Raw genomic sequence first — 115,036 nt, 5'->3', positions numbered from 1 at the left:
CGCGGCGCGTTTACGGAGCGGCAGGTCGATGCACTGATCGCAGGCGGCACGCAGGCGGCAAGCAATGTGCTTACCATTGTGGCCAACGTGTCCGAAATCGCGAAAATTCGCGCGAACTCGGAGGCGCAGGTCGATCAGATCGAGGCGCGCACACGTCAGGTGCGCGAAGCGTTCCGGGCCGAGGTCGAGCGCCTGTCGGCCGTGCGCGACACGATCGTCACGCGCGGCGATACCGCGGTGAAGCTGATCCGCGAGGTGCTCGCCGGCATTCCGGAATCCGACCAGCAGTCACGTCGGCAAGCGCTGGAGATGCTGACGAAAATGGTCGAAGTGGTCGTCGCGGATTCCGGGGCATCGTCGGTGCCGCGGCCATGATTGCCGATCTTTCCGCGATCGCTGTCGATCTCGTCGAGCTGATCCGTGCGCTGGAGCTCGAGCGTGCGGATCAGCTCGCGCAGACGGTCCGGCGCGATGCGCAGCGCGCGCATTTCGAAGGGCGTCAGCAGACGGTCCACGCGCTGACACTGGCGATCGCGAACGCGAAAATGCAGCGGACCAAGCTGTTCGACGCCGTGGCCACGTTGCCGCCAAGCGAGCAGTCTCGTGCGCGTCACGCGGTCGAAGGCATTTGCCGCGCGTTGTTCGACGAACAAATCGCGTCGATGGTGACGCGCAAGCGGCAGTTGTCGCGGCCGGCCCGGTAGGCGCGTGCGTGGCCGCGACGTGCGCTGTCCGGTCCGGCCGCGCGGTTGAAATGGCGATGGCGGCGCATGATCGTCGTGGTGCGCGCTGCCGGCCCCGCTCGCGCGTCACTGAAAATGATGCACGTACCGCAGCACCATGCGCGCGCCCTGCGGCCGATTGCGCGCATAGACTTCGAAATACGCGTTGAACAGCAGGTGATCCTGCGGCGAGAAGCTGACCATCGCGCCGGGTCCGATTGCGAGCACGGCTTCGCGCGTGCCGGACACGTCCTGCCCGTTCGCCCGCATGTCGGTGGTCTGGCGCAGCCAGTAACCGTTCAGACCCAGCCGCAGCCCGGGCCGCACCTCGTACTCCGTCGCGAAGTTCGCATGAACCGCCTGCCCGGCCTGCGTCGACGTCACGTCGGGCCCGAGCGCCGCGGCCGGCTCGTGATTGGTCGCATTCCACAGATAGTGCAGCCGCCATGACACGGTCCACTTCGGTGTGACCCAGAACGTGGCCGCCCAGTACGGATCGAACGACCAGAAATGGCTGCCGGGATTGATCGCACGCGCCGGATCGTACGCGCCGGTCGGCGCAATGAACTGGAATTCCAGCCGCTGCGCGAAACGCGGCCCGTGCGCGCCCATCACCGGATCGAACTGAATGAACGGGCCGACGAGAAGGTCGCCGAATCCCGGCCGCGAATTCAGCGCGACGTTGCCGATTCCGTCGTTCGTATGCACGGCGGCCACCCACGGCAGGATCACGTCGAGCCCGGGATGCATGCCGCCGAACGTCAGCGGCGACTGATAGACGAGCTGGCTGAGCCCTGCGAACAGGTCGATATCCTGCTTCGGCAACCCGACCTTGTTGCCGGCATTGTCGTTGACGCGGCCGGCCGTGTAGTACTCGAGATACTGCGTGCCGTACCAGCCGGAGCCGGCCGGCGGCATCCCGTCGAGAAAACTCGTCATGCCGAGGTTGACCGACGGCAGGTCGGTTGCCCGGGCCGGCGTGTGACCGGCGACGCCGGCGAACACGAGGCCTGCGATCGCAAGCAGGCGGGAGCCGCGCTTCATCATCACCATCTCCTGGTTGGTTGTTCGTATCACTAAGCAAACAGGTCAGCAAAGATCCGGGTGGTCCGAGATCGCGCGATACTGGCCTGCGTGAAACACGAGCGGCGCGCGCCCGAACATATCGAACTGCTCGATCTCGCCGATGAACAGAAGATGATCGCCGCCTTCGTAATGGCCGACGTTGCGGCACACGAAGCGCGCGCTGGAACCGTCGAGGCACGGCACGCCGCCGGCGTCGGCATCGACATGCGGCACGCCGTCGAACTTGTCGGCGCTCGGCGTCGCGAAGCGGCGCGACAACTCGATCTGGTCGTGCGCGAGGATATTGATCGCGAAGTGCGTGGCTGCGACGAAATCCGGCCGGCTCGGTGCGACCTTGCGCAGGCTCCATAGCACGAGCGGCGGGTCGAGCGACAGCGACGAAAACGAATTCGCGGTGAGGCCGACCTTGCGCCCGTCCTGCGAACGCGTGGTGATCACGGTAACGCCGGTCGGAAACTGTCCGAATGCGGCGCGCAATTGCAGCGGGTCGACTGCGGAGCCGCACGAAGCGAGGGTGTGCATGGCGATTACTCCGGGCGCGCGGCGTGTTCGCGGATCAGCGCGGCGCAGGCTGACGGCTCGAACCACCATGGCGAGAATTCGCGCGGGTCGTCGAAGCCGTTGACGATCTTCGACGCGAGCGACGGCAGACGGGCCGCCGCGCCGAGCAGTTCGAGGATATGCGGCGGCGGCGGCGCGAGCAGCGAGTTGGTCCAGCGCACGACGTGCTGCGCATACGCCCAATAGCGTTCGAACGTGTCGTGCATCCACCGTTCGTCGAACGGCTCGGCCTCGCGCGCGAGAATCGCGTCGCCATACACCTTTGCGCATTTCGCTGCATTGTTCGAGCCCTGCCCGGTGATCGGATCGTTGACGACCACCGCATCGGCCATGCCGAACACGGTGCGCCCCGACGGCAGGCGGAAGAACGGCTTGCGCACGGTCGGCGTGAAGCGGCCGGAGAGCGTGCCGTTCGGATCGGTAAGCTCGACATCGCGGCAGCGTTCGAATTCCCACGGCACGTACTGCTGCAGGAACGACAGGCTGCGGTCCAGATGCTGCTCGGGCGTTTTCACGTCCGCCCAGCAGTCGAGCGGGCCGCCCGGAATGCCTTCGAACACCATGATTTCGCACGGGCCGGTGGTGGTCAGCGCCGGGAACACGAAGTACTCGCCGACACCGGGCAACAGGTTGAAGCGCACACGCGAGTACGGCTGGCTCGGTGTCATGCCTTTCACGTAAGTGAGCGCGAGCGCGCGCTGCGGGCGTTCGAACGCGCTGCGCGCATCGTCGCGGCCGAGCAGGTTGACGATTTCGCCCTTGCCGGCCGCGAGCAGCACGAGATCGTGACTGTGTGCGAGTTCCTCGAGCTCGGGTACGCCGACGTCGCAGATGCGTACGTCCGCGCCGCGACGGACGATCGCATCGAGCCAGTCGGCCATTTTCACGCGCTGATCGACCGACTGCGCATAGCGCGTCAGCCGCGACGACCATTCGATCGCCTTGCGGCCGCCGCCCTCCGGATGCGGCACCACGATGCCGATGCCCTCGACGGACGGGCAGGCTTCTTCCCACGTGTTCAGGCCGAGATCGCGCTCGATCTGCAGCGCGGTATGAAACATGCACTGGCTCGACATGACCTTGCCGGTGCGGATCTGTTCCGCGTCGCGGTTGGTCGCGAGCGTGACGTGATAGCCCTGATCGAGCAGCATGAAGGCGAGTTGCAGGCCGGACTGGCCGGCGCCGACGATGGCGATGCGTTTCATGATGAAATCCTCTGGATAACGAATGAATCTGACCGGACGACGACTCGAACGAAGCGGCCCGAGGCTACTCGGCCAGGCGCGGGATCGCCGGTACCGCCTGTTCGGGGCCCATCGCGGAATAGCCGCCGTCGACCGCGTAGTCGGCGCCCGTCACGAAGCTCGCGGCATCGCTGCACAGGAACGTGACGACCTGCGCGACCTCCGATGGATCGCCGACGCGGCCAAGCAGGTGATACGGTGCGGCCACGCGGTCCGTTTTTGCGCGATCGCCGTGCGTGAGTTCGTCCATCACACGCGACCACGTCCATCCCGGCGACACCGAGTTCACGCGTATCCGGTCGGCGGCGAGATCCATCGCCATGCTGCGCGTGAGCTGGCGCATCGCGGCCTTCGAGGTCGGGTAAAGCCAGCGCCCCGTCTGCGCGCATTGCGCGGAGATCGAACTGAAGTTCACGATCGCGCCGCCGCCGCGTCGCGCAATGTGCGGCTGCACGGCCTTGACCAGCATCGCGGCCGACACGACGTTCACGTCCATCGCAGCGAGCCAGTCGTTGCGCGAGGCCTGGATGCCGTTGTCGACGTAGCTGCAAGCGAGGTTGATGAGCAGGTCGATTGCGCCGAAGCGTTCGGCGACGGCCGACACCGCGCGCTCGATCGCGAGATCGTCGGTGATGTCCGTCGCGATGAACATCGCGCGTTCGCCGAGCGCATCGGCCGCACGCGCGCCGTTCTCCGCATCGAGGTCGAGGATCGCGACGCAGGCGCCGGCGCGGTTCAGGTCCTGCGCGACGGCAGCGCCGATCAGCGTGGCGCCGCCGGTGACGATCGCGACTTTGCCAGCAAGGGCAGTCATGGGGTGTCTCCTGACATGGTTGAACGAAGACGGCACGCGCTCGACGTGCGGCCGCCCTATCCGGCGATCAAGCACTGTCGCGCCAACGCTGCATCAGCGTGTTCGACGGCACGGTTTCGTCGAGCAGCTTGCGCGCCGTCTCGACGCCGGCAACGGGCAATCCGGCCGCGTCGAGCAGGCCGATCTGCACGAGCACGCTCGCCTGGTCCCAGTAGATGTGTTCGTGATACAGCTTGTCGCCGCGGAACTTGACGATCGCGACGAGCGGGATTTCGACGCGCCTGCCGGTCGGCGCAACGCCGGGCAGCATCCAGTCGATCTCAGTCGTATGCGTGAAGCAGAACAGCAGTTCGTCGACGATCTGGCTCGCGCCGATCGTGCGCGAGATCGGCGTGATCGTCGTGTCCGGCGGGTTCGCGTGCACGAAGTGGTGCGTGTAGAAGCGCTTGAGCTCGTCGTAGCCGACGCCGCCCGTCAGCGTCGGAATATGGTTCACGTACGGCTGCGCGACCATCGTGTCCATTGTCGCGTCGACGTTGCGCGTGTCGAATTCGTGCCGCAGGTGCGTTTCCCACAGTGTGGACAGGTCGTAGTGCGGGCCGAGCGCCGAGCGGAACGCGGCGATCGCGCGCTGGTGGGCCATCACCGAGGCCGCCTTGTCGAAGTGATCGCCGCCGGCGCGCGCGAACGCGTGGTCGACGCCCGGGTACACGTACACCTCGACACCATCGCGCCCCGCGAGCGCAGCCGTGATGCGCTGCTGCGCGTCCGGCGGGCAGAAACGGTCCTGCGCGGCGATCTGCAGCACCAGGCGCGCGCGCAGGTGCGCGGCTTCGTCAAGCGCGTGCTCGATGCCGACGCCGTAGTAGCTGACGGCGGCGGCCACGTTCGGCAGCCGGCATGCGGCGAGATATGCGAGCTTGCCGCCGAGGCAGAAACCGAGCACGCCGGCCTTGCCCGTGCATTCCGGCCGTTGCGTCAACACGGCCAGCGCGGCCGCGACGTCGTCGACGCCCTTGTTTTCGTCGTAGTCGCGGTACAGCGCCATCGCTCGCTCGAAATCGGCCGCGGCGTAGCCGAGCTCGACGCCCGGCGCCTGGCGCCAGAACAGGTCGGGCACGAGCACCGTATAACCTTCTTCCGCGTAATAGTCGGCCACGTCGCGCATCGTCGCGTTCGCGCCGAAGATCTCGTGACACAACACAATGCCGGGCCCCGTGCCGCCGGCCGGCGTGCTCAGATAAGCGCGAAACGCGCCGCCGTCCGGCGACGGGATCTCGATGTGTCGTCCTTTCATGTGTCCCTCCATTCTGTTCGTCGCTTGCATGGGCCCAGTATTGGCGGACGAAATCGGCGCTTCTATCCGCTTTCTTCGGCCGGTATCCACGAATTCCGGAAACCTGTCGAGCGGCCGGCCGCGCCCGGGCAGGAACGCCGCGCACTGCGGGTATCTGCGGATGCGGAACGCCTGCACAGTTTTCTACGATGCGCGAACGGTCCGCTTCTTGCGTGAGGCATGCAGGGCTTGCGTAGTGTAACGACGCGGATTGTCCGGAAAGTCCGGACGTTATCCGGATCGTGCGACCGGATTCCCCGGGAGCGGGAATGCGTGCACAGCGCAAGTGCGATCGAGCACGACGGGAGAACTTCGATGGGGCAATTTTCCGGAACCGGCTGGCTGGGCGACGCCGCCTGTTTCAATCGCGACACGCTGCTGCTGCAGTCGAACGATCTCGACGAAGTGCGTGCGCGCGTCGGCGACGTGTTCAAGCCGCATCGACTCGCGTTGACCGGCAATTCGCGCGTGCTGCACAGCCGCATGCATCATGCGCGCTGGGGAAACCTGTCGCTGAACCTGCTCGACTATGGCGGCGAGGTGTCGATCGAACCCGGGCCGCTCGAGCACTTCTATCTGCTGCAGATTCCGCTGCGCGGCGACGCGGAGATCGAATGCGGTGCGGCGCGCTTCGTGTCGTCGCCCGATACTGCGTCGCTGCTGTCGCCGACGCTGGCACTGCGGATGCGGTGGGGCGAAGCGTGCCCGCAAGTGGTTCTGCGCATCGAGCGCGATGTGATGGAGCGGCATGCGCAACGGCATTTCGGTGACGACCGGCGCGCGCCGGTGGAGTTCGAGCCGGAGTTCGGGCTCGCGTCGCCGCAGGGCGCGTGCCTGACGCAAATGCTGCCGGTGCTGACCGACGCAATCGCGACCGACGGGCATCCGCTGCGTCATCCGCTTGCGTTCGAGCAGCTCGAATCGACGCTGCTCAACCTGTTGCTGTACGGCCACCCGAACACCGCCCGCGATCGCACCCGCCCCGCACCCGCGCCGCTCGCGCCGTTCTACGTGCGGCGCGTCGAGGAATACATTCGCGCGCACGTCGACGAGCCGCTGACGATCGAGCGGCTCGCGGAACTCGCGGGCGTCAGCCCGAGCACACTGTTCGCGGGGTTCCGTGCCCGTCACGGCATCACGCCGATGGCGTTCGTGCGTCGGCTGCGGCTGCAGCATGTGCGCGACGAACTGCTCGACGACGCGACACCGGCGCTCGCATCCGTGACGGACATCGCGTTGAAATGGGGCTTCGCGCACCTCGGGCGATTCGCGATCGACTACAAGCGCGCGTTCGGCGAATCGCCGTCGGCGACGCTCAGGATGCGGCGCGTGCGAGGCTGACGAGATCGATTGGCTGGCTCGCCGGCGGTATCGCCGCGTGCGTGACGTCGCGAACGCGTCGGATCGCCACGTCCAAGCGGAAAGCGGAAATGCGATGGCGACCGTTGCGGGTCTGACGCACAACGGCCGAACATGCAACGCGCGGACAGGCCCGGCGGCGTGCCCGCGCGATCACGACGGAAACCGGCTACTGCAGCCGGTGTTCCGCCCCGTGTTTTCAGTAATGCACGACGGTCCGGATCGACTTGCCTTCGTGCATCAGGTCGAATGCTTCATTGATGCCGGTGAGCGGCTTCGTGTGCGTGACGAACGGCGCGAGCTGGATTTTCCCGGCCATTGCATCTTCGACCATCCCCGGCAGCTCGGAGCGGCCCTTCACGCCGCCGAACGCGGTGCCGAGCCAGCGGCGGCCGGTCACGAGCTGGAACGGACGCGTCGAGATTTCCTGGCCGGCGCCCGCGACGCCGATGATGACGGACTGACCCCAGCCGCGATGCGCGCATTCGAGAGCCGCGCGCATCACGTTGACGTTGCCGATGCACTCGAAGCTGTGGTCGACGCCCCAGCCGGTCATGTCGACGATCACTTGCTGGATCGGCTTTGCGTGGTCCTTCGGGTTCACGCAGTCGGTCGCGCCGAACACGCGGGCGAGGTCGAATTTGCCCGGGTTCGTGTCGATCGCGATGATGCGGCCGGCCTTCGCGAGCTTCGCGCCCTGGATCACCGCGAGGCCGATGCCGCCGAGACCGAACACGGCGACCGTGTCGCCTTCCTGCACCTTCGCCGTGTTCTTCACCGCGCCCAGGCCGGTCGTGACGCCGCAGCCGAGCAGGCACACCTGCTCCGGGTTCGCGGCCGGGTTGATCTTCGCGAGCGACACTTCGGCGACGACCGTGTATTCGCTGAACGTCGAGCAGCCCATGTAGTGATAGATCGGCTGGCCGTTGTAGCTGAAGCGCGTGGTGCCGTCGGGCATCACGCCCTTGCCCTGGGTCGCGCGCACCGACACGCACAGGTTGGTCTTGCCGCTCTTGCAGAACAGGCACTCGCCGCATTCGGCGGTGTAGAGCGGAATCACATGGTCGCCGGGCTTCACGCTCGTCACGCCTTCGCCGACTTCGACCACGACGCCGGCGCCTTCGTGGCCGAGCACCGCGGGGAACAGGCCTTCCGGATCGTCGCCCGACAGCGTGAACGCATCGGTATGGCAAACGCCGGTATGCGTGATCTTGACGAGCACTTCGCCCTTGCGGGGCGGTTCGACGTCGATTTCGACGATCTGCAGCGGCTTGCCCGCCTCGAATGCAACTGCGGCACGTGATTTCATGGGGAGTTCCTTTAAAGAATCATCGAATGAAGCGGTACGCCGACGATCGCGCGCCGGTCAGCGCAAGTAGGACCGGACGAGGTTCACGATATCGTCGATCGATTCGGAAGCAGGCCGCGGAGCATCCGCGAGCTGGGTAAATTCCTCGCGCAAATGGCTTTCCAGCACGCCGGCCATCACGCCGTTGATCGCGCCGCGAATCGCAGCCAGCTGCTGAAGCACCGGGCCGCAATCCGCTCCGTCCTCGAGCGCCTGCTCGAGCGCGTTCAGCTGCCCTCGCACACGGCGCACGCGGGTCAGCACGCGCTTCTTTTCTTCGGGGGAATGCGGCATGGAAGTCAGTCGGTTTCGATACTGGGGGGTAGTATAGAACAACGCGATGCCGGCGGTCTACCCGGTGTTGTCCGGGTGCGGCCGGACGGCCGCGGTCAGATCAGCAACGCAAGCGTGCGGAACAGCGCAAGGTCATCCTTCCGCGCCGAGCGCGCGTGCCGCCGGATCACTTGCAGCAGGCAATCGATGAAGCAGCGCGCGGCGTCGCTCAGCGTGCTGCTGCGGCGCGTGACGATTCCGAGTTCGCTCGGTTCGAACGTCTCCTTCAGCGACAGCACGCGCATCCGCTCGCCGAACGGCGGCACCGCTGCGAGGATCGTCGGGCACCACGTGCACATGCCGGCCTGTTCGAGCATCGTCTGCAGCATTGCGACGGACTGTGCGCGCACGATGCGCCGCTCGTCGATGTGCGCGCCGTGCCGCGTGAACAGATAATCGACGAGCGCGGCCTGGCCGTCGGCCGACGAATTCAGCACCCAGTCGCAATCGAGCAGGTCGTGGACCGATTTCGCACGTTCGCGCGGATGGCCGGCCCGCACCATCACCGACGTGTCGTAGCGCAGCAGCGCCTCGAACGCGAACTCCTGCGCGCCGTTGCCCGGCTGCACGTGGCCGAGCGCGAAGTCCATGCTGCCGTCGCGCAGCAGCGGTTGCGCAACGGCCATCAGCGCCTCGTACAGCTCGAGCCGCACGTCGGGCATCCGCTCGCGGAACTGCAGCACGGTTTCCGCGAGAAACGTCATCGTCAGCCACGGCGTGACGCCGACGCTCAGCCGCCCCTCGACGCGCCCGCGCATCCGCTCGAGATCGCTCCGCGCATGCTCGAGCTGCTTGAGCACGAGCTTCGCATGCGTGAGCAGCGTCTTTCCGTAGTCGGTGAAACCGATGCCTTCCGGCGCACGCACCAGCAGCGGCAGGCGCTCGCTGGCCTCCAGCTCGCGCAGCGCGCGCGTGACGGCCGCCTGCGACAGCCCGAGCGAGCGGGCCGCGCCGCGAATGCTCCCGGCCTCCGCGCTCGCGACGAGCGCCTGCAACTGATGCAGCTTGATCGTGGTCATGGTATGCGGTGGTATGAAGAATGGCGACAACGAGCCGTTGTCATCATAACGAAACTGCGGCTGTTCGACGGTATTTTCGCTGCCTACGATCTCGCCACGATCTGCCGCTCCGGCGATCGGCAATCGGCACCTGGCGAGAGGAGTAGCGATATTGGACGGAACACCCATTGCGCCTGAAATGGCGGCCATCGAGACGGAGATGATCGCGCTGCGCCGGCGGTTGCATGAGCATCCGGAACTCGGCTTCGAGGAGCATGCGACGAGCGAGTTGGTCGCCGATTACCTGACAACATGGGGTTATCGCGTTACGCGCGGCCTGGGCGGCACCGGCGTCGTCGGCTCGCTCACGCGCGGTGCCGGAAAGCGGCTCGGGCTGCGCGCCGACATGGATGCGCTGCCGATCCGCGAGACCACCGGGTTGCCGCATGCAAGCCGGCGCGACGGCGTGATGCACGCATGCGGTCACGACGGTCACACGGCAATGCTGCTAGCGGCGGCCCGTTGCCTTGCGGAGCGCGAGCGCTTCAGCGGCACGCTGAACCTGATTTTCCAGCCCGCCGAGGAAGGGCTCGGCGGCGCGAAGCGGATGCTCGACGACGGGCTGTTCACGCAATTCCCGTGCGATGCCGTATTCGCGATGCACAACGTGCCGGGGCTGCCGGCCGGCGTGCTCGGCTTCTGCGACGGGCCGGCGATGGCGTCGGCCGACGAAGTTCGCGTGCGCGTCATCGGGCGCGGCGGCCACGGCGCGGCGCCGCATACGACGATCGATCCGGTGGTCGTGTGCGCGTCGATCGTGATGGCGCTGCAAACGGTCGTGTCGCGCAACGTGAATCCGCAGGAGCTCGCGATCGTGTCGACCGGCTCGATCCACGCAGGCACTGCATCGAACGTGATTCCGACGCATGCGGATCTCGAGCTGAGTGTGCGCGCGCTGTCGCCCGACGTGCGCGCGCTGCTCGAACGGCGCATTCGCGCGATCGTGCATGGCCAGGCCGAAAGCTATGGCGCGACGGCCGAGATCGACTATCGCCATGGGTATCCGGTGCTGGTGAACCACGCGGCGGAGACGGCATTCGCGCGTGACGTGGCCCGGGAATGGGGCGGCGACGCTGCACTGATTCCACATTTGCGGCCGATCGCGGCGAGCGAGGATTTCGCGTTCATGCTCGACGCGTGCCCGGGCAGCTACCTGTCGATCGGCAACGGCGAGGGCGCGGCCGGCTGCGGGTTGCACAACCCGGGCTACGACTTCAACGACGCGTGTCTCGCGACGGGCGCGAGTTACTGGATCGCGCTCGCGGAGCGCTATCTCGCGTGAGCCGGTGGACGCACGCACGGATTCGATTCATCTTCAACGACGGAAACAAGGAGACGGCAATGAAACAGTGGATGGCGGCGCTTGCGGTAGCGCTGACGGCAACGACGATCGCAGGGGCCGCGCACGCGGGCGACTGGACGGGCAGGGAGATCCGGCTCGCGGTCGATCCCACCTACCCGCCGCTCGAATACAAGCAGCCTGACGGCACGCTGACCGGCTTCGGGGTCGACATCACGAATGCGCTGTGCGCGGAACTGCATGCACGCTGCGTGTGGGTCGAGTCGAGCTTCGACGGGATGATTCCCGGGCTGCTCGCGCGCAAGTTCGACGTGATCGCGTCGTCGATGACGATCACGCCGAAGCGGATGCAGCAGATCGCGTTCACGAACCGGATCTCGAATGCGCCGGCGCGGCTGATCGCACGCAAGGGGTCGCCGTTGCTGCCGACGGCCGCGTCGCTGAAGGGCAAGCGGGTGGGCGTCGAGCAGGGCTCCGCACAGGCCGACTATGCGATCGCGAACTGGCAGCCGGCCGGCGTGCAGATCGAGTCGTACCAGAATCAGGACCAGGTGTACGCCGATCTCGTGACAGGGCGCCTCGATGCGGCATTCCAGGCGTCGATCGCGGCGAGCGACGGTTTCCTGAAGAAGCCGCAGGGCAAGGACTTCATGTTCGTCGGCGCGGCGATCGACGATGCGAAGTATTTCGGGCAAGGCGACGGCCTCGGGTTGCGCAAGCAGGACACCGAGCTGCGCGACGCGTTCAACCGCGCGCTGGCGACGATCCTCGCGAACGGCACGTATCAGCGGATCAACCGCAAGTACTTCGACTTCGACATTTACGGCGCGAAGTAAGCATCGCAGCAGCACGCCGCTTCGAGCGGCCGGACACTCATATCAATAAGGAAAGCGAATGAACTGGAGACTGTTTTTCGTCGCGATGCCGGCGTTGTGCGCGGCACCCGCATTTGCGCAAGGCAGCGTTACGCTGTACGGGCTCGTCGATGCGGGCATCGACTATACGAACAACGTCGGCGGCCACAGTGCGTGGCAGATGGCGAGCGGGTTCGCGCAAGGCAGCCGCTGGGGGCTGAAGGGCACCGAGGATCTCGGCGGCGGCTACAGCGCGCTGTTCCAGATCGAGAACGGCTTCAACCTGAACAGCGGCACGCTCGCGCAGGGCGGCCGCATGTTCGGGCGGCAAGCTTACGTCGGCGTCGGCAGCACGCGCTTCGGCACGCTGACACTCGGCCGCCAATACGACTCGGTCGTCGACTATCTCGCGCCGACGACCGCGAACGGCAGCTGGGGCACCTATCCGTTCTCGCATCCGCTCGACAATGACAACACCGGCAACACGTTCCGCGTGAACAACACGGTAAAGTATGCGAGCCCGGACGTTGGCGGCTTCTCGTTCGGCGGTACGTACAGCTTCAGCAATGACACCGGGTTCGCGAACAACCGGCAGTGGAGCGTCGGCGCGCAGTACGAGCACGGCGGGCTGCTCGTCGGCGCGGCGTTCCTGAATGCGGACAACGCGGGTGCGACGCCCGGCGGCGCGATCGCGGGCTCGGGGTCGGTCGGCGCGGATGCGAATTTCGCGGCTGCGCGGCAGCGGATCTTCGGCGCGGGCGTCAACTACACGGCCGGCCCCGCGACGGTTGGGCTTGCGTATACGAACAGCAACGTCACGCGGCCGACCGCGAACGTCGGCTATCTGTTCGGTGACGAAACGATCCAACCGGTCGCGGGGCCGCTCGCCGGCGGCACGGTCACGGCGATCAAGTACCAGAACTTCGAAGTGAACGGGAAATACCAGTTCACGCCGGCGTTTTTCGTCGGCGCGCAGTATGTGTACACGACGGTGCACTACGATGCGACCACGGGCAGCGCGAAGCCGAAGATCCATTCGGTCGGGCTGATGGCCGACTACAACCTGTCGAAGCGCACCGACGTTTACGTGATGGGCGCGTACCAGCGGATCGCAGGCGACGCAACCGGTTCTTCGCTGGATCAGGCGTATATCCCGGGTGCGGCCGACCTGTCATCGACGTCGAAGCAGTTGATGGTGCACGCGGGCATCCGGCACAAGTTCTGACCGGATGGACGAACCGGACGGCGCCGGGCGGCAGGAGTCGCCATGGTGCCGCCCGGACGCATCGTGAATTGCCGGTGAGCGTCGCCGCGATTCGACGATCGCGGCGTCGATGTCGCCACATTGCGCCGCGCAAGCGGATGACCCGAACGCTCCGCCGACCGCCGGCCGCCTGCAGAACCGGCCGCGCGCGGCCGCCTTTCGCCGCGCGGCCATATCCGCTAACCGCGTACCCCGACCCGATACCGCGTCGTCTGCCGATAGGTGGCGCCGGGTTGAAGAATGGTTTCGCCGCGCAACGCGTCCATGTTCACCTGATTCGGAAAGAACCCGGCCTCGACGCACAGCGCCGCGTGCCGCGCGCAGGTCACACCGCCGCTCACGCGCACGCCATCCAGATAGTTGCCCGTATAGAGCTGTAGCCCGCGTTGATCGGTCGACACGGTGAGCTCCCGGCCGCTCTCCGGATCGTAGATCGACGCGACGGCCCGCACGCCGTGTCCGGGTTCGCGCAGCACATAGCAATGGTCGAAGCCGCGTCCGCGTGCGAGCTGAGCATGCGGCCAGTCGAGGCGGGCGCCGATCGGTGCGCTCTGCCGGAAATCGAATGCGGTGCCGGTCACGTCGGCGGTGCCGGTCGGAATCAGCGCGTCGTCGACTTCGACGAACGCATCGGCGTCGATTTGCAACAAGTGGCCGCGCACGTCGCTGCCCGGGCGTCCGCTCAGGTTGAAGTAGCTGTGATTGGTCAGGTTCAGCGGCGTCGGCGCATCGGTGACGCCCGCGTAGTCGATTGTCAGCGTGCCGTCGTCGTCGAGCGTGTAACGCACCTGCACGCTGACGTTGCCGGGGAATCCCGCGTCGCCTTCCGGCGAATCCAGCCGCAGCGTCAAGCCGCCGCGATCGTCGATCACGTCCCAGCGCGCGCGATGAAAGCCGCTTGCGCCGCCGTGCAGCAGGTTGCCGTTCTCGTTGCGGTCGAGCGGATAGTCGACGCCGTCTAGCGTGAAGCGCGCACCGGCAATCCGGTTCGCCCAGCGGCCGACCGTTGCGCCGAGGTACGCGCCCGATTCCGCGTACTCGGCCGGCGTGTCGTGTGCCAGCACGATATCGGCAACGCGCCCGCTGCGGTCGGGGGCAAGCCACGACACGACGGTCGCGCCCAGGTCGCTGACGACGACGCGCATCCCGTGCGCGTTGCGCAGCGTATAGCGCCGGACCGGGTCGCCGCCGGGCAGCGCGCCCCACGGCTCGGATGGAATGCGGCCGACGTCGGACGCCGGGCGGGAAGAATCGGTATCGATACGCATGAGTGGGTTCGCTCGTGGGCGGTGAATTCAATGGGCGGGCGCGGTGCGCTCCTGGTATTCGCGCGGCGTGCAGCCGAGTTCGCGGCGGAACACCGCATACATGTACTGCAACGACGTGAAGCCGCAGCGGATCGCGACTTCCGCGCTCGACACATGGCGGCTCGCGAGCATCGCCTGCGCGGCCTCGAGCTTGTGACGCAGGATTTCCTGGTGCACCGTGCGCTGCAACTCGCGCCGGAAGTGATCTTCGAGGAGCGAGCGCGACACGCCGACATAGTCGGCCACCTGTTCGGTCTTGATCCCCTGGCACGCGTACTGGCGGATGAAGTGCCGGGCGCGCATCACGTGCGGGCTCGCGAGCGGCTGATGGCGCGTCGATTCGAGCACGTTGATCCCGACCGGCGGCACGAGGATCCGCTGCCCTGGAAAGCGCGCGCCGCGCAGCATCCGGTGCAGCAGGTGCGCGGCGGTGCGGCCCATTTCCTCGGTGCCCTGGATCACCGACGACAGCGGAATGCGCGTGAGCGTGCGGGTGAGCGGATCGTTGTCGATGCCGATGATCGCAACCTGCTCGGGCACCGCGATGCCGGCGATCAGGCACGCCTGCAGCAGATGCCGCGCGCGTGCGTCGGTGACCGCGATCACGCCGACCGGCTTCGGCAGCGCATGGAGCCAGCCGATCAGCTGCTCGATCGCGTGATTCCACCCCGACGCGCTGGTCGACAGCCCGCGATAGATCGGCGCTTCGACGCCGTCGGCGCGCGCGAGCCGGTCGAATGCGAGCTCGCGCTGCTGCGCCCAGCGGTTTTCCTGCGCGACCGGCAGGCTGTACATCGCGAAGTGTGCGAGGCCCGCACCGATCAGATGCGTATACGCGAGCGACACGAGCTTCGGGTTGTCCGTCGCAATATATGGGACGCCTTCCGGATACTGCGCCGGATCCTCGTAGGACGAACCGACCGCGACGATCGGCAGCGGCGAGCCGGCGAGCGCGTCGGCAACGGCCGGATCGTCGAAGTCCGCGATGATGCCGTCGCCGTCGAAACGCTCGATGCCGGCGAGCCGGCAGCGGAAGTCGTCCTCGAGGAACAGATCCCACACGACGCGGGTGGTGTGCAGATACTGGCCGATGCCGGCAATGATCTCGCGATCGTAGACCTTGTTCGCGTTGAACAGCAGCGCGATGCGGTGCGGTGTCGGGGCGGAAGGCGTGCGGGTCATGTCAGTGTCGGGGCGTGCGCCGCTCGGGCGTCGTGCCGTTGTCTCCGGGGGCGCGCTCGCCGGGCGGCGCGCGATCGTCAGGTGTCCGGCGATTGTAGGACGGAACGTGCGGCGCGCGCGCGCGGCTGGCAAGAAACATTACGCGCGCTGCGCAATTTCGCAATTGCCGGCCGGCGGGGGCGCGGGCACGATCCAGCCAACCGAATCAGACCGCGTGCGTCGTCGCGACGCGCGTTGCGCTGCAACAAGACACTGCACGGAGACGCCATGTCGTATTTCGAACACATTCCCCCCATTCGTTACGAAGGTCCGCAGTCGGACAACCCGCTCGCTTACCACTACTACGACCCCGAGAAGCGCGTGCTCGGCAAGACGCTCGCCGAGCATCTGCGGATCGCGGTCTGCTACTGGCACACGTTCGTGTGGCCGGGCCATGACATCTTCGGGCAGGGCGCGTTCCAACGCCCGTGGCAGCAACCGGGCGACGCACTCGAACGCGCGCGGATGAAGGCAGACGCCGCGTTCGAATTCTTCACGAAGCTCGGCACGCCGTTCTACACGTTCCACGACACCGACGTGGCGCCGGAGGGCGACAGCCTGCGCGAGTACACGGCGAATTTCGCTCGGATGGTCGACTATCTCGGCGAACGCCAGCAGGCGAGCGGCGTGCGGCTGTTGTGGGGCACCGCGAACCTGTTCTCGCATCCGCGCTTCGCGGCCGGCGCCGCGACGAACCCGAACCCCGACGTGTTCGCGTGGGCCGCGACGCAGGTACGTCACGCGCTCGACGCGACGCACCGGCTCGGCGGCGAGAACTACGTGCTGTGGGGCGGCCGGGAAGGATACGAGACGCTGCTCAATACCGACCTGAAGCGCGAGCGCGAGCAGTTCGCGCGCTTCCTGTCGATGGTCGTCGAGCACAAGCACCGGATCGGCTTCAACGGCGCGCTGCTGATCGAGCCGAAGCCGCAGGAACCGACCAAGCACCAGTACGACTACGACGTGGCGACCGTGCACGGTTTCCTCGTGCAATACGGACTGCAGGACGAGATTCGCGTGAACATCGAGGCGAACCATGCGACGCTCGCCGGCCATTCGTTCCATCACGAGATCGCCAATGCGTTCGCGCTCGGCGTGTTCGGCAGCGTCGACGCGAACCGCGGCGATCCGCAGAACGGCTGGGACACCGACCAGTTCCCGAACAGCGTCGAGGAGCTCACGCTCGCGTTCTACGAGATCCTGCGCCACGGCGGCTTCACGACCGGCGGGATGAACTTCGACGCGAAGGTGCGGCGTCAGAGCGTCGATCCGGAGGATCTGTTCTACGGCCACGTCGGCGCGATCGACGTGCTCGCGCTCGCGCTTGAACGCGCGGCGGTGCTGGTCGAAAACGATCGGCTCGACGCGTTGCGGCGCCAGCGTTACGCGCAATGGGACGATGCATTCGGCCGCAAGATTCTGTCGGGGGGCTATACGCTGGAATCGCTCGCCGACGATGCGCTCGCTCGCGGCGTCGATCCGCGGCACGTGAGCGGCGCGCAGGAGCGGCTCGAGAACATCGTGAACCAGGCGATCTACGGGCTGCGCTGACACCATGTATCTCGGACTCGATCTCGGCACGTCCGGTGTAAAGGCGGTGCTGCTCGACCGCGACGGCGCGGTGCGCGCGAGCGCGAGCCGCCCGCTGACCGTCAGCCGGCCGCAACCGCGCTGGTCCGAACAGGCGCCGCGCGACTGGTGGGACGCCGCATGCGGCGCGCTGGCCGCCGTCGTCGACGCGGCCCGTGCGGCCGGCATCGACCCGCACGACATCTCCGCGCTCGGGCTGACGGGGCAGATGCACGGTGCGACGCTGCTCGACGAACACGGCGACGTGCTGCGCCCCGCGATCCTGTGGAACGACGGGCGCGCGGATGCGGAGTGTTCGGAGCTCGAGCGGCTCGCGCCCACGCTGCGCACGGTGGCCGGCAACATCGCGATGCCGGGCTTCACCGCGCCGAAGCTGCTGTGGCTGCGCCGTCACGAGCCCGACGTATTCGCACGCATCGCATACGTGTTGCTGCCGAAAGACTATTTGCGTTACCGGCTGACCGGCGCGTTCGCGACCGATCCGTCGGATGCCGCCGGCACGCTGTGGCTCGACGTCGCGAAGCGCGACTACGACGACACGCTGCTCGCCGCGTGCGGGCTGTCGCGTGCGCAGATGCCGGCGGTGTTCGAGGGGAACCGCGTGACAGGCACGCTGCTGCCGGCGGTGGCGCGCTCGCTCGGGCTGCCGGAGATACCGGTGGTCGCGGGCGGCGGCGACAACGCGGCCGGCGCGGTCGGTGTCGGGATCGTGCGGCCCGGCGACGCACTGCTGTCGCTTGGCACGTCGGGCGTGTATTTCGCGGTGTCGGACGGATTCCGCGCGAACCCCGAGTCGGCGGTGCACAGCTTCTGCCACGCGCTGCCCGATACGTGGCATCTGATGTCGGTGATGCTGAACGCGGCCGGCTGCATCGACTTCACCGCGCAACTGGCCGGTTACGACGGCGTGCCGGCGCTGCTTGCCGACGCCGAAGCGAACGCGCGCACCGGCCGGCCGTGGTTCCTGCCTTATCTGAGCGGCGAGCGCACGCCGCACAACGACGTGAATGCGAAGGGCGTGTTCTACGGGCTCACGGCCGACACGCGGCGCGCGGATCTCGCGAACGCGACGCTCGAAGGCGTCGGCTTCGCGCTGCTCGACGGGATGGACGCGCTGCACGCGGCCGGGCTCACGCCCGACGGCATTACGGTGATCGGCGGCGGCTCGCGCAGCGCGTACTGGACGCAGATGCTCGCCGACCTGAGCGGGCGCGCGCTGACACTGCGCGAGGGCGGCGAGGTCGGGCCGGCGCTGGGCGCCGCCCGGCTTGCGCATCTGGCGGTCGAACCGGATGCGCCGCTCGCGGACGTGTGTCCGCAACCGCCGGTCGTCGCGGTGCGCGAGCCCGACCTTGCGCGGCATGCGTGGTATCGCGACACGCGGCGGCCGACGTTTCGCGCGTTGTACCGCGCGCTCGAACCGGTGTTTGCAACGGGCGCGTGATGCGCGTTGCAGTGAGTCGAGGCGGGCGGCCCGTTCCGGCGGCCGCCCGGCGTTCGTGAAGTGGTTCCATAACAAGGAGTGGAGACATGAAATCCGTAACGCGTCGTACCGTATTGAGTTCGCTTGCCGGCGCCGCTGCGCTGGCGATGTTCGCGCTGGGCGCGCCGCTCGCGCACGCGAGCAAGGACAAGCCCGAGATCGGCTTCTGCATCGACGACCTGCGCGTCGAACGCTGGTCGCGCGATCGCGATTATTTCGTTGCGGCCGCCACCAAGCTCGGCGCGAAGGTGTCGGTGCAGTCGGCCGATGCAAGCGAGGAGCGGCAGATTTCCCAGATCGAGAATCTGATCTCGCGCGGCGTCGACGTGATCGTGATCGTGCCGTTCAATTCGAAAACGCTCGGCAACGTGGTAGCCGAAGCGAGAAAGGCTGGCATCAAGGTCGTATCGTACGACCGCCTGATCCTCGACGCCGACGTCGATGCGTACATCTCGTTCGACAACGAGAAGGTGGGCGAACTGCAGGCGCAGGGCGTGTTCGACGCGAAGCCGAAGGGCAACTATTTCCTGCTTGGCGGCGCGCCGACCGACAACAACGCGAAGATGCTGCGCGAAGGGCAGTTGAAGGTGCTCAAGCCCGCGATCGATCGCGGCGACATCAAGGTCGTCGGCCAGCAGTGGGTGCCCGAATGGAGCGCGTCGACCGCGCTGCGGATCGTCGAGGACGCGCTGACCGCGAACAACAACAAGATCGACGCGATCGTCGCATCGAACGACGGCACCGCCGGCGGCGCGATCCAGGCACTCGCCGCGCAACATCTGGCCGGCAAGGTTCCGGTGTCCGGGCAGGATGCGGACCTCGCCGCGGTGAAGCGCGTGATCGCCGGCACGCAGACGATGACCGTCTACAAGCCGCTGAAGCTGATCGCGAGCGAAGCCGCGAAGCTGGCGGTCGATCTCGCGAAGGGCGCGAAGCCTGCATTCAACGCGCAATACGACAACGGCAAGAAGAAGGTCGACACGGTGCTGCTGCAGCCGACGCTGCTGACCAAGCGCAACGTCGACGTCGTCGTGAAGGACGGCTTCTACACCCAGGCCCAGCTGGCGAGCCAGTAAGCGTACGACGGAACGCGACGCGCGGCCGCGACGACGGCGGCCGCGTCTACTGCGAGGCAATGAACGTATGACCGAACCCTTGCTGACGATGCGCGGCATCGTCAAGGCATTCGACGGCGTGAAGGCGCTCGACGGGATCGACCTGACCGTGCGTCCCGGCGAATGCGTCGGGCTCTGCGGCGAGAACGGCGCCGGCAAGTCGACATTGATGAAGGTGCTGTCGGGCGTGTACCCGCATGGCACGTGGGACGGCGAAATCCGCTGGGAAGGCGAGCCGCTCGTCGCGTCGGGCGTGCGCGACACCGAGCGCGCGGGCATCGTGATCATTCACCAGGAGCTGATGCTCGTGCCCGAGCTGTCGGTTGCCGAGAACATCTTCCTGGGCAACGAGATCACGCTGCCCGGCGGCCGCATGCATTACGCGGAGATGGTGCGGCGCTCGGAAGCGTTGCTGCGCGAGCTGCGCATCGACGCGATCAACGTCGCGCAGCCGGTGATGAACTACGGCGGCGGTCACCAGCAGCTGATCGAGATCGCGAAGGCGCTGAACAAGCGCGCGAAGCTGCTGATCCTCGACGAGCCGTCGTCGTCGCTGAGCGCGGCCGAGACGCGCATCCTGCTCGATATCGTGCGCGACCTGAAGCGCCGCGGCGTTGCGTGCGTATACATCTCGCACAAGCTCGATGAAATCGAAGCCGTGTGCGACACCGTGACCGTGATCCGCGACGGCCGCCATGTCGCGACCGAGCCGATGCGCGCGCTGACCACCGACCGGATCATCGCGATGATGGTCGGGCGCGAGATCAGCAACCTGTATCCGCGCGAGCCGCACGAGATCGGCGACATCGTGCTCGAAGCGCGCAACGTCACTTGTCACGATGTCGCGAATCCGCGCCGCAAGCGCGTGGACGACGTGTCGTTCAGCGTGCGCCGCGGAGAAATCCTCGGCGTGGCCGGGCTCGTCGGCGCGGGCCGCACCGAGCTGATGCAGGCGATTTTCGGCGCGTATCCGGGGGCGAGCACGGCGAGCGTGCGCATCAACGGCCGGCCGCTCGCGATCCGTGCGCCGGCCGATGCGATCCGCGCGGGCATCGCGATGGTCCCGGAGGATCGCAAGCGTCACGGGATCGTGCCGCAGCTCGGCGTCGGCCACAACATCACGCTGTCGGTGCTGCGCCGGTTCGCCGCGCGCGGCCGGATCGATGCGGCCGCCGAACTCGACGCGATCCGCACCGAAATGCAGAGGCTGTCGGTGCGTGCCGCGCACCCGTTCCTGCCGATCGCGAGCTTGTCCGGCGGCAACCAGCAGAAGGCGGTGCTCGCGCGGATGCTGCTCGCCGACCCGCAGGTGCTGATCCTGGACGAACCGACCCGCGGCGTCGACGTCGGCGCTAAGGCCGAGATTTACCGGCTGATCTTCGCGCTCGCGAAACGCGGCGTCGCGCTGATCGTCGTGTCGTCGGAGCTGCCGGAAGTGCTCGGGCTTGCCGATCGTGTGATCGTGATCGGCGAAGGCGAGCTGCGCGGCGATTTCGTCAACGAAGGTCTCACGCAGGAACAGATACTCGGCGCCGCGCTGAAGCCCGCGCGGCGTCCGGCCGACCCCATTGCAGCGAGTGCGACATGAATACCGAACTTTCCTCTTCCTCCACCGTGCCGCCGGACACCGGCGCGCGCCGCCTGCGCGGCCGTCCGCTGAGCCAGATCTTCGTGCGCTACAAGGTGCTCGCGCTGCTGTTCGCGGTTGCGGCGATCTGGGTGTTCTTCTCCGTGCTGACCGACGGCGCGTTCGTCACGCCGCGCAACGTGTCGAACCTGCTGCGGCAGATGTCGATCACGGGAATGCTCGCGTGCGGGATGGTCTTCGTGATCATCGCCGGCGAGATCGACCTGTCGGTCGGCTCGCTGCTGGGGCTGCTCGGCGGCGTCGCGGCGATCCTCGACGTCAATCGCCACTGGCCGGTTGCGGCGACGGTGCCGGCGGTGCTCGCGCTCGGCGTGCTGGTCGGGTTGTTCAACGGCTGGTGGTCGACGTATCGGCGCGTGCCGTCGTTCATCGTCGGGCTGGGCGGGATGCTCGCGTTCCGCGGGATCCTGCTTGGCGTGACGGGCGGCTCGACGATCGCGCCGGTATCGGACGGCTTCGTGTTCATCGGGCAAGGCTATCTGCCGCGCGCGGCGGGCGACGGCCTCGCGGTGCTGCTGTTCGCGCTGGTCGCGCTGCTGGTCTTCCGGCAGCGCGGTACGCGGCGCCGCTACAAGCTCGCGGTCGCGCCGCTGTGGCAGGACGTCGCGAAGATCGTCGGGGCCGGCGCGGTGCTGTTCGCATTCGTCGCGACGCTCGACCGCTACGGCGGCATCCCGGTGCCCGTGCTGCTGCTGCTCGCGTTGCTCGGCGTGTTCTCGTGGATCGCGACGCAGACGGTGTTCGGCCGGCGCATCTACGCAGTCGGATCGAACCTGGAGGCGACGCGGCTGTCGGGGGTCGACACCGATCGCGTAAAACTGGCGATATTCGCGCTGATGGGGTTGATGTGTGCGTTCGCCGGCATCGTCAATACCGCGCGGCTTGCGGCCGGCTCGCCGTCGGCGGGCTCGATGGGCGAGCTCGATGCGATCGCCGCATGCTTCATCGGCGGCACGTCGATGCGCGGCGGCTCGGGCACCGTCTACGGTGCGCTGATCGGCGCGCTCGTGATGGCGAGCCTCGACAACGGGATGTCGATGCTCGACGTCGACGCGTACTGGCAGATGATCGTCAAGGGCGCGGTGCTGGTGCTGGCGGTGTGGATCGACGTGGTGTCGCGGTCGAACCGGCGGTGACGCGAGGCGACGTGAGGCAACGGCAACGTGGGGCCGCCGCCGCTCAGTGCAGCGGCACGCCCCATGCCGCGGTCACGTTGCCGCCGAGCCGCCATTCCGTGAACGGGCGGCGCGGCGCGATCATTGCCTGCAGGCGGCGATCGCCGAAGCGGGCGTAATACGGCTCGAGCCAGCTCAGCTCGCCGCGCAGCGTCCACGGAAACAGCGTCTGCGGGACCGGCGTGATCTTCGCGAAGGTCGCGGGATCGTTCACCGCGTCGATCACGAGGTTCGCGAGGCGGCCGATCGCGCCATCGTTTTCCCGATAGAGATCGATATGCCGCCGCTGCACCAGTTCGGCTGCGAACACGAGCGGCAGCAGCGCGAACGTGTGATAGTGCAGCGCGCGGTTGCCACGCTTCACTTCACGCGCAAGCGCGCCGTCGGGGCCGATGTCGCGAATGCCTTCGCGCACCCGCACGAGCCCCGAATCGACGAGGCTCGCGTTGCCGGTCACGGTGCCGGTCGCGATCAGGTCGAGCCCGGCCCAGTACACGAGATTGTTGTGCAGGCGATTGATCGCTTCCGCATTGCGGGTGGCGATCGCGATGCGTTCGAGCCACGGGCCGAGCGCGTCGAGCCGCGCGCGGTTTGCGTCGCGCACGTCGCGCGGCATGCGCACGATCACCATCGCGAAGTCGGTGCCGGCCCACGAGCGCTCGAAATATCCCTGGTAACCGTCGATCGGCCCCATCAGTGCGTCGGCTTGCGACCAGCGTTCCAGCAATGCGAGCGCGCACGACCAGTCGCCGCGATCGGCAGCGGAATTGAGCCGCGCGATGAAGTCGCGCATCGGTTTGACCGCGCGTGCGTAGCCTGCCGCATCGTCGTAATAGCCGGGCGGATCGATGCTCGCCACGGCGGCGGGCACGTCGCACGCGCGCACGGGCGCCGACGCGCAGAATGCGGCGGCTGCGAGCAGCGCGGCGGACGCCAGACGCTTCTTCGAATCGCGCATGCGGGCCTCGGCTTGAAAGATGGCGAGGGCGCAAGCCGTACCGCGCTGCGCGGCGCACGGCGTCGATGCCGCGCGCGTCTTGCCGCACGCAGTCTAGCGTTCGGGTCTTTCATCCGCCTTTCTCGCCGTCGCATTCGTGCGTGCGGCACGCATGGTAGCTGCGGCACGCACCGCGCATCGGTGCCGCCGCCGTGGCTGGGTGCGGCGCATGCGTTGCGCTATCCTGTCGCGATCGACAATTCACCCGACGCCATGAAGCGCCCGTCGTTCTCCACCCAACTCGTGATGTTGTGGGCACTCGTTGCCGCATTGTGCGCGACGCTGGTCGCGCTCGTGTGGATCGTGGCCCGTTCCGCCGAGAGTGAACAGATCGCCGGCGCGCGCGCGCAGGGCGCGGCCGCATGCGAGGCGGTCGCGGCCCGCTATGCGGGCTCGGTGCAGCCGTCCGCCCGGCGACCCGATCCCGAGCCGATGCACGCGATCCTCGACATCGTGCTCGCGCACGCGCCGGACGTCGAAGGCGGCTTCTGGACGCGCGACGGTGCCGGCGGCGACGGCCGTTTTCTCGCCTATGCGTTTCCAACCTATCAGGGCAGCGGCATCAAGCGCGACGTGCCGGAAGCGGAAACCCCGCTGATCGTTCGCACGCTGGGCGCGGCGGCCGCTACGCGCGCCACTGCGACGAACGTCGTCGAAGGCGCGCAGGATGCGGTCGTGGCGGTTGCGTGTCCGGTGCCGGCGGGGCCGGATCTGTTCGTCTGGATGCTGACCCGCGCGCATCCGCCGCTCGGCCGGCATGGCGAACTGCTCGCGACGGGGCTCGCGGCGGTGCTCGCGGTGCTTCTCGCGATCGCCGCGGCGCTCGCGTTCGCGTTGCGCCGCTGGAAGCGCAATCTCGGCCGCGTCGAGGCGGCACTGTCGCCGGCGGCGCGCGCCACGCACCTGCCGCGTGTCGGCGAGCCGGATCTGGACCGGATCATCGACGCGTTCAACGCGCATGCGCGGCAAGCCGAGCGATTGCAGCAGCAGGCCGGCGAACTGGCCGCGCGGCTCGCGCAGGCCGAGCGCTTCGGCATGCTCGGCAAGCTCGCCGCGCAGCTCGCGCATGAGATTCGCAACCCGATGGGCGCGATGCGGCTGAAGGCCGAGAATGCGCTCGTCGCCGACAGCGGCCGCCAGCAGGACGCGCTGCGCGTCATCCTCGCGCAGATCGCCCGGATCGACACGCAGCTGTCGGGGCTGCTCGCGCTCACGCAGCCGGTGAGCCCGCACATCGCGCGCGTCGATCTCGATGCATGGCTGCCGGCGGTCGTCGACGCACACCGCGAGCTCGCGCAGCGCCAGTCGGTCGCGCTCGCATGCAAGCCCGACGGGCGCGGCGAGCGGTTCGCGCCGCCGTCCGACAACCCGGCGTTCGATCCCGACCAGATGCGCCGCGCGCTCGACAACCTGCTGCTCAATGCGCTGCGCCATGCGGGCGACGGCGGCGCGGTGTCGGTCACGGCCGTGCGCGCGACGGCCGATGCAGGCGCGACGCTGCGGTTCACGGTGTCCGATACGGGCCCGGGCGTGCCCGATGCGCAACGCGAGCGGATCTTCGAGCCGTTCGTGACGGGCCGCGCGGACGGCACGGGCCTGGGCCTCGCAGTCGTGCGCGAAGTGGCGGCCGCGCACGGCGGCCGCGCGTGGCTCGATGCGACGCCGGGCGGCGCTTCTTTCGTGATCGAGATTCCATGGCAACCATCCTGATCGTCGACGACGACGCCGCGTTTCGCGACGGCCTTGCGGAAACGCTGCACGATCTCGGTCATCGCGTGGTCGAGGCCGCATCGGGGCGCGCCGCGCTTTCGATGCTGCGCGACGACCGCCGTATCGATTGCGTGTTCCTCGATTTCCGCCTGCCGGACCTCGACGGCCTCGCGGTGCTCGCGCAATGGCGTGACGACGCCGCACTCGCCGCGATTCCGGTCGTGATGCTGACCGCGCATGCGACCAGCGACAACACGATCGACGCGATGCGCGCCGGCGCGTTCGACCATCTGACGAAGCCGGTCGGGCGCCGCGACATCGTGCAAGTGCTCGAGCGCATCGTGTCCGCACATGCGCCGCGCGCCGACGGCGACGCGGACACAGGTGCGTTTGCCGGCGAGCGCGCGTCGGATCGCCCGCGCTTGCTCGGTGTCAGCGCCGCGATCCGCGACGTGCAGAAACAGCTGGGGCGCGCCGCGACGAGCGATGCAACGGTGCTTGTCACCGGCGAAACCGGCACCGGCAAGGAAGTGGCCGCGCGCGTGCTGCACGCGGCGTCGGCACGGCATGCCGGGCCGTTCGTGGCCGTGAACTGCGCGGCCATTCCGGCCGAGTTGCTCGAAAGCGAATTGTTCGGACATCGCCGCGGCGCGTTCACGGGCGCGCAGGCGGATCGCACGGGACGGCTCGTCGAGGCCGACGGCGGCACGCTGTTTCTCGACGAGATCGGCGACATGCCCGCCGCAATGCAGGCGAAGCTGCTGCGCGCGTTGCAGGAGCGCGAGGTGACGCCGCTCGGCGCGGACCGCCCGACGCCGGTCGACATTCGCGTAGTGGCCGCGACGCACCGCGATCTTGCCGCGGCCGTTGCGAGCGGCACGTTTCGCGAAGACCTGTTCTACCGGCTGAACGTCATCCCGCTGCACCTGCCGCCGCTTGCCGAGCGCGTGGCCGACATCCTTCCGCTCGCCGCGCACTTTCTCGAACGCGCGGCCGGTGCACGCCCGCTGCATCTGACGAACGATGCGCAGCGCGCGCTGCTCGGCCACCGCTGGCCCGGCAACGTGCGCGAACTGCGCAACGTGATGGAGCGCGTTGCCGCGCTCGCACCCGGACCTGCGATCACCGCGGCCGATCTCGCGCTCGGTGCCGCGCCCGCGGCGGGCGCGCCCGCGGATGCCGCGCTTCCCGCGTTCCTGTTCGACCTGCCGCTGCCCGATGCGCTGGCGGCGGTCGAGCGGGCGGCGATCCTGCGCGCGCTCGAGCGCGCGAACGGCAATCGGGCCGAAGCCGCACGCCAACTCGGCATCGGCCGCCAGTCGCTGTATGCGCGCATGGCCAACCTCGGGATCGCGCGCGACGACTGAGCGGGGCGCCGGGTGTCGGATTTTCCGACACAGGCTGCGCGCATCTGTCGGCCTGTCCGACACCCGCTCGGCGGCGGCCCGACGCGGGGCGCCGCCGCACGGGCGCGCGTGCGGTGGCACGGGGTTTGCAAATAGCGTGTACCGCAACCCGTCGTCGCGGTGCGCTCACGCCGCGCGCTTGGCCGCCGCAATGTGCGTCCGCCTTCCGTCGATGCGCAACGCACGCGACGACATCCCGATGGAGGATTCACCTCATGCACTGGATCGATCCGGCGTGCCTGCCCGAAACGCGCGGCCGCGTTACCCAATTCCTGATCAATCCGCACGGCGAAGTCGACGGGCTGATCCTGAACGGCGACCTGCAGGTTCACGTGCCGCCGCATCTCGGCCGCGAACTCGTGCGGCACGTCGCGTGCGGCGATCGCATCCGCGTGCGCGGCATCAAGCCGCGCGGTGCCGACATGATCGCGGCCGTACAACTGACCGGTCGCGACGGCGCGGACATCGTCGATACCGGGCCGGCTCACGAGCCGCGTCCGCTGCCACGCGCGGGCCGCGAACCGATGGACGTTCGCGGCGAGGTCGCATTTGCGCTGCATGGACCGAAAGGCGAGTGCAACGGCGCGCTGCTGACCGATGGCATCGCGGTACGCATGCCGCCGCACGCGGCTGCCGAACTCGCCGACTATCTGCGTCCCGGCACGCACGTGCAGGTATGGGGCGACGCGATCGTTACGCCGCACGGTACGACGATCGATGCCACCGACATCGCCGAACTCGTCGATGCGCCGGCCGCGTGAGTGCGCAACGGCGATGAGACCGGCGCGCGCGCTCGAAGCGCTCAACTTCTTCCTCGCCGACGTGCAGGCCGGGATCGGCCCGTTCGCGGGCGTCATCCTGTTGTCCCGCGGCTGGAGCGCGGACGCAATCGGCTCCGTGATGACGCTCGCGGGCCTGGCGGCGATGGCGGCGACGCCGTTGGCCGGCGCGCTGGTCGATGCGCTGCGCGCGAAGCGCACGCTGATCGTCGGCGCGACGGCTGCAACCGCGTTCGCAACCGTGATGCTGCGTTTCGCCGACGGCTACCCGGCGGTAGCGGCCTCGCAGGTCGTCGCCGCCGTCTGCGGCGCGGCGCTTGCACCGGCGGTCGCGGGCGTGACGCTCGGCATCGTGCGCACGCACGGCTTCGATCGGCAGTTCGGCCGCAATCAAATGGCCAACCACGCAGGCAACGTCGCCGGCGCGGCGCTCGCTGGCTGGCTCGGCTGGCATGCGGGATTCGATGCGTTATTTGCGCTCGTGGCGGTATTCGCGGTGCTTGCGATCGGGAGCGCTTGCGCGATTCCCGCGCGCGCGATCGACCATGCGTGCGCGCGCGGTCTTGCCGGGCACGAGCAGGATGGCGCGGGCCGCGCCCCGCGCGCCGGGAACGATCCGGGCCGAGAGCGGGCGAATGACGCTGCGGGTCCGAGCACCGGCGCGTGGCGCACGCTCGCGGCGAACCGGCCGCTGCTGCTGCTCGGCGTGTCGCTCGCGCTGTTTCACCTCGGCAATGCGGCGATGCTGCCGCTGTACGGTATGGGCGTCGTCGCCGCGCACCGCAGCGATCCGAGCGCGTTTACCGCGCAGACCATCGTGATCGCGCAATGCGTGATGATCGCGGCAGCATGGTGCGCGCCGCGGCTGATTCGCGATCACGGATACTGGCGCGTGCTGCTGCTGTCGTATCTGGTGCTGCCGGTGCGCGGCGTGCTCGCGGCCATGCTGATGAGCGAGGCGGGTGTGTGGCCGGTGCAGTTGCTCGACGGCATCGGTGCCGGTCTGCAAAGCGTCGTCGTACCGGCGCTCGTCGTGCGGCTGCTCGACGGCTCGGGGCGCGTGAATGCCGGACAGGGCGCGGTCGCCACCGCGCAAGGCATCGGCGCGGCGCTGAGCCCGGTGCTCGGCGGCGTGCTCGCGCAGCATTACGGCTATCCGGCGGCCTTCGTCGTGCTGGGCGCGGTGTCGACGGGTTCGGTCGCATTGTGGCTCGGTCACGCGCGCTCGTTGCGCGACGCGTGCGGCAAGCCGCCGCGCGGCGGCGCGCCGGGCGATTTGCCGGCCGCATCGCGATGAAGCGCGCGCCGGTTCGTTCCCGATATCCGGGGTGCCGATGCGATGAATAGCGCCCCGTTTGCGTGGCTGATTTCTGCGCTGGCCACCGCCGGCGTGATCGTGCGCCCGTTCGGCTGGCCCGAGGCGATCTGGGCCGTGGCTGGCGCGGTGCTGCTGGTCGGTCTCGGCTTGTTGCCGGTGCATGCCGCGCTCGCCGCCGTTGCGAAAGGCGGCGACGTGTACCTGTTCCTCACAGGGATGATGCTGCTGTCCGAGGTCGCGCGTCGCGAAGGGCTGTTCGACTGGATTGCCGCGCATGTCGTGAATCGCGCACGCGGTTCGCCGCGGCGGCTGTTTGCACTCGTCTATCTGGTCGGGACCGTCACGACCGTGTTCCTGTCGAATGACGCGACCGCCGTCGTGCTGACCCCGGCCGTGTTCGCGGCCGCGCGCCGCGCGAAGACAGACCCGCTGCCGCTGCTGTACATCTGCGCGTTCGTCGCCAACGCGGCGAGCTTCGTGCTGCCGATCTCGAATCCCGCGAACCTCGTGTTGTACGGCGCGCACATGCCCGCGCTCGGCACGTGGCTCGCACGTTTCGCGCTGCCGTCCGTTGCGTCGGTCGCGTGTACGTACGCGATGCTGCGCGCGACGCAGCGGCACGCGCTGCACGGCCGCTGCGCGACCGGTCTGCCGGTGCCGCCGCTCGCCGCGGGCGGTCGCATCGCGCTGGCCGGCATCGCCGCGACGGCCGCCGCGCTGATGGGCGTGTCGCTGCTCGACCGGCCGCTCGGGTTGCCGACCGCGGTGGCTGGCGTCGTCACTGCAGCGTGCGTGCTGTGGCGCGATCGCGCCGCGTGCGGGCCGATGCTGCGTGCAATCTCGTGGAGCGTGCTGCCGCTCGTGGCCGGCCTGTTCGTCCTGGTCGACGCGCTCGATCGTACCGGCGCGGTGCATGCGCTGGCCGACACGTTGCGCGCGCTGACGGCGGCCGGCGCGGCACGTGCGGCGGCGGCGTCGGGCGTCGCCGTCGCCCTTGGGTCGAACCTGGTCAACAACCTGCCTGCCGGGCTCCTCGCGAGCGCGACCGTCGGTGTCGCGCACAGCCCGCAGCCGGTGATCGACGCGCTGCTGATCGGCGTCGATCTCGGGCCGAACCTGTCCGTCACCGGATCGCTCGCAACGATCCTGTGGCTCGCGGCCATCCGCCGGGAAGGGCAACAGGTCAGCGCGGCGAAATTCGCCGCGATCGGCGTATGCGTGATGCTGCCCGCGCTTGCGGCGGCGCTTGCGGTACGGCTTGCGTAGAGAGTGACCGGACACGAAGCACGACGTTCCAACGCATGCGGGCGGCACGGGCCGGTGACGGCCGCCGTGGCGCGGCTAGCGGAAATCGATCGCCGGCCGCCCGCTACCCCGCATCCGCCTTGATGAAATCCACGAACGCGCGCAGCGGAGCCGGCACGAAGCGCCGCCCCGGATAGTACAGATACGGGCCCGGGAACGGCCGCCACCAGCCGTCGAGCACGGGTTCGAGCGCACCGCTCGCCAGGTGCGGGCGCAGCCAGTCTTCGTACAGGTGCACGATGCCGAGCCCCGCACAGGCGGCGTCCACCGCGAGATCGACGGCGCCGCCGATCTGCACGACGAGCGGCCCGGCCGGCTCCACGCGCACGACTTCGCCGTCGCATTCGTACTCCCACGCCGGCATCGCGCCGCTCGCGAAGCGGCCGCGCAGGCACGCGTGATCGAGCAGGTCGCGCGGATGGGCCGGGCGCCCGCGACGGTCGAGATAGGCGGGTGCTGCGGCAGTCGCGAAGCGTTGCAAACGCGGGCCGATCGGCACGGCGATCATGTCCTGCTCGAGGCGCTCGTCGTAGCGGATCCCGGCGTCGCAGCCGGCGGCGAGGATATCGACGAAGCTCTCGTCCGCGATGACCTCGACGCGGATCTCCGGATACGCATCGAGAAAACGCGGAACGATCGACGGCAGCACGAGCCGCGCGGCGCTCATCGGGACATTCAGCTTCAGCGTACCGACCGGTTTCTCGCGGAACGTGTTGACCACGTCGAGCGCCGCCTCCACCTCGACGAGCGCCGGCGTGAGCCGCGCAAGCAGGCGCGCGCCGGCTTCGGTCGGCGACACGCTGCGCGTCGTGCGGTGCAGCAGCCGCACGCCGAGCTGCGCCTCGAGCCGGCGTACGGCTTCGCTGAGCCCCGACGCACTCGCGCCGGCCACGCGTGCGCCCTCGCGGAAGCCCTTCGCGCGGGCCACCGCCACGAACGCATTCAGATCGCCGAGATCGACTTGCATTGTTCGCCTTTTCGTACAGGTTGTGCACATTATTGCCGGTTATCGCGCAGCGCGACACGGCGTAACCTGCGATTCATTCATTCGATCCAGGAGTCACGCCATGTCACCCATCGTTCAATCCGGCACCTTTTCCATTGCAGGCCGCCGCGTGCATCGCGTCGGTTATGGCGCGATGCAGCTGGCCGGTCCCGGCGTATTCGGGCCGCCGAGAGACCGCGCCGCGGCGCTCGCCGTGCTGCGCGAAGCCGTGGAATCGGGCGTCGACCATATCGACACCAGCGATTTCTACGGTCCGCACGTGACGAACCGGCTGATTCGCAAAGCGCTGCATCCGTATCGCGACGACCTGCTGATCGTGACCAAGATCGGTGCGAAGCGCGGCGACGACGGTTCGTGGCTGCCCGCGTTCTCCGCCGACGCGCTGGCCGCCGCCGTGCACGACAACCTGCGCAACCTCGGCCTCGACGTGCTCGATGTCGTCAACCTGCGGATCATGTTCGACGTGCACGGTCCGGCCGAGGGCTCGATCGAGGCGCCGCTGACGGCGCTGGCCGAACTGCAGCGGCAGGGGCTCGTGCGGCACATCGGGCTGAGCAACGTGACGGCCGCGCAGATCGCCGAAGGCCGGCGAATCTGCGACATCGTCTGCGTGCAGAACCATTACAACCTCGCGCACCGCGACGACGATCGCCTGATCGATGCGCTCGCACGCGACGGCATCGCTTACGTACCGTACTTTCCGCTCGGCGGTTTCAGTCCGTTGCAATCGTCGACGCTCGATGCCGTCGCCGCGCGGGTCGGCGCGACGCCGATGCAGACCGCGCTCGCGTGGCTGCTGCGCCGCGCGCCGAATATCCTGCTGATTCCGGGCACGTCGTCGGTCGCGCATCTGCGCGAGAATCTGGCGGCGGGGGCGCTGGTGCTGCCGGATGACGCCGTGCGCGAGCTGGATGGTGTCGCAGCGGCCGGCCGTTGATCGCGCCGGCGAGCGGCGGATTCCACCGCCGCGCTCGCCGGCGCGATGCACGCTTCAGCGAGCCTGACCCAACTGCTCGTCGATCGACCGCGTGAGCGGCGACTGCACGTCGCCGGTGTGTTTGGTCTGAACGGGCTCGATCAGCACGATCCAGCATTCGTCGTCGGCCACCGGATTGTGCTGCGTGCCGCGCGGCACGACATGCATCGAGCCGGCAGGCAAGTCCACGACGCGGCCGCCTTCGTACTCGATCTTCAGATGCCCGCGCACGACGAAGAACAGCTCGTCTTCGTGCGCATGGTCGTGCCACACGAGCTGGCCGCGAACCTTCGCGACCTTCACGTACTGATCGTTGACCTGCGCGACGATCTTCGGCGACCAGTAGTCCGAAACATCGGCGAATGCGGATTCGAGGTCGAACGATTCGGCAAACGGAACGGCGGGAAGGGGCATTTCGTCTCCAGATCCAGTGTTGCGCATGCGGGAGCGACACCGGCGCGAAGCCGGCCGTCGACACGCGGGGAACGCCGATTATAGGCGCGCCGCCATGACGCTGCATGACGGCGCGGCGCGGCGCGGCGCGGCGCAGTGCTCAGCGCGCCAGCGCGACCGCGAAGTCGCGGTACGTGCGCAGCGGGCGGCCGAGGATCGCGGTCAGCCGTTCGACGTCGCCGGCCTGAGCCGCCATCCCGTCGCTGACGTAGCGTTCGGCCATTAGCCGCATCTCGTATGCCATCCACTTCGGCATGAAGCCCGCGAGGTTGTTCTCGAACGCGGCCGGATCGTCGCCGCCGTATGCGACCGGCCGGCCCAGCACGTCGGACCAGATCGACGCCAGTTGCGGACCGGTCAGCGTGTCGGGGCCGACCAGATTGATCGTCTGGACCGGCAGCTTGCCCGGCGCGTCGTTGCGGCGGATCAACTCGAAGGCGGCGACTTCCGCGATGTCGCGCACGTCGACCATCGCGACGCCCTTGCTGCCGATCGGCATCGGATACACGCCGTGGCCGACGATCGCGTCCTTGACCATCCGATCGTTTTCCATGAAATACGCGGGCCGCAGGATCGTCGCACTGAAACCCATCTGTTCGATCATCCGCTCCGCGCCGGATTTCACCGCGAAGTGCGGCACGTTCACGAAGCGGTCGGCGTGCAGCACCGACAGATAGACGACGCGCTCGATACCCGCATCGCGGGCGAGATTCAGCGCGATCAGCGCCTGCGTGAACTCGTCGCCTGCGACGCCGTTGAGCAGGAACAGCGTGCGCACGCCGGCGAATGCGGTGCGCATCGCGTCGAGATCGAGCATGTCGCCCTGGACGACCGCGACCGCGGCCGGGAAATCGGCCTTCGACGGATCGCGCACGAGCACGCGCACGTCGGCGCCGCGCTCGACGAGTTGATGGACGACCTGGCGGCCGACACGGCCGGTCGCACCGGTAACGAGGATGGTCATGATGTTCACTCCTGGGGTTACGGTTGAGTTGACTGCCCAGGTAAGTTAAGTGATCCACACATGATCCGGAAGGTATGGTAAATAGACGAGGTGTCTCATTGGTGGAACGCATGGACCTGCTCGCTCTCGCCGATTTCAATCTCGTCGCCCGTCACGGCAGTTTCGGTGAAGCCGCCCGCGCGGCCGGTCGCCCTAAGGCGACGCTGTCGCGCCGCGTGACGGAACTCGAGAACAGCCTCGCGTTGCGTTTGTTCGAACGCGGGTCGCGCGGCGTGACGCTCACGCAGGAAGGGCGCGCGCTGTACGAGCGCACGGGCGCGCTGCTCACCGAGCTGGCCGACAGCGCGTCGGCGATCGCGTCGGGCGGCGAGCGCCCGCGCGGGCGGCTGCGCATCAGCGCGCCGACGCTGTTTTCCCAGCTGGCGATGGGCAGGCTCGTGGCGACGTTCGTCGCCAAATATCCGGACGTGCGCCCGGACGTTACGACGGAAGACCGCCCGGTCGACATGATCGACGAAGGTTACGACCTGGTGATCCGCGTGAACCCCGACCCGGACGAAAGCCTGATCGGCCGCGTGCTGCTGCGCGACCGGCTCGTCGTCGTCGCGGCGCCTGCGCTGATGCGACCGGCCGGCGATGCGGCCGTACCGGCCATCGTCCGCGGCGGGGACGACGGCCGCGATGCGTGGGACGTCGTCGGCCCGACCGGCAGGGCGCGCATCCGGTTCGAGCCGGTCGTACGGCTGTCGTCGCTGCTTATCGTGCGCGATACGGTCAGGCTCGGCGTCGGCGCCGCTTGCCTGCCCGTGTCGCTCGTGAGCCACGAGCTCGCGGCGGGCACGCTCGTCAGCTGGGGCGACGTGCCGGGGCCGGAAATCGCGCTGTGGGCGCTTTATCCGTCGAGGCGGTTGTTGAGCGCGCGCGTTTCCGCGTTTCTCGAGCACCTGAAGGACGCGTTTCCGGCCGGCACGCCGGAAGACCTCGCCGCATACATCGGACCGGCGTGCTGAACCGGCGCCGCGGCGCTCCGACCGCGGCGGCGACGCGGACGCTACGTCCGGTCGCGATGGCGTGCGCGGGTCGCGCCCGTGATCACCGCGACGCCGAACAGAATGACGGCGACGATCTCGATGATGTGCTGCGATACGTGCAGCGTCATCAATCCCCACGCGACGCCGGCGATGAAAATGATCCAGCCGAGCAGGTAGATGAGCAGGGTCATCGTTGTTCTCCTTGTGGTTGGCGGGTTCGTCGGGGGAGCTGCCGCCGCGCGGCATGCCGTTTCATCCGGCCGCTGCCGCATGCGCATGCAGGCCGAGGCGTTCCATCAGACGCTGCGCGTCGAACGGTGCGTTCGTTTTCGCGTCGTTGTCGAAGTAGCAGTACACGTCGCGCGAGCGCGCACGCGGCGGCGACAGGTCCGGCGCCGCGAGATGCGCATCGCCGGGCTGTTCGCCGCGGCGCCACGACTCGATCCTGCGCGCCCATTGCTCGAGCGCCGCGTCCGAGTATTCGCCGGAATACTTCGTTTCGGTGCCGTGCAGCCGCATGTAGACGAAGTCGGCGCTCAGGTCCTCGAACTGCGGCCAGGGTTCGGTCGAATCGGAGACGACGAGCGCGACCTTGTGGCGTCGCAGCAGCTTCACGAAGGCCGGATCGACGAAGCTCGCGTGGCGCACTTCGATCGCATGACGCAGCGGGCGCGTTTCATCGGTGCGCACATAAGGCGTCCTGACGCGGCGATCGTGCTGCTTCGCGAGCGCGCGCGCCGCCTCGGTATCGTGCGGCAACAGGCTCAGAAAATGCGCGATGTGCTCGGGGTCGAAGCGTAGCGACGGCGGAAATTGCCACAGGATCGGCCCGAGCTTGTCCTTCAGCGCGAGCAGCCCTTGCGCGAAGAAATTGGCGCAGGCGACTGTCGCCGCCTCATCGCGAAAGCGCAGCATGTGCGTGAGGTAGCGCGCACCTTTCACGCTGAACGTGAATCCGGGCGGCGTTTCGTCGTACCAGTGCCGCCAGCTGTCCAGCGATTGCAGGCTGTAATGCGTGCCGTTGATCTCGATCGTCTGCATCCGGTGCGACGCGTACTGCAGCTCGGCGGCCTGCTTCAGCCCTTTCGGATAGAAGGTGCCGCGCCAGCCGTCGTAGCGCCAGCCCGAGATGCCGATGTGAATGTCGCCTGAAGTGCTCGTCACGTCGTTGCCCGCCGGGTCCGTTGAATCCCGATGCGGGGAGCAATGCGCGTACCTGCGTACGGAACGCGTTTTGCGTAGGTTGGATCGCGCCTTTCCGGGCGGCGAGAGCGGGGCAACCGTCAGGCGCTTCCCTCAAGCGCGCGCCGCGCACGGGCTCGCCACGACTTTACGCGGCCCGTGTAACCGGCGGAGGCCGCCGCCATTCTGCAACGCAGCGGGCTCGATCCGCGTTGACGGTGGCGCGCGCGCCGCATGCCGGCGGAGGTTCGACGTGAACCGTCGAACCTTGAGCCTCGCCGCCGTTACGACGCCGACAACGTGACCGACACGCCGGTCGCCGTATAAACCGGCGTTGCCTTGAACCCGTCGACCGTCACCGTCGAGAACTTCGCCGCCGCGGCAGCGCCGTCGATCAGCGCGATCGTGTCGCCGGCCTTCGGCGCATAGCCGTTCACGAACTTCACGTGCAGCGTGCCGCCCGCGACGGTAAGCGGGCCGCCGACGCGCAGCCGTCCGCCGCCGTGGCCGTCGATGTCGAGTTCGAGCGTCGTGTTGTCGAGCTGCGTGTAGCGCGTCGCAACCGTCACCGGCGAGGCGGCCGCGATCCGTACGCTGCCGCCGGCGCCCACATAGACGTCGCCATTGCCGAATGCAGTCGCCGACGCGGCAGCGAGCGTGCCGCCGCTCACCTGCGTGCCCCCGGTATAGCTGTTGTTGCCGGCGAGCGTGAGCGTGCCGGTGCCTTGCAGCGTCAGCTTGCCGGCGCCGGCGATATCGTTGCGCCACAGATCGGCCGCATTGAATCCGCCCTGCGATGCGTCCATCGACACGACGACGTTGCCGTTGAACACGCCGTAACCGTCGGCCGCGGCGAACAGGTTCAGCCGGCCCCAGCCCTCCGCATCGTCCATCACCGGATAGCCGGACGGCATTTCGGTGGTCTTCAGCACGACCCGCCGCTGGTCAGCGCTCAGATACGGAAAGCGCGTCTGCAGCAGGATTTCCGCGCCTTTCGGCACCACGGGCGGCGCGTCGGTCGATTCGATCGCGCCGAAGCCGAACGTCATGCGGCGCAGGAACGCGGCCTTGTTCGCGGTGTAATCGGCGAACCGGTCGGTTGCCGTCGTGCCCGAGTGCGCGAACGCGGCGAACGTCGTGCCGGTCGTGCCCGTGAGCTGCTGCAGCGTCTGATGAGCCTGTGCATACGCGGCCTGCGCATCGTTCACATACGCGGTTAGGTTCGCCGCGCTGATCGCGAGCGCGAGCATCCGGCCGCCGATCACGTCGAGCGGCGAGTGCATGCCGGCGAGGATCCGGTTCTCGCCGAGTTCGAGGCCGCGGCCGACCATCTCCTGGAAGCGCTCGGGCACGAGCCACGCCATCGTCATTGCGTCGCGCACCGCTTCGGACGTGTGACCGCTGATGAAGCCGCCGTCGGTGGCGGGCGTCGTGCTTTCGGCGGGCACGAGCGTCGGCGCGACGACGACGCTCGTGCTCCAGCGGTACGGCCGTGCATACTTGTAGAAGCGCTTCGCCGGCTCGGTCGATGCGTTGTTGCCCATCTCGTTGAGCAGATCGACGACCTTGCCGAAGCTTGCATTGGTGCTGCTGCCCACACCGACGTTGTTGCCGGAATCGTTGTACAGCACGGTGGTCGCATCGGCCGGAATGCTCGTGATGCTGGTCGTTTGCTGGGCCGCGGTGCGCCATGCGTCGGTGAGCGGCCCCATGCCGTCGGTCACGCTGTAGCCCTTGCCGCGCCGGTCGTCGAAGTACGCGGCCTCGGCTTGCTGCGGCGTGCGTGCGGCCGTCGCGTCGATCACGTACTGTACGTTGGCGCCCAGTACCGTCGCGTTCAGGATCGTGCCGCACGGCGTGCCGCTGCCGGGCAGGCCCGAGCAGGTCGACGCGACGATCGCCGGGAATGCGCCGTTGGCCGGCGCGTTCACGCCCGCATCGACGAGCATCGTCGACGGTTGCCACAGGTCGAGAAAACGGCTCACCACACGCACCGCCGCGTTGGTCGACAGCGTCGCGTAGCGCGCATCGCCGCGCTGGTTGGTCGCGATGTTGTCGACGAACGCGGGCACGCTCGGCACCGGCGCGCTATCGACGAAGCCGGGGTCGGCCGGCGGCGCCGGCATCGCCGCGCTGGTCGCGGCGGGCGATACGACGTCGTCGCCGCCGCCGCAGGCAGCAAGAACGATCGCACTCGACAGCGCTGCGACGTGCAGCGGGAAACGGCTTCGTGACGCGAACATGCAAAACTCCATCCTCGGGGTGAAAGATGGCGGATTGTCGTGTGCGATCGTGACGCAGCCGTTAAGGATTTGTTGCGGGCCGCGGTCGGCGGGCCAGAATTCTCACTATTTGGTGAATTCGTCATGCTGAACGTTTGCGGCCGGATCGATCCGGCTGCACCAGCCGCAACGGCCGCAACGGCGGCACGGAGGCGGGCGGCTATGCGCCCGCACTGCGCGCGTCGAGCCGGAACAGGCCCACCGCTTCGGCGAGCCGGTTTCCCTGTTCCTCGAGCGATCGGGACGCGGCGGCGGCCTCTTCGACGAGCGCCGCGTTTTGTTGCGTTACCTCGTCCATTTGCGTGATGGCCAGGTTGACCTGCTCGATGCCGCGGCTTTGCTCGTTCGATGCGGACGCGATCTCGCCCATGATGTCCGTGACCCGCGCGACAGCCTGCGTCACCTGGACCATCGTTTCCCCCGCGCGGCCCGCGAGATGCGAGCCGTCCGCGATCTTCTGCACCGACTGCGAGATCAGTTCGCGAATTTCCTTCGCAGCGCTCGACGAGCGCTGCGCGAGACTTCTGACCTCGCTCGCGACGACCGCGAAGCCGCGCCCTTGCTCGCCTGCACGGGCAGCCTCGACGGCCGCGTTGAGCGCGAGGATGTTGGTCTGGAACGCGATGCCTTCGATGATCCCGGTGATGTCGGCGATCTTGGCGGAGCTCGAGCTGATGTCCGTCATCGTGTCGACCATCGAACCGACGGCCGCGCTGCCGCGCCGCGCGACTTCCGACGCGTCGTTGGCCAACGCGCTCGCCTGCTGCGCGTTGTCGGCGTTCAGCCGCACGGTGGACGTCAACTGCTCCATGCTCGACGCGGTCTCCTGCAGCGATGCGGCCTGCTGCTCGGTGCGCGACGACAGGTCGAGATTGCCGGACGCGATTTCGCTCGCGCCCGTCGCGACGTTGCTCGATGCGGCACGGACCTGCGAGATTAACCGCACGAGGTTTGCCTGCATTTCCCGCATCGATGCGAGTACGCTGCCGCTCGGCGCGGCGCCGCCGGTCGATTCGCCCGCGAGGTCGCCGGCCGCGATCCGGCGCGCGATGTCGCTGAGCGCGGCGGGCTCCGTTCCAAGCGAGCGGATCACGCCGCGTGCGATGACGAGCCCGGCCACGATCGCGCCTGCCGCCGCGGCGACGCAGATCAGCACCAGCAGCAGGCGCTGTGCCGCATAGCGCTCGGCCGACTCGGTCACCAGCTGCGCGGCCCGCGCACGCGTGTACGCCGTATAGGCGTCGGTCGCGGCGACGAGCTTGGCCAGCAGCGGCCGGCACTGTTCGTTGATCATCGTGATTGCCTGATCGCGCCGATTGTTCGCCGCGGCATCGACGATCGCGCGAGCGACAGGACCGTAGCTCGCCTCGATCGTGTCGATTTGTCCAACGAATTCGCGGGCCTTGTCGGTTGCGTCGGTTTGGGCGCCGGCTCCGACGCCGACGGCGAGCCGCAGCTGCGCGAGCACTGCACCGACGTCGCGGTCCGCCTGCAGCGCCGCAGCCTTTTCGAGTTCGACGTCTTGCGGTGAGGTCGCGAGCACGATGTTGCGCGCGGCAATCGCGCGCCGGTCTACCGCGACATGCACCTGATCGGCGAGCGTCGCACGAGCGTTGATGCCGTGCACGTAGTTGGAGAACGTCGCGTTCACGCGGCTGAGCGCCACGATGCCGAGCAGCGATACGAGCAGGACGACACAGGTCAGAAATCCGAACGCGAACATCAGCTTCGCGCGAATCGTGAACGGTTTGTTACGCATCTGGCAATCCTTCGATGTAAATATTGGCTAGCTTTCCTGATTATCCAGACGGTACATTAAGGATTTGCGGCTGTGAATCTCCCAATCGTTTGCGCGCCGCGCGGGCGTCCGTGAACGGCCCGAGCCGCTACGAACGCGCCGTTTGACCGAGCGCTTGCGCTTCCGCCCGGCACACGCGATTTCTGCCCTGGCGCTTCGCCGCATAGAGTGCGAGGTCGGCCTGATGCGACAGCGCGTGCACCGAACGCGGGTGCCCGCGATGCCCGGTCGCGCAGCCGATGCTGACCGTGAACGGCGGAATCGTCGCATCGAAGCCGACGAGCCGGTTCTGTTCGACCGCGCGGCGGACGGCCTCCGCGACTTCCGCGGCACCGTTCTCGTCGGTATCGGGCAGCACCGCGACGAATTCCTCGCCGCCGTAGCGTGCGGCGATGTCGCCGCGCCGCCGCACGTTCGTGCGAATGCATTCTGCGAGAAAGCGCAGCGCGGTGTCGCCTTGCGCATGGCCGTAGCGGTCGTTGTACTGCTTGAAGTGATCGGCGTCGATGAACAGCACCGACAGGCTGCCGCCGCTGCCGCGCTGCAGCCGCTCCCATTCGTCGGCGAGCGCCGCATCGAGCGAGCGGCGATTGTGCAGGCCCGTCAGCGGATCGGTGCGCGTGAGGTCGGTGAGCAGCGCCTGCTTGCGCAGGTTGTCGCGCAGCGCGAACGCGAGCAGCCACACGACCGCGCAGAAGAGCGCGCCGATCACGGACGCCGATACGCCGACCGTCCACGACAGGCGCGTGATGCCGGCCAGCACGTCGCGCTCGGCCGGCGCGACGACGGCGATCAGCGGCGTGCCCGGCACGCGCTGGTACGTGTACAGCCGCACGATGCCGTCGATACTCGAGCGCGCCGCATAGAAGCCCGATTCGCGGCTCACCATCCGCTCGAACGACTTCGACCGGCGCAGCCGCACCATCTGGTGATCGCTCAGCGGCGGATTGCGCGCGAGGATCGTGCCGTCCGCGCGCACGATCGCGCTGACGCCATGCTGCCCGACGTTCAGTCGGGACAGCAGCCGGTCGAAATACGCGAGGTCGACCGCGACGACCGCGATCCCGTCGAACGTGTGATCCGGCCGCTCGATGCGCCGCGACAGCGCAATGGATTCCGTGCCACCGCGCGAACGTGCGCGATACGCTTCGGACACGTAGAGGCCGACGTTGTCCGCATCGCGATGGACCTTGAAGTAGTCGCGATCGCTGAAGTCCCAGTTGTGGGTCGTCCCGCAACAGCCGTCGATCAGTTGCCCGTACCGGTTCGTCACGCCCATGCCGGTCACGTATTGCGCGGCCGTGCGCTCGAACAGCACGTCATGACGCAGCCCTGCGTCCATGCGCACGACCGCGGGGTTGCCGAGATCGGCTGCGAGCGACACCAGCGCGTTGTTGGACGTTTCGACGGTGCGGCCGATCTCGCTGACCAGTACGGCCGCGACGTTGCGCGACGTCTCGTGTGCATGTTCGACGACTTCGCTGCGCGCGGCCCATAACGTTGCAGCGCTGATGCCGAGGGCGGCGAGCGACATCAGCGTACCGATCACGCCGACGATCAGGTGATGGCGCCCGGCCCAGTCGGCAACGTTCTCGATCGAAGTGAATGCAGGCATGCTCGCGCTCGTGCGGGAAGGCCGGCTGCAAGGGCAGCGGCGCGGGTCAAATCCGGGTTAACGGCAGGTACGCCCGGAAATCGAGGTCCGCACGCGACGCGAAGGCAGCGCGGATTCCGCAAACGTGTGCGGCACGGCGCCCGCTGCCGGCGCCGCGCCGTGCAGCGGGGCGACGCACCAGAATTGGGCGCGCCGGCGCGCCGCTTCAGTCGAGCCCGCCCTGGCACAGGTACTTGATCGACAGATAGTCGTCCAGGCCGTAGCGCGAGCCTTCGCGCCCGTAGCCCGACTCCTTCACACCGCCGAACGGCGCGGCCTCGCTCGCGAGCGCGCCTTCGTTGATCCCGACGATGCCGGTTTCGAGCCGCGCCGACACGCGCGCGATGCGCCGCACGTCCTGCGTGTAGAAGTACGCGGCGAGCCCGAACGGCGTGTCGTTCGCTGCGTCGACGGCTTCGTCCTCGGTGTCGAAGCGGAACAGCGCGGCGACCGGCCCGAACGTTTCCTCGCAGCTCAGCTGCATGTCGGCGGTCGCGTCGGCGAGCACGGTCGGCGCGTAGTAGTTCGGCCCGAGTTCGGGCAGGCGCGTGCCGCCCGTCAGCACGCGCGCACCGCGCTCGACCGCGTCGCCGACGTGCCGCGCGATCTTGTCCACCGCGCGCGCGTTGATCATCGGGCCGATCTGCGCGGCCGGGTCGGTTGCCGGCGCGACCTTCAGCGCGGCGACGCGCGCAGCGAGCTTCGCGGCGAACGCTTCGTAGACGCCGGCCTGCACGTACACGCGATTCGGCGATACGCACGTCTGCCCGCCGTTGCGGAACTTCGCGGCCATCAGTCCGTCGACGGCCGCATCGAGCTCCGCATCGTCGAACACGATGAACGGCGCATTGCCGCCGAGTTCGAGCGACAGCTTCTTCAGTGTCGTTGCCGACTCGCGCGCGAGCAGCTTGCCGACGGCCGTCGAGCCGGTGAACGTGATCTTGCGAACGCGGGCGTCGGCGAGCCAGTCGGCCGCGGCGTCGATCCCGCGTTCGCGCGACGCGGCGACCACGTTCAGCACGCCGGCCGGCACGCCCGCTTCCTGCGCGAGAAACGCGAGTGCGAGCGCGGTCAGCGGCGTGTCTTCCGCAGGCTTCGCGACGACCGTGCAACCGGCCGCGAGCGCGGGCGCGATCTTGCGCGCGATCATCGCGAGCGGGAAATTCCACGGCGTGATCGCGGCGACGACGCCGATCGGCTCTTTCACCGCGCTGAGCCGCTTGCCGCGCTGCTGCTGCGGAATCAGGTCGCCGTACGTGCGCGTCGCTTCCTCCGCGAACCACTGCACGTACGACGCGCCGTATGCGACTTCGCCGCGCGCTTCGGCAAGCGGCTTGCCTTGTTCGCGCGACATCAGCTTCGCGAGATCGTCCGTGTGCGCGACGATCGACGCATGCCATGCGCGCAGGATCGCGGCTCGATCGCGCGCGGGCGTCGCGCGCCACGCGGGCAGCGCGCGCACGGCCGCATCGGTTGCCGCGCGCGCATCGGCGGCGTCGCTGTCCGGTGCATGCGCAACGATGTCGAGCGTCGCGGGATCGGTAACGGCGAAGCGGCGGCCGTCGAGTGCGTCGCGCCACGCGCCGTCGATCAGGTTGGCGCGGCGCAGGAGTTCGGTGCGGGTCAGCGTAAGCGGCATGGCAGTTCCTTGGATGAGCGATTCGGCGGCAACGGCGGCGCGGGCGCGCGAGCGCCCCGCGCGGACAGCGGGCTGCCGCGTTGCAGGGTGCCGCGCAGGTGCGTCAGTGACGTTCGCCGAACAGCGATTCGAGCGGATAGTGCCGTTTGACGAACGGCGACTTGATGATCACGTAACTGAAATACTTCTCGATGCCGATGTTCTGCTCGAGCAGCCCTTCGACGATCGTCTGGTAGTGGCTCACGCTGCGCGTGATGAACTTCAGCAGATAGTCGTAGCCGCCGCTCGCGAGGTGGCATTCGACGATCTCGTCGACGTTGCGGATCGCCGCGACGAAACGGTCGAAGTCCTCGCGACGATGGTCGGCCAGCGTGACTTCGGTGAACACGACCTGCACGTCGCCGAGCTTCTCCAGCTGGATGTGCGCGCCGTAGCCGCCGATGTAGCCGGCTTTCTCGAGCCGCTTCACGCGGATCAGGCACGGGCTGGGCGACAGCCCGACCGCATCGGCCAGTTCGACGTTGGTCATGCGGCCGCGCTTTTGCAACTGGGAGAGGATGCGCAGGTCGATGCGATCCAGCTTGCTGTCCGTCATGTTCACGTGAGTCGGAAAAAATGGAATGTCCGGTTACTTTAGAGTCGAACGATGGCCGCCACAAGCCCGGCTTTCCCTTGGCCCGTCAGGCTGCCTGCGCGTGCGCGGCGTCGAGCGCGCGCTGTACGCCCGCATCGGCGAGCACGTCGTCGAGCGTCTTGCGCACGCGTTCGAACATCAGATCGAACTCGCCGGCGGTGAAGCTCAGCGCCGGCGCGAAACCGAGCACGCCGTCGCCGAATGCGCGGAACACCACGCCGTTCGCGTACGCGGCCGCCGCGATCTTGTCGGGCACGTTCAGCGCCGGGTCGAAGCGCGTCTTGTGCGCCTTGTCGGCGACCAGTTCGAGTGCGCCGAGCAGGCCGACCGAACGCGCGTCGCCGACAAGCGGATGCGCGCGCAGCGCATCGAGCCCCGCGGAGAAGCGCGGCGCCAGCGCCTGGCCGTTCGCGAGCAGCCCGCCGTCGTGATAGAGCTTCAGCACTTCGAGGCCGATCGCCGCGCTGACCGGATGCGCGGAATACGTATGGCCGTGGCCGATCACCGGCGAATCGGCGCGGTCGCCGGCGATCCCCTCGTAGATTTCATCGGACATCAGCACGGCGCCCATCGGCGCATAGCCGGCGGTCAGCCCCTTCGCGACGGTCATCAGGTCCGGATCGACCTGCTCGCGCTCGCACGCGAACAGCGGGCCCGTGCGGCCGAAGCCGGTGATTACCTCGTCGGCCACGAACAGGATCCCGAGCCGCCGGCACGCGTCGCGCATCGCCTTCAGCCAGCCGGCCGGCGGCACGATCACGCCGCCGGAACCCTGTACGGGTTCGCAGAAGAACGCGGCGACATTGTCCGCGCCGAGCTCGGCGACCTTTGCGTCGAGCGCGGCGACCGACGCGGCGATCAGCGCCTGCGGGTCGTCGCCGAGCGGATGGCGGTACGGGTACGGCGACGGGATATGGTGCTGGTCGGCGCGCGGCAGGTCGAAATGGCGGTGAAATGCGGGCAGCGCAGTGAGGCCCGCGCCGATCGACGACGAACCGTGATACCCGCGTTCGAGCGCGATCATCTGCTTTTTCGACGGGCGGCCGGTCGCATTGAAATAGTGCGTGATGAAGCGCACCGCGGAGTCGATCGCGTCGGAACCGCCCAGCGTGAAGTACACGCGATTCAGCGACGGCGGCGCAAGCGCCGCGAGCCGCTCGGCCAGTTCGATCGCGGGCTGCGAGCCGAAATGAAAATAGCCGGTCGCGTACGGCAGCTTCGCCATCTGGTCGGCCGCGGCCTTGACGATGCTGTCGCGGCCGTAGCCGACGTTCACGCACCACAGGCCGGAGAACGCATCGAGCAGCGTGTGACCGGCGGCGTCGCGCAGGAATACGCCGTCCGCGGATTCGAGCACGGTGACGCCGCGCGCCTCGTGCGCACGGTAATTGACGACGGGGTGGATCAGATGTTGACGATCGGCTTCGATCAGCTCGGCTCGGTTCATGGCAGGGGGACTCTCGTCGGGTGTCAGCGGTGAGTTCATGCTACCGGGCGGCCGCTGTGCATGCGTTTTCAATTTGCTGCCGGAAACGTACGGACGTGGCGTTTCGACGGGACGTTGCGGCATTTTCTGCTGCGCGCCCGGCCGGGCCGCGCGCGCACGTCAGTAGCCGCGCGTGCGGTCGACGACGCCCACCATCGGCTGCCCCGCGCGATGGCGTGCGAGGTTCGCGAGCACGGCGTCGACCGCGGTGTCGGGTCGCGTCGCGCTCGCGATGTGCGGCGTGATCCGGATGCGCGGATGCGTCCAGAACGGATGACCGGCGGGCAACGGTTCGGGGTCCGTCACGTCGAGGATCGCACTGTCGAGCCGGCCGCTCGCGAGCGCCGCGAGCAACGCGCCTTCGTCGAGCTGCGGGCCGCGTCCGACCTGGACCAGCGACGCGCCGGCCGGCAGCGCATCGAACACGCGCGCGCCGAGCAGCCCGCGCGTGCTGTCGGTGAGCGGCAGCAGGCAGATCAGGATGTCGGTGCGGGCGAGAAACGCGTCGAGGGCCGCGTCGCCCGCGTAGCAATCGACGCCGTCGAGCGTGCGCGGCGTGCGGCTCCAGCCGGCGCACGGGAAGCCGAAGCGCCGCAGCATGTCGAGCACGGCCTGGCCGAGCGTGCCGAGACCGAGCACGCCCACGCGCCGCGACGCGGCCGCGCGTACCGGGTGCTCGCGCCAGCGTTGCGCGCGTTGCTGCCCCGCGTAGTCGAACAGGTCGCGATGGATCGTCAGCACGGCCTGCGTCACGTATTCGACCATGCCCTCGACGATGCCGGGCTCGATCATCCGCACGACCGGGATGTGCGGGGGCACGCGCGACAGGTCGAACTGGTCGATGCCGGCGCCGACCGAGAACACGACCTCGAGGTTGGGCAGCAGCGTGGCCGGATCGTCGGGCGGCTGCCATGCTGCGAGGTAGCGGACCGCTTCAGGATCGCCGACGTCCGGCCAGATCCGGAACGGCAGGTCGGGCGCCTGCAATGCGAAGCGCTGCGCCCATTGCGCGCCGCGCACCGGGTCGGCCTTGTAGAGAAAGCTCATCGTGCGCGCCGCTCAACCGAGTGCCTGGTTGACGATCGCGAACGTGCGCAGCGCCGGGTCGCCGGCGGGCGCCGTGCCGCGCGCCATCGCGACGACGGTGTCGACGCGCGGCAGCCCGAGCCCCTGCAGCCAGTCCGACAGCCCGCTGTCGCCCGGCACGTCGAGGCGCACGAACATTCCCTCGTGCAGCGCGAGCCAGTGGCTGATCAGCGCCTGCGCGCGCAGCGCGTCCGGTGCGACGACCGGGCCGATCACGTGGCCGCGGCCGAAGCGGCGGAACAGCGCGAAGCCGAGCAGTTCGCCGTCGCGATCGAGCGCGATCCCGTTCGCGACGTCGAGGAGCGCGTCGATCACGGCTCCGCGCCCGTAGCCGGCCGCGCGCGAGGCGAGCGCGGCGAGGCGCGGCCCGTCGTTGGTGCCGAGCGGGCGCAGCCGCTCGCCCGGGGCCAGCGAGATCAGCGGCGGCTGGAAGGCCGCGCCCTGGTGCTGGTCGATCGTGCCGATCGCGTCGAACCCGAATTTGACATACAGCGGCTCGCCGGATGGCGTCGCGTGCAGGAAAATCGTGCGCGCACCGAGGCTGTCGACGACGCGCGCGAGCAGCTCGCGGCCGATGCCGCGGCCCTGGCGCTCGGGCGACACGATGACCATGCCGAGCGACGCGTGTGCATCGTCGAAGCGCCAGCCGAGCGCGGTGCCGACGATTCCCGATTCGTCTTCGGCGACGAAGCCGCTGCCGAGCTGGAATGCGAAGCGCCAGTCGTCGAGCCGGTGCGGCCACTTGACCGCTTGCGACAGGCCATGCGCGGCGGCCAGGTCGGTTTCGGCGAACGGGCGATAGGTAAGCGTGCTGGAAGAATTGAGGTCGGACACGCCGGACTCCGGATGGGTAGGAACGATGCACTCACTCTGCCAGCGCAGTGGCGGCGCGGATAGGACGATTCGCCTGTTTTCAGGCCGCGGCCGCCACCCGCGCGCGTTCGACGCAAACCCGCTGGTTGGGCGCGCACGAACGCGCGGTTCGTGCCGTCACGGCCCGTCAATCCGACAGCGCCTGCTGTGCGAATGTCACTACGATGAAGTCACGGCATCGCCGTCGCTTGCCGGCGGGCGGCCCTGGCGCCGTCCAGCTCGGCGATGCGTGGCGGCCCGGCCGCGCCGGCGGGGTCGCGCCGCACATCGTGCTGCACACGCCGGGCAACTTGCGGCGATCGTGCGTTTTGAGCGGCGCCGAACGATGCGCGCACGGTTTTTTGCCCTGATTCAATTTCGTTGAACCCAGCCCGTCCCCGGCCCTGCCGGGGCTTCACACCGACAGGACGTCACCATGATCCAGTTTGAACCGAAGTTCATCACCTTCGACTGCTACGGCACGCTGACCCATTTCCGGATGGCCGAGACGGCGCGCGAAATCTATGCCGACCGGCTGTCGCCGGCGGCGATGGAGGCATTCGTCCGTGCGTTCGCTGCGTATCGGCTCGACGAGGTGCTAGGCGCATGGAAGCCGTACCGCGCCGTCGTCGTCAACGCGGTCCGCCGCACCTGCGCGCGCATCGGCGTGACGTTCGACGAGGCCGAGGCCGAACGCTTCTATCACGCGGTGCCGACGTGGGGCCCGCACCCGGACGTGCCGGCCGGCCTGTCGCGGCTCGCGAAGAAGTACAAGCTGGTGATCCTGTCGAACGCAATGGACGACCAGATCATGAGCAACGTCGACAAGCTCGGCGCGCCGTTCCACGCCGTGTTTACCGCGCAGCAGGCGCAGTCGTACAAGCCGCGGATGCAGGGCTTCGAGTACATGTTCGACAAGCTCGGCTGCAAGCCCGAGGACGTGCTGCACGTGTCATCGAGCCTGCGCTACGACCTGATGACGGCCGAGGATCTCGGGATCAAGCACAAGGCGTTCGTCAATCGCGGCCACGAGCCGGGCACGCCGTTCTACAACTATTACGAAGTGTCGGACATCGGCCAGCTCGCGACGCAACTGGGGCTGTAAGCCGGCGGGGGCGCGTGCGCCGATCGTCGCGACCGGGCGCGGCCGCGATGCCGTCGGCGCCCGCCGCGACGCATCGCACGCGCCGTCACGCGTTCGATCAGCGCACGAAACGAGGGTAATTACCGATATTGAGCGGTTCAAGGCCCGGCGGCGCGGGCCGATATATGTACCGAACGGTTAATATCGAGAGGCCCTCGCATGAAGTTGTCCACGAAACTGCTGATGCTTGTCGCCGCGGCGCTGCTCGGCGTCGTCCTGCTCGCGGCGTTGTCGCTGCACACGCTGCGCGACGCGCTGATCGACAGCCGCCGCGAAGAGATCGTCATTCTGTTGACCAAGGCCGAGCATCTGGTCGATTCGTATCGCGCGCTGCAGGCGAGCGGCACGCTGACGCGCGAGCAGGCGCAGCAGCAGGCGAAGGCCGCGTTGTCGGCGCTTAACGCAAATTCGAAGAGCTACTTCTGGGTCACGACGTCCGACGGCGTCAACCTCGTGCATCCGAACGCGAAGTTCATCGGCACGCGTGCAAAGGGCAACCGCACGACCAGCGGCCTGACCGACAGCGAAGCGTACCGCGCGGGAATGGCGCAATCGCATTTCGCGCTGGTCGACGTGCTGATCAAGCGCAGCCCCGACGCGGACCTGGAGCCGAAGCTCCAGGGCGTGGTCGCGATTCCGGACTGGGACTGGTGGATCGGCACGGGATTCTTCTACGACGACATCAACGCTGCGTTTACGCGGCTCGCGATGGTGCTGGGCGCGATCACGCTCGTCATCGCGGTGGCGCTCGCGGCCATCGCATGGGGCGTGCTGCGCAGCGTGAGGCGCACGCTGGGCGGCGAACCCGCGCAGGCGGCGCAGATCGCGGCCCGCATTGCCGCCGGCGAGCTGGACGTGCAGTTCGATACGGCGCACGCCGCGCCCGGCAGCCTGCTCGTTGCGCTCGGAGACATGAAGGCGCGACTGACCGACACCATCGCCGACATCCAGACCACCACCCACTCGATCGCCACCGGCACCGGCGAGATCGCGCAAGGCAACCTCGATTTGTCGCAGCGCACGGAGCAGCAGGCCGCATCGTTGCAGGAAACGGCCGCGAGCATGGAACAGATCACGTCGACGGTCAAACAGAACGCGGACAACGCGCGCCAGGCGAATGCGCTCGTGACGCACGCGAAAGAGGCGACCGAACTCGGCGGCGCGGCGGTGCAGGAGGTCGTCGAAACGATGCGGCAGATTGCCGACGGATCGGTGCGAATCGCCGACATTACCGTCGTCATCGAGAGCATCGCGTTCCAGACCAACATTCTCGCGCTGAACGCCGCAGTCGAAGCCGCGCGAGCCGGCGAGGAAGGGCGCGGGTTCGCCGTCGTCGCGTCGGAGGTGCGTTCGCTCGCGCAGCGCAGCGCTGCCGCGGCGAAGGACATCAAGGGGCTGATCGAGGCGTCAGTCGAGCAAGTCGGCAGCGGCAGCCGGCTCGTCGAGACGGCCGGCGCGCGCATGACGGAGATCGTCCGGTCGATCGATCGCGTGGCCGACATCATGGGCGAGATTTCCGCGGCGTCGGCCGAGCAGAGCACCGGCATCGAACAGATCGGGCGTGCGGTTGCGCAGATGGACGAAGTCACGCAGCAGAACGCCGCGCTCGTCGAGCAGGCCGCGGCGGCTGCGTCGTCGCTGGACGAGCAGGCCGCGCGTCTGCGGGCCGCCGTGTCGGTGTTCCGGCTGGCCGCGTGACGGGCGCGTGCCGGCCGCTCGCGGCGGCGCGTTCTTTCCCGCGCGGGCCGGGGGGGGGGGCGAGTGACGCGTCGGCGCGTCGGTGCGACGGTGCGACGGTGCGACGGTGCGACGGTGCGACGGCGACGGCGACGGCCGAGGCGTCGCACCGAATCGAGGCGCCTGGCGGTTGTCACACGCGGCGCACTATCGGCGGGCGGTATGGCCTGCACGCTGCCGGTTCCCGGTCTGACTCGCTGACCGGTTCGCCAACCGATTCCGGGCCCATTTCGGTCGCATCCCGAGTCGATCCCGGGCGCGATTCCCGAGCGACTCCTGGCTAGTCCCGAGCGATTTGCGAGACGTTTTCCGGAGCCGTTTTCCAGAGCCGTTTTCCAGAGCCGTTCCCCGAGCCGATTCCCGAGCCGATTCCCGAGCCGATTCCCGAGCCGATTCCCGAGCCGATTCCCGAGCCGATTCCCGAGCCGATTCCCGAGCCAATTCCCGAGCCAATTCCCGAGCCAATTCCCGAGCCAATTCCCGAGCCGCTTCCCGCCCGTTCCCAACCGTTTCCCGGGCGATTCCCTGACCGACTCCCATCCGCCTCGCCCCTGTCCCGGCCATCTCTCCCGGTCCTCACACGAAGCCTGCGCGATCGCGCGGCAATCCTCCGAGCTTTGCGCGCGTGGCGCCACCGCGACCGAGGCCCGCCAGCCCATCCACGCGCGACCGCGAGCCGCGCCCCGCCGCGCATTTCGACCTGAGCCGGCACCCGCACGCCCGTTCGACGCAAACGTGCGGTTTGCGCGAGTCAAACGCGCGCCGGATGCCGAACGGGCAATTTTGTCGGCGCAATCTGCGGCGGCCGCGGCTTTACGATTTCCTGCATCGGCATCGCATGTGCAGCCGCCGCGCCCACGCGGCGCGCCAATGGCGGCACGTGCGCGGGCGCAGCAATTCATGCTGCGCGGGCGGCCCAAAACGGTCGATTCGTATGGTGCGGGCCGCCCGAATCGCGACAAACCGCATTTTGGCGATGCTTAAATGAATTGCATGACGACGTTGCGGCCGCCACCAGCACGCGGGCGCGGCGGGATTCGACAACGATGCTGGACCCAAGGACCCACTTTCCACAGTCAGGAGCAGTTCGGATGAACGACGATATCGACAACGGCGGCGGCAACGGCGGCTTCACGCGCCGCGACATGATGCGGGTCATGGCGGCAAGCGGCATGATGGCCGCCGGCGCCGGCGGACTGCTGATGAACCCCGGTACGGCCTTCGCCGCGCCCGCGCCGAAACGCGGCGGCAAGATCCGGGTTGCGAACGAATCGAGTTCGACGGCCGACACGCTGGATCCGGCGAAGGGCTCGACGGGCGCCGACTACATCCGTTTCTTCATGTTCTACAGCGGCCTCACGCAGCTCGACGCGAGCCTCACGCCGCAGATGAATCTCGCCGAGTCTCTGCAGACCTCCGACGCGAAGACGTGGATCATCAAGCTGCGCAAGGGTGTCACGTTCCACGACGGCAAGCCGGTCGGCCCGGCCGACGTCGTGTATTCGCTGATGCGCCACAAGAACGCGGCCACCGCATCGAAGGTCAAGCCGCTCGCCGACCAGTTCGTCGACGCGAAGGCAAGCGGCCCCGACGAAGTCACGTTGACGCTTGCGAGCGCGAACGCGGACCTGCCGGTGATTCTCGCGACGCCGCAGCTCGTGATCGTCAAGGACGGCACGACCGATTTCAGCAGCGGCATCGGCTGCGGCCCGTACAAGCTGAAGTCGTTCAAGCCGGGCGTATCGACCGTCGGCGTGCGCAACGACAGCTACTTCAAGCCGGGCAAGCCGTATCTCGACGAGATCGAGCTGATCGGCATCAGCGACAGCGCCGCGCGCCTGAACGCGCTGCTGTCGGGCGACGTGCACCTGATCAACGCGATCGATCCGCGCTCGACGCAGCGGGTCGCGTCGACGGCCGGCTATGCGCTGAAGGAAACCAAATCGGGCCTCTATACCGACCTGATCATGCGCAGCGACAACCCGATCGTGTCGAATCCCGATTTCGTCGAAGGGATGAAGTACCTGTTCAATCGCGAGCAGATCCGCTCGGCGGTGTTTCGCGGCTACTCGGTGATCGGCAACGACCAGCCGATTCCGCCGGGGCATCGCTACTTCAACGCGTCGGTGCCGCAGCGGCCGCACGATCCGGACAAGGCGAAATTCCTGTTCCAGAAGGCCGGTGCGCTGGGTGCCGCGCTGCCGCCGATTTACGCGACGTCCGACGCGAACGGGTCGATCGAAATGGCCGTGCTGCTGCAGCAGGCCGGCCAGAAGATCGGGCTGAACGTGCAGGTCAACCGCGCGTCGCCCGACGGCTACTGGTCGAACCACTGGATGAAGCACCCGCTCACCTTCGGCAACATCAACCCGCGCTCGAGCGCCGACGTGCTGTTCACGCAGTTCTTCAAGTCGGATGCGCCGTGGAACGAGTCGGGCTGGAAGAATGCGAAGTTCGATCAGCTGCTGCTCGCCGCACGTTCGGAAACCGACGACGCGAAGCGCAAGCAGATGTACGGCGACATGCAGGTGATCGTGGCGCAGCAGGGCCGCGTCGGCATTCCGGCCTTCATCAGCTTCCTCGACGGCTACGACAAGCGGCTGGCCGGTCTCGGTTCGATCCCGACCGGCGGGATGATGGGCTTCATGTTCGCCGAGAACGTGTGGTGGAACGCATGACGTTGTCGTTGGCCGCCGCGCGGCCGGTGCGGGCCACCGCACCGGCCACGCGCGGTTTTTTCGGGAGTGCCGCTCCATGAACCGAGTTCTCATTGGCCTGATCGGCCGGCGCGTCGCGATCACCGCGCTCACGCTGCTGATCGTGTCCGCGATCATCTTCACGATCACGAACCTGCTGCCGGGCGACGCCGCCCAGGCGGCGCTCGGGCAGTCGGCGACGCCTGAGACGATCGCCGCGCTGCGCCAGCAGTTCGGCCTCGACATGCCGGCTCACGTACGCTATCTGCACTGGCTCACCGGCCTGTTGCACGGCGATTTCGGCCGGTCGCTGTCCGGCGACATGCCGGTGTCGGAAATGATCGGCGGGCGCCTGCCGAAATCGCTCACGCTCGCGGCGATCACGACCGCCGTGTCGGTGCCGATCGCGCTGTTGCTCGGGATCCTCGCGGCAGTCAAGCGCGAGTCGGCGATCGACCGCGTGATCAGCCTCGGCACGCTGTCGCTGGTCGCGACGCCGGAGTTCCTGATCGCGACGGTCGCCGTGCTCGTGCTGGCGGTGAAGCTGCACTGGCTGTCCGCGTTGTCCTACAGCGGGCCGATCGAAAGCGTGCACGATTTCCTGCGCGCGTACGCGATGCCGGTGCTGACGCTGTGCGCCGTCGTGATCGCGCAGATGGCACGCATGACGCGCGCCGCGGTGATCGAGCAGTTGAGCGCGTCGTATGTCGAGATGGCCGTGCTCAAGGGCGCGAGCCCCGCGCGCGTCGTGCTGCGCCATGCGTTGCCGAACGCGATCGGCCCGATCGCCAACGCGATCGCGTTGAGCCTGTCGTATCTGCTCGGCGGCGTGATCGTCGTCGAGACGATCTTCAACTATCCGGGGCTCGCGAGCCTGATGGTCGACGCCGTCAGCAATCGCGATTTCCCGCTGGTCCAGGCGTGCACGCTAATCTTCTGCGTCGCTTACCTGACGCTCGTGCTGTTCGCCGACCTGTGCTCGATCGTGTCGAACCCGCGACTGCGCACCTGAGTGTTTGGTCTTTCTTCCGAGATGCCGCCCATGCAACCGATCGAACCCGTACAACGCAGCAGCGCGCTGCCGCCATCCGGCGACCCGCCCGTCGGGCGGGGCAGCGTGCCGCCTGCCGCGCCTGCCCCCGACCAGCCGCGCAAGCGCCGCGGCCCGCGCATCGCACTGACGGCCGGCGGCCGCGCCGGCCTGTCGATGGTCGGCCTGATGCTGTTCGTCGCCGCGTTCGCGCCGCTGCTCGCGCCGCACGACGTCGGCGCGATCGTCACGCCTGACGTGTTCGCGCCGTTCAGCGCGAAGCTCCCGTTCGGCTCGGACATCCTTGGCCGCGACATGCTGAGCCGGATCCTGTACGGCACGCGGCTGACCGTGCTGCTCGCGCTCGCGGCAGTGCTGCTCGCCGCGCTGACCGGCACGACGCTCGGTCTGCTCGCGACCGTGTCGGGCCGGGCGGTCGACGAAACGATGAGCCGGCTGCTCGATGCGCTCACATCGATTCCGTCGAAGATGTTCGCGCTGATGTTCGTCGCCGCGTTCGGCTCGTCGCTGCCGTTGCTGGTCCTCACCGCGGCGGTCAGCTACATGCCCGGCTCGTACCGGATCGCACGCGCGCTCGCGATCAACATCAGCACGCTCGAATTCGTGCAGGTGGCGAAAGCGCGCGGCGAGAGCGCGCTGTACATCGCGTGCGTCGAGATGCTGCCGAACATGATTCATCCGATGCTCGCCGATACCGGATTGCGCTTCACGTTCGTCGTGCTGCTGCTGAGCGGCCTGAGCTTTCTCGGGCTCGGCGTGCAGCCGCCGTACGCGGACCTCGGCTCGCTCGTACGCGAGAACATCGCGAGCCTCGGCGACGGCTCGGCCGTCGCGATCATGCCTGCGGTCGCGATCGCGATCCTGACGGTGGGCGTCAACCTGTTGATCGACGGCCTGCCGCATCGCGGCCGCCGCAAGGGCGCGGCTCCGGCCGCGGGAGAACACTGATGCGAGATCAATCGACTCCGCTCGTCGAGGTGCGCGGGCTGCGCGTCGTCGGCGGCCGCCCGGGCGGCGCGGAAACGACGATCGTTCATGACGTCGACTTCGACATCGCGCGCGGCGAGGTGCTCGCGCTGATCGGCGAATCGGGCTCCGGCAAGACGACGATCGCGCTGTCGCTGATGGGCCATGCGCGCACCGGTTGCCGGATCGCCGCCGGCTCGGTGAAGATCGGCGGCACGGACGTCTGCACGCTGTCCGCGCAGGGCCTGACCGCACTGCGCGGCCGCAAGGTCGCGTATATCGCGCAGAGCGCAGCCGCCGCGTTCAACCCGTCGCGCACGATTCTCGACCAGGTGATCGAGAGCGCGCTGATCCACAAGACGATGTCGAAGCGCGACGCGCAGGCGAAGGCGGTCGAGCTGTTCCGCGCGCTCGCGCTGCCGGAGCCCGAGACGATCGGCGCGCGCTATCCGCACCAGGTGTCGGGCGGCCAGCTGCAGCGGCTGATGGCCGCGATGGCGCTGATCACCGATCCTGAACTCGTGATTCTCGACGAGCCGACCACCGCGCTCGACGTGACCACGCAGATCGACGTGCTGCAGGCGTTCAAGAGCGTGATCCGGCGCTGCGGGATGAGCGCGGTGTACGTGTCGCATGATCTGGCCGTGGTCGCGCAGATGGCCGACCGGATCGTCGTGCTGAGCGAAGGCGTGATCCGCGAGACCGGCGGCACCGAACAGATCCTGCACGCACCCGCGCATCCGTACACGCAAAGCCTGATCGCGGCGGTCACGCCGAACGGTGCGCAGCGCGACGAAAAACCGGCGCCGGCCGAACCGGCGCCGCTGCTCGACGTGCGCGGCGCGGTCGCCGGCTACGGCGGCCGGACGGCGAAGGGCTGGCCCGCGAAGCTGATCCTGCACGAAGTCGACTTGCGGATCGGGCGCGGCCAGACGGTCGGCGTGATCGGCGAGTCGGGCTCCGGCAAGACGACGCTCGCGAAAGTGATCGCCGGTCTCGTGCCGGCGACGGCCGGGCAGATCCTGCTCGACGGCGAGCCGCTCGCGCTCGATGCGGCCAAGCGCACGAAGGAGCAGCACCGTCGCGTGCAGATCGTGTTCCAGAACGCGGACACCGCGCTCAATCCGGTGCATACCGTCGAGCGTACGCTCGCGCGGCCGCTCGCGTTCTATCACGGGATCAAGGGCGCGCGTGCGCGTCGGCGCGTCGCCGAACTGCTCGACCTCGTGCGGCTGCCGCAGGCGGTCGCCGCGCGGCGCACCGGAGAGTTGTCCGGCGGGCAGAAGCAGCGCGTGAACCTCGCGCGCGCGCTTGCCGCCGAGCCGGACCTGATCCTGTGCGACGAGGTCACGTCCGCACTCGACACCGTGGTCGGCGCCGCGATCATGGATCTGCTGCGCGATCTGCAGGCGAAACTCGGCGTGTCGTACGTGTTTATCACGCACGACATCGCGAAGGTCCGCGCGATCAGCGACGACATCGTCGTGCTGTACGCGGGCCGGCGTGTCGAAACCGGTAGCCGCGATGCGCTGTGCGCGCCGCCTTATCACCCGTATTCGCATCTGCTGGTGTCGTCGGCCCCTGAACTCCGCGCGGGCTGGCTCGACGATGCGGCCGAGCGTTGCCGGCGGCCGCTGGCGCCGATCGGCGAACGCGCCGACGACGCGCAGCTGTGTCCGTTCCTGTCGCGCTGCGCGATGCGCGTGGACGGCGTGTGCAACCGGACGGCCCCGGCGCTGCGCACGCTCGGCAACGGTGCGCAGGTGCTGTGCCACCGCAGCGAGGAAGACCTCGCACGTTTCCAGGCCGGCCCGGTTCAGGCGAGCACGGCGCCGGTGCAGCCGGTGCAGCCGGTGCGGCTGTAATGCAGGCGATCGTTCGTTCACGGCGTGCTCGCGTGTACCGGCGATCGGCATTGCGCATAGTGTGCTGCGGCAGTCGAACAAAACAGCGAATTGCACGTGTGCTGCGCGCGAATACGCGGCAACTGCGCTTTTTGACGGTGATTAAATGAGTGTCACTGAACGGTCGCCGATCGTCGTCACCGGAATGCTCGAGAGACATTCGATGAAACTGGAATCGTACTGGCTGGATACCCGGCCCGGGTTTCGCGGGGGCAGTGAAGGCCCCGTCGAAGGGCGCGCCGACGTGGTCGTCATCGGCGGCGGCTTCACCGGGTTGTCCGCGGCGCTCGCACTCGCGCAGCGCGGCGTGTCGGTGGTCGTGCTCGAAGCCGCGCAGGTCGCGAGCGAAGCGTCGGGCCGCAACGGCGGCCAGTGCAATACCGGCGTCGCGCAGGACTTCGCGTCGCTCGCGGCGCGGATCGGCATCGAGCCCGCGAAGCAGTTTTATCGCGCGTACGAAAGCGCGGTGAAAAGCGTCGAGACGATCGTTGCCGAACACGCGATCGACTGCGACTTCCGACGCGCGGGAAAGCTGAAGCTCGCCGCGAAACCGCAGCATTTCGCGGGCCTCGAAAAGACCTTCGACGCGTTGCGCCGCGATGTCGATCCGGATATCGAACTAATCGAGCCGTCGCGAATCCGCGATGAAGTCGCGTCCGACGGTTTCTACGGCGGGCTCCTGCAGCGCAACGGCGCGCAGATGCACATGGGCAAGTTCGGCGTGGGCCTCGCACACGCGGCCGTGCGGGCCGGCGCGCGCATCTACGAGCACGCAGCCGTCACGCAGCTCGAGCGTCTCGACGGCGAGCGTCACACGATCACATGCACGCGCGGCGCGATCGTCGCCGAGCGCGTGCTGGTGGCGACCGGCGCGTCGCAGCATGGGCCGTTCGCGTGGTTCCGGCGGCGCATCGCGCCGGTCGGCAGCTTCATCGTCGTGACCGAACCGCTGCCGGAGGCACAGCTGAACCGGCTCCTTCCGCAGCGCCGCGCGTACGTGACGTCGCGCCAGATCGGCAACTACTTCCGCGTGACGCCCGACAACCGGCTGCTGTTCGGCGGACGCGCGCGCTTCGCGATGTCGAGCCCGCGCTCCGACTCGAAGAGCGGCGACGTCCTGCGTGCCGGCATGGCCGGGTATTTCCCGGAACTCGCCAACGTGCGGCTCGACTACTGCTGGGGCGGGCTGGTGGACATCACCGCCGACCGGCTGCCGCGCGCGGGCCAGCACGACGGGCTCTATTACTCGATGGGCTACAGCGGCCACGGCGTGCAGATGTCGGTGCACATGGGCCGCGTGATGGCCGACGTGCTGTACGGCGCGGCCGCGTCGAACCCGTGGCGCGAGCTCGACTGGCCGGCGATGCCGGGGCATTTCGGGCACGCGTGGTTCCTGCCGATCGTCGGCGCGTATTACCGGATGCAGGATTTCCTGCACTGATGCGCATGCGTCGAGGACCGGATATGACAGCACGAATCATTTGCCCGCTCGGCGCGCGGGCGACAGCATGAGGACCGCCAGCATGGCCACCCTGTTCCAGGACGCGGTAGAAGGCACGATGCCGCGCGCGCCGCGTGTCGCGCGGCCCGTGTCGCCGGCAATCGCCGACGTGCTGCGCACGATCGACGCGTCGTTCGCGCAACCGCTGAATCTCGACACGCTGGCGGCCGTCGCGGGCCTGAGCGTGTCGCGCTTCACCGCACGCTTTCGCAGCGAAGTGGGCTTGTCGCCGCATCGCTATTTGTGCGCGGTGCGGGTGCGCCGCGCGCAGGATCTGTTGCGCGCCGGCCTCGCGCCTTCGCTCGTGGCGACCGAGGTCGGCTTCTTCGATCAGAGCCACCTCGGCCGGCATTTCCGGCGCGTGCTCGGGATCACGCCGCGCGATTATGTCGCCGCGCGGCCGGCCGGCGCAACGGCGCGAGCGTTGCCGATGCGCGCGCGTGCCGAGCACCGCGACGCGGCGTGTCATGTCGCGTAGGGCAGTGGATGGGCGCGAACGTCATTCAGCGCGTGGCATGCGCGCGATCGATGCCGAAGCACACGGCCCGCGCACATCGAGCGCAACGCGCGCCGGCCGCGAGACCGAGCGCGTTCGCCGGCAGCGCCCGATTCGCGACAGTTCGATGTCCCGAGGGCGAGCGAACGGCGAGCCTTCGAACGACGATTTCACATACCGCGCGACGGGCGCCGAACGGCACCGTCGCGACCATGCAGGAGCAGAAATGACCGCAGTTTTCGTATTGCATCGTGCCGACGGGGCGGCCAATCCGACCGTGTTGCGCAAGCAGGCGTTCGGCGCGGACGATCCTTTCGCGGAACACCGCGAGATCGCGTGGGAAGGGCCCGACGCGATGGCCGCCGGGCGTATCGGCTTCGTCGGCGAGCTCGACGTCGCGAGTTATCCGCATATCGAAACGCTCGTCGTCGTGTCGGGCGAGCTGACGCTCGAGACGGCCGGCGCCGCGCCGCTGGTGCTGGGTGCGGGGGAAGGGGCCGTCATCGGCGGCGGCACGGCGCTTCGCGCGAGCGCGGCAGCGCCGGTGCTCGCGATGTTCTGCGCAGCCGCGTGCGCGCAGCCGACGAAACGCGGACTGTTCCGGCTGCGCGCCGACGCCGACTTCAAGCCGTCGTCGACGTTGCCCGCGGAGGTGCTGCTCGGCCCCGCGCCGCAATGCCGCAGCGACAACGTGTTCATCGACGACGCTGCCGAATACTGCGCGGGCGCGTGGGATTCGACGCCGTATCACCGGATCGTGCGCCCGCATCGCGTGAACGAGTTCATGTTCCTGCTGGCCGGCGGCGTGCGGTTTGGCGCGCCGGACGGCAGCGTGCTGTCGCTCGGCGCCGGCGATGCGCTGTTCGTGCCGCGCGGCGCGTCGATCGGCTGGGAAAGCAGCGAGCGCGTGGCGAAGTTCTACGTCGTGCAAAACGTCCAAGCATCCACCGAACGAGACTGACCATGTCCCCTCCGCTGCGCCATATCGAAACGCGGCCCACGCCGCCCGCTTCGGCCGACGTCGTCGTGATCGGCGGCGGCATCATCGGCGTCTTCACCGCGTACTACCTTGCGCGGCGCGGGGTGTCGGTCGCGCTGGTCGAGAAAGGCCGAATCGGCGCCGAGCAGTCGAGCCGCAACTGGGGCTGGTGCCGGCAGCAGAACCGCGATGAGCGCGAGTTGCCGATGGCGAGCAAGAGCATCGACCTGTGGGAACGATTCAGCGAGGAAAGCGGCGAAGACACCGGCTTTCACCGCTGCGGGCTGCTGTACCTGAGCAACGACGACGACGAGCTGTCCCGCTGGGAAAGCTGGGGCGCGTTCGCGAAAACGGCCGGCGTCACCACATACATGCTCGACAGCAAGCAGGCGAGCGAGCGCGGGCGCGTGACGGGCCGGCAATGGAAGGGCGGCGTGTTCTCGCCGACCGACGGCACGGCCGACCCGGCCAAGGCCGCGCCGGCCGTTGCCGCCGCGCTGATCAGGCTCGGCGGCAGCGTGCACCAGCATTGCGCGGCGCGCGGCATCGAACTCGAGGGCGGCCGCGTCAGCGCGGTCGTCACCGAGGCCGGCGTGATCCGGACGAAGACGGTCGTCATGGCCGGCGGTGCGTGGGCGTCGTCGTTCTGCCGCCAGCTCGGCATCCGCTTTCCGCAAGCGTCGATCCGGCAGTCGATCCTCAGCGTGTCGCCGATCGAGCAGGCGCTGCCGGATGCGCTGTACACGTCCGGCGTGTCCGTGACGCGCCGCAGCGACGGACGCTACGCACTGGCGATCAGCGGCCGCGCGCGCGTGGACGTGACACCGCAGTTCCTGCGCTTCGCGCCGCAGTTCGTGCCGATGTTCGCGAAGCGCTGGCGCAATCTGCTGCCGGGCGGCCTCGAAGGGATGCGCGGCGGCCATGAAACGCTGAAGCGCTGGCGCCTCGACGCGCCGACGCCGATGGAAGCCGTCCGCATTCTCGACCCGAAGCCCGACATGCCGACGGTCAACGAAACCTACCGCCGCGCGGTCGAGCTGCTGCCCGAACTGCGCGACGCGACGATCACGCACGCGTGGGCCGGGTATGTCGACAGTACGCCGGACGGCGTGCCCGGTATCGGCGAGGTGCCGGGCGTACCCGGCTTGATACTCGCGGCGGGTTTCTCGGGGCACGGCTTCGGAATCGGCCCCGGCGCCGGGCACCTGATCGCGGATCTCGCGACGGGCGCGCAGCCGCTGGTCGATCCCGTGCCGTATCAGCCGGCGCGGTTCAGCGATTCGGCATGGGGCAAGGTCGCGGATTTCTAGGCTCGCGCCGCCACGCGAAAGCGGTGGCGCACTATCGGCGATGTGCGGCGATGCGCGTTGCGCGCGAGCGGCCGGATCGATGCGGGCGCCTGGCACGTATGGTGGCCCGGCGCCGACGGGATTGGAGTGTGTGATGCGTTTCGTTTCGTATTGGCTCGATACATCTCAGCCGTTCGTCAGCAGCTCGCCGGACCTGCCGGGCGGAACGTGCGACGTGGTCGTCGTCGGTGGCGGAATCACCGGCTCGGCTGCCGCCCTGGCGCTCGCAAAAAAGGGTGCGCGCGTGGTCGTCTGCGAGGCGGGAACCGTCGGGCAGGCGGCGTCCGGGCGCAACGGCGGGATGTGCAACAACGGCTTCGCGCAGGACTACGCGTCGCTGTCGCAGCGCATCGGCACCGAACTCGCCAACCGGCTCTATCGCGCGTTCGATGCGGGCGTCGACACGGTCGAGCGGCTGGTCACGGAGGAGTCGATCGATTGCGATTTCGTGCGGCGCGGCAAGCTCAAGCTCGCGGCGAAGCCCGAACACTACGACAAGCTCGTGCGTAGCCAGGCACTGCTCGCCGCAAACGTGGACCCCGACACGCGCATCGTTACGAAAGCGGCGTTGCGCGATGAAATTGGCTCGGACCGTTATCACGGCGGGCTGCTGTTCGGCAAGAGTGCGGGGATGCACGTCGGCCGGTATGTACGTGGCCTGGCGACGGCCGCGCAAGCGCGCGGCGCGCACATCGTCGAGCATGCGCCGGTGCTCGGATTGAAGCGGGCGGCGAGCGGCGCGTATGCGGTGCGGACACCGCTCGGCGAGATCCGCGCGCGCCAGGTGCTGCTCGCGAGCGGCATCTCGCAGGTTGGCCCGTTCGGCTGGATCCGGCGCAGGATCGTGCCGGTCGGCGCGTTCATCATCGTCACGGAGCCGTTGCCGCAGGCGCTGCTCGACCGGTTGCTGCCGACTCGCCGGATGGTTACCGACACCAAGAACTTCGTGAATTTCTTTCGCGTCACGCCGGACAACCGGATGCTGTTCGGCGGGCGCGCCCGTTTCGCGACGTCGAATCCGCGTTCGGACGAAAAGAGCGGCCGAATCCTGGCGCAGCAGATGGCCGCCGTGTTTCCGGAACTGGCCGGCGCGCGCATCGACTACTGCTGGGGCGGGCTGGTCGACATGACGGCCAACCGCCTGCCGCGCGCGGGCGAGCGCGACGGCGTTTATTACTCGATGGGCTACAGCGGCCACGGCACGCACATGGCGACGCTGATGGGCACGCTGATGGCGGAGATCATGGACGGGCGTGCGGCGCTCAACCCGTGGCAAGGCTTCGACTGGCCCGCGATTCCCGGCCACTTCGGCAAACCATGGTTCCTGCCGTTCGTCGGCGCCTGGTACCGACTCAAGGACACCCTGCAATGAATTCTCCTGTTGTTCACCTGATGCGAGCCGGCAGGCTCGATCGCTTCTTCATCGACGGCGACTGGGTGCTGCCCGATGGCGGCGACCGGTTCGCGGTCGTTTGCCCGTCCACCGAGGACACGCTGTGCGAGATCCCGCTCGGCAGCGCACGCGACGCCGAGCGCGCCGTGAGCGCCGCGCGCCGCGCGTTCGAATCGTGGTCCGTCACGCCGCCGCACGCGCGCGCCGCGCTGCTCGACCGCATCCATGCATTGATGCTCGAGCGCGCGGAACTGTTCGCCACGGCGCTCGCGCTGGAGATGGGGGCGCCGATCGGCTACGCGCGCAGCGCGCACGTGCCGCTCGCGGCGGAACATATCCGCGTCGCGCGCGATAACCTCGCGCGTTACCCGTTCGTCGAGCGGCGCGGGACGACCGCGGTCGTGCGCGAGCCGATCGGCGTGTGCGCGCTGATCACGCCGTGGAACTGGCCGATCTACCAGATCACCGCGAAGGTCGGGCCCGCGCTTGCGGCAGGCTGCACGGTGGTACTCAAACCCAGCGAACTGTCGCCGCTCAGCGCGCTGCTGTTCGCGGAAGTGGTCGCCGATGCGGGCGTGCCCGCCGGCGTGTTCAATCTCGTGAGCGGCAGCGGCGAAACGGTCGGCGCCGCGCTGTCGTCGCATTCTGAAGTCGACATGGTGTCGATCACCGGCTCGACGCGGGCCGGCGTGCTGGTGGCGCAGGCGGCCGCGCCGACCGTCAAGCGCGTCGCGCAGGAGCTGGGCGGCAAGTCGCCGAACGTCGTATTGCCCGATGCAGACCTGCAGCGCGCGATCGCGCCGGGTGTCGCGGCCGCGTTCCGGAACATGGGCCAGTCGTGCAGCGCGCCGACTCGCATGATCGTGCCGCGCGACGTGCTCGGCGCGGTCGAGGAACTGGCCGTCGCGGCGGCGCAGCGGTTGATCGTCGGCGACCCGTTCGACGACGCGACGACGCACGGTCCGCTCGCGAATCGCGCGCAGTTCGGCCGGGTCGCGCAGATGATCGACGCGGGGATCGACGAGCGCGCCAAGTTGATCGCCGGCGGCCCCGGCCGGCCGTCGGGTTTCGACAAGGGCTTCTATGCGCGACCGACGATTTTCTCCGACGTGCGCACCGACATGACGATCGCGCAGCAGGAGATCTTTGGCCCAGTCCTCGCGATCCTGCCATACGACACCGTCGACGAAGCGATCGCGATCGCGAACGACACGGTCTACGGGCTCGGCGCGCACGTGCAGGGCGCCGACATGGAGCGTGTACGGGCGGTGGCCGCCCGCATCCGCTCGGGCCAGGTGCACCTGAACTACCCGGCATGGGATCCGCAGGCGCCGTTCGGCGGATACAAGCAGTCGGGCAACGGCCGCGAATACGGGATCGAGGGGATGGAGGAATATATGGAGGTCAAGTCGATCCTCGGCTTTTATGATTGAGCGGCCGTCGCGCGCGATTCGCGCCGGCAGTACGGCCGGAAGCCCTCACCACTCCGAAGGTGCCGAAATTGGACGATCCCGTCATCCCCGACCTGTCGCTCAACGCGCATCACGCGCACTGGTCGAAGCTGCGCCGCGACCTGCATGCGCATCCCGAACTGCGGTTCGAGGAACACCGCACGGCCGACGTCGTCGCCCGCGAACTCGAAGCGCTTGGCTACGCGGTGTCGCGCGGCCTCGGCGGTACGGGCGTCGTCGCGAGCCTGCCCGGCGCGGATCCGCACCGCGGCATCGTGCTGCGCGCCGATCTCGACGCATTGCCGATCCACGAAGCGAACGACTTCGCGCACGCATCGTGCACGCACGGGATCATGCACGCGTGCGGGCACGACGGGCATACCGTGATGCTGCTCGGCGCCGCGCGCGTGCTGAAGGAGCTGCCGCAGTTGCCCGGCACCGTCCATTTCGTGTTTCAGCCGGGCGAAGAGGGCGGCGCGGGCGCGCGCAGGATGATCGACGACGGGCTGTTCGATCAGTATCCGACCGAAGCGGTGTTCGGCATGCACAACTGGCCCGGGTTGCCGGCCGGACATTTCGGGTTGCGCACCGGCCCGATCATGGCTGCGGGTTCGCGGTTCAGGATCACGGTCACCGGCAAGGGTGCGCATGCGGCGCAGCCGCATCTTGGGATCGATCCCGTGCCCCTCGCATGCTCGATCGTGCTGCAGTGCCAGACGATTGCCGCACGGCACAAGGATCCGGTCGACCCGGCGGTCATTTCCGTCTGCATGTTCCATGCGGGCGCGACGGACAACGTGATTCCCGACACCGCCGAACTGCGCGGCACGATCCGCACGCTGTCGTCCGCGTTGCAGCAGCAGTTGCAGCGCGATATCCGGCTGATGTGCGAAGGACTGGCCGCGGCTTACGGCGCGCAGGTCGACGTGGAATTTTTTCAGTACTACCCGGCGACGGTGAACACACCGGCCGAAACCGCGTTCTGCGAAACGGTGATTCGCGACACGTTCGGCGCTGCACGACTGTCCGGCGACGTGCCGCCGAACATGACGTCCGAGGACTTCGGCTTCATGCTGGAGGAGCGGCCGGGCACGTACGTGCTGATCGGCAACGCGCCGGACGGCGCGGCCGGGCCCGCGCCCGCGCTGCATCATCCGAAATACGACTTCAACGACGCCATCATTCCGGCCGGCGTCCGGTATTGGGTTGCGTTGGCACAGCGGTATTTCGCGCGGATGCCGTCAAACGCGGATTGATGGACGATGTATCGGCCGTTAGCCACGCATCGCGCGACGGCGGTTATCTTCGACGCCATGGACGGGCCGCGAATGCGGAGTGCCGATGACGGCCCGTCGAACGACGCAATTACCCAGGATCATCGAATGAAATTCGAACACGCGACGAACGCGTCCGGCGCCGTGACGGCGCTTCACTATCGAAGATTCACCGCGGCGGACGTGCCCGCCGCCCACGCACTGTCAATGGCGCTGAGCTGGCCGTTCAGGGCGGAAGACTGGCAGTTTTCGGCGGATACGTCGACCGCGTTCGCGGTCGAGGAAAACGGCGTGGTCATCGGTACGGCGATGTGCTGGAAGTACGGCGCCGACCGTGCCGCGATCGGGCACGTGATCGTTTCGTCCGAGCACCAGGGCCGCGGGATCGGCCGCGCGCTGATGGAGATGCTGATCGGCGAACTGGGGCCGCGCATCACGTTCCTGCATGCGACGCCGGCTGGCCGGCCGCTGTACGAGAAACTCGGCTTCGCGGTGTGCGGAGCGCTGGATCAGTTCCAGGGCATCGTGAGCCGGCCCGTGGCGATCGAGTTGCCCGACGGCGAGCGACTGCGCGCCGGCACACGGGCCGATCTGGCTCGCCTCGTCGAACTGGACGCACGCGCGTCCGGCCTCGAGCGCGACGCGCTGCTGTCGGCATTGCTCGAGCGCGGCGAAAGCGTCGTGCTCGAACGCGGCGGCCAGGCGATCGGGTTTGCCGTGCTGCGTCGCTTTGGCCGCGGCTGGGTGATCGGCCCCGTCGTCGCCCCCCGCGCGCACGGCGACCTGCATGCGAAGGCTTTGATCGCGCAATGGCTGAGCGGGCGCGAGAACGAATTCGTCCGCATCGACGTGCCGTCCGGCACGAACTTGCCGGACTGGCTCGACGCGCAGGGTCTGAAACGCGTGGACACCTGCGCGAAGATGGTCCGCAACGCACCGGCCGCGGCATTCGACGGTGCGCCCGATCCGGAATACGGGCTCTACGGGCTCGTCAGTCAGGCGATGACGTAAGCGGCGGCAACGCGTGTCGCGCGTCAACGTCGCCGGGCGTCGGCGCGCCGGCACGCCTGGCACGGGCAGACGGTCGCGCCGAAGCGCTTGCGTGCGGCTCGCCGGTGGGCACGTGGACGCGCGCGGCAAAGCCGTGCGTCCGCATTCTGGCCGCGCCGCCGCACACGAGGCTGACGGGCTGATTACCGTTTTGTAATCGACCGCGCGCGCGGACGCACGGAGCGGTTCCGAGTTTCCGTTTCCCGGTAACATCGCCGCATGTCCCACGAAATGCGACGGAGCCGGCGATGCGCATCCTGATAGTCGAAGACGAACCGAAGACGGGCGCGTACCTGAAGAAAGGTCTCGAGGAATCGGGCTTCAGCGTCGATCTCGCGAAGGACGGCGCCGAGGGGCTGATGCTCGCGCAGGAGGAGCGCTACGACGTGATCGTGCTCGACGTGATGCTGCCGGTGCTCGACGGCTGGGGCGTGCTCAAGCGGCTGCGCGATACGCACACGACGCCGGTGCTGTTCCTGACCGCGCGCGACGACGTGCAGGATCGCGTGCACGGTCTCGAGCTCGGCGCGGACGATTACCTCGTGAAGCCGTTCGCGTTCGTCGAACTGCTCGCCCGCATCCGCACGCTCGCGCGCCGCGGGCCGCCGCGCGAAACCGAGCATCTGACGGTCGGCGATCTGGAGATCGACGTGGTGCGCCGCCGCGTGAAGCGCGGCACCACACGAATCGACCTGACGCCGCGCGAATTCTCGCTGCTGCAATTGCTCGCGCGCCGGCAGGGCGAGGTGCTGAGCCGCACGCAGATCGCGTCGTACGTGTGGGACATGAACTTCGACAGCGACACCAACGTCGTCGAAGTCGCGATCCGCCGCCTGCGCGCGAAGATCGACGACGCGTTTCCGGTCAAGCTGATCCATACGGTGCGCGGCGTCGGCTACGTGCTCGAACCGAAGGACGGCGCATGACGCGGCCGCGCTCGCTCGCCGCGACCCTCGCGCTCGCGTTCGCCGCGACCACGCTCGCCGCGTTTGCGCTCGTCGGCGCATACGTTTACGCGGGGCTCGAACGACAGGTCAACACACAGGACGATCTCGACATCGTGCTCGCTGCGCGCCACACGCGCCGGCTCGCGGGCGAGCTCGAGTCGGTCGATGCGGTCCGCACGCATGCGGAGCTGCTCACCAGCCAGGTGCTCGGCAACGAGGCGCTGTCGATGGCCGCCGTCGATGCGCGCGGCGACGTGCTCGCGCGCCACAACGTGCGGCTCGCCGCATTCGACGATGCACCCGCCGGCGCGTCGGTTCCGTTGGCCGACGCGCAGCTGTTTGCGCCGCGGGCGGCGCCGGTTCCGGCAAACGACCGGATCACGGCCGACCGGCTCGTCTCGTGGACGGCCGACGGCGGCACGCCGATGCGCGGCGTCGTGATCGAGGCCGCGCTCGGCGATCGCACGCCGATCCGCATCGCGATCGCGCGCAACATGCGCGACCGCGCCGACCTGCTTGACGGCTACCGCGACCGGCTCGAAATCGCCGGTGCGCTCGGCGCGCTGTTCGCGCTGCTGCTCGGCTACTGGCTGATCCGCACCGCGCTCGCGCCGCTGCGCGAGATTGTCGCCGACACCGGCCGGATCACCGTCGACAAGCTCGATACGCGGCTCGACGCGTCGCGCGCGCCGAGCGAGCTGCGCGCGCTGGTCGACGCGCAGAACGCGATGTTCGGCCGCCTGCAGCAGGCATTCGCGCATCTGTCGCAGTTCAGCGCCGATCTCGCGCACGACTTGCGCACGCCGCTGAACAACATGCGCGGCGCGACCGAAGTCGCGCTGTCGCGCGCGCGTTCGACGGACGAGTATCAGGCGCTGCTCGAATCGAATCTCGAGGAATACGATCGTCTCGCACGAATGATCGACAACGTACTGTTTCTCGCGCGCGCAGAGCATCCGAACTTCGTCACGCGGCAGCGCACGTTCGACGTGCGCGACGAGCTCGAGCGCATCGCCGGGTATTTCGAGGGGCTCGCCGACGAAGCGGGCTCGACGCTGCGCGTCGACGGTCAAGGACAGCTCAGCGCCGACGTCGAGCTGTTTCGCCGCGCGGTGGGCAACCTGCTTGCGAACGCGCTGCGTTACACGCCGGCCGGCGGTGTCATCACGCTCGCCGTCGACGAAACGCCGGACGCGGTGCGCGTCGTCGTCGCGAATCCGGGCGAGCCGATCGATCCCGCGCTGCTGCCGCGGATTTTCGACCGGTTCGTGCGCGGCGACCCGGCCCGCAGCGGCGGTGCGCCGGGCGGCACCGCCGGGCTCGGCCTCGCGATCGTGCGCTCGGTGATGGAGCTGCACGGCGGCACCGCGCAGGTCGAAAGCGATGCGCGCGGCACGCGTTTCGTGCTCACGTTCAACCGGCCGACGGCCGCGTGACCGCGGCTTCGGGCGCCGCGGCGGCCGCGGATTCGTGCGTGCCCGCGGCTGCCTGCCAGCCGCCGCCCAGTGCCTTCAGCAACCCGACCGCGGCCTCCATGCGACGCGCGTCGATCTGGTCGGCGGTGCGGCGGTTCGTCAGCGCGATCGTCTGAGCGGTCACCACATCCAGATAGCTGACGGCACCCGCATTGAAGCGATTCGTCGTCAGCCGCAGCGACAGGTCGGCCGCATCGGTCGCACGCTGCTGGCTCGCCGCCTCCGACGCGAGCGCATCGAGCGCCGACAGCTGATCTTCTACCTGCTGGAACGCGACGAGCACGGTCTGCCGGTAATCGGCGACCGCGCCGTCGTATTGCGCATGTGCGCCGCGCAGCGTCGCGCTGCGGCGGCCGCCGTCGAACAGCGTGCCGGCCAGCTGCGGGCCGAGCGACCAGAACAGGCTCGGCGCGGTGAGCCACGGTGCGAAGAACGAGCTTTCGAGCCCAGCACTCGCGGACAGCACGAGATCGGGGAAGAACGCGGCGCGCGCTTCGCCGATCTGTGCATTCGCTGCCGCGACGCGGCGCTCGGCCGCCGCGATGTCGGGCCGCCGTTCGAGTAGCTCCGATGGCACGCCGGCCGGGATGGCCGGCACGCGGAACGACTGCACGCGCGGCGGAATCGCGAACGTCGACGCGCTTTCGCCGACGAGCGTCGCGATCGCGTGCTGCAACTGCGCACGCGACGCGTCGATGTCGGTGTCCTGCGTGCGCGTCGATTCGAGTTGCGTCCGGGCTTGCGCGACTGCCGACGCGTCGATCGCGCCAGCCGCGAGCTGCTGTTCGAGCAGCGTCAGCGCGTTTGTGTACGCGCGCACCGTGTCGTCGAGCAACTGCTTCTGCGTGTCGAGCGAGCGCAGCGCGAAATAGTCGGTCGCAAGCTCGGCCGTGACGGACAGCTTCACGGCCTGCAGGTCGGCTTCGCTCGCCGCGGCGCTCGCCTGCGCGCCCGCGACCGCGTCACGCACGCGGCCGAATACGTCGGGTTCCCAGCTCGCGGCCACGCCGGCCAGATAGTCGGGCGTCGTCTTGCCGGCGAGCGACGAACCGAGCCGGTTCTGCGACACGCGTGCACGGCTCTGCGCGGCGCCCGCGGTAATCGTCGGCAGGAACCCTGCGTGCTGATAATCGACCGTCGCGCGTGCCTGCTCGAGATCGGCGACGGCTTTCTTGACCGTCTGGTTCGATACGTCGACGCGCGCTTCGAGCGCGTTCAGGTCGGCGTCGCCGAATACGGTCCACCACGCGCCTCGCGCCGCCGCGTCGGCCGGCATCGCGACGTGCCAGCCGGTCTGGGCGGCCGGTGCGCCCGCGTAGTGTGCGGGCACCGTGACGGCAGGCGGCGAATACGGGGGCAGCGTCGAGCACGCGGTCAATGCGGCCAACGCCGCGGCGGCGCCGAGCGCGACGGCGCGGCGGGCGAACGGGAGCGGATGAGGGAGGCGCATGGCGGGAATCTCGTGGGTCGTCGATGGTTAGCCGCGGGCGGGCGTGGGAGCGGGCGTCGCCGCAGCTGGCGCGGTGCCGGCCGCGCGCAGTGGCGGCGTGTCGTGGGCAGCGGTCGCGGATGCCGGCTGCGCAGCCGTTGTGGTCTGCGCGGGCTGCGTGATTCGCGCGGATGAAGCGGATGACGCAGACGAAGCAGACGAAGCAGACGAAGCAGACGAAGCAGACGAAGCAGACGAAGCAGACGAAGCGGACGAAGTCGCCGGAACCGGCGAAGTGCCAACCGGTGTCGCCTCGCGCGCGGTCGCCACGATCTTCACGGCCTCGCCGGCCGTGATCGCATCGCCCGGGTTGTCTATCACGCGATCGTTGGCCGCGAGCCCGGCGACGATCTCCACGCGCGTGCCGAAATCGCGCCCGATCTGAACGGTTTTCAGCACGGTTCTGCCGTTCGCGCCGACGGTCGCGACCGTCACGCCGTTCGGGCGGAACAGCAGCGCGCTGACCGGCAGTTCGAGCGCCGGCGCCGCGCTCGGCACGACGAGATGCGCCTGCGCATACGCACCGGGCATCAACGCGCCGTCGCGGTTGTCGACGTCGATCTCGACACGCAGCGTGCGCGTGACCGGGTCGATCGCGCCCGCGCTGCGCGCAACGCGCGCGGCAAAGCGCCGTCCCGGATATTGCGGGGTCGTCAGGTACACCTGCGTGCCGGTCGACACGCCGGCCGCGCTGTCCTGCGGCACGTCGACGAACACGCGCAGCGTGTCCGTCTGCTCCAGATGGAACAGTTCGCCGGACAGCCCGGGGCTGCCGGGCGTGCCGCCTGCCGTGACGAGCGTGCCGACGTCGACGTTGCGCGCGGTGATCACGCCGTCGAACGGTGCCGTGACGGACTCGTACGACACCAGTTCGGCAAGGTGCGCGACGTTCGCCTGCGCTGACGCGAGCATCGCGCGCTTTGCGTTCATGTCCGCGACTTTCGTGTCGGTGTCCTGCTGCGACACCGATTGCGTCTGCAGCATGTCCTGCCAGCGCTGTGCGGTGGATTTCGCATAGTCGTAATTCGCCTGCGCGCTGGCTTCGTCCGCCCGCGCCTGGCGCAACTGCGCATCGAGATCGGGCGCCGAAATCTGCGCGAGCGTCTGGCCGGCTTTCACGTGCGTGCCGAGATCGGCGCTCCAGTGCGCAATGTAGCCACTCGTGCGTGCGTAGATCGAAGCATCCGCATACGGCGCGACCGAGCCGGGCAGCGTCAGCGTCTGGTCGGCCGGCGCCACGCCGGGCGCGATGACCGACACCGGCAGCGCCTGCTGCACGGCCACCTGGGCACGCTGTGCGGCCCGCGCATCGATACGCGGCACGATGCCGAGCGCGAGCAGCGCGGCCGCGAGCGCGACGGCTGCGAGCGGCGCCGCGAGCTTGCGAGGGCGGCGTCCGGGCGGCGCGTCGCGTGCGGCGTCGCGGGCCGCATCGTGCGCCGTGGGCGGCACGGCCGCGGTGACGGTCGGCGTGACCGCAGTGGCCGCTTCGGCGGGCGGCGGGGCAACGGGTTCGATCGAGTCGTTCATGATGGGTCCGGGGTCGGGCGATTCGAAGGATGGAAAGGGGCGGCTGTCCGCGCTCAACCCAGCGCAGGCGTGTCGGGCGCGTGCTGCGGGCGCTGCGCGGCCGCAGCGTCGCGGCGCCGCGCGAGCCATGCGTGGACGAAACCGAACAGCACCGGGACGAACAGCAGCGTCGAGCACGTGCCGAACGCAAGCCCGCCGATCACCGCGCGGCCGAGCGGCGCGTTCTGCTCGCCGCCGTCGCCGAGGCCGAGCGCCATCGGCAGCATGCCGATCAGCATCGCGAGCGCGGTCATCACGACCGGCCGGAAGCGGCTGAAGCCTGCGTCGAGCGCGGCCTGCCACGGCGGCGCGCCGCCGGCAAGCAGTTCGCGCGCCGCGTTCACGACGAGGATGCTGTTCGCGGTCGCGATGCCGATGCACAGGATCGTGCCGGTCAGCGCGGGCACCGACAGCGTGGTGCGCGTGACGAACAGCATCCATGCGATACCGGCGAGCGATGCCGGCAGCCCGCCGACGATCACGAGCGGATCGAGCCACGACTGGAAATTGACGACCATCAGCAGGTAGACGAGCGCGATCGCGAGCACGAGGCCGCCGAGCAGCCCGGCGAACGACTCGTGCATCGCCTGCACCTGGCCGCGCAGCACGATCGACGAACCGGGCGGCAGTTGCGCGCGCGCGGCGTCGACGAGCTTCGTCACGTCGGCGGTGACGCCGCCCAGGTCGCGCCCTTGCACCGACGCGAAGATGTCGAGCACCGGCTGCACGTTGTAGTGCGATACCACCGCCTGCTGCGTCGAGCGCGAGAACGTGCCGAGCGAGCCGAGCAGGTTCTGCGCGGGCGCGCCCGCGGCCGGGCCGCCGGCCGGCGTCTGCGGCCAGTGCGCGGTGCCGTCGGGCAGCGGCACGTTCGCGAGCGACTGCAGCGAATTCACCGTGTATTGCGGCGTCTGCACGAGCACCGGATAGCTGACGCCATTGCGCGGATCGAGCCAGAAGTTCGGCGTCGTCTGCGAACTGCCGGACAGCGCGATCAGCAGGTTCTGCGCGACGTCGCGTTGCTCGAGCCCGGCCTGGATCGCTTTCGTGCGGTCCACGTTCACGTTGATCGCCGGTTCGTCGCCGGGCTGCTGGATGCGCGCGTCGACGAGCCCGCGCACGCCGCGCAGTTTCGCGAGCAGCGCGTTCGCGACCGCGCGGTTCTGGTCGAGCTTGTTGCCGACGATCTGGATGTCGATCGGCGCGGGCAACCCGAAGTTGAGGATCTGGCTGACGATGTCGGCCGGCAGGAATGCGAACGTCACGCCGGGGAACGATTGTGCGAGCACGTTGCGCAGTTTCGCGACGTACGCGGCCGTTGACGCGTGGCCCGCCTTCAGCGTGACGAGCACGTCGGCGTCCTCGGTGCCGATCGGGTCTGACGAGTCGTACGTGAGGTTGATGCCGCTCACCGGCACGCCGATGTTGTCCAGCACGCCGGCGAGTTCGTTCGCCGGAATCACGGTGCGGATCTTCGCCTCGACTTCGTCGGTCAGCCGCGCGGTTTGCTCGATCCGCGTGCCGGTCGGCGCGCGCAGGTGCAGGCGGATCTCGCCGGTGTCGACCGACGGGAAGAAGTCCTGGCCGGCGAACGCGTAGAGGCCGGTCGATGCGATGCACGCGAGCAGGAACGCGGCCGCGAAGCGCCGGCGGCGCGCGATCGCCGCCGACAGCAGCGCACGATAGCGCAGCCGCACGGCCTCGAAGCGATGCTCGAACGCGGCCTGGAAGCGTGCCAGGTGCACGAGCGGCGCCAATACGCCGCGCGCCGGCCGGCTTTGCCCTTTCGCGCGCATCAGCGCCATCGCGAGCGTCGGCACGAGCGTGCGCGAGAAGAAGTACGACGCGATCATCGCGAAGATCACCGCCTCTGCGAGCGGTACGAACAGATAGCGCGCGACGCCGGTGAGCAGGAACATCGGCACGAACACGATGCAGATCGACAGCGTCGACACGAACGTCGGCACCGCGATTTCTCCGGAGCCGGTGAGGATCGCGTCCTCCAGCGGCGCACCCAGCTCGAGATGATGAGTGATGTTCTCGATCGCGACGGTCGCGTCGTCAACGAGGATCCCGACCGCGAGCGCGAGCCCGCCGAGCGTCATGATGTTGATGGTCTGGCCGAGCGCGGACAGCGCGAGCAGCGACGTGAGCACCGCGAGCGGGATCGTGATCGCAATGATCAGCGTCGCGCGCCAGCTGCCGAGAAACAGCAGGATCATCAGCGCGGTCAGGCACGCGGCGATCAGCGCTTCGCGCACGACCCCCTGGACCGCCGACTTCACGAACACCGACTGATCGTCGAGCGGCGTAATGTGCAGCGCCTTCGGCAGCCCGGCCGCGATTTTCGGCAGCATCGCCTTCACCTGGTCGATGATCGTCAGCGTCGACGCGCTGCCGGTCTTCTCGACCGTCAGCAGCGCCGCGCGCTTGCCGTCCGCGCGCACGATGTTGGTCTGCGGCGCGTAGCCGTCGCGAACGTGCGCGACGTCGCGCACGTATACGACGTTGCCGCCGATCGTCTTCACCGGCAGGTCGTTCAGCGCGGCGACCGTTTGCGTGCTGCCGTTCATCTGCACGTTGTATTCGTGCGTACCGATCTTCGCGGTGCCGCCCGGCAGGATCAGGTTCTGCGCGTTGATCGCATTCACGACGTCGATCGGTGCGAGCCCCTTTGCCTGCAGCGCGCGCGTATCGAGATCGACGACGATCTGGCGGATCTTGCCGCCGAACGGCAACGGCACCGCCGCGCCCTGGACGGTCGCGAGCTGCGTGCGGATGAAGCTGTTGCCGAGGTCGTACAGCTGCTGCTCGGGGAGCGTGTCGCTCGACAGCCCGAGCTGCAGGATCGGCACCGTCGACGCGTTGTACGTGATGATGTTCGGCGGCAGCGTGCCGGGCGGCAGGATGCGCAGGATCGACGCGGCGTTGCTCGCGGCTTCGGCGATCGCGCGATTGATGTCGGCGCCCGGATGGAAGAAGATCTTCACGACCGACACGCCGTTCAGCGACTGCGATTCGATATGCTCGATATCGTCGACGTCGGACGTAAGCGCGCGTTCGTAGTTCGACGTGATCCGCTTGGCCATGTCTTCCGCGGAGAAGCCGTTGTACGACCACACGATGCTGACGACCGGAATGTTGATGTTCGGGAAGATGTCGGTCGGCGTGCGCAGCAGCGCGAGCGGTCCCGCGATGAAGATCAGCAGCGCGAGTACGACGAACGTGTAGGGCCTGCGTAATGCCAGCCGGACGATCCACATGATGGTGCTCCTCGAAGCAGGGCATGGATGCCGCGTGCGATGCGGCGAGCATGCAGTCTGCCGGCGCGGCGTTGACCCGATCCTGACCCGAGGATTACGAAGTCGTTATCTGCGAGGGCCGGGCGGTGTCGGCCGTGCCCCGGGCGGCGCATCGCGATGCGGTCCGTCGCTCCCGTCGCCGCGGTGCACGGTGCGCCGCTTCGTCCATATAATGTCCGGCGGAAATTCCGTGCACCGTCGCGTATCTCGCCGATTTCAGGAGCTGGGCCGATGTCGTTGTCCACCGATGCAAACTTCTTCCGCCTTCTTGCCGATTCCTACCGCCGGCTTGTGAACCGCCCGCTCGTTCCCGACGGCATGAGCCCATCCGAAGGCGCGGCGTGGCTGTACGAAAGTGCGCCGTTCGGCGTCCTTGCGCACGATACGTCGGCCGATCCGGTATTCGTGTACGGCAACAAGCGCGCGCAGGCGATTTTCGGATACGACTGGAATGAATTGACGGCATTGCCGTCCCGGCTGTCGGCGGAGCCGATGGAGCGGCACGAGCGCCAGGTGTTTCTCGACAAGGTGATGCGGGACGGCTTCGTATCCGAATACCGCGGCGTGCGGGTGACAAAGTCCGGCAAGCGCTTCCGGATCGAGCGCGCGACCGTGTGGCAGCTCACGGACGCAGACGGAACCGTGCACGGCCAGGCCGCGATGATTCCGGAAGCGAGGCCGCTCGACGCGTCCGAATGAACGCGACGATCGACCGGCATGGCGGTGTATCCGGCGAGCCGGCCGGATAACAAAACCGTAATCGAAGCCTCACCTTCAGGAAAGCGCGCGAATCGCAGAATGGACTCAACTCCTCGTCGCATCGATGCGGAGCGGATGTCCGGCCTGATCTGCGGACGCAAACATGCCATCTTGTGAGGTGAACATCATGAACAACCTGATTCGTGCAGTCCTGCTGTCATGTGCGCTGAGCGCACCGATCGCCGCATTTGCGCAAACCGCCGACCATGCGGTTACGCGTGCCGATGTGCGCGCCGATCTCGTCCGGGTCGAGAAGGCGGGCTATCGTCCGGCCGGCAGCGATCCGTACTATCCCGACGACATCCAGGCCGCGGAAGCGAAGGTCGCCGCGCAGCAATCGCAATCGGCCGCCGCACGGCCCGGCATCGCAGCCAACGCCGCCACGCCGTCGTTTGCATCGCTCGCGTCGCTCGACACGCAGCAGCTGTACGAGCATCACTGAGCGCGGTTCGCGACCGCCGCCCGCGGCCGGACGGCGGCTCGCCCAACGGCTTACATGCCGCAGCCAGTCAGCCTTGATCCGCGTCGAACTCACGACCGGAATGCGAATTTGAACCGGTCCCCGTTCGCATCCGCGCATCGGAAGGGGCGGCGCCGGATGAACCAGCCAGTTAATTTGGTGCGCCGGCGCGCGCTGCGAGGGCAACCGCTGACGCCGGCCCCGGCGCACGCACCGAAATGGGGAATGCGGTTCCCGGGAGTTTTCGTCCGGGCGCCGTGCCGCACGCGTTTCACCGCAATGGCCCGGTTCTTGCTGGAGTGATCCCGGCCGCGCAATCGTTGCGCGCTGCCCGACGACGACACCCAGACAAGGAAGATTCACCGTGAGCCCGACGACCCGACCGTTCCCCCGACGCAGCTTGCTGGCTGCGTTGCTCGCCGCACCCGTGATGGCGCTGCTTGCCGCCGCGCCGGCCCATGCCGACGCGCTCGACACCATCGCGAAAAGCGGCACGCTGCGCGTCGCGGTGCCCGAGGACTATCCGCCTTTCGGCTCGGTCGGCACGGACATGCAGCCGCAAGGCTACGACATCGACATGGCCGGCGTGCTCGCCAAGGCGCTCGGCGTCAAGCTGAAGCTGGTGCCCGTGAACAGTGCGAACCGGATTCCGTACCTGACGACCAACAAGGTCGACATGGTGATCTCGTCGCTCGGCAAGACGCCGGAGCGCGAGAAAGTCATCGATTTCTCGACCGCGTACGCACCGTATTTCCAGGGCGTGTTCGGGCCGTCCGACGTGAAGGTGAGCACGCCCGCCGATCTGACCGGCAAGACGGTCGGCGCGACGCGCGGCGCGCTCGAGGAGATCGCGCTGTCGCAACTCGCGCCGAATGCGACGATCAAGCGCTTCGAGGACAACAACGCGACGATCCAGGCGTTCCTGTCGGGGCAAGTGCAACTGATCGCGGCCGGCAACATCGTTGCGGCGGCGATTCTTGCGAAGAATCCGCCGCGCCGCCCCGAGGTCAAGTTCGTGATCAAGAATTCGCCGTGCTTCGTCGGCGTCAACAAGAACGAACCGCGCCTGCTCGCGAAGATCGACGATGCGATCGCCCATGCGAAGCAGGACGGCACGCTCGGCGAAATGTCGCGAAAGTGGCTCGGCCAGCCGTTGCCGGCCGGGCTGTGACGTATCGCGGCGCTGCCTGACACGTCGCCGCGGCCCGCATGCCGGGCGCGGCGCGTGTCGTTGTCCGACTCTGAATTTATCCGCTTCCCATGAGCTACCAGCTTCAATTCGGCGAACTCGCCGATTACGCCGGCGTGTTCGCGAGCGGCGCGGCGATCACGCTCGCGCTGACCGCGGTCGCGACCGTGCTCGGCGTGGCGCTCGGCGTGCTCGGTGCGGCCGCGTACAGCGCCGACGCGCGCGCGGCCGTGCGCGTGCGCCCGCTGATCGGCGCATACGTCGAGGCGATTCGCAACACGCCGTTCGTCGTCCAGCTGTTTTTCATCTTCTTCGGCTTGCCGGCGCTCGGCGTGCACATCGGCGAATACACGGCCGCGATCCTCGCGATGACGCTCAATCTCGGCGCGTACTCGGTCGAGATCGTGCGCGCGGGCGTGGCCGCCGTGCCGAAGGGGCATCTGGAAGCGGCGTCCGCGCTGGCGATGTCCCGCGCGCAGATGCTGCGTCACGTCGTGCTGCCGCAGGCGCTCGCGAAGGTGTTTCCCGCGCTGTCGAGCCAGATCGTGATCACGATGCTCGGTTCGGCGGTCGTGTCGCAGATCTCGGTGGCCGACCTGACCTATGCGGCCGGCTACATCCAGTCGCGCAACTTCCGCGCGTTCGAAACGTATTTCGTGATCACGCTCGCGTATCTGGCGATGGCGCTGCTGCTGCGCGCCACGCTCGGCGCGATGGGGCGCCGCCTGTTTTCCCGCCGTGTGCGAGGTGCGCGATGACCGATTTCACGTTCGCTCAGATTCTGTCGAACCTGCTGCTGGCCGCGCGCTGGACGATCGTGCTGTCGCTCGTGTCGTTCGTGACGGGCGGCCTTGTCGGGCTCGGGCTGCTCGTGATGCGCGTATCGAGCTCGAAGGTGCTGCGCGGCGCCGCGAAGCTCTATATCGAAGTGTTCCAGGGCACGCCTTTGCTGATGCAGCTGTTCATCGTGTTCTTCGGCCTGCCGCTCGTCGGGCTCGACGTTTCGCCGTGGGTCGCGGCCACTGCCGGGCTCACCTTCTTCACCAGCGCGTATCTTGCCGAGATCTGGCGCGGCTGCGTCGACGCGGTGCCGAAAGGGCAATGGGAAGCGTCGGCGAGCCTCGCGATGAGTTATGTCGAGCAGTTGCGGCACGTGATCCTGCCGCAGGCCGCGCGCATCGCGATCGCGCCGACGGTCGGCTTCGGCGTGCAGGCCGTGAAGGATACGGCGCTGGTGTCGATCATCGGTTTCACCGAGCTGACGAAGGCCGGCATCGCGATCTCGAACGCGACGTTCCGGCCGTTCGTCGTGTACGGCCTTGTCGCGCTGATCTATTTCGCGCTCTGTTATCCGCTTACCCGTTATGCGCGCACGTTGCAAAGGAGATGGCATGCCGCTCGTTGAAACCCGTGGTCTCGAAAAGAACTTCGGCACCCATCACGTGCTCAAGGGCATCGATTTCTCCGTCGAGCGCGGGCAGGTCGTGTCGATCATCGGCCGCAGCGGATCGGGCAAGAGCACGCTGCTGCGTACGCTCAACGGGCTCGAGAGCATCGACGCGGGCACGATCTCGATCGACGGCGAACGCGTCGATGCGCGGCACGCGGACTTGCGTGCGCTGCGGCTGAAGGTCGGCATGGTGTTCCAGCAATACAACCTGTTTCCGCATCTGAGCGCCGGACAGAACGTAATGCTCGCGCAGTCGGTGGTGAAGAAGGCACACCGTCAGCAGGCGCGCGCGATCGCGGAGCTGATGCTCGAGCGCGTCGGCCTCGGCGACAAGTTCGACGCGCTGCCGGAACAGCTGTCGGGCGGTCAGCAGCAGCGCGTCGCAATCGCGCGCGCACTCGCGATGAAACCGAGCGTGCTGCTGTGCGATGAAATCACGTCCGCGCTCGATCCCGAGCTCGTCGGCGAGGTGCTGGGCGTCGTCGAGCAACTTGCGCGCGAGGACATGACGCTGATCATGGTCACCCACGAGATGAACTTCGCGCGTGCGGTGAGCGACCGGATCGTGTTCATGCATCAGGGGCGCGTGTGGGAGAGCGGAACGGCCGACGAGATCTTCGAGCGGCCGCAGACGGTCGAGCTGACGCGGTTTCTGGGCAGCATACGCAATACGGAAGCCGTGGCGCGCTGAGCGATCCTGGCGCCGGGCCTGCGCGCGGCGCCGCGTTCGGCGCAACGGGGCGCGATGCGCGCACGATCAGATGACAAGACCGTAATCGGAGCCTCACCTTCGGGAAAGCGTGCGAATCGCAGAATGGACGCAACTCTTCATCGCATCGATGCGGAGCGGATGTCCGGCCTGATCTGCGGACGCGAACATGCCATCTTGAGAGGTGAACGTCATGAACAAGCTGATTCGTGCAGCATTGCTGTCCTGTGCGCTGAGCGCGCCGATCGTCGCATTTGCGCAAACCGCCGACCATGCGCTCACGCGCGCCGACGTGATCGCCGATCTGGTTCAGGCGCAGCGCGACGGCACCGTGCCGACGTCGAACTGGGATTATCCGCCGAGCGCGCAGACGGTCGCCCGCAATCGTGCGCTGTACGCGATCGCACATGGCGAGCGGGATACGGCGATGGCAGCGACGTCGGCTGCCGTGTCGACTGCGAGCGCGCAATGAACGCGGTCCGTGTATCGACACGCGTGACGGCGCTGGCGATCGTCGCGTGGCTGGCGGCAGTCGCGGCTCCGGCCCCCGCTTTTGCGCGCGGCCAGCCGCTGCTGCCCGATGACGACGGCGGGCGCGCCAGCGTGCTGCGCGCGCTCGATCCCGGCTTCGACGCGGATCGCCCCGTGGTCGCCGCCCGATCGACGCTCGCTCATGCGGTGCCCATCAGCCGCGCGCCGAGCGCGATCCCGCGCGCGGACAATAGCGCGCCGGCCGCCCGCTGACGGGCCTCCCAGCTCGCCAGCGCAGCGTCGAATGCAGTGCCGCGTGCGACGTCGCGCAATGCCTCGGCGAGGCCGACCGCGTTGTCGGCCGCCTTCGCGACGCCCGCCGCGGTGTGCGGACGCACGATGCACGCGGCGTCGCCGAGCAGCACTGCGCGGCCGAACGCCATGCGTGCGGCCGCCAGGTCGAGGATCGCCTGCGCGAACGGTGCGGGTGTCGCGTCGACGAGCGCGGCGAGCGTCGGCGCGAGCATTCGGTCGCCGGCATCCACGAGTTCCGCACGGTTGTCGTCGCGCATCGCGCCGGGCGGCAGCGAGCCTTCGCGCTGCGTGCCGTCGCGCGCAACGAACAGCGACGGTAGCCGGTCGGCAGCGAGCCGCCGATACCACACCCAGTTCACGCGCCGCTTGCCCGGTTCGACCGTACCGTTTGCGCCGGGCACCAGATAGGTCAGAAACAGATGACGATCGCCTTGCTGGAACGTGAACCGGTCGCGCAGCATATACAGCACCTGTTCGGGCAGCGCCTGTTCGTCGACGAGCCCGCGCCATGCGACATAGCCCGCATACGTCGGCCGCGCGTCCGGCAGCAATTGCGCGCGCACGGTTGAACGTCCGCCGTCCGCGCCGATCAACAGGTCGGCCGTCTCGGTCCGGCCGCTCGCGAAGTGCGCGACGACGTGCTCGCCGTCCTGTTCGAGCCGCTCGAATGCGTCGCCCGCGTGTACGATTCCGGCAGGCAGCGCGCGCTTGAGCGCTGTGTAGACCACGTTCCATCCTGTCTGCGTTTGCGGCATCGCGATGCGTTGCACGATCCGATCCTGCGCATCGACGTAGATGCGGTCGACCGAATCGACGCCGGCTTCGCGCGGCAGCGGTACGCCGCCGAACGCGAACGCGCGCTCGATCGGAGGCTGCAGCACGATGCCGCCGCCGCGGCTGTCGAGTTCGTGCGGCGATTGCTCGAATACGCTGACGCGCCAGCCGGCCGCGCGCAGCGCGGTCGCCGCAAACAGCCCGCCGACCGAGCCGCCGACGATGACGGCCTGGCGGCCCGATTCGCGTTCCATCAGTTGTTCCCCCGCTGATGCGGAATCCGGCGGCGCCGCGCGAAACCGGTCTCGCGACGGCCGTGCGTCAGCACGACGACGGCACATTCGCCGGCATCGCGGACGTGCCGGCGGATGCCGTTCGCCGTAACGGTGTGGTGGTTGAGGGCGCGCGTGTCGGTCGTCATGAGCGAATCCCGGTTCGGTGCGGACGGTGCGCCGTGACGCGACAGCCCGATGATTCGCCCAGCATAGGGCAAGCAACGCACGCCGCGGTTGAATCGTTCTGAAGCAGCATGAGCACTCCCGCGCCGCACGCGCCGCGGGTTACCCCCGGCGGCGCTTCGCGGGGGCGTCGGCCGCGACGCGCTGCAGCGCGGCCGGCGTGCCGTTCAGGAACGCATCGATCTGCCGTTCGATTTCGGCGTCGAGATCGTCGGGCACCGGCAGCCCGTACACCCACTTGCGCACGCCGAGATAGAAGATGCTCGCGTGCAGGCTCCACACGAGTTCGATTTCCGCGTTGCGCTGCGTTTCAGACGAGGGCGTCGCGATGTCGTATTCGTGCCGGAGTTCACGCAGCACCGGCAGGAATACGCGTTCGCGCAGCCGTGACAGATAGCGCGTGTTGAAGCCTTCGCGGCTCAGGCCCGCGAAGATGAACGTGCGGATCCATTCGCGCCGCAGGATCGTCTGCGCATACGACCGGTAGAACGCGACGAGCCGCTGCTGCAGCGGCACCGAGCGGTCGGCAATCAGTTTTTCCCAGTCGGGATTCCACGTGTAGACCTCGTCGTATACGCGGTCGATCAGCGCCTCCTTGCTTGGAAAATACCGATAGAGCAGCGGCTGAGTGACGCCGATTTGCCGCGCGAGCTCGCGCGTGCTGCCGGAAAATCCGTGGGTCGCGAAGTGCTCGACCGCCTTTTCGACAATCTGGCGCTCGCGCGCTTCCGGCGTAAGGCGGCGGCCCGGCGTACCGGCCGGCTCGCCGGCGGTCGTCCCGCGCGTGCGGGGCGTTTTGCGCTTGGTTTCGGTCATGCATCGGCTCCTGAATGCCGTCCATTCTGCACTTATCGATCGAAAAATAGCAACGTGCATCAGCGCAGGGCCGGACGCGCCGGCGCGTGCCGCGCCGCATCCGCGTTCAGAAAAATTCAGCTCGCCGCCATGACTTTCAGGCCGGCATTCCCTAGTCTTGCCCCAAACCGCCGCATGAGGCCGAAGCCCTTCGGCCGGCCCGGCCCGCGGTGCAACCGGAACGAACCATGCCTTACCTGATCTGGCCGCGAGCCGACACCGCAGTAGGTCTCCTGCCTCCACTCGTGCGCGTGCCATCGCCCGCGCCGTCGCTGATCGCGCTGGCGCGCCTGCTCGGCATCGTCGTCGGCGGGCGTGCGATCCCGCTCGCACGGGCGCAGCTGAGCCGGCTCGCCGCGCAGGTCCGCGATGCGGACGCAGTCGACAAAACCGTGGAGGCAATGACATGCAGCCCGCGCAAGTAACGGCAGCGGGCGCCGCGGCCCCCGATCACCTGCGCGGCGAGGATGTGTTCCTCGCATCGATCGCCGGCTATGTCGACACGCTCGGCTTCGTCGCGCTGTTCGGGCTCTTCACCGCACATGTCACCGGCAACTTCATCCTGATCGGCTCCGGCCTCGCGGGCGTCGGTCAGGGTCTCATGATCAAGTGGCTCGCGTTTCCGGCATTCATCGCGGGAATCGTCGCCGCCCGGATCCTCGATCACAGGATGCGCGTGCGCGGACATGGCCCGCGCGCGCGCGCGCTGTACGCGCTGCAGACGATCCTGCTCGCCGGATTCATGCTCGCGGGCATCGCGGCGTCGCCGATCGGCAGCGCCGATGCGCCCGCGACGATCGTCTGCGGGCTGCTCGGGGCGGCGGCAATGGGCGTGCAGAACGCGCACGGCCGGCTGACCGCGCGCGCCGTCGTCGCGAACACCGTGATGACCGGCAACGTCACGCAGGCGGTCATCGATGCGTTCGACTGGCTCGTGCCGATCGCCGCGCCGGCCGAGCGGGAGGCCGCCCGCGCACGGCTGCGTCGCATGCTGCCGCCGATTGCCGGCTTCGCGCTCGGCGCGGGCGCCGGGGCGAGCGCGTATTTGTACGCCGCGTTCTGGGCGCTCGCGCTGCCGGTCGCGATGCTCGCTTTTCTTACCTGGCGCTCCGGACGCACCGGCGACGCGTCCGCGTCGCGCTGAACGCCGATTACGCACGCGGCGTCGGCTGCGTGCGCCATCCGCGGGTGCGGCGAGGCCGCCCCGTTGCTTCATTCGTTCAACGCCGGCTTCACGCATGGCTTGATTTGGGTCGGCATGCGGGATTGCCCGCTGCTTCTTCAACCCGATGAGCGGCTTCCTTGCCGATGGAGGTGGCGGTCGGCGCGCGGCGCTTCGTGTCCGCGCGCGACGGCCCGAGCGTGGGGCTGGCATGCGATGCGCTATGGGCCGATGACTAAATCGGCAATCGACGCCGCGCGCCCCGAACACGCACGCATCGTTCAGCGCGCATTCCAGCTGCCGCCGCGCACTTCGGTGGAGAGTCGTGGTAGCGCGGCCATTTCAAGATCGTACAGCGCGCGGACGTATGGCTACATCATGTCGAACGGCAGTATCTCCGCGATGCAGACGCGGACCCCGGTTTCCCGATCTCGCTGCGCGCCTGCGCGCGCTGTGCCTTCCGTCAAGCTGTTCGCCAGCCTGAAGAAGACGGCGATCGTTCTCCGCGATGACGCCGTCCGCGCGCGCGAGCTTTGCTCTGCTACGGCAAGAGCATCCCGCAGCGTCGGACCGTTGAGCGCCGCCGAATCCCGTTCACAGCGGTTCAGCGTCCGACGCGCCGCGACGCGCACGCATGCGCGCCGACGGTCGCCGCCGCATTCGCTCGACGCGTGCCTGTCACGTCGGCGTCGATTCGCCGCGCTTCGCGGAAGCGTCGGCGTGCGCACCGGGCAGCGCGCCGAACATGTGCTGGCTGCATTTCGCGTCGCGCCATGCGGTGCCCAGCCGGATTCCGTCGAACATCCGCCGCACCACCGGAAGAATCTGTTCGCCGGCCAGAATGCCGAGCAGGCCGACCAGGGCGACGGCCGGCGGCGCCGGCGATTGCACGCCGATCAGCGCATATACGACGCCGGCGAGGATGCCGGCGAAAAGCGAAGCAGTGTACGGTTTCATGGGTTTTAAATGGAATGACGACCGTTAAAAATATGAATAAATACCGGTCTGGCGTCGATATGAAAGTCTCGGACCAGCCTAGCAGGTCTGCGCGTCCGGCGTTAGCTTATTCAATGGAATTCAGATCTTTTCAGCTTGAATTTCGACGGTATTGAAAATCAGAACAATTAATTGGCGTGGTCGCGAATTAGCGTATTGAATGATGCGGGCCGGCTGCCGGCTCTTCCGACACAGCGCATCAAGCGCCGGGGGGATGCGTCGGTCAGGCGAGCCTCATTTTTCTCCGCGTCAAAGGACATCACCACCATGAGCAATCCGAAGCTTGAAGTACTTACCCCGCAGAACAGCCAGCTGATCTTCATCGACCAGCAGCCGCAAATGGCGTTCGGCGTGCAGTCGATCGATCGTCAGACGCTGAAGAACAACGTCGTCGGGCTCGCCAAGGCCGCGAAGGTCTTCAACATCCCGACCACGATCACGACGGTCGAAAGCGACAGCTTCTCGGGCCATACCTATCCGGAACTGCTGGACGTGTTCCCGAACCAGAAGACGCTCGAACGCACGTCGATGAACTCGTGGGACGACCAGAAGGTGCGCGACGCGCTGGCCGCGAACGGCCGCAAGAAGGTCGTCGTGTCGGGCCTGTGGACCGAAGTCTGCAATACGACGTTCGCGCTGTGCGCGATGCTCGAAGGCGACTACGAAATCTACATGGTCGCCGACGCGTCGGGCGGCACGTCGCAGGCCGCGCATGACATCGCGATGCAGCGCATGGTGCAGGCCGGCGTGGTGCCGGTTACGTGGCAGCAGGTTCTGCTCGAATGGCAGCGCGACTGGGCTCGCCGCGAGACGTACGACGCCGTGATGGCGATCGCCAAGGAGCATTCGGGCGCGTACGGGATGGGCGTCGACTACGCGTACACGATGGTCCACAAGGCGGCGCCGCGCACGGCGACGCCGCACGAGTCGATTCCGCCGGCTCCGGCGAAGTAAGCGCAGACGGCCAGCAACCGTCGATGCCGGTGCGGCGGGTTCGATACGGACCCGCCGCGTTTGGCGCCATTGCCGCGGGCGGCGGACTTGACCGAGACGCGAATGCTGCCCGCGGCGCGCCGACCGGAACACTGCCCTGAGCATTTGAAATTGTCCGGGAGATTTATTGCATGGAACCGTATCTGGTTTCCCTTGGTGCGGGCGTGCTGATCGGTGTGATTTACAGCGCCATCAAGGTTCGCTCTCCCGCACCACCGTTGATTGCGCTGGTCGGGTTGCTCGGCATGCTGATTGGCGTGCAAGCCTTGCCAACCGTCAAACAACTCTTTGGCTTCTGATCGATAACAGGTAATGCATATGACCGCAACCGTGACCCAACCGGATCTGATCCTGCACAACGGACGATTCACGACGCTCGACCGCGCGAACCCCGTCGCAACCGCGGTCGCGATTGCCGCCGGGCGCTTCGTCGCCGTCGGCAGCGAAGCGGAGGTGATGCCGCTCGCGGGCCGCGCGACGAAGGTCGTCGATCTCGGCGGCCGCGGCGTGCTGCCCGGTCTGATCGACAACCACTGCCACGTGATTCGCGGCGGCCTGAACTACAACATGGAGCTGCGCTGGGACGGCGTGCCCTCGCTCGCCGTCGCGATGGAGATGCTGAAGCAGCAGGTCGCGATCACGCCGGCGCCGCAGTGGGTGCGCGTGGTCGGCGGCTTCACCGAGCATCAGTTCGTGGAGAAACGGCTGCCGACGATCGACGAGCTCAATGCGGTTGCACCCGACACGCCGGTGTTCATCCTGCACCTGTACGATCGCGCGCTGCTGAACGCGGCCGCGCTGCGCGTGGTCGGCTATACGAAGGACACGCCCGAGCCGCCGGGCGGGACAATCCTTCGCGATGCCGCAGGCAACCCGACCGGCCTGCTGCTCGCGAATCCGAACGCGACGATCCTTTACGCGACGCTCGCGAAGGGGCCGAAGCTGCCGTTCGAGTATCAGTACAACTCGACGCGCCACTTCATGCGCGAGCTGAACCGGCTCGGCGTGACCGGCGTGATCGACGCGGGCGGCGGCTCGCAGAATTACCCCGACGATTACGAAGTGATCCGCAAGCTGCACGATGCGGGCGAGATGACGATCCGGATCGCATACAACCTGTTCACGCAGAAGCCGAACGCGGAGAAGGAAGACTTCGTGAACTGGACGAAGAGCGTCAAGTATCACGACGGCACCGATTACTTCCGCAACAACGGCGCGGGCGAGATGCTGGCGTTTTCGGCGGCCGACTTCGAAGACTTCCGCGTCGCGCGTCCGGATCTGCCCGAGCAGATGGAGGACGATCTGGAAGGCGTCGTGCGCGTGCTCGCGGAAAACCGCTGGCCGTGGCGCATGCACGCGACGTATGACGAAACCATCAGCCGCGCGCTCGACGTGTTCGAGAAGGTCAACGAGGACATCCCGCTTGAAGGGCTGAACTGGTTCTTCGATCACGCGGAAACGATCACCGAGAAGTCGATGGACCGGATCGCCGCGCTCGGCGGCGGCGTCGCGGTGCAGCACCGGATGGCCTACCAGGGCGAGTACTTCGTCGAGCGCTACGGCGCGCAGGCCGCGGAGGCGACGCCGCCGGTCGCGAAGATGCTCGGCAAGGGGCTGAAGGTATCGGCCGGCACCGACGCGACGCGCGTCGCGTCGTACAACCCGTGGGTGTCGCTTGCATGGCTGGTGACGGGCAAGACGGTCGGCGGGATGCGCATGTATCCGCAGCGCAACCTGCTGGATCGCGAAACCGCGCTGCGGATGTGGACCGAGTACGTCACGTGGTTTTCGAACGAGGAAGGCAAGAAAGGACGGATCGCGGTCGGGCAGCTTGCCGACCTGATGGTCCCGGATCGCGACTTCTTCACATGTCCGGAGGACGATATCGCCGGCACGACGGCGTTGCTGACGGTGGTCGGCGGGAAGATCGTGTGGGGTGCGGGGCCGTTCGAACCGCACGACGCGCCGATTCCGCCCGCGATGCCGGACTGGTCGCCGGTGCGCGCATACGGCGGCTATGGCGGCTGGGGCGCGACGCAGCGTAACGGTGCGCCGCTGCAACGCGCGGCGGCCGCCGCGATGTGCGGCTGCGCCAATGCATGCAACGTTCACCAGCATGCGCACGCGAGCGCTTGGGCAAGCGCGCTGCCGACATCGGACGCGAAGGGCTTCTGGGGCGCGTTCGGCTGTTCGTGCTGGGCCGTCTGACATGACGGCGCGTACCGCCTACGGCACCCCGGCGTGGGTTCGTGCGCCGCTGTCGCAGGCATGCGCGCTCCGGAACGACGCCATGGCCGGATGCCAGTCGGCAAACTGATCCGGCCGGCGTAACCCGAATGCGATATGCAGCCGCACCTGCCGAGCGGGAAGCCACGCACGCGCTTGCGGTGCTCGCGCTTCTCGCCTGCCGTCCAGGCCGCCCGACCCCGTGGCCTGCATCCCGCTGAATCCGAATCCGCGCGCGGCGCCGAGCCGCGCGCGTCACCATCAAGGAGAAAATCAATGAGTTCACTGAACCTGCGCCACCTGCTGCGCATGACCGCCGCGTCGTCAGCCGTGCTCGCCGCACTGCTGGCCGGCGCGCCGGTGCTCGCCGACGAAACCCACCTCGACGACATCGCGGCGCCGGCTGCCGCGGCGCGTTTTCCCGCGGTCGCGGTCGGCCCGCAGTACGACACCACCCACGTGTGCGTCGCGCCGGAAGACTTCGATCGCTTCACCGACAGCTTCGTCGCGACGTTCGGCGGCAAGAAGTCGAAGCAGGGCGTGTTCCAGGTCACGCCGACGCCGAGCCAGACGATGTCGCAACTCGTGCTGACGCCGGTCGGCACGATCTCGGTGTTCGGCTTCAAGACGCCGATTCCGTATCCGTTCTGCGCGGAGCGCACCGGCTATCTCGTCACCGACATGGACGTCGCGGTGAAGTCGGCGCGCGCGCACGGCGCCGACGTGGTCGTCGCGACGTTTCCCGATCCGATCGGCCGCGACGCGATCGTCCGCTGGCCGGGCGGCGTGAACATGCAGCTGTACTGGCACACGCAGGCGCCGAACTACGACCCGCTGCAGACGGTGCCGGAGAACCGCGTGTACGTGTCGCCGGAAACCGCGGGCAAGCTCGCGCGCAACTTCGCCGCGTTCTCGCACGGCAAGATCGTGTCCGACGTGCGTCATGCGCCGGGTATCGAGATCGGCCGGCCGAACGACACGTATCGCCGGATCCGGATCGAATCGGCCTTCGGCAAGATGACCGTGCTCGCGACGGACGGGCACCTGCCGTACCCGTTCGGCCGCGAGATGACCGGCTACGAAGTGGCCGACCTCGGCGCGACGCTGAAGCAGGCCGAAGCGGCCGGCGTAACCGTGCTCGTGCCGCCGTTCACGTCGGACGGCCGCGACGCGGCACTCGTGCAGTTCCCCGGCGGCTACGTCGCCGAGATTCACGCTCGGTCGAAATGACGGTGCGCCGGCCGATGAAGCGATCGTTGCGCCGCGCGCTGTCGTGCGTGGTGCTCGCGGGCGGTGCGGCGTCGCACGCGGGCACGGTCTCCGCCGCCGATGCGGGGGCGGTGCCGGCCGGCGAGGCGCCCGCTCCGGCTGCCGCCGCGGCGGCGTGCACCGCGAAACGTCCGACCGTGCTGTTCAACCGCTGGCAGGAGGACTGGTCGGCGCTCGCGAATCCATGCTTGCCGCGCAAGCCGTTCGACTCGCTCAAGTACGTGCCGCTCGGCGACGATCCGTCGACCTACCTGTCGCTCGGCGCGAACCTGCGCGAGCGCTTCGAGCTGAACAACGCGCCGCTGTTCGGCCTTGGCGCCGCGCATGACGACAACTACGTGATCCAGCGCGCGAACGTGCATGCGGACCTGCGCTATCGCGGCCGTCTTCAGGCGTTCGTGCAGTTCGTCGATGCGAGGCCGTTCGGCAAGGATACGGTCGGTGCGGTCGACAAGGATCAGCTCGACCTCGAGCAGGCGTTCGTCGCGTATGTCGATCAGCTGGGGCCCGGCACCTTCAAGACGCGGATCGGCCGCCAGGAAATGGCGTTCGACTTGCAGCGCTTCGTGTCGGTGCGCGACGGTCCGAACGTGCGGCAGGCCTTCGACGCGCTGTGGGCCGATTACGAAATCGGCAAATGGCGCTTGATCGGCTACGTGACGCGCCCGGTGCAGTATCGCGACGCCGCCGCGTTCGACGACGTGTCGAACCGGCATCTGCGCTTCGATGGCGTGCGCGTGGAGCGCAACGGCACGGGACCCGGCGATCTGTCCGCGTACTGGTCGCGCTACACGCGCGACAACGCGCGCTATCCGGATGCATCGGGCACCGAGCGGCGCGACGTGTTCGACATGCGTTACGCGGGCAAGGCCGACGGGCTCGACTGGGACGTCGAGGCGATGGTGCAGACGGGCCGCGTCGGTCAGGACACGATCGGCGCATGGGCGTTCGGCGCGCTCGGCGGCTATACGTTCGCGAAAACGCCCGGCACGCCGCGCATCGGCATTCAGGTCGACGGCGCGTCGGGCGACGCGCATCCGGGCGACCGGCGCGACGGCACGTTCAATCCGATGTTTCCGAACGGCTATTACTTCACGCTCGCCGGTTATACCGGCTACAGCAACCTGATCCACGTGAAGCCGTCGCTGACGTTCAAGCCGGCCAGCTCGGTGACGGTGCTCACTGCGGTCGGCTTCCAGTGGCGTCAGACGACGGCCGACGCGATCTACGGGCAGGGGATGTCGGCGGTGCCCGGCACGGCCGGCAAGGGTAGCGCGTGGACCGGCATGTACGCGCAGGCGCGCGTGGACTGGCTCGTGGACGCGAACGTCGCGCTCGCGATCGAAGCCGTGCACTTCCAGCTCGGCTCGTCGATCCGTGCGCTCGGCGCGCGCAATGCCGACTACGTCGGGATGGAAGCGAAGTTCGGCTGGTGACGGGCGGCGGGCGCACCGCCCGTCACGGCTGCGCGCGCGCGAGCGATTCGACGAAGTCGACGAACGCGGTCACGCGCTTCGAGCCGCGCTGGTTCGGCAGATACAGCGCGGTGATCACCGCGCGCGCGGAGCCGGGCGTCACGTCGTACTGCTCGAACAGCCGCTGCAGGCGGCCGGCTTCGATGTCCGCGCCGACCAGCCAGTCGGGCAGCAGCGCGATGCCGGCGCCATCGAGCGCGGCCGCACGCAGCACCTCGCTGTGATTCGATTTCAGGCGCCCGGCGACGATCACCTGCATCGAGCGTTGCGTGTCGGCGAACGTCCACGCCTGCTGCTCGATCCCGAAGTGAAAGCGCAGGCACGCGTGATCGATCAGCTCGCCCGGCGTCGCGGGCGTGCCGTGCGTGTCGAGGTAGGCGCGGCTCGCGACCACGTAGCGGCGGAAGGTGCCGAGCGGCCGTGCGATGACGTCGGCCGTCGGCGCGGCGTCGCCGAGCCGGATTGCAACGTCGATCCGCGCGGTCACGAGATCGACGCGCTCGTCGGTCAGCTGCAGGTCGACGTCGAGCTTCGGATGGCGTGCGACGAACGCGGCGATGTGCGGCGCGATGCGGCGCAGGCCGTACGCGACCGGCACCGACACGCGCAGCGGTCCGGACGGCTCGTCGCCCCGATCGGCGACGAGCGCGTCGGCGTCGGCCAGTTCCTCGAGCACGCGTTTCGCACGCGCATAGTAGACGGCGCCGGCATCGGACAGCGTCACCTGTCGCGTCGTGCGGTTCAGCAGCACGGTGCCGAGCGACGCCTCGAGCGAATCCACCGCGCGCACCACCGACGACGCAGCGAGATCCAGACGCCGCCCGGCGCTGGAAAAGCCGCCGGCTTCCGCCACTTCGACGAATGCGCGCAGCGCGGAGAATTTGTCCATCGAGTCGCCCTTGTGCGTGTCGCAACGTCGCGTTGCATTCCGCTCGCATTCTAGCGGCGGGCGGCGCGTTCGCGACGCTTGCACGCCGCGTCTTCAGCACGATTCAGACGAACGTTCAGATTGCGACCGCGTGTCATGCGACGCCGGCCGTCGTGCCGCGCGACGCAATGGGGATGACGGCACGGCGGCGCGCGCCGTGCCGAGGGTCAGCGCGAGCGTGCGCGCCGCCACGCGCCGGGAGGGTGGCCGACGATCCGCGCGAACACGCGGTTCAGATGGCTTTGGTCGGCGAAACCGCATGCGACCGCGATGTCGGCGAGCGTCATGTCGGAGGTCTCGATCAGCTCGCGTGCGCGCATCACGCGCTGCTCGAGCAGCCACTGGTGCGGTGTGCTCCCGGTAGTGCGCGAGAACGCGCGGATGAAGTAGCCGCGCGACAGCTCGCATTCGTTCGCCACTTCCTCGATCGACACGCCGAGGTCCGCCTTTTCCATCAGCAGTTCCTTCGCGCGCGCCACTTTCGCCGGCGACAGCACGCCCTTGCGGTCGAGCTCGGTCGTGCGCGCGTTGCCGTAGCGGCGCACGAGGTGCGTGCCGATCGCGAGCCCGACCTGCTCGATGAACAGCGCGTTCAGCGGCCCCGGTGTGTCGAGGCTGTTCGCGACCGCGTGCGCGAGATGGCCGAGCACCGGATCGCGCGTGTCGGGCCGGCACGTGAGGCCGCCGACCGAATTGCCGCCGTGCTCGCGGCCCACGCGTTCCAGATACGCGTGCGGCAGCTCGACCAGCACGAAGTCGAAGCTGCCGTAGAGGTCGGCGCGGAACTGACGCGAAAAATCGCGAATGTAGATCGAGTGAGGCTGGAAGCGGCGCTCGCTCGCGCCTGAGCGCCCATACAGCGTGCGGCGGTGACCGCCGTTCAGCGACACGCCGACGAGGAAGCCGCGGTCGCACGCGGGCATGTCGATATGCTCGACATGCGCGTCGCGCATGCACTTGCGGTGGAGTTTCAGGCCGCCGGACGCCGTCTCGACATCCTTCGACAGGAGGCTCGACACGCAGCCGAGCGTGTCTTTCGGCAACGGCGCGGGCGGTTTCGCAGTCGCTGCGATGATGGAGTCTGACATGGAAATTTCCCGGCGAGGGACTCGGAGCGCGACAGGACGAGTCCAGTTTAAATCGGTGCGTGTACGTTCAAAATCAATTTGCATAAACGTCAGCTTTCTTTTCTGACGAAATGCTTTCAATGCCGGCGCGCAAGGGGGCGTGCATACCGCCCCGCAGGCTTGCGCAGCCTGTACGCGGGCCGCACGGCGAAGTATAGCGCCCCTATTCTTGCGCGCGGGTGAACGGAACGATCCCGTGCACGGGGCCAAGCGCGGTGCAGTGCATTTTCCTCCAAGATTTTCGCGGAGCGCGCGTCTACACTCGAGCCAAATTTGGACATTATTCCGTTCGGCGCCGCAGCGCGCCGGGCTTGAACTTCCCCGCCTGCCGAACTGCCGCGTCCGGCGGGCGCCCATCCCGAGGTACCCGGAGGCGGCCATGATCCAGATCGGAACTTTGTCGGTGGATTTCGAACAGCGCGACATTCGTCGTCACGGCGCGTCGTTGCGCATCGGCGCACGCGCGCTCGATATTCTCGAAGTCCTGCACCGCGCGAGCGGTTCGGTCGTGTCGAAAGACGACATCATGGACGCAGTCTGGCCTGGCCTGATCGTCGAGGAAAACCGCCTGCAGGTGCACGTCGCGACGCTGCGCAAGGCGCTCGGCGCGAGCCGCGATCTGATCAAGACGGTGCCGGGCCGCGGCTATCTGCTGGTTGCGAGCGCGTCGTCGATGCCCGTGCCTGCGCCCGTGGCCGAAACCACGGCCGCCGCGCAGGTGTCGGACGAGACCGGGGTGCCGCCCGCGCCGGCGCCGGCGCCGCTCGTCGGCCGCAACGCCGAAATCGCCCAGATCGTCGACATGCTGGCACGCACGCCGGTCGTGACGCTGGTCGGCGCCGGCGGTATCGGCAAGACGAGCCTCGCCGTGCACGTCGCCCACGACGTGCGCCGCCGGTCGTGCGAACGCGTGCTGTTCGTCGAACTGGCCCGCGCATCGACACGCGATGACGTGCTGGCGGCGATTGCCGCCGAGCTCGGTCTCGACACGCGGTGCGTGCCCGACATCGAGCACATCGGCGCGGCATTCGCGACGTCGCGCTGCCTGCTCGTGCTCGACAACGCCGAGCACATCGTCGATCTCGTCGCGACCCTGGTCGAAACGCTCACGTCGTGCGCCGCGCCGCTGCGCGTGCTGGTGACGAGCCGCGAGCCGCTGCACATTTCGGTCGAAGCGGTGCTGCGCATGAGTCCGCTCGCGGTGCCGGACGGCGATGCGTCCGCCGATGAAATCGTCCGCTGTTCCGCCGTCGAGCTGTTCCTGGAACGCGTGCGCGCGGCCGCACCGGCTTGTCTGGTCGACGACGACGGCGTGCGGCTCGTCGCGGACATCTGCCGGCGCCTGGACGGGCTGCCGCTCGCGATCGAGCTCGCGGCCGCGCGCGTCGCGACGCTCGGGCTCGCGATCGTCGCGTCGCGCCTCGACGACCGGCTCAACCTGCTGACGGGCGGCCTGCGCTCGGCGCTGCCGCGCCACCAGACGCTACGCGCGACGTTCGACTGGAGCTACGTGCTGCTCGATCCGGCCGCCCGCGCGCTGTTCCGGCGGATGGGGTGCTTCATCGGCCCGTTTACGTTCGATGCGGCCCGCGCGGTCGCGACCGAGCCCGACACGTCGCCGGCCGACATGATCGCCGTGCTCGGCGAACTGGTCGCAAAGTCGCTGGTGACTGTCGAATTCCACGGCGCGTATGCGCGTTACCGGCTGACCGAGTCGACGCGTGCGTACGCGCTGGAAAAGCTGCACAACGAAGGGGAATTCGAGCGCATCGCCGCGCGCCACGCGCAGTACGAGCGCGAACAGGCGCAGGCACGCGGCGCTGCGGTTGCGGTGTCGAACGCGGCTGAGGCGGCAGATGTGGAGCGGGTCGATATGCCGGCAGACGATATGCGGCTGGTCGATGCTCAAGCGGCAGATGCACACGTGGCCGATGCGCAAGCGGTAGATGCGCAACCGGTAGATGCGCAACCGGTAGCTGCACAACCGGTAGCTGCACAACCGGTAGCTGCACAACCGGTAGCTGCACAACCGGTAGATGCGGAACCGGTAGATGCGGAACCGGTAGATGCGCAACCCCTAGATATGCAACCGGCAGACGTACGACCGGCAGATGCTCAACCGACCGAGGCTTGCCCCGACGTTCTTCAGCCGCTCGAATCACCCGCCCAAACTGCAACCGAACCCGCGGCCGCCGCCGCGCCCGCCGGCGTGCCCGACTCCGACCTGCTCGAGCGCGCGCTGCTGGAGCCGGCGCGGATGCGCGAATGCACGACGCGGGCGCGCCAGCTGCTCGACCGGCTCGACACGGGCACGGCCGATCCGGTCGACGCCGCGCGCGAGATGCGGCTGCGGGCGGCCTGTGCATCGGCGCTGCTGCATACCGACGGCGACGCGCTCGCCGCCGCCGCGATGTGGGACCGCACGCGCGGCCTTGCCGCGCACATCGGCGACGAAGCATTCGACGCGCGTGCGCTGGTCGGGTTGTGGAACACGATGCTGACGTTGTCCGACATCCACGAATCGCTGCGCTACGCGACCCGCTTCGAGCGTGCGGCCGAGCGGCGCGGCGACCGATCGCAGCGACTGCTCGCGAACGCGATGGTCGCGACGTCGCTGCATTACTTCGGCGAACATGCGCAGGCGCGCGAGCGGCTGGAGGCGGCGACGGCCGAACTCGCGGATGCAGGCGAGCCGCCGTGCGCGCAGGCCGCGCTCGGCGTCGACATGACGACGCTCGCGCGCACGATGCTCACGCGGCTCGTCTGGATGCAGGGCGACCCGGACGAAGCGATGCGCATCGCCGCGCACGCAGTCGACAGCGCGCGCCGCGGCCCGTCGGCGCTCGCGCTGTGCGTCGTGCTCGGCGCGGCCGCCGTGCCGATCGCACTGCGCTACGGCGACCACGACATCACGTCCGACTACCTCGCGACGCTGCGCGAGACCGCCGACGCGCACGGTTTCGACATCTGGCGCAGTCACGCCGAATGCCTGACCGGCCAGTTCGACATCCAGGCCGGTCATCCCGGCGCGGGCCTCGCGCGGCTCGAGCCCGCGTTGCGGCGGGTCGAGGCGAGCGGATTCCGGCGGCTGCTCGCGCCGCTGAACGTCGCGTACGCGGAAGGGCTCGTGCGCACCGGCCGCGCGGCTGAGGCGCGCGCGCGGCTCGACGGGACGCTCGCACGCTGCCGTGCGCACGGCGAGCATCTGTTCGTCCCCGAGCTGTTGCGCGTAAGAGGGATCGCGATGCTCGAACAGGCGCGTACCGCCACCGCCGATTTCGCGGTCGCGTACGAGGCCGACGGCCATCGTCATCTGCAGATGGCGATCCAGACCGCAAACGCGCAGGGTGCGGCGATGTGGGCGCTCCGCAGCGCGCTGGACCTTGCCGATCATCTGATCGAGCGCGGGCGCACCGCGCACGCCTCGACGCTGGTGGCCGGCGTTGCGCGATACTTCGATCCGGATTCGCGCGCGCACGATGTGCGCCGCCTGCTGCGCGTGCAGAATTTCGTCCGTCCGGACGCGCCCGCCGCGCCGCACCGGACGCTCGCGCGCCACGACACCGCCGACGCGGCGCAGCAGGCGGCATAACGATGCGCGAATACGGTGCGGCAGCGCGGCTGCGCAATCGCGGCATGCGCTTGGATGCGGACCTGACGCCCACGTTCGCACGTGTGCCGATGCGGCGCACGGGCCGCGCGACGCCGCGCGCATCCATGCACGGGAGGACCGGCGGTGCTTAGCGCGACGCAACCCGCGCGCTCGGCGGACCTCGTCGTCTTCAACGGCAAGATCGCAACTCAGGACGACCAGCGCTCGTTCGTCAGCGCGCTTGCCGTGAAAGACGGGCGCATCGTCGCGACCGGCGACGATCGCGACATGCTGCGCCATGCGCACGACGCGACGCTGTGCATCGACCTGAACGGCCGCACCGCGATTCCGGGGCTGATAGACGCGCACCTGCAGGCGATACGCGGCGCCATGGACTTCAACCTCGAGCTGCGCTGGGACGGCGTGCCGTCGCTCGCCGAAGCACTCGACCTGCTGGGCCGGCAGGTGCGGCGTACGCCCGCGCCGCAGTGGGCGCGCGTGGCGGGCGGCTGGACCGCGTTGCAGTTCGCGGAAAAGCGCGGCCCGACGGCCGCCGAGCTGAACGCGATCGCGCCCGATACGCCGGTGTTCGTCCAGCATCTGTCCGACACCGCGTGGCTGAATGCGGCCGCGTTGCGCGCGCTCGGCTACGGCCGCGACACGCCGGACCCGCCGGGCGGCGAACTGCGGCGCGACCGTCATGGGCGGCCAACCGGCCTGCTCCTTGCGCGTACGGATCCGGCGGTGCTCTCAGCGGCGCTGGCGCGCGCGCCGACGCTCGACGCTGCCGACCGGCTCAACTCGACGCGGCATTTCATGCATGCACTGAACCGCGTCGGCGTGACGAGCGCGATCGACGCCGGCTGCGACGGCCTCGCGTATCCGGACGACTACGCGGCCGTCATGGCGCTTGCGCAGCGCGGCGAGCTGACGCTGCGCATCGCATACAACCTCGGCGCTCGGCACGCCGGCCGCGAACTCGACGACTTCGCGCAGTGGATCGCGCTGACGGCGCCCGGCGACGGCGACGCGTTCCTGCGCGCGAACGGCGCTGGCGAGCGGCTGCTGTTCTCGGCGGTCGATCTCGGCAATTTCCTGGAGCCGCGCGCCGAACTGAGCGCAGCGCTAGAAGCAGGATTGGCGGCCGTCGTGCGCCTGCTGGTGCGTCATCGCTGGCCGTTCCGGATGCATGCGACGTACGACGAATCGATCGGCCGCTTCCTGAACGTGTTCGAAGCCGTGAACCGCGAGCTGCCGTTCGGCGGACTGCGCTGGTGCTTCGACCGGTGCGAGACCATTTCGGATGCGAACATCGCGCGCGTCGCGGCGCTCGGCGGCGGCGTGACCGTTCAGCCGCGCATGGCGTTCCAGGGCGAGGCGTTCATCGCGCGCCACGGCGCCGCTGCGGCTACTCGCGCGCCGCCGATCCGCGCGATGCTCGCGGCCGGGCTGCCGGTCGGCGTGGGCTCCGGCGCGATGGGCGCGGGCAGCTACAACCCTTTCGTCGCGCTGTACTGGATGGTGTCGGGCCGCAGCGTCGGCGGCACCGCGCTGTATCCGGCGCGCAACCGGCTCGGCCGGATGGAGGCGCTGCGCCGCTACACGGTCGGCAGTGCGTGGTTTTCAGCGGACGAACACCGCAAGGGCGCGCTCGTGCCCGGCCGGTATGCGGACTTCGCGGTGCTGAGCGACGACTACTTCACGATCGACTCGCGGCTGATCCCGCAGTTGTCGTCGGTGCTGACGGTCGTCGACGGCAAGGTCGTGCATGCGGAGCAGGAGTTCTCGCCGCTCGCGCCGCCGCCGTTGCCGCCCGTCAGCCCCGCGTGGTCGCCGGTTGCCGAAACCGGCGGCGTGCGTGCGACCGGCGCCGACGCGCGCGACGGTTCGCGCGCAGCCGGGGCCGCTGCCGCATGCGCGGACGCCGGCAACGATGCATGCCGCGCGCGCGGCCGCGAGCGCCGCTTCGCGCGGCTGCGCTACCCGACGGCGAGTGCGGCGACAGACGGTTGCGCTGCATTCGGTCGCCGCTGCATCGCGTGCTAGCCGGTGTGCGGCGGCGCCAGATGCTGCGCAGTAGCGGCTGCGCACCGAATTGAACGATTTTCCGCCCCGTTCGCGGGGCATGAAGGAGACACGATGAATGCTGCGCACCCGCGCGCTCCGGCCAGCCGCGATGAAGTGGCCGGCGTTCGCATTCCGCGCACGGCCGTTGCGGTCGAAGCGGCCGACGCCGCCCGCGCGTCGTTGCCGGCCGCGCTCGCCGATCATGCGGGCCGCGTGTTCGTGTTCGCATCGCTCGCCGCGCGGCGTGCGGGCGACGCGTGCGATGCCGACGCGCTGTACGTTGCCGCGATGTACGCGAACATGGGGCTCAGTCACGCGTACTGCCGCTCCACCGAACGCTACGAACTCGACGGCGCGGATGCCGCGCACGCGCTGCTCGTGCGGCATCGCCGGTCGCGTCGCATGCGCGACGACGTATGGCATGCGATCGCGCTGCATACGACGCCGGCGGTGGCCGCACGCGCGTCGCCGCTCGCTCGCGCACTCGCTTGCGCGGTATCGACCGATTTGATGGCGACCGATTTCGACGCGTATACGGCCGACGAACGCGCCGCGCTGCTGGCCGCTTACCCGCGCGGCAGCGGTTTTCGCGAAACGTTCCTCGCGACGGTCGCGCGCGGCGTCGAGCATCGGCCGTTGTCGACGTTCGGCACGTGGAGCGCCGACGTGCTCGAACGCGCGGATCCGGATTTTCATCGGCCGAATTTCTGCGGGCGCGTGCTCGGCGCGCGGTGGACGGACGCATGATTGCGCCGCACATGCGCTCGGCACGCGGCCGTGGGACCGCCGGCGCGGCCACCGGCACGGCCCGCGGCGTCGCGCCGCGGCGCCGCACATGCCGCGCGTGGTGCGGTGCGGGCGCCGCTCACGCGTGCGCTTGCGCCGCGTCGTGCCGCGCATAGTCGACGTAGCCCGCGCGATCGCCGCCATACCAGCCGACGGACTTCGGCTCCGCCAGCGGCGCGCGGATCGCGATGCGCTCCACGAGGTCCGGGTTCGCGATGTACGCACGCGCGAACGCGACGAGATCGGCGTCGCCTGCATCGATCAGCGCGTTCGCCGCATCCGGCGAGATGCCGCCATTGACGATCAGCGTGCCGTGAAACGACCGGCGCGCGTGCTCGACGATGCACGGCAGATCGGGTTCGCCGCTCCAGCCGTTGGTGTCGGCCGCGTGCAGATACGCGACGCCTGCTTCGTCGAGCATCCGCCCGACGTACGCATACGTTGCATCCGGATCGGCATCGCGCACGTTGTTGTACTTCGCGTACGGCGAAATCCGCACGCCGACTCGCGCGAGCGGCATCACGCCGCCGACCGCATCGACGATTTCTTCGAGAAAGCGCGCGCGGTTCGCGACCGAGCCGCCGTAGCGATCGTCGCGGCGGTTCAGCGTCGACGACAGGAACTGATGCGGCAGGTAGCCGTTGGCCGCATGGATCTCGACGCCGTCGAAACCCGCGGCCATCGCGCGCTCGGCCGCGCGGCGGAATTCGTCGACGGTCGCGGCGACTTCATCGGTCGTCATCGCACGCGACGGCGTCGCGTGAATCTTCGTGTAATAGCCGTTCTGCAGTTGCGCCCACACCTGCAACTGTTCGAGATCGTCGTTCACGCCGGACGGCGACAGCGGTGCCGCGCCGCCGAGCAGCGTCAGCGAGCTGACGCGGCCGCCATGCCAAAGCTGCGCGAAGATGCGTCCGCCGTTCGCGTGGACGGCGTCGGTGATGCGCTTCCAGCCGGCGGCCTGCGCGTCGTCGACGAGCCCGGGCGTCAGCTCGAATGCGGCGGACGCCGGGCTGACGTTGGTCGCCTCGGTGACGATCAGGCCGGCCGACGCGCGCTGCGCGTAGTACTCGGCCATCAGTTCGGTGGGCAGCCCGCGCGACGGTGCGCGCGAGCGCGTCATCGGCCCCATCACGACGCGGTTCGGTAGCGCGAGGCCGCGCAGATCGTATGCACTGAGCAGGGAAGACATGGTGAACTCCTTTCATTGGCGTGGAGCGGGGCGGCGATGCGCGCCGCAAACGAATCGGTTCGACGGACGCATCGGTCAGCCGAGCGCGTGACGGCGTGCGTGCGGCCGCCCGATCAGCAGGTAATGGGCGAGCGCGACGACCGGGAACGCACCGGCCACTGCCGCGACGAGCGGCCAGCCGCCATGCTCGTACAGCGGGCTCGCGAGCGCGGAGCCGACGGCGCCGCCGACGAAGATGCTGGTCATGTACAGCGCGTTGAGCCGGTTGCGGCTCGCCGCATGCAGCGCGTAGATTTCCCGCTGGCCGAGCACCATGTTCATCTGCACCGCGAAGTCGAGCACGATCCCGGTGACGACGAGCCCGTACAGCCCGGCGCCGTGCACGAACCCCACCGCATACGACAACGCGCCGGCGACGAGCGCGATCAGCGTCGCGCGCACCGTATGGCCGGCGTCGGCGAGCCGTCCGGCCACCGGCGCCGAGGTCGCGCCGATCGCACCGACCAGCGCGAACAGGCCGATCGCCGACTGCGACAACCCGTAGTGACGCGTGAGCTCGACCGGCACGGCGGTCCAGAACAGGCTGAACGACGCGAACATCAGGCCCTGGTAGAGCGCGCGGTGGCGCAATACCGGCATCGTGCGCACGAGGTGCAGCAGCGAGCCGATCAGTTCGGTATAGGTCGCGCGATGGTCGGGCTGGCGCGACGGAATCGTCAGCGCGAGCAAAGCCGTCACGATCGTCATCAGCACCGCGGCGGCCGCGAACACGAAGCGCCAGCCGAACGCGTCGGCCACGACGCTCGACAGCGGGCGCGCAAGCAGGATGCCAAGCAGCAGCCCGCTCATGATCGTGCCGACGACGCGGCCGCGCGAATGATCGGGGGCGAGGTGCGCGGCGAGCGGCACGAGGATCTGAACGGCCACCGAACTGAAGCCGATCAGCAGCGAAATCGCGAGAAAGAGCCCGGGCGTGCGCACGAGCGCCGCAGCCGCGAGGCTTGCGATCGACACGACGGCCGTGACGATCATCAGCTTGCGGTTTTCGAGCAGATCGCCGAGCGGCACGATGAAGAACAGGCCGAACGCGTAGCCGATCTGCGTCAACGACACGATCAGGCTTGCCGTGCCGCCGGACATGTGCAGGCCGGGCGCGATGAGTTCGGTGATCGGCTGCGCGTAGTACAGGTTCGCGACGATCGCGCCGCAGCTGAAGGCAAACAGCAGGATCAGCCCCTGCGTGAGTTGGGTGCCGTGCGCGGGCGGCGCGAGCGGCGTGGAATCTGCTGACATGGTCGGCTCCTGGAGAAGAGGGGGGCGCGCACCGTGTCGCCGCGCCGGCATGGGGTCCGTCCGGCCGCGATACGGTGCACCGCGTTGCCGTCAATACTATTGATCAATCGATAAAGCCGGAAGCGAGCCGCCGCGCAATCGAGCATTGCGCGGCACGCAAAGGTGCCGCGCGCGCGTTCAGCCACGCTTGCCCTGCAACGTCGGGATCTGCTCGAACAGGCCCGAGAGCCAGTCGACGAACACCTTCAGCTTGACGGGTACGTGCCGGTTCGGCGGATAGAGCACGGAGATCGGCCGCGGGGGTGCATTGAAGTCGGTCAGCACTTCGCGCAGCCGGCCCGATTTCAAGTAGGGCTCGACCAGGTACAGCGACGTCTTGATCATGCCGATCCCGGCGACGCCGCACTCGATGTAGTTGTCCGCATCGTTGACGGCGACCGTGCCGCACATCTGCACGATGCGCGGCTCGCCGTCGACGACGTAATCCCACACGCGCGGGCGCCCGGTATCGGCCGAGATGTGGCTGACGCCGACGTGCTGCGCGAGATCGTCGACCGTCTGCGGCTCGCCGAACCGCGCGAAATACGCGGGCGACCCGCACGTGCACGTGGTCAGGCTGCCGATCCGCTTCGCGATCATTCCGGAGTCGTCGAGCGCGCCGATGCGCACCACGCAATCGACGCCTTCGCCGACGAGATCGATCTGCCGGTCGGTTACGCCGAGTTCGATCATGATTCCCGGATGGGCGTCGAGAAACGCAGGCAGCGCCGGCACGACGACCTGCTTCGCCATCGCCGGCGGCAGGTTCACCTTCAGCCGCCCGCGCGGCACGTTGCGGGCCTGCGACACCGATGCCTCCATGTCGTCGATCTCGCGCAGCACCGCGACGGAGCGTTCGTAGTACGCCTGGCCGTCTTCGGTCAGCGAGATGCGGCGCGTCGTGCGGTTCAGCAGCCGGCAGCCGAGGTGCTGTTCGAGCGCGCTCAGCAGCGCGGACACGCGCGGCGTCGTGAGGCCGGTGGTGTCGGACGCGCGCGTAAAGCTGCCGGTTTCGACGATGCGCGTGAACACGCGCATCGAGAGCAAGGTATCCATTGTCGGGGAAGCTCCAGCCTGTCGGGTTGCGGCGCCGGTGCGTGCCGGCGCGCTCTGGTCTGATGGCGAGTATCGACGATCGAAATTCGGGTGTCGAGCAACGGGTTCGACCGAACCGCTATGCGTCGATCCGCTTTCTCAGCGCGTCGCCGGCGAACGGCATTTCCCGCATGCGCTGGCCGGTCGCATCGAAAATCGCGTTGGCCAGCGCACCTGCGGTCGGCCCCATCGACGCCTCGGCCGCGCCGAGAAACGGCGCGCCGGGGCGATTGACCAGGTGGACTTTCACGCTTTGCGGCGCGGCCGAGAAGCGCAGGATCGGATAGCTGCTCCAGTCGAAGCTGCGGATTCGCTCGGTGTCGTACTTCAGCGCCTCGTACAGCGTCCAGCTCGCTGCCTGCACGATGCCGCCTTCGATCTGGTTGCGGATGCCGTCCGGCGACACGACCTGGCCGGCGTCGACGGCGGCTTCCGCGCGCTCGAGCGTCACCTGGCCGGTTTCCGGCACGACCGAGACCTCGACGGCGATCGCGACGTACGCCATCAGGTTCTTGTACTTGCCGAATGCGAAGCCGACGCCGCGATTGCGCGCACGCGGCGGCCGCGGCCAGCCGAAGTGCGTCGCCGCAAGCCGGATCACCTGACGCGCACGATGGTCTTCCATGTGACGCAGCCGGAACTCCACCGGATCGACGCCGGCCGCGTGCGCGAGTTCGTCCATGAAGCTCTCGATCGCCCAGATGTTGGTGTGCGCGCCGAGCGAGCGCATCGCCGACGTCTGCAGCGGCATCGTCGGCGAGAAGTTGTTGACGATGTGCTGGTTCGGCAGCGCATACAGCGGGATCGCGTTGCGGTCGGCGCCGCCTTCCGGTTGCAGCATCGGCGTCGACGGCGCCGGCACGAACGGCGGCTCGAGCATCCGCGCGGGCAGCAGCCGGCCGGCGTTGACGATCCGCTCGTTGTGCGAGCTGCTCCACAGCGCATAGTTCCAGTCGACGATGCGGCCGCTTGCATCGAGCGACGCGCTGATCTCGGTCACCATCGCGGGGGTGAAGTGATCCCACGTGTGTTCCTGTTCGCGCATCCACTGCACGCGAATCGGCTTGCCCGGCATCGCGGCGGCGATCAGCGCCGCATGCGCGGCCGCATCGTCGGCGCCGTTGTGTCCGTAGCAGCCGGATCCTTCGGTATGAATGCAGCGGATGCTCGCCTTCGGCATCGACAGCATCTCGGCAAGCGCGTCGCGCAGCGGGTAGACGCCCTGCGAGTGCGTCCACACGGTCATCGTCCCGTTCTCGAGATGCGCGACCGCACACGACGGTCCGATCGACCCGTGCAGCAGATAGTTCTTCAGGAACGTCGCGTTCAGCGTCTTCGCGGCCGGCGCGGTGGCCGCGTGCGTGTTCGCGATCTCGATGCGCTGCGTCGCGATCCGCTTCAGGTCCGCATGCACGGTGCCGCGATCGGGCAGCTTGCGGCCCGGCGACCAGCGGCAGCCGGCGGCGAGCGCGCGCTGCGCGACCACCGCCTGCCATTCGCCCTGTGCGACTACCGCGAGCATGCTGCCATTGCGCACGATCCGCACGACGCCCGGCAGCTTCAGGATCGCGGCCTCGTCGAACGACAGCAGCTTCGCTTCGTACACCGGCGGCATCACGACGCGCGCGTGCAACATGCCGGGCAGCTGCATGTCCTGTACGTAGCTGACGCCGCCCGTCACCTTGTTCGGGATGTCGACGCGCGGCAGCGACGTGCCGATCACGGCGAACGTCGCCGGGTTCTTCAGCGGCGACGTCGGCGTCGCATTGCGGTGCAGATCGACGGTGCGGATCGCGTCGCCGTAGGTCATCGTGCGGCCGTCGGGCGCCTTGATCACCGCGTCCGCGGTCGTCAGCTTGCCCGGATCGACGCCGAAGCGTTTCGCCGCGCCTTCCACGAGCAACGCACGCACCTGCGCGGCCGCGTTCAGCAGCGCGGAGCCGCTGTCGGCCATCGTGTGGCTGCCGGCGGTCAGGCCTTCGTCGGGCGATGCGCCGGTGTCGGCCGTCAGGAACGTGATCAGCGACGGCTTCATGTCGAGCTCTTCGGCGGCCACCTGAAGCAGCGCGGTGCGCACGCCGGTGCCGAGCTCGACCTTGCCGGTAAACACGGTGACCTTGCCGTCGGGCGCGATCTTGATCCACGCGTCGAGCAGCGGATTCGTCTTCAGGCTGCCGGCGAGCGCCTGCGTGGCTTTCGCGACGTGGACGGCGGCCCCTTCGTCGGCGATCACGAGCTGCGCGGCCGCGCGCGCGGCGGGCGCGAGCGTGAACGCGACGAACAGCGCGCCGGAGACGATGAAGTGCCGGCGGCTTTCGTCGATGTCGTCGTGAGCATTCATCACAGTGCCTTGCTGATCGTGACGGGAGCGGAAGCGGGTTCCGGCGCGGGCAGCCCGGCGACCGAGCGCACGGCCGCGAGTATCCGCATGTGCGTGCCGCAACGGCACAGGTTGGGTTCCATGTGCGTGCGCAACTCCTGCTCGGTCGGTTTCGGATTGCGTTCGAGCAATGCCTGCGCGCGCATGATCATCCCGGCGATGCAGTAACCGCACTGTGCGGCCTGGTGCTCGATGAACGCACGCTGCAGCGGGCCGGGATGCTCGGCGGTTCCGAGGCTCTCGATAGTGCGCACGCTGCGCGAACCGACCGCGGCTACCGGCATCAGGCACGAGAACGCCGGCTTGCCGTCGACGATCACGGTGCAGGCGCCGCATTGTCCGAGGCCGCAGCCGAACTTCGCGCCATGCAGATGCAGGTCGTTGCGCAGCGCGTACAGCAGCGGCGTGGACGGATCGATGTCCAGCGCGTGCCGCACGCCATTGACGGTGAGGGTGATCATCGTGCTGAGTCCTCTTTTCTGAGCTTCGCGGCCAGCGCTTCGGCGCCCGGCCATGCGGGACGATCGGTGTAGGTCTCGCGAACGTACGCGGCGAGATCGGCGATCTGCGCGTCGTCGTACTGATCGATGAACGACGGCATGTAGTTCAGCGTGTCCTCGCCGTGCCAGCCGATGCCGTTGAACATCATCTGGATCGCGTTGCGCGGCGTATCGGCGTTGACCGCCGTGCTGAACGCGAGCGTCGGCCGCTCGCCGATCGACTGCATCGGCGCGGCCGGCCCGTGGCACTGCGCGCACGACGCCTGGAACAGCACCGCGCCGCGTTGCGCGGCCGGCGTCGTCGCGGCGCGTTCGACCGGATGCAAGACCGCACGCGCGTTCGCCGGCTTCTGGATCGACAGGATGTACGCGGCGATCGCCTCGACGTCGTCGGCCGGCACCGTCGCGAGGTCGCGCGTGACGGGCAGCATCGGCCCGGCCGCCGCGCCGTGCTCGCTCGCGCGGCCGGTGCGCAGATACGTGACGAGTTGCGCCTGCGTCCAGGGCCGCGCAGCCTGCGCGAGCGTATTGAGCGGCGGCGCTTCCCAGCCGTCGACGATCCCGCCGTCGAATGCGCGGCCGCGTTGCTCGCCGCCGATCGCATTGAGCGGCGAGTGGCACGACGCGCAGTGGCCGAGCCCGTCGACGAGCATTTTTCCGCGGTTCCATTGCGCGGACTGCGCGGGATCCGGCTGATATGCGCCTTCGCGGAGGAACAGCACGTTCCAGAACGCCACCAGCGGCCGGAAGTTCAGCGGAAACACCAGGTCGTTGGCGGGCGTCGTCGCGCGCACCGGCGTGCGCGTCATCAGATACGCATAGGCGGCGGCGATGTCGTCGTCCGACATTCGCGTGAAGTGAATGTACGGAAACGCCGGGTAGAGCGGCTGGCCATTGCGCCCGATGCCGGTGCGCAGCGCACGCGCGAATGCGTCGCGCGACCAGCGGCCGATGCCGGTGTCCGGATCCGGCGTGATGTTCGTTGCATAGATCGTGCCGAACGGCGTCGCGAGCGGCAGGCCGCCCGCGAACGGCTTGCCGTCCTTCGCGGTGTGGCACACGACGCAGTCGCCGAGCGCGACGACGCGCGCGCCGGCACGCACCAGCTGCGGGTCGAACGATGCGGCGGCCGGCGGATCGATCGGCGCGATCGATGGACGGACCGCGATGGCGATCGCAACTGCGAGGCCCGCGAGCGCGATGCCCGCCGCGCCGAACCAGAGTCGTTTGTGCTTCATGCGCGCTCCACGCGAAACGGTGCACCGCACGTTGCACGATGCGCGTATCGGCCATCGTGCGTGGGCCGGGCCGGCCGCGAACGCGTTGCAGCGCGGGGGGGATTGGCAACAGGGGTCAAGTCGTCGCTCCGACAATCGAAATGGCGCACAGGCACGGGGCCTGTACGCTCGCTCATGCAACCAGTCTACGCAGACGTCGGCATCCTTTCCTGAAACGGGGCTGAAACGTTCTGAACGGCGTCCGGCCCGGGGTCCGGTCGGGCGCGGCACGCATGCGCTAGATCCGCAGCAGCCGGCCCGCGTTGCCGCCGAGCACCATTGCGCGCTGATCGGCCGGAAGGTTCAGCCGGTCGAGAAAGCGCACCGGTTGCTCGTAGCCCATGTCGAAGCAATAGTCGCTGCCGAGCACGAGGCGGTCGATGCCCACGTTCTCGATCAGGAAGTTGAGCACCGGCGCCGAGTGGGACACCGTGTCGTAGCTGAAGCGCCGCAGATAGCTGCTCGGCTTTTGCGCGAGCCGGCGCGTTTCCGGCCGCACGGTCCAGCCTGCGTCCAGGCGGCCGGCGAGGATCGGCAGCGCGCCGCCGGCATGCGGCAGCGTGAAGTGCAGCGCCGGGTGACGATCGAGCACGCCGCCGAGGATCAGATGCGAACCGGCGATCGCCGTATCGAACGGGTTGCCGAGCAGGTTGCTGAGATAGAAATCCCCGAGGCGCGCACCGCCGACGGTTTGCTGCGGATGCAGGAACACCGGCAGCCCGAGCTGCTCGATGCGCGCGAACACCGGCGCGAACCGCGGATCGTCGAGGTCGCGGTTGTCGATGTTGGTGCCCATGTACACGCCGCGCACGCCCGGCAGCGCCGCCGCGTGCTCGAGCTCGTCGATCGCGTCGGTCGCATCGAGCATCGGCAGCGTCGCAAGTACGACGAAGCGGGCCGGATGCCGCTGATGCACGCGCGACGCGGAGGTATTCCAGGCGCGCGCCAGTTTCGCGTTGAACGGCCGGTCGCCCCAGTACGCCATCGGCACGCTCAGCGACAGTGCCTGCACGTCGACGCCGGAAGCGTCCATGTCGGCGAGCCGCGCATCGACGTCGATGAATTTCATCGGCAGCGGCCCGAGGCCGCCGGCCGGCGTGCGGAACGTGAATGTCGTGTCGTCGCACGCGAATGCGCCGCCGAACCGCTTGCCTTCGCCACCGACGAGATTGCAGAAGCTTTCGGGGTAATAGTGCGCGTGGATGTCGATCGAGCGCGGGCGGCCGGCCGACGCAGCCGAAGCGGACGAGCCGGAGGCCCGTTCCACGGCCGCCGCCGGGCGTCCCGCAACGGCGGCGCCGGCGAGTGCGGCGAATGCGCCGAGCACACGGCGCCGCCCGTTTGACATGCAGCAGAAACAGGTCATCGGATCGTCTCCAGGTCGTGATTGTCGTGTTGGCGCGCGCCGTGGCGCGGCAGGATGCCGAGCTCGCATTCGACGAGCTGCGTGTCGAACAGCGCGCGCTCGCGTCGCGCGCGGGCCGAGCCGTCGGTGACCGACACCGCGACGATCGCGACGAATGCCGCAGCCATCGAGAACAGCGCCGGATATTCGTACGGATAGGGCGCCTGCGCATGGCCGAGCACCTGCACCCATACGGTCGGGCTCAGCACGGTGAGCGCGACCGCGGTGACGAGGCCGACCGTGCCGCCGATCACCGCGCCACGCGTCGTCAGGCCGCGCCAGTAGATCGAGAGCAGCAGCACCGGGAAGTTCGAGCTGGCCGCGATCGAGAATGTCAGGCTGACGATGAACGCGATGTTCTGCTTCTCGAACGCGATGCCGAGTACGATCGCGAGCACGCCGAGCACCAGCGTCGTCGCGCGTGCGACGCGCATTTCGTCGCGGTCGGTCGCACGGCCGCGGCGCAGCACGTTCGCGTAGAGGTCGTGCGAGATCGCGGACGAGCCGGCGAGCGTGAGCCCGGCGACCACGGCGAGAATCGTCGAGAACGCGACCGCGCAGATGAACCCCAGAAACAGGTTGCCGCCCACCGCGTGCGCGAGGTGGATCGCGACCATGTTCGCGCCGCCGGCGACCGCCCCCGATGCATCGCGATACCGCGGGTCCGCCGCGACGAGTGCGATCGTGCCGAAGCCGATCACGATGATCAGCGCATAGCCGGCGCCGACGATCCCCGTTGCGTGAAGGATGCTCTTGCGCGCTGCGCCCACGTCGCGGACCGTGAAGAAGCGCATCAGGATATGCGGCAGGCCGGCCGTGCCGAAGATCAGCGCGAGCCCGAGCGACACCGCGGACACCGGGTCGGACACGAGGCCGCCCGGCCGCATGATCGCCGCGTGCTTCGGATGGACGAGCAGTGCCTGCGCGAACAGCGCGTCGAGGCTGAAGCCGAAGCGGCTCAGCACCATGAGCGCCATGAATGCCGCGCCGGCAAGCAGCAGCACCGCCTTGACGATCTGGATCCACGTGGTCGCCAGCATGCCGCCGAAGAACACGTAGATCACCATCAGCACGCCGACGATGACCACCGCGACCGTGTAGTTCAGCCCGAACAGCAGCTCCACGAGCTTGCCTGCACCGACCATCTGCGACACCAGGTAGAGCAGCACGATCACGATCGAGCTCGACGCCGCGAACGCGCGGATCGGCCGTTGCTGCAGCCGGTAAGACACGACGTCGGCGAACGTGTACTTGCCGAGATTGCGCAACGGCTCCGCGATCAGGAACAGGATGATCGGCCAGCTCGCGAGAAAGCCGACCGAATAGATCAACCCGTCGTAACCGCTCGTGAACACGAGCGCCGAGATGCCGAGCAGCGATGCGGCCGACATGTAGTCGCCCGCGATCGCCCAGCCGTTCTGGAACGCGGTGATGCGGCCGCCGGCCGCGTAATGATCGGCGACGCTGTGGTTCTGGCGGGCCGCCCAGCGCGTGATGACGAGCGTCGACGCGACGAACAGCATGAACATGCCGATGGCGACCGGATTGTGCGCGTGCGCGAGCGGCGCGGCGCCGGCCGCCCACGCCGGCGCCGCGGCGGCCGTGGCTGCAGCCGCAGCGAGGATGACGGCGACGATGCGCTTCATTGGCCGCCTCCGTCGCGAAGCGAGGCGACACGCGCGTCGTGCACCGAATTCGCGCGCCATACGTACAGCGCGACGAGCGCGAACGTCGCGACGAACATGCCGAAGCCGGCCGGAATCCCCCACGTGGTCGCGCGGCCCGGCGCGATCGGCCGGCCGAGCCATGCCGGCGCGAACGCCAGCGACAGGATGAACGCGAAATAGAGCGCGAGCATCACGGCGGTCAGCGACCACGCGAATCGCCTCCTGCGTTTGACGAGGTCGCGCAGGCGCGGATCGCGCAGCAGCGGATGCGGGGCAGCGGCGGGCACATCGGGGGCGGGCGCGTGGCCGGGGGCGGCCGGAATCGAGCGGTTCACGGTGTCTCCTTGTCGGTATTGGGCAGGGCGCGATGCGGCGGGCGCCGCACGTCGTGCGAGCGCGCGCCAGCGTTCAGAATCGGGGTGGCACGGCGGTTTCACGCATCACGACTTCCGGCGTCCGGTAGCGCTCGGCCATCGCGCGTTCGGTGTCGTCCTTCAGTTGCGCCTGCATGTATGCGCCGAGATGGCGTGCGTGCTGCACGATCGCCGCGCCGAATGCGGTGCGCGCGTCGCTGTATGCGTGCAGCGCGTCGAACGTATCGGCGTGCGCGGCCAGCGCGCCGACGAGCGCCATCGCGTCGCCGGCCGCCTTCGTGACGCCCATCCCGCAATGCGGCCGTGCGACGAACGCGGCGTCGCCGAGCAGCGCGACGCGGCCGAACGCCATGCGCGGCACTTCGAGGTCGTAGATCGGCTGGAACAGCGGCTGCGCGGCGCGCGACACGACTTCCGCGAACTGCGGCGCGAGCAATGCATGCGCGGCGTCCTCCAGGTCGTCCAGCACGTCGCGGCGGATCAGCGTCGGCGGAATGCCGGCCGGCCACAGCTTGCCGGTCGCATCGGTGAGCAGGTTCGGCAGGTCGGTGTCCTCGCGGGTCGCGCGATACCAGACGAAGTTGTAGCGGCGCTCGCCGGGCTGCGTGCTGTTGTGCTGGCCCGCGACCGGGTAACCGAGGATCTGCTCGTGCGGCGGCAGGCCGAACGCGAACTTGCCGAACAGCGCCGCATGCGTGCGATCGGACAGCTCGCGCTCGTCGACGAGGCCGCGCCACGCGACATAGCCCGCGTACTGCAGGCGTGCGTCCGGCAGCAATCGTTCGCGGATCGCCGAACGGAAGCCGTCTGCCGCGACGACCAGATCGGCGTGCACGACGGAGCCGTCGGCCAGCGTGAGCGTCGCGCGCTCGGGGCCGTCCGCGACGTCGGCGACGACCGCCCCCGCGTGATGGTGCTGGTCCGACAGCGCGGCGCGCAGCACGTGATACATCTTGCTCCATGCGGTGAGCGTCTGCGGCAATGGCCGCTCGGACGCGAGCGAGCCGTCCTGCGCGAGCGTCACGCGCGATTCGACGTTCACGCCGATCGATGCGTCGATGCGCACGCCGGCCGCGCGCAGCACGTCGAACAGCTCCGGGTGCGTGACGATGCCGGCGCCGCGGCCGGACAGCGCATCGGGCACGCGTTCGAACACGTCCACGTCCCAGCCGTTGCGCAGCAGCAGGTTCGCGGCGAACAGGCCGCCCAGCGAGCCGCCGACGATGGCGGCCTTGCGATTCTTCGAGAGGGTGTTCATGTCACGCTCCATTGGCAGTGGCGGCCGTACGCGGCATCTCGAGGCCGGCGACCTCGGCGGCCGGGTAGTTCAGTTCGATCGTCACGCCCGATGGATCCTCGATGAAAACCTGATGCAGGCCGAGGCTCGGCACGGTGCGGTCGCGCCATGCGATGCCCTCGGCGCGCAGCGTGCGCCACATCGCCTCGACGCCGGTCGCGAGGAACGCGATGTGGTCGATGGCGCCGGTGCCCGACGGCGGCACGGCCTTGTCGCCGAGATAGGCGGCCAGCCCGTGCGGATCGGCCGGGTCGAGGCCGATCAGGTGGACGGTGCCGTAGTCGGCTTCGTCGTCGCCGGCGTACAGCCACGCACCCGGAAAATCGAACGGCGGGCGGTAGCCGCGCCTGAAACCGAGTACACATTCGTAGAAGCGGCACGACCTTTCGAGATCGGGCGTGCGGATCGAGTAGTGCGCGAGTCGCGAGACAGGCATGGCGGACCTCTTGTTTATCGAAGGATAAGTTATCGTTCGATAAATTCTAGGCGGAAGAACCGCGCGGCGTAAAGCCGGGATCGAGCCGTGTTAACCCTTGGTCCGGAACGGGGGACGAATCACGTAACGTCCGGCGCCGATCGCGTCACGTCGGGATCTCGCCGGCGACGACTTCGTCCTCATAGCACCAGATCCAGCGCTCGCCGAGTTCGATCGACCGGACGAGCCGGTGTCCGGTTGCGCTGAAATGCCGGCTCGCGTGGCGATTGGGCGACGAATCGCAGCAGCCGACGTGTCCGCAGATCAGGCACATTCGCAAATGCACCCAGCGGCTGCCGGATTTCACGCATTCCTCGCAAGTGTCTTCGTCGGTGTGCAGCACGCGTGCATCGTCGAGATGCGTACAGGCATTGGCCATCGTGGGCTCCGGTGCCGGCGCGGGGCTCAATGCTTGCGGCGCGGCCGGTGCGATGCCGCAAGCGGGACGGATAAGCGGCATTGTGCGGCGTCGTGGCGCAGCCGCACCTTAATTGTTGTGAATTCGCGCGTGCAGCGGATGTGCGCGGCGTAGAGTCGCGAGTGCGTCCGGACGCATGGCGTCGGCAGGACCGCATTCGACATCGACATCCTCGGGAGGCGCTCATGGCCGAGTCGCAGCACATCCGGATCGTAGGCCTGCCGCACAGCAAGGACGCGTACGCGATCCGCGATTTCCTGCAGCGGCGCATGGTCGCGTACGACTGGTGCGCGCTGACGTCGGACGCCGACTGCGCACGCGAGCTCGGAATCGCGCCGTTGCGCGACATCCGGCTGCCGGTCGTGATCTTGCCGGACGGTTCGCGCCTGTACCAGCCGACGCTTGCCGAGATCGCCGCGCGCCTTGGCTGGGTCTCCAGGCCGCGCTTCGTCGAATACGACGTGTCGATCTACGGCGCCGGCCCGGCCGGATTGTCGGCGGCCGTCTATGCGGCGTCCGAGGGGCTGCGGGCGGTGGTGATCGAGCGCGGCGCGGTGGGCGGGCAGGCCGGCACGAGCTCGCTGATCGAGAACTACATGGGGTTTCCCGACGGCATTCCGGGCGCGGAACTCGCGGAGCGTGCACGCGAGCAGGCGATGAAGTTCGGCGTCGAACTGCTGACGATGCGCGAGGGCGTGCATGCGACATTCGTCGACGGCAAGATTCGCGTCGAACTCGCCGACGGATCGCTTCTGGTCGCGCGCTCGAACATCTGCGCGACCGGCATCGAATACCGGAGCCTCGGCCTGCCGGAGGAGCCGGCATTTCTGAATGCCGGGCTGTTTTACGGCGCCGGATCGAGCGAAGCGCCGATGTGCGCGGGCGAGCAGGTTTTCATCGTCGGCGGCGGCAATTCCGCCGGGCAGGCGGCGATGAATTTCTCGCGACACGCGCGCGAGGTGACGATGCTGGTGCGCGGCGCATCGCTCGCCGACACGTTGTCGCGCTATCTGATCGACCGGATCGAGCGCACGCCGAACATCACGGTGCGCTATCGGTGCACGGTCAGTGCCCTGTTCGGCGACGGCTGGCTCGACGCGATCGAGTTGCGCTCGGAAGACGGCGCGCGCGAACGCGTTCCGGCCACGCGCCTGTTCGTGTGCATCGGCGGCGCGCCGAATACCGACTGGGCGAAGGACACCGACATCATCCGCAATCCGGGCGGCTACCTCGTGACCGGCAGCGACCTGTACGACTGCCCGGCGTTCGAGCGCGTATGGCCGCTCGAGCGACGCCCGTACTACCTCGAAACGAGCGTGCCGGGATCATTCGCGGCCGGCGACGTCAGGTCGGGCTCGGTCAAGCGCGTCGCGTCCGCGGTCGGCGAAGGCGCGATGGCCGTGACCTTCGTGCACCGGTTTCTCGGCGAGGATGCACCCCGGCTCGCGACAGTCTGACGCGCGCGCGAACCCGTCCAGACCGCTCCGGTTCGCCGGCTCACCTGGCATCGGCCCGCGTCGACTCGCGCAGCCCGTCGCGGCCCGCCTGCGTCGGCGGCGTCCACCCGCCGCCCAACGCACGCACGAGACTCACCGTCGCGACGGCGAGCGCCTGCCGGCTGTGAATCAGCTGGCGTCGCGCATTCAGCGCGTCGCGATCGGCATCGATGACTTCGAGGTAGCTGACGTAACCGTGTGCGTAGCGGCTTAGCGACAGTCGCGCGGCCGCGTCCGTCGCGCGCGCTGCACTGTCGTAGCGCAGGATCCGTTCGTTTTGCGCGGCGATGTCGTTGAGCGCATCCTGCACGTCGCGCAACGCGGCGATCGCGGTCGCGCGGTAGTTCGCATCGGCGACGTCCATCCCGGCCCGTGCGGCGGCCACGGCGGCATCGCGCTTGCCGCCGTCGAACAGGGTCAGCGCCACGTTTGCGCCGAGACTCCACAGCGAGCTGTTGCGGTCGAGAAACGTGCGCAGGTCGCGCGTTGCGAAGCCGCCGTCGGCCGTCAGCGTGAGGCTCGGCAACCAGGCGGTGCGCGCGATGCCGAGTTCGAGCGACGCCGCATCGGCGCGCCGAGCCGCCGCGAACACGTCCGGACGTTGCGCGAGCAGCGTTGACGGCAGTCCGGCCGGCACGTCCGGCACGCGTACGGGCACGGCGCGCGTGCCGAGGTCGAACGCAGTCGGCGATACACCGGTCAACACCGCAATCGCATCGACGAGGTTCTCGCGCAGCCGCCGGCTCTCCGCGAGATCGGCATGCGCGGTGTCGAGATCCGCCGATGCACGCAGCGCGTCGAGGTCGCTCGCCGCACCGGCCCGCACGCGGGCGGCGATCACGTCGAGCGCGGTGCGCCGCAACCCGATCGCGCGCGCGAGCGTCGCCAGATCGTCGTCGACGAAACGCAGCGTCAGGT

99 protein-coding genes (2 of these 99 cut by a window edge) are annotated in these 115,036 nt (G+C 68.6%); 53 read left to right on the top strand and 46 right to left on the bottom strand.

The window, feature by feature from the left end; all coding sequences use genetic code 11:
* Together KDW55_RS10840 and KDW55_RS10835 are read left to right on the top strand one after the other, a co-directional pair.
* A protein-coding gene (locus tag KDW55_RS10840) for a hypothetical protein (RefSeq protein WP_069242369.1) crosses the window boundary here: on the top strand, positions 1-375 show its 3' portion. Its footprint begins 84 nt before the window's first position; the window shows 375 of its 459 coding nt (coding positions 85-459); the start codon falls outside the window, past its left edge; the stop codon is at positions 373-375.
* The gene (locus KDW55_RS10835) at positions 372-704 is read left to right on the top strand and encodes a hypothetical protein (RefSeq protein WP_059545573.1); all 333 of its coding nucleotides are present in this window, start codon (positions 372-374) and stop codon (positions 702-704) included. The genes KDW55_RS10840 and KDW55_RS10835 overlap by 4 nt, the downstream gene beginning before the upstream one ends.
* Before the next feature lie 105 nt (positions 705-809).
* Here the strand turns inward: KDW55_RS10835 and KDW55_RS10830 are convergent, their stop codons facing one another.
* The 5 genes from KDW55_RS10830 to KDW55_RS10810 form a co-directional block, all read right to left on the bottom strand.
* Positions 810-1,769, bottom strand: a complete 960-nt coding sequence (locus KDW55_RS10830) for a transporter (protein ID WP_069242480.1) — start codon at positions 1,767-1,769, stop codon at positions 810-812.
* Positions 1,770-1,811: 42 nt separating this feature from the next.
* Positions 1,812-2,330: a flavin reductase family protein gene (locus tag KDW55_RS10825; RefSeq protein ID WP_038571852.1), complete on the bottom strand. Its 519-nt coding sequence runs from the start codon at positions 2,328-2,330 to the stop codon at positions 1,812-1,814.
* Between the two features lie 5 nt (positions 2,331-2,335).
* Positions 2,336-3,574, bottom strand: coding sequence for a styrene monooxygenase/indole monooxygenase family protein (locus tag KDW55_RS10820; RefSeq protein WP_209825906.1), 1,239 nt, complete (start codon positions 3,572-3,574; stop codon positions 2,336-2,338).
* Between the two features lie 64 nt (positions 3,575-3,638).
* On the bottom strand, positions 3,639-4,427 hold the full coding sequence (locus KDW55_RS10815) for an SDR family oxidoreductase (RefSeq protein WP_038571858.1): 789 nt from the start codon (positions 4,425-4,427) through the stop codon (positions 3,639-3,641).
* 67 nt (positions 4,428-4,494) lie between these two features.
* The gene (locus KDW55_RS10810; RefSeq protein WP_212197953.1) at positions 4,495-5,724 is read right to left on the bottom strand and encodes a dienelactone hydrolase family protein; all 1,230 of its coding nucleotides are present in this window, start codon (positions 5,722-5,724) and stop codon (positions 4,495-4,497) included.
* A 354-nt stretch (positions 5,725-6,078) separates the two neighbouring features.
* Between KDW55_RS10810 and KDW55_RS10805 the strand changes: the two genes are divergently transcribed.
* Positions 6,079-7,104: an AraC family transcriptional regulator gene (locus tag KDW55_RS10805; RefSeq protein ID WP_038571861.1), complete on the top strand. Its 1,026-nt coding sequence runs from the start codon at positions 6,079-6,081 to the stop codon at positions 7,102-7,104.
* Between the two features lie 217 nt (positions 7,105-7,321).
* On the opposite strand, the gene KDW55_RS10800 is transcribed toward KDW55_RS10805, so the two are convergent.
* The 3 genes from KDW55_RS10800 to KDW55_RS10790 form a co-directional block, all read right to left on the bottom strand.
* Complete coding sequence (locus KDW55_RS10800) at positions 7,322-8,431, bottom strand: S-(hydroxymethyl)glutathione dehydrogenase/class III alcohol dehydrogenase (RefSeq protein ID WP_038571864.1); 1,110 nt, start codon at positions 8,429-8,431, stop codon at positions 7,322-7,324.
* Positions 8,432-8,488: 57 nt separating this feature from the next.
* Positions 8,489-8,764 carry a formaldehyde-responsive transcriptional repressor FrmR gene (gene frmR / locus KDW55_RS10795; protein ID WP_038571867.1) on the bottom strand — a complete coding sequence of 92 codons (276 nt, stop codon included), beginning with the start codon at positions 8,762-8,764 and terminating at the stop codon, positions 8,489-8,491.
* Positions 8,765-8,859: 95 nt separating this feature from the next.
* The gene (locus tag KDW55_RS10790) at positions 8,860-9,822 is read right to left on the bottom strand and encodes a LysR substrate-binding domain-containing protein (RefSeq protein WP_212197952.1); all 963 of its coding nucleotides are present in this window, start codon (positions 9,820-9,822) and stop codon (positions 8,860-8,862) included.
* Positions 9,823-10,021: 199 nt separating this feature from the next.
* Between KDW55_RS10790 and KDW55_RS10785 the strand changes: the two genes are divergently transcribed.
* From KDW55_RS10785 to KDW55_RS10775, 3 genes are read left to right on the top strand one after another with little or no spacing between them, the layout of a single operon-like run.
* Complete coding sequence (locus KDW55_RS10785; protein WP_212197960.1) at positions 10,022-11,143, top strand: M20 aminoacylase family protein; 1,122 nt, start codon at positions 10,022-10,024, stop codon at positions 11,141-11,143.
* Positions 11,144-11,202: 59 nt separating this feature from the next.
* Positions 11,203-11,997 (top strand): ABC transporter substrate-binding protein, encoded by a 795-nt coding sequence (locus KDW55_RS10780; protein ID WP_038571873.1) that lies wholly within the window; start codon positions 11,203-11,205, stop codon positions 11,995-11,997.
* A 58-nt stretch (positions 11,998-12,055) separates the two neighbouring features.
* A complete protein-coding gene (locus tag KDW55_RS10775; protein ID WP_212149182.1) occupies positions 12,056-13,240 on the top strand; it encodes a porin in 1,185 nt (394 codons plus the stop codon).
* Positions 13,241-13,458: 218 nt separating this feature from the next.
* Here KDW55_RS10775 and KDW55_RS10770 read toward each other — a convergent pair whose 3' ends face one another.
* Positions 13,459-14,547, bottom strand: coding sequence for an aldose epimerase family protein (locus KDW55_RS10770; protein ID WP_038571878.1), 1,089 nt, complete (start codon positions 14,545-14,547; stop codon positions 13,459-13,461).
* A 27-nt stretch (positions 14,548-14,574) separates the two neighbouring features.
* Positions 14,575-15,768 carry a DNA-binding transcriptional regulator gene (locus KDW55_RS10765; RefSeq protein ID WP_059545559.1) on the bottom strand — a complete coding sequence of 398 codons (1,194 nt, stop codon included), beginning with the start codon at positions 15,766-15,768 and terminating at the stop codon, positions 14,575-14,577.
* A 267-nt stretch (positions 15,769-16,035) separates the two neighbouring features.
* Here KDW55_RS10765 and xylA point away from each other — a divergent pair, with 267 nt between their 5' ends.
* From xylA to KDW55_RS10740, 5 genes are all read left to right on the top strand, one after another.
* A complete protein-coding gene (gene xylA / locus KDW55_RS10760; protein ID WP_038571880.1) occupies positions 16,036-17,358 on the top strand; it encodes a xylose isomerase in 1,323 nt (440 codons plus the stop codon).
* 4 nt (positions 17,359-17,362) lie between these two features.
* Entirely contained in the window at positions 17,363-18,841 is a 1,479-nt protein-coding gene (gene xylB / locus KDW55_RS10755; protein ID WP_212160693.1) for a xylulokinase, read from the top strand.
* Positions 18,842-18,927: 86 nt separating this feature from the next.
* Positions 18,928-19,956 (top strand): D-xylose ABC transporter substrate-binding protein, encoded by a 1,029-nt coding sequence (gene xylF / locus KDW55_RS10750; RefSeq protein WP_059545553.1) that lies wholly within the window; start codon positions 18,928-18,930, stop codon positions 19,954-19,956.
* A 67-nt stretch (positions 19,957-20,023) separates the two neighbouring features.
* On the top strand, positions 20,024-21,583 hold the full coding sequence (gene xylG, locus KDW55_RS10745) for a D-xylose ABC transporter ATP-binding protein (RefSeq protein ID WP_069242376.1): 1,560 nt from the start codon (positions 20,024-20,026) through the stop codon (positions 21,581-21,583).
* Positions 21,580-22,779 (top strand): sugar ABC transporter permease, encoded by a 1,200-nt coding sequence (locus KDW55_RS10740; RefSeq protein ID WP_059545550.1) that lies wholly within the window; start codon positions 21,580-21,582, stop codon positions 22,777-22,779. Before xylG ends, KDW55_RS10740 begins: the two co-directional genes overlap by 4 nt.
* Before the next feature lie 43 nt (positions 22,780-22,822).
* Here KDW55_RS10740 and KDW55_RS10735 read toward each other — a convergent pair whose 3' ends face one another.
* A complete protein-coding gene (locus tag KDW55_RS10735) occupies positions 22,823-23,776 on the bottom strand; it encodes a mannuronate-specific alginate lyase (RefSeq protein WP_212197951.1) in 954 nt (317 codons plus the stop codon).
* A gap of 252 nt (positions 23,777-24,028) precedes the next feature.
* On the opposite strand from KDW55_RS10735, the gene KDW55_RS10730 reads away from it, so the two are divergent.
* The 5 genes from KDW55_RS10730 (at position 24,029) to KDW55_RS10710 (ending at position 30,294) form a co-directional block, all read left to right on the top strand.
* Positions 24,029-25,525: a HAMP domain-containing sensor histidine kinase gene (locus KDW55_RS10730; protein ID WP_212197959.1), complete on the top strand. Its 1,497-nt coding sequence runs from the start codon at positions 24,029-24,031 to the stop codon at positions 25,523-25,525.
* Positions 25,510-26,892 (top strand): sigma-54 dependent transcriptional regulator, encoded by a 1,383-nt coding sequence (locus KDW55_RS10725; protein ID WP_038571903.1) that lies wholly within the window; start codon positions 25,510-25,512, stop codon positions 26,890-26,892. Before KDW55_RS10730 ends, KDW55_RS10725 begins: the two co-directional genes overlap by 16 nt.
* 254 nt (positions 26,893-27,146) lie before the next feature.
* Entirely contained in the window at positions 27,147-27,692 is a 546-nt protein-coding gene (locus KDW55_RS10720) for an OB-fold nucleic acid binding domain-containing protein (RefSeq protein WP_038571905.1), read from the top strand.
* A gap of 13 nt (positions 27,693-27,705) precedes the next feature.
* The gene (locus KDW55_RS10715; protein ID WP_212197950.1) at positions 27,706-29,007 is read left to right on the top strand and encodes an MFS transporter; all 1,302 of its coding nucleotides are present in this window, start codon (positions 27,706-27,708) and stop codon (positions 29,005-29,007) included.
* Between the two features lie 42 nt (positions 29,008-29,049).
* Positions 29,050-30,294 (top strand): arsenic transporter, encoded by a 1,245-nt coding sequence (locus KDW55_RS10710; RefSeq protein WP_038571907.1) that lies wholly within the window; start codon positions 29,050-29,052, stop codon positions 30,292-30,294.
* A 103-nt stretch (positions 30,295-30,397) separates the two neighbouring features.
* Here the strand turns inward: KDW55_RS10710 and KDW55_RS10705 are convergent, their stop codons facing one another.
* A complete protein-coding gene (locus KDW55_RS10705; RefSeq protein WP_212197949.1) occupies positions 30,398-31,300 on the bottom strand; it encodes a LysR family transcriptional regulator in 903 nt (300 codons plus the stop codon).
* A gap of 100 nt (positions 31,301-31,400) precedes the next feature.
* Between KDW55_RS10705 and KDW55_RS10700 the strand changes: the two genes are divergently transcribed.
* Positions 31,401-32,276, top strand: a complete 876-nt coding sequence (locus KDW55_RS10700; RefSeq protein ID WP_212160699.1) for an aldo/keto reductase family oxidoreductase — start codon at positions 31,401-31,403, stop codon at positions 32,274-32,276.
* 54 nt (positions 32,277-32,330) lie between these two features.
* On the opposite strand, the gene KDW55_RS10695 is transcribed toward KDW55_RS10700, so the two are convergent.
* On the bottom strand, positions 32,331-32,729 hold the full coding sequence (locus KDW55_RS10695) for a cupin domain-containing protein (protein ID WP_038571919.1): 399 nt from the start codon (positions 32,727-32,729) through the stop codon (positions 32,331-32,333).
* A gap of 139 nt (positions 32,730-32,868) precedes the next feature.
* Entirely contained in the window at positions 32,869-33,732 is an 864-nt protein-coding gene (locus KDW55_RS10690) for an NmrA/HSCARG family protein (protein WP_069242382.1), read from the bottom strand.
* A gap of 110 nt (positions 33,733-33,842) precedes the next feature.
* Here KDW55_RS10690 and KDW55_RS10685 point away from each other — a divergent pair, with 110 nt between their 5' ends.
* Complete coding sequence (locus KDW55_RS10685) at positions 33,843-34,742, top strand: LysR family transcriptional regulator (protein WP_069242383.1); 900 nt, start codon at positions 33,843-33,845, stop codon at positions 34,740-34,742.
* Between the two features lie 41 nt (positions 34,743-34,783).
* On the opposite strand, the gene KDW55_RS10680 is transcribed toward KDW55_RS10685, so the two are convergent.
* The 10 genes from KDW55_RS10680 to KDW55_RS10635 form a co-directional block, all read right to left on the bottom strand.
* Positions 34,784-34,954 (bottom strand): hypothetical protein, encoded by a 171-nt coding sequence (locus KDW55_RS10680; protein WP_167432658.1) that lies wholly within the window; start codon positions 34,952-34,954, stop codon positions 34,784-34,786.
* Positions 34,955-35,015: 61 nt separating this feature from the next.
* Positions 35,016-35,927, bottom strand: a complete 912-nt coding sequence (locus KDW55_RS10675; protein ID WP_069242384.1) for a DUF72 domain-containing protein — start codon at positions 35,925-35,927, stop codon at positions 35,016-35,018.
* 302 nt (positions 35,928-36,229) lie between these two features.
* Positions 36,230-38,188 (bottom strand): phosphatase PAP2 family protein, encoded by a 1,959-nt coding sequence (locus tag KDW55_RS10670; protein WP_212197948.1) that lies wholly within the window; start codon positions 38,186-38,188, stop codon positions 36,230-36,232.
* Between the two features lie 199 nt (positions 38,189-38,387).
* Complete coding sequence (locus KDW55_RS10665; RefSeq protein WP_069242386.1) at positions 38,388-39,986, bottom strand: methyl-accepting chemotaxis protein; 1,599 nt, start codon at positions 39,984-39,986, stop codon at positions 38,388-38,390.
* 127 nt (positions 39,987-40,113) lie between these two features.
* Positions 40,114-41,640: a GGDEF domain-containing protein gene (locus KDW55_RS10660; RefSeq protein ID WP_059545531.1), complete on the bottom strand. Its 1,527-nt coding sequence runs from the start codon at positions 41,638-41,640 to the stop codon at positions 40,114-40,116.
* Between the two features lie 205 nt (positions 41,641-41,845).
* Positions 41,846-43,318, bottom strand: coding sequence for an NAD-dependent succinate-semialdehyde dehydrogenase (locus tag KDW55_RS10655; protein WP_212160705.1), 1,473 nt, complete (start codon positions 43,316-43,318; stop codon positions 41,846-41,848).
* A gap of 103 nt (positions 43,319-43,421) precedes the next feature.
* On the bottom strand, positions 43,422-43,913 hold the full coding sequence (locus tag KDW55_RS10650) for a winged helix-turn-helix transcriptional regulator (protein WP_006749694.1): 492 nt from the start codon (positions 43,911-43,913) through the stop codon (positions 43,422-43,424).
* Between the two features lie 85 nt (positions 43,914-43,998).
* Positions 43,999-45,399 (bottom strand): aspartate aminotransferase family protein, encoded by a 1,401-nt coding sequence (locus tag KDW55_RS10645; protein WP_212149195.1) that lies wholly within the window; start codon positions 45,397-45,399, stop codon positions 43,999-44,001.
* A gap of 159 nt (positions 45,400-45,558) precedes the next feature.
* Positions 45,559-46,485, bottom strand: coding sequence for a glyoxylate/hydroxypyruvate reductase A (locus tag KDW55_RS10640; protein ID WP_038571939.1), 927 nt, complete (start codon positions 46,483-46,485; stop codon positions 45,559-45,561).
* 12 nt (positions 46,486-46,497) lie between these two features.
* Positions 46,498-47,358: a GNAT family N-acetyltransferase gene (locus KDW55_RS10635; protein ID WP_059545523.1), complete on the bottom strand. Its 861-nt coding sequence runs from the start codon at positions 47,356-47,358 to the stop codon at positions 46,498-46,500.
* A gap of 454 nt (positions 47,359-47,812) precedes the next feature.
* Here KDW55_RS10635 and KDW55_RS10630 point away from each other — a divergent pair, with 454 nt between their 5' ends.
* The 16 genes from KDW55_RS10630 to KDW55_RS10555 all read left to right on the top strand — a co-directional run bounded on the left by KDW55_RS10630 (position 47,813) and on the right by KDW55_RS10555 (position 68,750).
* A complete protein-coding gene (locus tag KDW55_RS10630; RefSeq protein WP_212197947.1) occupies positions 47,813-48,481 on the top strand; it encodes a haloacid dehalogenase type II in 669 nt (222 codons plus the stop codon).
* A gap of 198 nt (positions 48,482-48,679) precedes the next feature.
* A complete protein-coding gene (locus tag KDW55_RS10625) occupies positions 48,680-50,218 on the top strand; it encodes a methyl-accepting chemotaxis protein (RefSeq protein ID WP_209825916.1) in 1,539 nt (512 codons plus the stop codon).
* A gap of 1,130 nt (positions 50,219-51,348) precedes the next feature.
* Entirely contained in the window at positions 51,349-52,935 is a 1,587-nt protein-coding gene (locus KDW55_RS10620; protein WP_212197946.1) for an ABC transporter substrate-binding protein, read from the top strand.
* A gap of 76 nt (positions 52,936-53,011) precedes the next feature.
* Positions 53,012-53,965 (top strand): ABC transporter permease, encoded by a 954-nt coding sequence (locus KDW55_RS10615; protein WP_059545518.1) that lies wholly within the window; start codon positions 53,012-53,014, stop codon positions 53,963-53,965.
* Positions 53,966-53,995: 30 nt separating this feature from the next.
* The gene (locus KDW55_RS10610; RefSeq protein ID WP_212197945.1) at positions 53,996-54,952 is read left to right on the top strand and encodes an ABC transporter permease; all 957 of its coding nucleotides are present in this window, start codon (positions 53,996-53,998) and stop codon (positions 54,950-54,952) included.
* The gene (locus KDW55_RS10605; RefSeq protein ID WP_212160706.1) at positions 54,952-56,835 is read left to right on the top strand and encodes an ABC transporter ATP-binding protein; all 1,884 of its coding nucleotides are present in this window, start codon (positions 54,952-54,954) and stop codon (positions 56,833-56,835) included. Before KDW55_RS10610 ends, KDW55_RS10605 begins: the two co-directional genes overlap by 1 nt.
* A gap of 145 nt (positions 56,836-56,980) precedes the next feature.
* A complete protein-coding gene (locus KDW55_RS10600) occupies positions 56,981-58,315 on the top strand; it encodes an FAD-dependent oxidoreductase (protein WP_197416249.1) in 1,335 nt (444 codons plus the stop codon).
* Between the two features lie 82 nt (positions 58,316-58,397).
* Positions 58,398-58,853 (top strand): AraC family transcriptional regulator, encoded by a 456-nt coding sequence (locus tag KDW55_RS10595; RefSeq protein WP_080294448.1) that lies wholly within the window; start codon positions 58,398-58,400, stop codon positions 58,851-58,853.
* Positions 58,854-59,097: 244 nt separating this feature from the next.
* Positions 59,098-59,832: a cupin domain-containing protein gene (locus tag KDW55_RS10590; protein WP_212160707.1), complete on the top strand. Its 735-nt coding sequence runs from the start codon at positions 59,098-59,100 to the stop codon at positions 59,830-59,832.
* Between the two features lie 2 nt (positions 59,833-59,834).
* Positions 59,835-61,160: an FAD-binding oxidoreductase gene (locus KDW55_RS10585; protein WP_212160708.1), complete on the top strand. Its 1,326-nt coding sequence runs from the start codon at positions 59,835-59,837 to the stop codon at positions 61,158-61,160.
* Between the two features lie 133 nt (positions 61,161-61,293).
* Positions 61,294-62,571, top strand: a complete 1,278-nt coding sequence (locus tag KDW55_RS10580) for an FAD-dependent oxidoreductase (protein ID WP_038571967.1) — start codon at positions 61,294-61,296, stop codon at positions 62,569-62,571.
* Complete coding sequence (locus KDW55_RS10575; protein ID WP_212160709.1) at positions 62,568-64,025, top strand: aldehyde dehydrogenase family protein; 1,458 nt, start codon at positions 62,568-62,570, stop codon at positions 64,023-64,025. The genes KDW55_RS10580 and KDW55_RS10575 overlap by 4 nt, the downstream gene beginning before the upstream one ends.
* A gap of 68 nt (positions 64,026-64,093) precedes the next feature.
* Entirely contained in the window at positions 64,094-65,299 is a 1,206-nt protein-coding gene (locus tag KDW55_RS10570; protein WP_212160710.1) for a M20 aminoacylase family protein, read from the top strand.
* Positions 65,300-65,425: 126 nt separating this feature from the next.
* On the top strand, positions 65,426-66,328 hold the full coding sequence (locus KDW55_RS10565; protein WP_069242486.1) for a GNAT family N-acetyltransferase: 903 nt from the start codon (positions 65,426-65,428) through the stop codon (positions 66,326-66,328).
* 287 nt (positions 66,329-66,615) lie between these two features.
* Positions 66,616-67,293 carry a heavy metal response regulator transcription factor gene (locus KDW55_RS10560; RefSeq protein ID WP_212160711.1) on the top strand — a complete coding sequence of 226 codons (678 nt, stop codon included), beginning with the start codon at positions 66,616-66,618 and terminating at the stop codon, positions 67,291-67,293.
* Complete coding sequence (locus tag KDW55_RS10555; protein ID WP_212160713.1) at positions 67,290-68,750, top strand: heavy metal sensor histidine kinase; 1,461 nt, start codon at positions 67,290-67,292, stop codon at positions 68,748-68,750. The genes KDW55_RS10560 and KDW55_RS10555 overlap by 4 nt, the downstream gene beginning before the upstream one ends.
* Here the strand turns inward: KDW55_RS10555 and KDW55_RS10550 are convergent.
* From KDW55_RS10550 to KDW55_RS10540, 3 genes are read right to left on the bottom strand one after another with little or no spacing between them, the layout of a single operon-like run.
* Positions 68,728-70,239, bottom strand: a complete 1,512-nt coding sequence (locus tag KDW55_RS10550) for an efflux transporter outer membrane subunit (protein WP_209825923.1) — start codon at positions 70,237-70,239, stop codon at positions 68,728-68,730. The two genes, KDW55_RS10555 and KDW55_RS10550, sit on opposite strands and share 23 nt — an antisense overlap.
* 27 nt (positions 70,240-70,266) lie before the next feature.
* A complete protein-coding gene (locus KDW55_RS10545; RefSeq protein ID WP_212197944.1) occupies positions 70,267-71,808 on the bottom strand; it encodes an efflux RND transporter periplasmic adaptor subunit in 1,542 nt (513 codons plus the stop codon).
* Positions 71,809-71,861: 53 nt separating this feature from the next.
* Positions 71,862-75,110 (bottom strand): efflux RND transporter permease subunit, encoded by a 3,249-nt coding sequence (locus KDW55_RS10540; RefSeq protein WP_069242399.1) that lies wholly within the window; start codon positions 75,108-75,110, stop codon positions 71,862-71,864.
* Between the two features lie 270 nt (positions 75,111-75,380).
* On the opposite strand from KDW55_RS10540, the gene KDW55_RS10535 reads away from it, so the two are divergent.
* From KDW55_RS10535 to KDW55_RS10500, 8 genes are all read left to right on the top strand, one after another.
* A complete protein-coding gene (locus tag KDW55_RS10535; protein ID WP_212160715.1) occupies positions 75,381-75,848 on the top strand; it encodes an MEKHLA domain-containing protein in 468 nt (155 codons plus the stop codon).
* Positions 75,849-76,035: 187 nt separating this feature from the next.
* The gene (locus KDW55_RS10530) at positions 76,036-76,350 is read left to right on the top strand and encodes a DUF4148 domain-containing protein (RefSeq protein WP_038571989.1); all 315 of its coding nucleotides are present in this window, start codon (positions 76,036-76,038) and stop codon (positions 76,348-76,350) included.
* Positions 76,351-76,732: 382 nt separating this feature from the next.
* A complete protein-coding gene (locus KDW55_RS10525) occupies positions 76,733-77,539 on the top strand; it encodes a transporter substrate-binding domain-containing protein (RefSeq protein ID WP_212160716.1) in 807 nt (268 codons plus the stop codon).
* An 89-nt stretch (positions 77,540-77,628) separates the two neighbouring features.
* Positions 77,629-78,315, top strand: coding sequence for an amino acid ABC transporter permease (locus KDW55_RS10520; protein ID WP_038571993.1), 687 nt, complete (start codon positions 77,629-77,631; stop codon positions 78,313-78,315).
* Positions 78,312-78,962, top strand: coding sequence for an amino acid ABC transporter permease (locus tag KDW55_RS10515; RefSeq protein WP_038571996.1), 651 nt, complete (start codon positions 78,312-78,314; stop codon positions 78,960-78,962). The genes KDW55_RS10520 and KDW55_RS10515 overlap by 4 nt, the downstream gene beginning before the upstream one ends.
* Entirely contained in the window at positions 78,949-79,698 is a 750-nt protein-coding gene (locus tag KDW55_RS10510) for an amino acid ABC transporter ATP-binding protein (RefSeq protein WP_038571999.1), read from the top strand. The genes KDW55_RS10515 and KDW55_RS10510 overlap by 14 nt, the downstream gene beginning before the upstream one ends.
* 211 nt (positions 79,699-79,909) lie before the next feature.
* On the top strand, positions 79,910-80,188 hold the full coding sequence (locus KDW55_RS10505; protein WP_038572001.1) for a DUF4148 domain-containing protein: 279 nt from the start codon (positions 79,910-79,912) through the stop codon (positions 80,186-80,188).
* Positions 80,185-80,460: a hypothetical protein gene (locus KDW55_RS10500; RefSeq protein ID WP_212160718.1), complete on the top strand. Its 276-nt coding sequence runs from the start codon at positions 80,185-80,187 to the stop codon at positions 80,458-80,460. The genes KDW55_RS10505 and KDW55_RS10500 overlap by 4 nt, the downstream gene beginning before the upstream one ends.
* On the opposite strand, the gene KDW55_RS10495 is transcribed toward KDW55_RS10500, so the two are convergent.
* From KDW55_RS10495 to KDW55_RS10485, 3 genes are all read right to left on the bottom strand, one after another.
* A complete protein-coding gene (locus KDW55_RS10495; RefSeq protein ID WP_212160719.1) occupies positions 80,388-81,530 on the bottom strand; it encodes an FAD binding domain-containing protein in 1,143 nt (380 codons plus the stop codon). The genes KDW55_RS10500 and KDW55_RS10495 overlap by 73 nt on opposite strands.
* Entirely contained in the window at positions 81,530-81,697 is a 168-nt protein-coding gene (locus KDW55_RS10490) for a hypothetical protein (RefSeq protein ID WP_249173951.1), read from the bottom strand. Before KDW55_RS10490 ends, KDW55_RS10495 begins: the two co-directional genes overlap by 1 nt.
* Positions 81,698-81,836: 139 nt before the next feature.
* Positions 81,837-82,550: a TetR/AcrR family transcriptional regulator gene (locus tag KDW55_RS10485; protein ID WP_038572008.1), complete on the bottom strand. Its 714-nt coding sequence runs from the start codon at positions 82,548-82,550 to the stop codon at positions 81,837-81,839.
* A gap of 227 nt (positions 82,551-82,777) precedes the next feature.
* Between KDW55_RS10485 and KDW55_RS10480 the strand changes: the two genes are divergently transcribed.
* Positions 82,778-83,014, top strand: coding sequence for a DUF1427 family protein (locus tag KDW55_RS10480; protein ID WP_212160720.1), 237 nt, complete (start codon positions 82,778-82,780; stop codon positions 83,012-83,014).
* Complete coding sequence (locus KDW55_RS10475) at positions 82,996-83,733, top strand: YoaK family protein (protein WP_212160721.1); 738 nt, start codon at positions 82,996-82,998, stop codon at positions 83,731-83,733. The genes KDW55_RS10480 and KDW55_RS10475 overlap by 19 nt, the downstream gene beginning before the upstream one ends.
* A gap of 696 nt (positions 83,734-84,429) precedes the next feature.
* Here the strand turns inward: KDW55_RS10475 and KDW55_RS10470 are convergent.
* Entirely contained in the window at positions 84,430-84,708 is a 279-nt protein-coding gene (locus tag KDW55_RS10470) for a XapX domain-containing protein (RefSeq protein WP_038572012.1), read from the bottom strand.
* 306 nt (positions 84,709-85,014) lie between these two features.
* On the opposite strand from KDW55_RS10470, the gene KDW55_RS10465 reads away from it, so the two are divergent.
* From KDW55_RS10465 to KDW55_RS10445, 5 genes are all read left to right on the top strand, one after another.
* Positions 85,015-85,701 (top strand): hydrolase, encoded by a 687-nt coding sequence (locus KDW55_RS10465; protein ID WP_212160722.1) that lies wholly within the window; start codon positions 85,015-85,017, stop codon positions 85,699-85,701.
* Positions 85,702-85,871: 170 nt separating this feature from the next.
* Complete coding sequence (locus KDW55_RS10460) at positions 85,872-86,039, top strand: DUF1427 family protein (protein WP_034185508.1); 168 nt, start codon at positions 85,872-85,874, stop codon at positions 86,037-86,039.
* A gap of 19 nt (positions 86,040-86,058) precedes the next feature.
* On the top strand, positions 86,059-87,948 hold the full coding sequence (locus tag KDW55_RS10455; RefSeq protein ID WP_212160724.1) for an amidohydrolase: 1,890 nt from the start codon (positions 86,059-86,061) through the stop codon (positions 87,946-87,948).
* 294 nt (positions 87,949-88,242) lie between these two features.
* Complete coding sequence (locus KDW55_RS10450; RefSeq protein WP_038572019.1) at positions 88,243-89,196, top strand: glyoxalase; 954 nt, start codon at positions 88,243-88,245, stop codon at positions 89,194-89,196.
* Positions 89,197-89,210: 14 nt separating this feature from the next.
* Entirely contained in the window at positions 89,211-90,671 is a 1,461-nt protein-coding gene (locus KDW55_RS10445) for an alginate export family protein (protein ID WP_212160725.1), read from the top strand.
* A gap of 22 nt (positions 90,672-90,693) precedes the next feature.
* Here the strand turns inward: KDW55_RS10445 and KDW55_RS10440 are convergent, their stop codons facing one another.
* Complete coding sequence (locus KDW55_RS10440; protein WP_069242407.1) at positions 90,694-91,599, bottom strand: LysR family transcriptional regulator; 906 nt, start codon at positions 91,597-91,599, stop codon at positions 90,694-90,696.
* 206 nt (positions 91,600-91,805) lie between these two features.
* Positions 91,806-92,726, bottom strand: coding sequence for an AraC family transcriptional regulator (locus KDW55_RS10435; RefSeq protein ID WP_212160726.1), 921 nt, complete (start codon positions 92,724-92,726; stop codon positions 91,806-91,808).
* 418 nt (positions 92,727-93,144) lie between these two features.
* On the opposite strand from KDW55_RS10435, the gene KDW55_RS29405 reads away from it, so the two are divergent.
* From KDW55_RS29405 to KDW55_RS10415, 3 genes are all read left to right on the top strand, one after another.
* On the top strand, positions 93,145-96,357 hold the full coding sequence (locus KDW55_RS29405) for a winged helix-turn-helix domain-containing protein (protein ID WP_249173952.1): 3,213 nt from the start codon (positions 93,145-93,147) through the stop codon (positions 96,355-96,357).
* A 144-nt stretch (positions 96,358-96,501) separates the two neighbouring features.
* Positions 96,502-98,403, top strand: a complete 1,902-nt coding sequence (locus KDW55_RS10420) for an amidohydrolase (RefSeq protein ID WP_212160727.1) — start codon at positions 96,502-96,504, stop codon at positions 98,401-98,403.
* A 93-nt stretch (positions 98,404-98,496) separates the two neighbouring features.
* Positions 98,497-99,171 (top strand): hypothetical protein, encoded by a 675-nt coding sequence (locus KDW55_RS10415; protein WP_038572028.1) that lies wholly within the window; start codon positions 98,497-98,499, stop codon positions 99,169-99,171.
* Positions 99,172-99,289: 118 nt separating this feature from the next.
* Here the strand turns inward: KDW55_RS10415 and KDW55_RS10410 are convergent, their stop codons facing one another.
* The 12 genes from KDW55_RS10410 to KDW55_RS10355 form a co-directional block, all read right to left on the bottom strand.
* Entirely contained in the window at positions 99,290-100,402 is a 1,113-nt protein-coding gene (locus tag KDW55_RS10410) for an alkene reductase (RefSeq protein ID WP_069242411.1), read from the bottom strand.
* Positions 100,403-100,477: 75 nt separating this feature from the next.
* On the bottom strand, positions 100,478-101,695 hold the full coding sequence (locus tag KDW55_RS10405; protein WP_212148997.1) for an MFS transporter: 1,218 nt from the start codon (positions 101,693-101,695) through the stop codon (positions 100,478-100,480).
* A 177-nt stretch (positions 101,696-101,872) separates the two neighbouring features.
* The gene (locus KDW55_RS10400; RefSeq protein ID WP_038572034.1) at positions 101,873-102,790 is read right to left on the bottom strand and encodes a LysR family transcriptional regulator; all 918 of its coding nucleotides are present in this window, start codon (positions 102,788-102,790) and stop codon (positions 101,873-101,875) included.
* Positions 102,791-102,908: 118 nt separating this feature from the next.
* Positions 102,909-105,170 (bottom strand): molybdopterin cofactor-binding domain-containing protein, encoded by a 2,262-nt coding sequence (locus KDW55_RS10395; RefSeq protein WP_212160729.1) that lies wholly within the window; start codon positions 105,168-105,170, stop codon positions 102,909-102,911.
* Positions 105,170-105,670, bottom strand: coding sequence for a (2Fe-2S)-binding protein (locus tag KDW55_RS10390; protein WP_038572038.1), 501 nt, complete (start codon positions 105,668-105,670; stop codon positions 105,170-105,172). The genes KDW55_RS10395 and KDW55_RS10390 overlap by 1 nt, the downstream gene beginning before the upstream one ends.
* The gene (locus tag KDW55_RS10385; RefSeq protein ID WP_212160730.1) at positions 105,667-106,947 is read right to left on the bottom strand and encodes a cytochrome c; all 1,281 of its coding nucleotides are present in this window, start codon (positions 106,945-106,947) and stop codon (positions 105,667-105,669) included. The genes KDW55_RS10390 and KDW55_RS10385 overlap by 4 nt, the downstream gene beginning before the upstream one ends.
* Positions 106,948-107,224: 277 nt before the next feature.
* Positions 107,225-108,253, bottom strand: coding sequence for an amidohydrolase family protein (locus KDW55_RS10380; protein WP_231748490.1), 1,029 nt, complete (start codon positions 108,251-108,253; stop codon positions 107,225-107,227).
* A gap of 95 nt (positions 108,254-108,348) precedes the next feature.
* Positions 108,349-110,037 carry a cation acetate symporter gene (locus KDW55_RS10375; protein ID WP_212160731.1) on the bottom strand — a complete coding sequence of 563 codons (1,689 nt, stop codon included), beginning with the start codon at positions 110,035-110,037 and terminating at the stop codon, positions 108,349-108,351.
* A complete protein-coding gene (locus KDW55_RS10370; RefSeq protein ID WP_059545086.1) occupies positions 110,034-110,393 on the bottom strand; it encodes a DUF485 domain-containing protein in 360 nt (119 codons plus the stop codon). The genes KDW55_RS10375 and KDW55_RS10370 overlap by 4 nt, the downstream gene beginning before the upstream one ends.
* A 73-nt stretch (positions 110,394-110,466) precedes the next feature.
* Positions 110,467-111,690 carry an FAD binding domain-containing protein gene (locus KDW55_RS10365; RefSeq protein WP_212197943.1) on the bottom strand — a complete coding sequence of 408 codons (1,224 nt, stop codon included), beginning with the start codon at positions 111,688-111,690 and terminating at the stop codon, positions 110,467-110,469.
* A 1-nt stretch (position 111,691) separates the two neighbouring features.
* Positions 111,692-112,165 carry a VOC family protein gene (locus tag KDW55_RS10360; protein ID WP_212160734.1) on the bottom strand — a complete coding sequence of 158 codons (474 nt, stop codon included), beginning with the start codon at positions 112,163-112,165 and terminating at the stop codon, positions 111,692-111,694.
* 145 nt (positions 112,166-112,310) lie between these two features.
* On the bottom strand, positions 112,311-112,583 hold the full coding sequence (locus tag KDW55_RS10355; RefSeq protein ID WP_212160735.1) for a UBP-type zinc finger domain-containing protein: 273 nt from the start codon (positions 112,581-112,583) through the stop codon (positions 112,311-112,313).
* Between the two features lie 224 nt (positions 112,584-112,807).
* Between KDW55_RS10355 and KDW55_RS10350 the strand changes: the two genes are divergently transcribed.
* Positions 112,808-114,079 (top strand): NAD(P)/FAD-dependent oxidoreductase, encoded by a 1,272-nt coding sequence (locus KDW55_RS10350; protein WP_038572051.1) that lies wholly within the window; start codon positions 112,808-112,810, stop codon positions 114,077-114,079.
* Between the two features lie 40 nt (positions 114,080-114,119).
* Here KDW55_RS10350 and KDW55_RS10345 read toward each other — a convergent pair whose 3' ends face one another.
* A protein-coding gene (locus KDW55_RS10345) for an efflux transporter outer membrane subunit (protein ID WP_069242419.1) crosses the window boundary here: on the bottom strand, positions 114,120-115,036 show its 3' portion. It continues 520 nt past the right edge of the window; 917 of the gene's 1,437 nt are visible here — the last part of the coding sequence; its start codon lies off the right edge, out of view; its stop codon occupies positions 114,120-114,122.

Origin of the sequence: Burkholderia sp. AU19243 (assembly GCF_018148075.1) — a bacterium.
In the GTDB taxonomy this organism is placed as follows: domain Bacteria; phylum Pseudomonadota; class Gammaproteobacteria; order Burkholderiales; family Burkholderiaceae; genus Burkholderia; species Burkholderia latens_A.
This window is presented reverse-complemented; position numbering and strand designations above follow the sequence as displayed.

Excerpts from the sequence above, each read along its gene's own strand:
- KDW55_RS10835 (WP_059545573.1), top strand. The coding sequence starts at position 372 with ATGATTGCCGATCTTTCCGCGATCGCTGTCGATCTCGTCGAGCTGATC.
- KDW55_RS10830 (WP_069242480.1), bottom strand. The coding sequence starts at position 1,769 with ATGATGAAGCGCGGCTCCCGCCTGCTTGCGATCGCAGGCCTCGTGTTC.
- KDW55_RS10825 (WP_038571852.1), bottom strand. The coding sequence starts at position 2,330 with ATGCACACCCTCGCTTCGTGCGGCTCCGCAGTCGACCCGCTGCAATTG.
- KDW55_RS10820 (WP_209825906.1), bottom strand. The coding sequence starts at position 3,574 with ATGAAACGCATCGCCATCGTCGGCGCCGGCCAGTCCGGCCTGCAACTC.
- KDW55_RS10815 (WP_038571858.1), bottom strand. The coding sequence starts at position 4,427 with ATGACTGCCCTTGCTGGCAAAGTCGCGATCGTCACCGGCGGCGCCACG.
- KDW55_RS10810 (WP_212197953.1), bottom strand. The coding sequence starts at position 5,724 with ATGAAAGGACGACACATCGAGATCCCGTCGCCGGACGGCGGCGCGTTT.
- KDW55_RS10805 (WP_038571861.1), top strand. The coding sequence starts at position 6,079 with ATGGGGCAATTTTCCGGAACCGGCTGGCTGGGCGACGCCGCCTGTTTC.
- KDW55_RS10800 (WP_038571864.1), bottom strand. The coding sequence starts at position 8,431 with ATGAAATCACGTGCCGCAGTTGCATTCGAGGCGGGCAAGCCGCTGCAG.
- frmR (WP_038571867.1), bottom strand. The coding sequence starts at position 8,764 with ATGCCGCATTCCCCCGAAGAAAAGAAGCGCGTGCTGACCCGCGTGCGC.
- KDW55_RS10790 (WP_212197952.1), bottom strand. The coding sequence starts at position 9,822 with ATGACCACGATCAAGCTGCATCAGTTGCAGGCGCTCGTCGCGAGCGCG.
- KDW55_RS10785 (WP_212197960.1), top strand. The coding sequence starts at position 10,022 with ATGATCGCGCTGCGCCGGCGGTTGCATGAGCATCCGGAACTCGGCTTC.
- KDW55_RS10780 (WP_038571873.1), top strand. The coding sequence starts at position 11,203 with ATGAAACAGTGGATGGCGGCGCTTGCGGTAGCGCTGACGGCAACGACG.
- KDW55_RS10775 (WP_212149182.1), top strand. The coding sequence starts at position 12,056 with ATGAACTGGAGACTGTTTTTCGTCGCGATGCCGGCGTTGTGCGCGGCA.
- KDW55_RS10770 (WP_038571878.1), bottom strand. The coding sequence starts at position 14,547 with ATGCGTATCGATACCGATTCTTCCCGCCCGGCGTCCGACGTCGGCCGC.
- KDW55_RS10765 (WP_059545559.1), bottom strand. The coding sequence starts at position 15,768 with ATGACCCGCACGCCTTCCGCCCCGACACCGCACCGCATCGCGCTGCTG.
- xylA (WP_038571880.1), top strand. The coding sequence starts at position 16,036 with ATGTCGTATTTCGAACACATTCCCCCCATTCGTTACGAAGGTCCGCAG.
- xylB (WP_212160693.1), top strand. The coding sequence starts at position 17,363 with ATGTATCTCGGACTCGATCTCGGCACGTCCGGTGTAAAGGCGGTGCTG.
- xylF (WP_059545553.1), top strand. The coding sequence starts at position 18,928 with ATGAAATCCGTAACGCGTCGTACCGTATTGAGTTCGCTTGCCGGCGCC.
- xylG (WP_069242376.1), top strand. The coding sequence starts at position 20,024 with ATGACCGAACCCTTGCTGACGATGCGCGGCATCGTCAAGGCATTCGAC.
- KDW55_RS10740 (WP_059545550.1), top strand. The coding sequence starts at position 21,580 with ATGAATACCGAACTTTCCTCTTCCTCCACCGTGCCGCCGGACACCGGC.
- KDW55_RS10735 (WP_212197951.1), bottom strand. The coding sequence starts at position 23,776 with ATGCGCGATTCGAAGAAGCGTCTGGCGTCCGCCGCGCTGCTCGCAGCC.
- KDW55_RS10730 (WP_212197959.1), top strand. The coding sequence starts at position 24,029 with ATGAAGCGCCCGTCGTTCTCCACCCAACTCGTGATGTTGTGGGCACTC.
- KDW55_RS10725 (WP_038571903.1), top strand. The coding sequence starts at position 25,510 with ATGGCAACCATCCTGATCGTCGACGACGACGCCGCGTTTCGCGACGGC.
- KDW55_RS10720 (WP_038571905.1), top strand. The coding sequence starts at position 27,147 with ATGCACTGGATCGATCCGGCGTGCCTGCCCGAAACGCGCGGCCGCGTT.
- KDW55_RS10715 (WP_212197950.1), top strand. The coding sequence starts at position 27,706 with ATGAGACCGGCGCGCGCGCTCGAAGCGCTCAACTTCTTCCTCGCCGAC.
- KDW55_RS10710 (WP_038571907.1), top strand. The coding sequence starts at position 29,050 with ATGAATAGCGCCCCGTTTGCGTGGCTGATTTCTGCGCTGGCCACCGCC.
- KDW55_RS10705 (WP_212197949.1), bottom strand. The coding sequence starts at position 31,300 with ATGCAAGTCGATCTCGGCGATCTGAATGCGTTCGTGGCGGTGGCCCGC.
- KDW55_RS10700 (WP_212160699.1), top strand. The coding sequence starts at position 31,401 with ATGTCACCCATCGTTCAATCCGGCACCTTTTCCATTGCAGGCCGCCGC.
- KDW55_RS10695 (WP_038571919.1), bottom strand. The coding sequence starts at position 32,729 with ATGCCCCTTCCCGCCGTTCCGTTTGCCGAATCGTTCGACCTCGAATCC.
- KDW55_RS10690 (WP_069242382.1), bottom strand. The coding sequence starts at position 33,732 with ATGACCATCCTCGTTACCGGTGCGACCGGCCGTGTCGGCCGCCAGGTC.
- KDW55_RS10685 (WP_069242383.1), top strand. The coding sequence starts at position 33,843 with ATGGACCTGCTCGCTCTCGCCGATTTCAATCTCGTCGCCCGTCACGGC.
- KDW55_RS10680 (WP_167432658.1), bottom strand. The coding sequence starts at position 34,954 with ATGACCCTGCTCATCTACCTGCTCGGCTGGATCATTTTCATCGCCGGC.
- KDW55_RS10670 (WP_212197948.1), bottom strand. The coding sequence starts at position 38,188 with ATGTTCGCGTCACGAAGCCGTTTCCCGCTGCACGTCGCAGCGCTGTCG.
- KDW55_RS10665 (WP_069242386.1), bottom strand. The coding sequence starts at position 39,986 with ATGCGTAACAAACCGTTCACGATTCGCGCGAAGCTGATGTTCGCGTTC.
- KDW55_RS10660 (WP_059545531.1), bottom strand. The coding sequence starts at position 41,640 with ATGCCTGCATTCACTTCGATCGAGAACGTTGCCGACTGGGCCGGGCGC.
- KDW55_RS10655 (WP_212160705.1), bottom strand. The coding sequence starts at position 43,318 with ATGCCGCTTACGCTGACCCGCACCGAACTCCTGCGCCGCGCCAACCTG.
- KDW55_RS10650 (WP_006749694.1), bottom strand. The coding sequence starts at position 43,913 with ATGACGGACAGCAAGCTGGATCGCATCGACCTGCGCATCCTCTCCCAG.
- KDW55_RS10645 (WP_212149195.1), bottom strand. The coding sequence starts at position 45,399 with ATGAACCGAGCCGAGCTGATCGAAGCCGATCGTCAACATCTGATCCAC.
- KDW55_RS10640 (WP_038571939.1), bottom strand. The coding sequence starts at position 46,485 with ATGAGCTTTCTCTACAAGGCCGACCCGGTGCGCGGCGCGCAATGGGCG.
- KDW55_RS10630 (WP_212197947.1), top strand. The coding sequence starts at position 47,813 with ATGATCCAGTTTGAACCGAAGTTCATCACCTTCGACTGCTACGGCACG.
- KDW55_RS10625 (WP_209825916.1), top strand. The coding sequence starts at position 48,680 with ATGAAGTTGTCCACGAAACTGCTGATGCTTGTCGCCGCGGCGCTGCTC.
- KDW55_RS10620 (WP_212197946.1), top strand. The coding sequence starts at position 51,349 with ATGAACGACGATATCGACAACGGCGGCGGCAACGGCGGCTTCACGCGC.
- KDW55_RS10615 (WP_059545518.1), top strand. The coding sequence starts at position 53,012 with ATGAACCGAGTTCTCATTGGCCTGATCGGCCGGCGCGTCGCGATCACC.
- KDW55_RS10610 (WP_212197945.1), top strand. The coding sequence starts at position 53,996 with ATGCAACCGATCGAACCCGTACAACGCAGCAGCGCGCTGCCGCCATCC.
- KDW55_RS10605 (WP_212160706.1), top strand. The coding sequence starts at position 54,952 with ATGCGAGATCAATCGACTCCGCTCGTCGAGGTGCGCGGGCTGCGCGTC.
- KDW55_RS10600 (WP_197416249.1), top strand. The coding sequence starts at position 56,981 with ATGAGTGTCACTGAACGGTCGCCGATCGTCGTCACCGGAATGCTCGAG.
- KDW55_RS10595 (WP_080294448.1), top strand. The coding sequence starts at position 58,398 with ATGGCCACCCTGTTCCAGGACGCGGTAGAAGGCACGATGCCGCGCGCG.
- KDW55_RS10590 (WP_212160707.1), top strand. The coding sequence starts at position 59,098 with ATGACCGCAGTTTTCGTATTGCATCGTGCCGACGGGGCGGCCAATCCG.
- KDW55_RS10585 (WP_212160708.1), top strand. The coding sequence starts at position 59,835 with ATGTCCCCTCCGCTGCGCCATATCGAAACGCGGCCCACGCCGCCCGCT.
- KDW55_RS10580 (WP_038571967.1), top strand. The coding sequence starts at position 61,294 with ATGCGTTTCGTTTCGTATTGGCTCGATACATCTCAGCCGTTCGTCAGC.
- KDW55_RS10575 (WP_212160709.1), top strand. The coding sequence starts at position 62,568 with ATGAATTCTCCTGTTGTTCACCTGATGCGAGCCGGCAGGCTCGATCGC.
- KDW55_RS10565 (WP_069242486.1), top strand. The coding sequence starts at position 65,426 with ATGAAATTCGAACACGCGACGAACGCGTCCGGCGCCGTGACGGCGCTT.
- KDW55_RS10560 (WP_212160711.1), top strand. The coding sequence starts at position 66,616 with ATGCGCATCCTGATAGTCGAAGACGAACCGAAGACGGGCGCGTACCTG.
- KDW55_RS10555 (WP_212160713.1), top strand. The coding sequence starts at position 67,290 with ATGACGCGGCCGCGCTCGCTCGCCGCGACCCTCGCGCTCGCGTTCGCC.
- KDW55_RS10550 (WP_209825923.1), bottom strand. The coding sequence starts at position 70,239 with ATGCGCCTCCCTCATCCGCTCCCGTTCGCCCGCCGCGCCGTCGCGCTC.
- KDW55_RS10545 (WP_212197944.1), bottom strand. The coding sequence starts at position 71,808 with ATGAACGACTCGATCGAACCCGTTGCCCCGCCGCCCGCCGAAGCGGCC.
- KDW55_RS10540 (WP_069242399.1), bottom strand. The coding sequence starts at position 75,110 with ATGTGGATCGTCCGGCTGGCATTACGCAGGCCCTACACGTTCGTCGTA.
- KDW55_RS10535 (WP_212160715.1), top strand. The coding sequence starts at position 75,381 with ATGTCGTTGTCCACCGATGCAAACTTCTTCCGCCTTCTTGCCGATTCC.
- KDW55_RS10530 (WP_038571989.1), top strand. The coding sequence starts at position 76,036 with ATGAACAACCTGATTCGTGCAGTCCTGCTGTCATGTGCGCTGAGCGCA.
- KDW55_RS10520 (WP_038571993.1), top strand. The coding sequence starts at position 77,629 with ATGAGCTACCAGCTTCAATTCGGCGAACTCGCCGATTACGCCGGCGTG.
- KDW55_RS10515 (WP_038571996.1), top strand. The coding sequence starts at position 78,312 with ATGACCGATTTCACGTTCGCTCAGATTCTGTCGAACCTGCTGCTGGCC.
- KDW55_RS10510 (WP_038571999.1), top strand. The coding sequence starts at position 78,949 with ATGCCGCTCGTTGAAACCCGTGGTCTCGAAAAGAACTTCGGCACCCAT.
- KDW55_RS10505 (WP_038572001.1), top strand. The coding sequence starts at position 79,910 with ATGAACAAGCTGATTCGTGCAGCATTGCTGTCCTGTGCGCTGAGCGCG.
- KDW55_RS10500 (WP_212160718.1), top strand. The coding sequence starts at position 80,185 with ATGAACGCGGTCCGTGTATCGACACGCGTGACGGCGCTGGCGATCGTC.
- KDW55_RS10495 (WP_212160719.1), bottom strand. The coding sequence starts at position 81,530 with ATGGAACGCGAATCGGGCCGCCAGGCCGTCATCGTCGGCGGCTCGGTC.
- KDW55_RS10490 (WP_249173951.1), bottom strand. The coding sequence starts at position 81,697 with ATGACGACCGACACGCGCGCCCTCAACCACCACACCGTTACGGCGAAC.
- KDW55_RS10485 (WP_038572008.1), bottom strand. The coding sequence starts at position 82,550 with ATGACCGAAACCAAGCGCAAAACGCCCCGCACGCGCGGGACGACCGCC.
- KDW55_RS10480 (WP_212160720.1), top strand. The coding sequence starts at position 82,778 with ATGCCTTACCTGATCTGGCCGCGAGCCGACACCGCAGTAGGTCTCCTG.
- KDW55_RS10475 (WP_212160721.1), top strand. The coding sequence starts at position 82,996 with ATGCAGCCCGCGCAAGTAACGGCAGCGGGCGCCGCGGCCCCCGATCAC.
- KDW55_RS10470 (WP_038572012.1), bottom strand. The coding sequence starts at position 84,708 with ATGAAACCGTACACTGCTTCGCTTTTCGCCGGCATCCTCGCCGGCGTC.
- KDW55_RS10465 (WP_212160722.1), top strand. The coding sequence starts at position 85,015 with ATGAGCAATCCGAAGCTTGAAGTACTTACCCCGCAGAACAGCCAGCTG.
- KDW55_RS10460 (WP_034185508.1), top strand. The coding sequence starts at position 85,872 with ATGGAACCGTATCTGGTTTCCCTTGGTGCGGGCGTGCTGATCGGTGTG.
- KDW55_RS10455 (WP_212160724.1), top strand. The coding sequence starts at position 86,059 with ATGACCGCAACCGTGACCCAACCGGATCTGATCCTGCACAACGGACGA.
- KDW55_RS10450 (WP_038572019.1), top strand. The coding sequence starts at position 88,243 with ATGAGTTCACTGAACCTGCGCCACCTGCTGCGCATGACCGCCGCGTCG.
- KDW55_RS10445 (WP_212160725.1), top strand. The coding sequence starts at position 89,211 with ATGAAGCGATCGTTGCGCCGCGCGCTGTCGTGCGTGGTGCTCGCGGGC.
- KDW55_RS10440 (WP_069242407.1), bottom strand. The coding sequence starts at position 91,599 with ATGGACAAATTCTCCGCGCTGCGCGCATTCGTCGAAGTGGCGGAAGCC.
- KDW55_RS10435 (WP_212160726.1), bottom strand. The coding sequence starts at position 92,726 with ATGTCAGACTCCATCATCGCAGCGACTGCGAAACCGCCCGCGCCGTTG.
- KDW55_RS29405 (WP_249173952.1), top strand. The coding sequence starts at position 93,145 with ATGATCCAGATCGGAACTTTGTCGGTGGATTTCGAACAGCGCGACATT.
- KDW55_RS10415 (WP_038572028.1), top strand. The coding sequence starts at position 98,497 with ATGAATGCTGCGCACCCGCGCGCTCCGGCCAGCCGCGATGAAGTGGCC.
- KDW55_RS10410 (WP_069242411.1), bottom strand. The coding sequence starts at position 100,402 with ATGTCTTCCCTGCTCAGTGCATACGATCTGCGCGGCCTCGCGCTACCG.
- KDW55_RS10405 (WP_212148997.1), bottom strand. The coding sequence starts at position 101,695 with ATGTCAGCAGATTCCACGCCGCTCGCGCCGCCCGCGCACGGCACCCAA.
- KDW55_RS10400 (WP_038572034.1), bottom strand. The coding sequence starts at position 102,790 with ATGGATACCTTGCTCTCGATGCGCGTGTTCACGCGCATCGTCGAAACC.
- KDW55_RS10395 (WP_212160729.1), bottom strand. The coding sequence starts at position 105,170 with ATGAATGCTCACGACGACATCGACGAAAGCCGCCGGCACTTCATCGTC.
- KDW55_RS10390 (WP_038572038.1), bottom strand. The coding sequence starts at position 105,670 with ATGATCACCCTCACCGTCAATGGCGTGCGGCACGCGCTGGACATCGAT.
- KDW55_RS10385 (WP_212160730.1), bottom strand. The coding sequence starts at position 106,947 with ATGAAGCACAAACGACTCTGGTTCGGCGCGGCGGGCATCGCGCTCGCG.
- KDW55_RS10375 (WP_212160731.1), bottom strand. The coding sequence starts at position 110,037 with ATGAAGCGCATCGTCGCCGTCATCCTCGCTGCGGCTGCAGCCACGGCC.
- KDW55_RS10365 (WP_212197943.1), bottom strand. The coding sequence starts at position 111,690 with ATGAACACCCTCTCGAAGAATCGCAAGGCCGCCATCGTCGGCGGCTCG.
- KDW55_RS10360 (WP_212160734.1), bottom strand. The coding sequence starts at position 112,165 with ATGCCTGTCTCGCGACTCGCGCACTACTCGATCCGCACGCCCGATCTC.
- KDW55_RS10355 (WP_212160735.1), bottom strand. The coding sequence starts at position 112,583 with ATGGCCAATGCCTGTACGCATCTCGACGATGCACGCGTGCTGCACACC.
- KDW55_RS10350 (WP_038572051.1), top strand. The coding sequence starts at position 112,808 with ATGGCCGAGTCGCAGCACATCCGGATCGTAGGCCTGCCGCACAGCAAG.